Here is a 100,404-nt window from a genome sequence, read left to right on the forward strand (position 1 = left end):
CTTTTCAATTATGCCGTTACAAGGGTCAGTGATTCTGAAATCGCAAAAGACCTTGTGCAAGACACTTTTATAGCAGGCCTTAAATCAGCTAAAAATTTTAAGGGTGAGGCTGCAGAACGCACGTGGCTAATTGCTATTTTAAAGAGAAAAGTCATAGATCATTATCGTAAATCAAATTCTAAAAAAGGAAAAGCAGAGGTACGTATGAGCTATAGTTCACAAACTGATTCAGAGGGTGATTGGCTAGAAGAACGCATCGCTGATCCTAATAGTAATTTTGAAAATGATGCTATTGAAAACGAAGAATTGGGGCTTGCTATTCAAAATTGCTTATCTAAATTACCCAAGAAACAAGCTCAGGTTTTTAGGATGAAAACTATAGAAGGAATGGAAACTGAAGACATTTGTAATGCATTAGGAATAAATGCGTCTAATCTTTGGGTAATGATACATAGAGCCAGGACAGGTTTGATGGGTTGTTTAAATCAAAATTGGTTTTAATTATGATGATTTCATGTGAAAAAGCAGCAAATATTTGCGATAAAGCTCAATACAAAGAAGCTTCCGCTTGGGAGAAAATAAAATTAAAGTTTCATTTACTCATGTGTAAGACTTGCGCAAAACATAGTGTGAAAAATAAAAAATTGACTTCGCTATGTAATCAAGCAAGACTTGCCGTATTGTCAGATGAAGACAAAAAGAAAATGAAAGATACTTGCTCTAAAGTAAAATAAGATACTTCTTACCAATCATTATTAGCACCCACCAAAACAAAGGAATCGACTCCACCCAAAATGACGAAAAATATTTCTTTTGATTTAATTCCGTTCTAAATATAACAGCTAATAAAATTATAAATAGAATAGACTTGACAACTACGTTTGTTACATCTAAACCAGTTTTTAAAAAGGTAGCTGCATAAAAAATAATTGCCCAACTCCAACCTATTAATTTAGCTCCCTTCACCCCTACACGCTGCGGCAAAGTTTTCAATGCCGCACTGTCATACTTTAAATCTCTAATCTCAAAAGGAACCAACAATATCAGCACCAGCATAAAACGTTGAAACGTTTCAACCTTAACATTCCAGCTGATTACTTCTAATTTTGAGATGGCAGGTAATATAACAGTAGTGCCGGCCCATACCGTAGCCACTATTAAAATTTTCAATCCACTTAAACTTCGAAAATTCTTATGCCTAGGCAATACAGGCAAAGCATAGAGACCTGTAATTGCAACCAAGATAAATAGGGTAACTATAACTCTCTCTGATAAAAAAAATAGTTGATAAAATGCGATTAACAAACATACAAAGCTTAAAAACTGGATATTCTTATGATATCTATTGGCAACTAGAATATATTTCTCCGCTTCAACTCCATATTTTATAAAATTATAACAGCAGATAGACCCAAAAAATATGAAAATATAAAGTTCTTGAGGTACATTTATGTTTAAGGTAAGTGCGGTTACATGAACCAAACTAAAGATAGCTAAAGCCACATGAATGCTAGCATCTAAGTAAAAATCAAAAATCCTTTTAATAAGGGTCATTGAACAAAAGTAGGCAAAGTGTTTATAACCCCTTATTTTGGTTAAAAACTTTCACCTTGAAGACCACTTAGAACCATAATTAACACACATAAAAGTGGTAATTTTGTACATTATATAACAATAGCATCTATGAAGACTGACGTGTTTGCTCTACGCCATATCGGCATAAGGGAAGAAGATTTAAACTCAATGTTCAATACGGTAGGTGTTGAAAATCTGGAACAGCTTATTTACGAGACCATACCAGAAGATATTCGACTTAAAGAACCCTTAAAATTAGATGCTCCTATGAGTGAGCATAGATTTTTAGCCCATATTGAAGAGCTATCAAAAAAGAATAAAGTTTTTAGATCATACATCGGTTTAGGATATCACGAAAGCTTAGTACCATCAGTCATTAAGCGAAATATTCTAGAAAATCCGGGATGGTACACTGCCTATACGCCATACCAAGCTGAAATTGCCCAAGGTAGATTAGAGGCGCTTCTTAACTTTCAAACTATCGTTACAGACCTTACGGGTATGGAACTTGCCAATGCCTCATTATTGGATGAAAGTACTGCAGCAGCAGAAGCAATGACGATGTTATTCGATGTTAGAAGTCGTGACCAAAAAAAGAATGACGTTCTAAAATTCTTTGTCTCCGAAGAAATATTACCACAAACACTATCGCTATTAAAAACACGTTCAATTCCACTTGGAATAGAATTGGTGGTTGGTAATCATGAAGAGTTTGAATTCAGTAATGATTTTTATGGTGCGTTACTACAATACCCGGGCAAACATGGTCAAGTAAACGATTACTCAGGTTTTGTTGCTAAGGCTAAAGGGAATGACATTAAAGTAGCAATTGCCGCCGATATCATGAGCTTGGTTTTATTGACACCACCAGGTGAATTTGGTGTTGATGTTGTAGTAGGAACTACTCAACGTTTTGGTATTCCATTAGGTTATGGAGGACCACATGCCGCATTTTTTGCTACAAAAGAAGAATATAAAAGAAGTATCCCTGGTAGAATAATCGGGGTCACTAAAGATACCGATGGCAAACCAGCTTTACGAATGGCTTTGCAGACCAGAGAACAGCATATAAAAAGGGACAAGGCAACTTCGAATATTTGTACCGCACAAGTATTGTTGGCGGTAATGGCTGGTATGTACGGTGTTTATCACGGACCGAATGGCCTAAAATATATCGCAACAAAAATTCATAAAACGGCAGTTACTTTAGTAGATGCTTTGGAAAATTTAGGCATATTCCAAATAAACAATGCCTTTTTTGATACCATCACCATCAAAGCCGACGCAAAAAAAATAAAACCGATTGCTGAAAAAAATGAGGTTAACTTTCTTTATATAGACAATGATACAATTTCTATCGCAATAAACGAGGCTACATCATTAAAAGACCTCAATCAGATTGTTACTATATTTTCTGAAGCCCTCAACAAAAAAACAATAGCGATTACAAGTCTATTAAATGAAACTTCAGTTCCTGAGAACATCCAACGAACTAGTTCATTTATGGAAAATAAGGTGTTCAACTCCTACCATTCTGAAACGGAGTTAATGCGTTATATCAAAAAATTAGAACGCAAAGATTTAGCGTTAAATCACAGTATGATTTCATTAGGAAGTTGTACCATGAAATTAAATGCCGCAACAGAAATGTTACCGCTCAGTATGACGAATTGGGGTAATATTCATCCGTTTGTACCGATAGAGCAAGCCGAAGGCTACCAAACAGTACTAAAAGAACTTGCTAAGGATTTGTCTATAATAACAGGATTCGCAGATACCTCGCTTCAACCAAACTCAGGAGCACAAGGTGAATATGCTGGCTTAATGGTCATAAGAGCTTATCACGAATCGAGAGGTGATTCTGAACGTAATATCTGCTTAATACCTTCATCAGCACATGGCACAAACCCTGCATCGGCCGTAATGGCAGGTATGAAAGTTATAGTTACCAAAACAGATGAAAAAGGAAATATAGATGTTGCCGATTTAGAAGAAAAAGCTAAACTATATTCAGATAATTTAGCCGCATTAATGGTTACCTATCCTTCCACCCACGGTGTATTTGAATCTTCCATAAAACAGATTACAAAATTAATTCATGATCATGGCGGTCAGGTTTATATGGATGGCGCGAATATGAATGCGCAAGTTGGTTTAACCAACCCAGCAACCATTGGTGCCGATGTTTGCCATTTAAATTTACATAAAACATTCGCAATACCACATGGAGGTGGCGGGCCAGGGGTTGGCCCAATATGTGTTGCCCCACAACTAGTTCCTTTCTTACCAAGTAATCCGGTAATTGCAACAGGTGGCGAAAAAGCGATAACTGCTATTTCTGCAGCACCTTGGGGTAGCTCTTTAGCTTGTTTAATATCATATAGTTATATTAAAATGCTTGGTGAGCAAGGGTTGACACAATCAACTAAAATCGCTATTCTAAATGCAAATTACATTAAGCATAGACTAGAAGGTAAATTTGAGGTTTTATATACTGGTGAAAAAGGTAGAGCTGCACATGAGATGATTTTAGACTGTCGCCCATTCAAGACTAATGGTATTGAAGTTACTGATATTGCAAAGCGATTAATGGATTACGGATTTCATGCACCAACAGTTTCATTTCCGGTTGCAGGAACTGTAATGATCGAACCTACAGAAAGTGAAAGCTTAGCAGAGCTCGATAGATTTTGTGAGGCAATGATTTCAATTCGTGCCGAGATAGATGAATCTACTTTAGATGAACCTAACAACGTTCTTAAAAATGCCCCGCATACTTTAGAAATGATTACCTCAGATGAATGGCAATTCCCATATTCAAGGCAAAAGGCATCTTTTCCACTTCCCTATATTAAAGAAAATAAATTTTGGCCATCTGTTCGAAGAGTAGACGACGCATATGGAGACCGTAATTTGATATGCACATGCGCACCGATAGAAGCTTACATGGAAACGAATTAACGAGACAAACCCTTTAATACAAGGCCTTTTCAATAATTTGAAAAGGCTTTTTCAATAATATTCATCTAAGTATTCAAGCTTGAACATCGTAATATTTATTATGCATGCATACAAAAGGATATTAACTTAATTATATTTATTTTGCAATTCAATACATTAAAATGAGCATAGCAATTACGGGAACAGGAAGTTATATTCCTACCTTGACCATTACCAATAAGGATTTTAATAAACATGAATTTCTCAACCTTGATGGCTCTACCTTCAAACACACCAATGAAGTCATCATCGAAAAATTTAAAGCAATTACCGGTATTGAAGAAAGAAGATATGCCTCAAAAGAGTTTACAACCTCTAATCTAGCATTCTTTGCTGCTGAAAAGGCTATTGAGAGCGCTCAAATTGATAAAGAAACATTAGACTACATTATCGTTGCACATAATTTTGGTGACCTTGTTCATGGCCAAACCCAAGGAGATACCTTACCAAGTTTAGCCACAAGAGTTAAGCATCAACTTCAGATTAAAAATCCGAAATGCGTTGCTTACGACCTAATTTTTGGCTGCCCAGGTTGGCTAGAAGGCATGATACAAGCTAATGCTTTTATTAAAAGCGGAATCGCCAATAAGTGTTTAGTTATCGGAGCAGAGACACTATCTAGGGTTGTCGATGATTATGATCGCGACTCCATGATCTATTCTGATGGCGCCGGTGCCACAATAATAGAGAGAACAGATATTGGTGGTGAAATTATTGCTCATGAGTCGGGTACCTATGCAATGGATGAAGCCAATTATCTATTTTTTGGTGAAACCTATAATAAAAACGAAGAGGACAACACCTACTATATAAAAATGTTTGGTCGTAAAATATATGAGTTTGCCGTAACCCATGTACCAAAGGCGATGGCCTCTTGTTTAGATAAAAGCGGAATTGAAATTGATGAGGTTAAAAAAATATTCATTCATCAGGCGAACGAGAAAATGGATGAAGCCATTGTTAAGCGTTTTTACAAATTATACGGTAAAGAAATGCCTGAAGGCATAATGCCTATGAGCATTGCTAAATTAGGAAATAGCTCTGTTGCCACTATTCCTACATTATTCGACCTCATAAAACAAGGTAAATTAGAAAATCAAGAAGTAAAAAAGGGAGATGTTGTTATCTTTGCAAGTGTTGGCGCCGGAATGAACGTCAATGCAATGATTTACAGAATCTAACATGTACGAAAATAGCTTTCCGAACAAACGCTACGAACACACCCTGCAATTTTTGCGAAAACATATTGACACGAATGAATCAATTTTAGATTTAGGTGTGAAAAATCCATTTACTGAAATAATGGAGCAAGATGGCTATAAAGTTGAAAATACAAATGGTGAAGATTTAGATTTTGATTTTTCATCTATTCTGAATTCGGATGCAGAAGTGGTTACAGCTTTTGAGATTTTTGAGCATCTATTAGGCCCTTTGCACATTTTATCTAATGTAAAGTCCAAAAAATTAGTTGCCAGTATACCACTTAAATTATGGTTCTCCCCAGCATATAGAAGCAAGACAGATAAATGGGATAGACATTATCATGAATTTGAAGATTGGCAATTTGATTGGTTATTAGAAAAAGCAGGATGGAAAATACAAGACTCACTAAAATGGACCAATCCTGTTAAAAAAATAGGCCTACGACCATTATTGAGATTGTTTACTCCGAGATATTATATAGTTTACGCTACACGAAAGTAATAGACCGCACTTAAAATGGATTACTATTTAGTTATTCCAATACATAATGAAGAGGCTTATCTAGAAAGTACTTTAAAATCTATTTTAGGTCAAACTTTACTACCTAAAAAAGTTATTCTTGTTAATGATAACTCCACCGATAGTACCGAAACCATAATAAATAGTTTTTCCTCGAAACATAGTATTTTTCAAAAACTGAACATTATTTCTTCTACGCAGCATATGCCTGGCAGTAAAGTAATCAATGCATTTAATAAAGGTTTCAATGTCTTAGATGAATCTTTTGATTTTATTGTAAAACTAGATGCCGATATAATTCTGCCAAAAAACTATTTTGAAGTGATCAGTTCGCATTTTAAGAAAGAACCTAAACTTGGAATTTGTGGTGGTTTTATTTATGAGCAAAATGCTTCTGGTCACTGGATTCTAAATCACCCGATGGACAAAGACCATGTAAGAGGTGCATTTAAAGCCTACTCTAACGCTTGTTTTAGAGCCATAGGCGGATTGAAAAATGCAATGGGTTGGGATACTGTAGACGAACTGATAGCGAAGTATCATGGGTTTCTTATACAAACAGACCTTACGCTTAAGGTAAAGCATTTAAGACCTACTGGAAAGGCCTATAACAAGAAAGCCAAAAGACTTCAAGGTAAAGCAATGTACAGCATGCGCTATGGCTTTTTGATTACCTGTATTGCTTCTATTAAAATGGCAGCTAAGAATAAATCGATTAAATCTTTCTGGAACAATATTATTGGATTTTTGAATGCAGCTCAAAATAATGCGCCTTATTTAGTAAATGAGGAAGAAGGAAAATTCATAAGACGATTACGTTGGACAAATATTAAGAGGAAATTATATGCATAAAAAAAGCCATCTAAATAGATGGCTTTTTTTTACTATAAAATTTAGCATTAGAAACCTAATTGCTTTTTAACGTCAGGCAGAAGGTCTTTACCTTTTGCAACGATTAAACCACCACCAGCTTGCGCATCGATAACGTAATCAAAACCTTGTGCAGCCGCAACTTTCTCAATAGCTGCTTTAGCTTTTTCTGAAATAGGAGCGAACAATTCAGCTTGCTTCTTTTGAAATTCTTGTTGTGCAGCTTGTTGCGCCTCACCTATATTCTTCTCAAAACCTTGAAGTTCAACAGCTCTCTTATCGTTCTCTTCTTTCGATTTAGATGCTGCTTCATTTTGGTACTGAGTAAACTTATTGCGCAATTCAGTCATTGATGCCTGAATATCTGCATTGTAAGTTTCTTGTAATTTTTTAAGCTCAGCTTCTGCAGCCTTCATTTCGGGCATAGCCGATAATAATTGAGTAACATCTATATGAGCTACCTTACTTTGGGCATTTACAAAACTTGTCGTTGCTAAGAACAACAATAAGGCTACCACAATTTGTTTTACTTGTTTCATGAGTTAAAATTTAATTCTAATTTGAGTGTTAATTTTTATGGTCGTTAAACCTATTTAAATAGTACCGTTATTATCTTTATTATCGGTATCGCTATTTCTCTCCTTTAATTTTTCTTGTTTCTTAGCTTCACGCTCTTCTAACAATTTTTTTCTTCGCTCCTCGTACGCCTTCTTTCTTTCCTCCCTTAACTTCAATTGCTCAGACCTAGTGTCCGCCGCACTTTTCTCTCTTGCTTCAGCTGCCTCATTGGCTTTATCTAAACGTTCTTTTAACGCCTCACTAATTTCCACTGACTCCTCTTCTCCTTCAAAATCATCTAACCTACTTCGGTCATCTGCCTTCTTACTTGGTGCACTGACCTTTCTTGTTCGCGCAATACCCCTTAATATCAAATCGCTGATATCATGTCTTTTTTCTGAATACAACATTACAACATCCGCAGATTTATCAAAAATAAAATCATACTTTTTATTCACACCTATTTTCTGCACCTCATTAAACACTTGATCCTGTATAGGTTGAATAAGCCTTCTTTTTTGAAGGACTAAGTCTCCTTGTGGTCCAAAACGATCTTGTTGATATTCAATCATCTCCTTTTCAAGTATCTGTATCTCCTCTTCTCGCTCCGCAATAAGCTCAGGCGTCAATAATACTTTTTCAGCCATTAAATCTTTCTTCATCTGCTCCACAATACTTTGCTTCTGCTCTACTTCAACTTTCCAACGTTGCACTTTTGCTTCTAACTGTTCGGTAGCATCTCGGTATTCTTCAACATTTTCTAAGATATACTCCATATCTACGTAAGCCATTCTTACCCCTCTTTGGGCAAAACTTGCAATAGTCATAAAGATGACCGAAACTAATAAAAGAACTTTTGTTTTTGAACTCATTGTTGATATCGTTTAATCCTATAGAAAATATCGTGCCAAATTTACTAAAACTTTTAAAATGAAAGGATTAGCATAGAGCGCGAATATTAAATTTCAATTAAAATTAAAACTGTTGACCGATTATGAAGTGTGTTTGCCATCCACTAGGACCTTGTCCTGCAGACGCTGGCTTAAGATCTTCATCAAATCCATAACCAAAATCAATACCCAACAAACCAAATGCTGGCATAAAGATTCGCAGCCCCACACCGGCCGATCGTTTTAATTGAAACGGATTAAAATCTTGAAAATTGTTGAAGGCATTACCACCTTCTAAAAATGCTAGACCGTAAATAGACGCTGAAGGCTTTAATGTCAATGGATAACGTAATTCTAATGAGAATTTATTGTAAATCAGAGCCCCATCTGGCGAAGTTGCACCATCAGCGTATGGAGTAATAGATTGATTTTCATATCCTCTTAATTGCACTACATCACGACCATCTAATGTAAAGTTACCTAGACCGTCACCACCAACATAAAATCTTTCAAAAGGAACATTACCTACAGCACTGTTATAACTACCTAAAAAACCAAATTCTGCATTACTACGAAGAACCAACTTATCTACCAAAGTAGTATACCAGTCTCCTTTAAACTTGACCTTATAATATTCCAACAATCTGAAACGTTCTTGGTCAATATCTTCTAGCTCTACATTCTCAGCAGTAGTTAGACCCAATGTGTTTTTCTTATTATCTAATTCTTTTGATCTATTCTGTAATTCTCTATAATCCTTATCACTAAATAAAGACCAAGGAGGTGTAAATTTTGCAGTAACTTCAAAATTAGAGCCGCCTCTTGGAAAAATACGCCCACCTAGTGTTGCATTTCTAGAGATACCAAAAGTATACGCTAACGAATTTGCCTTACCGTTACCAAAATTGAACAAACCTATATTATAATTTCTAAAATCGTACAACTGATAGCTTAGCGAATGGGAAATAGTAAAGAAATCATCTGGCCATTGCACACGTTTAGCCAATCCGGCAGTAATACCCGTTATTGAGAATTGTTGATCTTTATTAACCTCAATATTACTGCTTCTCCCATAAGAGGCAGCAAACTGTTGAGTTCGCGATAAACTCAAATTAAAACGTACAGGCTTTTTACCACCTAGCCATGGTTCTGCAAAATTTAAGCTATACACCCTAAAAGTTCTACTAGCCTGTAAACGTAAGGCAAATGTTTGACCATCACCCATAGGTACTGGCTTATATTTCTCTCCCTTAAATAAATTCTGAATGGAGAAGTTACTAAAAGAAAGCCCCAAGGTACCGATGAAACCACCACCACCATAACCACCTTGTAATTCTATTTGGCTGGATCCAGATTCAACTAAATTCCATGCTAAATCGACAGTACCTTCGTTCGGATTGGCGTTTAAAACATCTGGTGTAATTTGTTCGGCATCAAAAAAGCCCAACTGACCTAATTCACGAATACTTCTAATAATATCTGATTTATCATACTTTTGACCAGGTCTAGTACGTAACTCTCGATAAATAACATGGTCATTGGTTTTATCATTACCTGAGACAGTAACATGATTTAGAAACGTTTCTTTACCTTCTATTATTCTAATTTCAAAATCTATTGTATCATTAGCAGCAGAAATCTCAACAGGATTAATGGTTGAGAACAAATAACCATTGTTCTGATACAAACTGGTGACATCTGTTGGGTCTGGTTTAGAGTTGTCTGCAATTCGTTCTCTCAGCAAAACACCATTATAGGTATCACCCTTTTTAATTCCCAATACTTGATTTAATTGTCTATCAGTATAAACCGTATTACCCACAAAATCAATATTACCAAAGTAATACTTATCACCTTCTTCAACCTTTATACGTAAATCGATATTATTCTCGTCTACCTTAATAACAGAATCTGAAATAACCCTAGCATCTCGATAACCGTTTTCAGCAAACTTATCGACCAATAATCCTAAATCTTCTTCATAATCTTTTTGAATGAATTTGGATTTTTTCCAGAACCTACCTAGCTTTTTCTGTTTGGTGCTCTTTAAGGCTTTACGAAGTTTCTTAGCACCTAATTGCTCGTTACCTTCAAATATGATATTACGTATTTTAACTTTATCACCTTTCTTCACATTGACCACCATACTTTGAGTATTGGTATCAGAAGTATCTTTAGCGGTAGCAATATTTACCTGAGCATTTAAATATCCTTGCTTCTTGTATTTATTGGCAATATAATTTTTAGAGTTTGAAATAAGACTTTCTGTTATTTTCTTACCTTTCTTTAAATCGGTATCCTTAATAAGGCCTTCTATTTTCCCTTTTTTAACACCATAAAAGGTTACGTTAGTTAACGTTGGACGTTCAATTATATTCAATTCTAGAAAAACAGTATTATCCTCTATATTGGTGATGTAGAATTCGATTTCGCTAAAAAGCTCGAGACCCCATAATTTTTTTATGACTTCACTTATTTGTTCACCAGGTAAAGTAATAGGTTGACCGACCCTAAGCCCTGTATAAGTTTTTACTGTTTGTTCATTATAACTTTGCAGCCCAGTAACATCTAAGCCACCAAGAATGTAGCTTTTACCATCCTCATAGGTTACATCTTGTGCGGTGGCAATAAGGGTAGTTAATATTAAAAAGGTAGTTAAAATGTGGTTCAAGGATATGAACCTAGTCATATCTTTAATTGAGTTGTTCGCTAGTTTTTCCAAATCTTCGTTCTCTGTTCTGGTAATTTTTAATGGCCTCTACCAAATGATGTTCCCTAAAATCGGGCCAAAATACATCAATAAAATATAACTCTGCATATGCAATCTGCCATAATAAAAAATTGCTGATCCGATGTTCTCCACTAGTACGGATAAGCAAGTCTACGTCTGGTAAATTGTGTGTGTAAAGATGGTTATTAATAATGGTTTCGTCAATATTTTCAATTGAAATTATATTATTTTTAACTTTGGCGCTAATTGCTTTTACGGCAGATTGTATCTCTTCGCGAGCACCATAACTTAATGCCAATGTAAGCGTCATGCCTGTATTTTGCTTTGTTTGATCCATTACCTCAATTAATTCTTTATAGGCTTTTGGCGGCAAAGCAGAAATATTACCAATGGTATTTAAACGTATGTTGTTTTTGTTAAAAGTTTTAAGTTCTTTCTTTAAAGAAGACACCAATAAACGCATAAGAGTTTGCACTTCAACCTTTGGGCGATTCCAATTTTCAGTAGAAAATGTATATAACGTTAAAAAATCGATTCCCAATTGAGCACACTGCTCAACCACAATCTTCACGGTTTTTACCCCATGCTCGTGACCAAAAACTCTTAATTTACCCCGTTCTTTGGCCCACCTGCCATTACCGTCCATAATAATAGCAAGATGCTTAGGAACATTTGTTTTATCAATACCGTTTATATCGTCCATTTTTCTTTTACTCAAAACAATCCATACAAGGCTTTCGGCCAAATGTATAGGTTAATGTTAACCCAGAAAAAACATACCAATCATCACTAAAAATATTTCCAAACTGGAATTCTTCAAAGTTTGACCCCACAGGGTTGCTAGCATCTAAGTTATCGGTGAAGGTATACCTAGCACCTATTTCAGCCCCAAAAATAAGAAACTGATTGATACGATACTTAAAACCTGCCGTCATTGGTATAGCCAATGCACCATCTTTTTGTCCGATTTCTTGCAAAACACCTCCATTAAAATATTCATAATCGTATCTAAAATAGGTGATACCTGTATATAAATAAGGAGTAAAAGCCGGTCCCAATTTATGAAGATTATAATCTACAAAGTTAAACTCAAGCCCGACAGAACCTTCTAAAACAGAATTATCAACCACATAACCTCTTTGCTGCCGTGCTGTTGAACTTGATTTATTGTCATCTGCCGTAAACTTACCGTACATTAAGCTACCTCGCCATGCATACCTTTTACTTATATTCCATTTAAATAAACCGCCAAAAGCAATATCGGAAGGTAAAATATAATTTGTTCTTCCTACATCGCTAATGGTATTGGCCCCACCTAAAAAAACACCTGCTTCATAGGTCTGTGCTTTAAGTCCGAAAAACGGAAAAAGCAATATTAACAACGCTATATAACGCATAAATTATTTTTTACAATTATAACCCGTCCCCTTTCAAAAACAGAAAGTGGGAAATATTTCTTGTTCTCAAAAGATAAACAGCGATTAAGGTCATTTATTGTTTAAAACAAGGCTCAATTTCGCCTATCTTCGCCCCAAAGCAGCTTATTTCTCAGGGTCTTTAAAAAACTTTCTGAAGTATACTCTATCATTTTAATAGTAAATGGCGCCTTACTAATTGTAATTTCTTGTCCATTTTCTAACGAAGCGATTCTAGAATCCAAAGACACTAAATGATTTTCCTCTCTACCGGAAACTTTTAAACGTATTACAGTATCATCTGAAATTACTAGTGGCCGAGCGTTAAGATTATGTGGTGCAATAGGTGTTAAAACCAATGATTTTGCCGTTGGTACAATTACAGGACCACCACAACTTAATGAGTACCCTGTAGAACCCGTTGGTGTCGAAATGATTAATCCGTCTGCCCAATAGGAAGTTAGATATTCATTATTTAAATACGTTTCTACGGTTATCATCGAGGTAGTATCTTTTCGACTCACCGTAATTTCGTTAAGTGCAAAATTGAGGTCACCAAATTCAACATCAAGCTCTTTTGTATTTAATTGAACTAAACTACGCTCTACAATAGCATAAGCCCCTTCTTTAAATTCCCGAACTACTTTTCTAACATCTTCTTTTTTAAAAGTAGATAGAAAGCCTAATCTACCTGTATTAACCCCTACTATAGGTATACCTAAATCTTTAACAAATGTTGTTGCTCTTAAGATTGTGCCGTCCCCACCAAAGCTAACGAACATATCAAAAGTGGAATTTAGCCCACTCGTCATTGTAAAAGTTGGAAAGATTTTTGAAGATTCTAATTTACGATATAGCTCATAAAAATCTTTTTCTATAAACACTTCTGAAGGTTCTTTATGCAATTCATCTAATAATTCAACTAGATATTCTATCGCATTATCTTGATATGTTTGCCCATATATAGCTACTTTCATACTATACATTGAGGTATTTATCTAAATAATCCGAACGCTCCTTAAGGTCTTCAAGAAACTGATCATCACTATTACCAAAAAGAATATGATAATTATATCTTCTAAAAGTCTGAACAACCTTATTATAGTTTTCAGTAGTAATCTTTAATGTAACTTGAATAATATCATTCTGTGTATCAGTGATAAAACCACCAATAAGTTTAGCATTATTACTCTCTACTATTTGAGCAATTTCACTAAACGAATAATCTTTAATACCAGTTGCAACCACTAGAATACTACCTGGGTCCGTAAAAAATGGCGTATCAATAAAAACAGCAACTATATCGGTAAGATCATAATAACCTACAACTTCTTCTTTTTCATTCAAAATAGGCAAAAGATTAGCCTCATTTCGAGCAAACGCCTCTAAGACATCAAGCCAATTGGTTTCGTCTCGAACATAAAAGCTTTGAAGCTCATATCTAAGCTTCTCAATTTTAGTCTCTGGAAGCAATGCCTCCGCATCATTTTCCGAGAAAACACCTAAAAACCTTCCTTCCTCTACAATAGCAACATGTGAGTAAGTTGTATCTTGAAAAAACTCCAATACTTTTTCAAAAGTATCCTTTATCTCAAATACAGGAATTGTAGTAATGATATGTTCTTGAATATGCATAGGCTTGATTATAACGCAAAATAACAATTAATAATATCAAAAGGCGTGCCTTATTTGTATTTTTGAAGCTCTTAAAAGGTAAATAAGACATAATGACAAAACTTAGCGTTAACGTAAACAAAATAGCAACCCTTAGGAATGCCCGTGGAGGCAATGTACCTGATTTACTAAAGGTTTCAAAAGACTTAGAAAGTTTTGGTGCTCAAGGCATTACCATACACCCAAGACCAGACGAACGTCATATTCGTTACCAAGATGCTAGAGATTTGAAAAATATTGTAACAACCGAGTTCAATATTGAAGGCAATCCAATTCCAAAATTCATCGATTTAGTCCTTGAATTAAAGCCAGAACAAGTCACTTTAGTGCCCGACTCGATTGAAGCAATAACTTCGAATGCAGGCTGGAATACAATTAAGTATAAGGATTTTTTAACCGATGTCATCAAAACCTTTAAACAAGCTGGTATACGTACCTCTATTTTTGTTGATCCCGACCCAATCATGATTCGTGGCGCTGCAGAGGTAGGTACAGACCGAATAGAATTGTACACCGAAAGCTATGCCGCCAATTATGAGCTACGTAAAGAAAAAGCAATACAACCATTCATTGAAGCCGCTAAGTGTGCTACCGAATTAGGCATCGGAATTAACGCTGGCCATGATTTAAGCTTAGACAATATTCAATATTTTGCAAAAAAAATCCCTAATTTACTAGAGGTATCAATAGGTCATGCGCTTATTAGTGAAGCATTATATTTAGGCCTTGATAATGTCGTGAACATGTATTTACATAGATTAAAATGAAGAAAATTTTACATTCATTAATTTTAGGAGAAGGCAAACCGCTATGCATTCTACATGGATTTTTAGGAATGCTTGACAATTGGAAAACACTAGGCACTTCATATGCTGAAAACGGATTTCAAGTTCATTTGATTGATCAACGTAATCATGGCAAAAGCTTTCATTCACCCGATTTTGATTATGATATTCTTTCAGATGACCTACTAAATTATATGAATCATCATAAAATTCAAAGCACTATACTTATTGGGCATTCTATGGGAGGAAAAACGGCAATGCAATTTGCTTGCTCTCACCCCGAAAGAATCAGTAAATTATTAATTGCCGACATTGCTCCAAAATTTTACCCACCGCATCATCAAAACATAATGGATGGCTTAAACTCGATTGATACCAATAATTTGAAATCGCGAAAAGATGCAGACGACCAACTAACAAAATATATTTCAGATTTCGGCACGCGACAATTTTTACTAAAAAACCTATTTAGAAATGAAGATAAAAAATTGTGCTTCAGGTTCAATCTAGAGGTTTTGAGCAAAAAAATGGAAGAGATAGGCGACAATATTAACAGTACAGACTTTTACGACGGACCAACACTTTTCTTAAGAGGTGACCAATCTGAGTATGTAACAAAAAATGATGTTGAAATTATCAATAGGCATTTTCCAGCGGCAACAATAGAAACTATAAGTAATGCTGGCCATTGGCTACACGCAGAAAATCCTGAAGAATTCCTTGAAAAATCATTAACTTTTTTCAATCAAACAAAAAATTAAAATAATTAATAACACAATAAATCAATAGATATGAAACTAATTCTAAGAATACTTTTAAGCGCTTTATCCGTAATTATCTTAGCAAATGTTTTACCAAATGTTTCTGTAGATAGTTTTATGACCGCTGTTGTTGTAGCCGTTGTTCTAAGTTTACTGAATTTTTTAGTAAAACCAATATTGGTAATTTTGACCTTACCTGTAACCATTGTCACCTTCGGCCTTTTCTTACTAATTATAAACGCCATAATCATTCTGCTTGCCGATAAGCTAATTGACGGTTTTGTTGTAAGTAACATATGGTGGGCATTGATTTTTAGCCTCTTGTTATCCTTTTTACAATCCATCTTTTTTTCATTGCTAAATGATGATAAGTCTTAGTTGCTTTTGATTTGAAATTCAATACTTTAAAAAATTGGTTGACTTTGCAAAATATAGTATTTTTGCATCCCATTTTATACATGCAAATAGATAATAAGGAATGAATATCACGAAAGAGCAGATAGACGATTTAAATGCAGTAGTTAAAGTTGCTATCACAAAAGACGATTACCAAGATAAGGTAGATACTATTTTAAAGGATTATAAGAAGCAAGCCAATATACCTGGTTTTAGAAAAGGTCAAGTACCAATGGGCCTTATTAAAAAACAATATGGCAAAGCCGTATTGGTCGATGAAGTAAATAAATTGTTGCAAGACAATCTTAACAAATACCTTACCGAAGAAAAATTAGACGTTCTTGGAAATCCATTACCAAAACAACAAGATAACTTTGATTGGGACCAAGATGAATTAGCTTTTGAATTTGAACTAGGTTTAGCTCCAAATTTTGAAGTTTCATTGAAAACCAAAAAAGCGATTACTCAATACAAGATTGTTGCCGATAAGAAGATGATTGATGAGCAAGTAGAACGTATTCAAAAGCAATACGGTAAGCTTGTAAGCAAAGATGTAGTTAGTGAAAATGACGAAGTTAGTGGTACTTTCTTTAACGAAGCTGAAGAAATTGACAACAAAACCATGTTGGAAACCGACAAACTAAAAAGCAAAAAAGCTTTAGATGCGTTGAAAGGAAAAAAAGTTGGTGATGTTATTACTTTAAAAACCAAAGGATTATTCAATGAAGACCATATGCTATCTAGTGCTTTAGGCATTGATAAAAATAAGGCTGAATCTTTAGATACCGAGGTGACTTTTACGATTTCGGAAATAAACAAAAGAGAAGCTGCAGAGCTGAACCAAGAGTTATTCGATAAATTATTTGGACCTGACAGCGTAAAAACTGAGAAGGAATTAAAAGAGCGTATTAAAGAAGATTCTGAAAAACAATTTGAACAACAGTCTGATCAAAAATTATTGAACGATGTTACAGAATACTTTATTGATAACACTAAATTTGAACTGCCGAGCGGTTTCTTAACCAAATGGATACAGATGACAGGCGAAGAGCCTTTATCTGAGGAGCAAGCGGTTGAGGAGTATGCAAAATCTGAAAAAGGATTACGCTACCAACTTATAGAAGGTAAAATTATTCGTGACAATGAATTACAGGTTCAATTCGATGAGTTGAAAGAATTCTCTAAAGGATTTATTCGTTCGCAAATGGCTCAATTCGGTCAATTAGACCCAAAAGAAGAAGAATTAGACAACATTGCTGCTCGCGTTCTTGGCAACCAAGATGAAGTAAAAAGACTTTCAGAACAATTGATGAGTCAAAAACTATTGAATCTATATAAGGAAAAAGCAAACCTTAAGACAAAGGAAGTTACCTATGAAAATTTCGTGAAAGAAGTTTACGGATAATTCCAAACAATAAATTAAGTATCTTTACGGTGCCGGAAATGAAATTTTCGGCACCTTTTTTTACTCTAAAAATATAGACATACAATTTATGGATTACGGAAAAGAATTCAAGAATTTCGCTATAAACGACCAAGGTATTAGCAGTACATATTACGACACAATAATGAGCAGCATGTACCCAACAAACATGACGCCTAACATTATTGAAGAAAGGTCTATGAATGTTGTTGCCATGGATGTTTATTCGCGTTTAATGATGGATCGCATCATATTCATGGGTACGGGTATCAACGATCAAGTTGCAAATATCATACAAGCACAATTATTGTTTCTAGCAAGTGTTGACGCTAAAAAAGATATTCAAATTTACATCAACTCACCAGGAGGTAGTGTATACGCAGGTTTAGGTATTTATGACACCATGCAATTCATTACGCCTGATGTGGCTACTATTTGTACAGGTATGGCCGCTTCAATGGGTGCTGTTTTATTATGCGCTGGTGAAAAAGGAAAACGTAGTGGTTTACAACATTCTCGCGTCATGATCCACCAACCAATGGGTGGTGCTCAAGGCCAAGCGAGTGATATTGAAATTACCGCAAGAGAAATCTTAAAATTAAAAGATGAATTATATGAAATCATAGCTCAACACTCCAATACTGATATTGAAAAAGTACGTGACGATAGTGATCGTGATTATTGGATGAAAGCTGACGAAGCCCTTAAGTATGGTATGATCGATGAAATTTTGGTAAGGGATAAGAAATAATTCCTACTACTTGAATCAAATAAATAAATGAATTTTAAACCAAAAACGATTTTCAATCGTTTAGGAATAGAGTAGAGAAGTAAGATAATGGCAAAGGAAAATTTAGAATGTTCATTCTGCGGTAGAAAAAAACCAGAAACTAATTTGTTGATTGCAGGTCTTGACGCACACATTTGTGACCGTTGTATAGAGCAGGCTCACGGCATTGTTGCTGAAGAATCAAAACAGACAAAAACAAATGATCTTTCTTCTGAACTAGTCTTAAAAAAGCCTCAAGAGATCAAGGAGTTCTTAGACACCTTTATTATTGGGCAAGAACGAACAAAAAAAGTAATGTCAGTAGCTGTTTACAATCACTACAAAAGATTACTTCAACCATCTTCAAAAGAAGATGATATAGAGATTCAAAAAAGCAATATTATAATGGTAGGGCAAACCGGTACAGGTAAAACCCTAATGGCAAAAACTATTGCGAAATTACTTAATGTACCATTGGCCATAGTTGATGCTACAGTATTGACCGAAGCTGGTTATGTAGGTGAAGATGTAGAAAGTATTTTAACACGTCTTTTACAGGCAGCAGATTACAATCTTGAAAAAGCTGAAAGAGGAATTGTATTTATTGATGAAATAGATAAGATAGCTCGTAAGGGTGACAACCCGTCTATAACTAGAGATGTATCTGGTGAAGGGGTACAACAAGGGCTTTTAAAATTATTAGAAGGTACTGTAGTCAATGTTCCGCCTAAAGGTGGAAGAAAGCATCCTGATCAGAAATTTATCGAAGTTAATACTGAAAACATACTATTCATAGCTGGTGGAGCATTTGATGGTATTGAACGTGCAATTACAAAACGTTTGAATATGCAAGCTGTAGGTTATAGTGCTTCAAAATCTGATAACTTTTTGGACACTAGCAATATGTTACAATATATAATACCTAGAGATTTAAAAGAATTCGGACTAATACCTGAAATCATTGGTCGACTTCCAGTTCTTACGCATATGAATCCATTAGACAAAAAAACATTAAGAGCAATCTTGACAGAGCCCAAAAATGCAATCATTAAACAGTACGAGAAACTGTTTGCAATGGATAATATTACTTTCACCATCACTGAACAGGCATTAGACTTTATTGTAGACAAGGCAATTGAATACAAGCTTGGCGCTAGAGGTTTAAGATCGTTATGTGAAGCAATCTTTACAGATGCAATGTTCGAGATGCCAAGTACAGAAGACACAACGTTCAAAGTAACGAAACCTTATGCTGAAGAAAAATTATCTTACGATACCGTAAAAAAGTTAAAAGCAGTTTCTTAATTAAGATCTGAATATTATATATAAAAAGCATGGATATATATCCACGCTTTTTATACGTTCAATTTCTATATTTTATACTAGACCACTTTCTTAATTTGTGGTGCTATTTGCGTTACTTCTTGTAATAAATCTAAGCACACTTTTTGTATAATTTTCTCATCAGAATAAAGTGTATGGCCATAATTGGAAACCACTTCCATATCGATACCTAATCTATCAGCCCATTCTTCACTTGGCTTAAATGGATCATTTACACCATACACCAATTGAAATGGAACATTTGGCCTTTCATTTTTTAGACGAATTCTAGTAGCTGATACACTATAAAACGACTTAACAAGTAATCCTTTTTTTGCAGCTTCCCAAACAATTGTGGCTCCTGTACTAAAAGCAAGGTAATAACATGGTTCTTTCTCTTTTTTCAACAAATGAGAAACAGCTGTATCAATACCACCATTAACAAAAGCACTATGAACATTTTCTTCTGACTGAACTAGTATATCGAGATTGGCCAATTGTTGACTATCATAAAAAGTAATATCAAAATACTGTTGAAGGTATCCTAAATATGAAGTAATCCATAACCCTTTCTTAGCGCCCCACATATCTGAAACAATCACTAATTTCTGTGCCATAATAATAGTATTTTAAAGTTTGGTCAAGTTTTCCTACAGCAAGTTGGATTTTTAGCTTCACTTATCACTATTTAATTGTTTACTCGTATAAAATTATCGTTGTAGTCCCTTTTATTGAGAATTCTTATACTAAAAAGCAGCAATTCAAATAGCTATCACTTAACCTCTTAAACCATAGTAAAGTTAGCTCAACTATTGAACCGAAATAAAAGTTTGTTGTGATTGGGCTAAAAAATAGTGTATATAGGGCAAATTACCTGTTCATACGCAAAAGCTCTTCTAAATAATCACGTTTATTGGAAAGTCGTGGTATTTTATGTTGACCGCCAAGTTTATTATTTGCCTTTAACCAATCATAGAATAAGTTTTTACGGGCAATATGAACCAAGGGTAGGTTTAAGGTAATATTATTAAGTCGTTTTGCCTCGTAATCTGAATTGAGTGATTTCAATGCATTGTCAAATACATTAATGAATGAATTAAAATCTTTTGGCAAGGTTCTAAATTCCATTATCCATTCATGAGCTCCTTTTTCTTTATCTACCATAAAAATAGGTCCGGCAGTATAATCCATAATTTCAGCCTCGGTTTTAGCACAAGCTATTTTCAACGCTTCTTCTGCATTTTCAATTATCAATTCCTCACCAAAAACATTGATATGATGTTTGGTACGCCCAGTAACCTTTATTCGATAAGGACTTTTAGAAGTAAACCTAACAGTATCCCCAATTTTATAGCGCCATAGACCAGAGTTCGTCGTGATGATAATTGCATAATTTTTCCCTACTTCAATTTCCCACAACGGAATAGCTTCCTGCTTTATTGTGCCATAAACATCCATCGGAATAAACTCATAAAAAATACCATAGTCTAACATGAGTAAAAGATCTTCCTCATTATTTCTATCTTGAATAGCAAAAAATCCTTCTGAAGCATTATATATTTCATAATACCTAAAATTATCATTTGGAAGTATTTTTTTATACTGTTCTTTATATGGGTTGAAATTTACACCGCCATGAAAGTACACCTCTAAATTTTCCCATACTTGAAATAAATTCTCTTTTCCTGTTTCTTCTAAAACTTTATTCATCAATACCAACATCCATGATGGAACACCTGCAAGGCTAGTTACATTCTCTTGTACACTTTCATGAATAATGGCCATCAGCTTACTTTCCCATTCACTCATTAAAGAAACCTTATTACTAGGCGTACTACTGTATTCTGCCCATAACGGCATGTTATCTATAAGAATGGCAGACAGATCACCAAAAAAAGAGCCATTGTCCTCGTAGAGCTCTTTACTACCCCCTAATCGAAGACTTTTACCCGTAAACAATTGTGAATTTTCATTATTGTTTAAATAAAGGCATAGTAAATCTTTGCTTGATTTATAATGGCAGTCCTCTAATGCTTCACTACTAACGGGAATAAACTTACTTTTTGCATTAGTGGTTCCACTACTTTTTGCAAACAACTTCACCTTGGTAGGCCAAAAAAGATTTTGTTCACCTTTTCGAGTACGCTCAATTATTGGTTCAATTTCTTCATAAGACACGATTGGCAAACGTTCTTTAAATGTGTTATAGGATTCAATAGAATCGAATTCGTACTTTCTACCAACTTCTGTGTCTTCTGCAAATTCGAGCAATTGCAGTAAAACTTCTTCTTGAACCTCTTCTGGGTACTTTAAAAAAAGTTCTATCTGATGATAACGCTTCTTCAACAACCAAGAGGCAATGGAATTAAATAAAGTAATTGGCATTTATCGGTATCTTTGTATTGCTAAAAATAGCGTATCTAAGTATCATTTTCAAATTGACCATACAATAAGCAGAATAAACATGCAATACGAAGGAGTACTAAAAAAAATGCAAACAGAAATTGGTCATCCTATACAATATTATATGTTGTTTGAATCTGATTTTCTAAATGTAAATCAAGTCCTCGATAAAAACCTAAAAATAGAATTTATAAAATTCCAATGTCTCAACTGCGGAAATGATAGACCTATTTATAGACAAGGTTTTTGTAAAACATGTTTCTTTGAAATACCCTCTGCGGGAGATTGGATTATGCGCCCAGAATTGAGCACAGCCCATTTAGACCAAGAAGATAGAGATTTAGCGTATGAGAAAAAAGTACAATTGCAACCACACATTGTTTACTTAGCCAATTCAAGTAACGTTAAAGTTGGTGTTACCAGAAAAGGGCAAATACCCACAAGGTGGATTGACCAAGGTGCTCATGAAGCTATTGAAATCGTAGAAGTACCCAACAGGTATCTTGCAGGTATTACCGAAGTAGCCTTAAAAAATCATGTTGGCGACAAAACAAATTGGCGCACTATGCTAACCAATAATATTGTAGATGAGAATCTTTTAGAATGGCGTGAAAAATTAAAGCAATACATTCCTGAAGAAGCTCTTCCTTATTATTTAGACAATAAAAGTGAAACCCAGATAGAGTTCCCGGTATTGAAATATCCCACTAAAGTCAAAAGCCTTAATCTTGATAAAACACCTTTATATGAAGGTAAATTAAAAGGAATAAAAGGACAGTATCTTATATTCGAAGATAACACTGTATTTAATATTAGAGGTAGTGAGGGTTATTATGTAGGCCTAACAGTTAATTAACTGTATCTTTTTTCTTTTTACCCAGCAAACCACCTAAAATATCTTTCGCTTTTTCTTTTACTACTTCCTTCTCGTTCTTAGCAGAAACTGAGTCTTTCTTAACCGCTGTACTATCTTTTGGATTTTTGATAGCAAGTATTCCGCCTAAAATATCCTTGGCCTTTTGTTTATTCGAAGTTGTATCTTTTTTAATTGAATCTGATTTAGCTTGATTACCACTTAAAATACCCCCTATCAAATCCTTAGCCTTATCAGTGCCTTTATTAATAAGCTTCTGCTTTTCAATCTCTACCAACTTCGTGGTCAATTGCTTTATGCCTGAGGTTAAATCTGTGGTCACTTGAGGACTATTATATACCCCTCCAATATTTGCAATAACAGGTATGGTCAAATCTTGCAAAGCTGAATCATCAATTCTATCAATTAATTTGGTAATGTCAGAACCTAGATATTTTGCAGGAACCTGTAACGTAGCTTTATAGTTTAACTTTTTATCAAAAGTGTGGCTCCCATCAATATTTATAGCGATATCCTTATAATTAATCGTAAATGGTTTTACGGCAACCAGACCATCTTTAAAAGAAAGAGATGTTTTTAATTCCTTAAGATTTAGTTCTTTTAAGTCGATAAAATTCAATTTTGAAACTAAAGCATTTAGAAGTGGAGCAGATTCCGTATTAATCTCATCGGTAGCTATATCTGCAAAAAGGTCTCCACTTAATGATAATAGATTAGGTAATAAATCATCTGTTAAATTCCCCGATAATGAAATATCCGAAGTAAACTTCCCTTTCAATATCTGTGCAATAGGCGCTAATGACTTAAATAATTCAACTGACTTGAACGTTTCTTCAATGCCTAATTGGTTTAAATCTAATTTCATGACGAAGGTCGGAATCTCACCTCTAGTTGAAACCTCACCGTTAAAAGCCATTTTACCCCCAAAAAGACCAGAGGTCATATTGCTCAATATAGCCGTTTCGTCTTTTATCATCAAAATTCCAGTGACATCACTTAAAACAATATCATCGTACAATACTTGTTTTGCATTTGCATTAATGGTAGCATCAAGAAATGAAGGTATCTTAATTTTCTCTTCTTTGACCACCACCCCACTTTCACTATCGTTCTTTTCTATTGGTGTTGTGGTTTCTACTTCAGCTACCATGAAATCATTCAAAGCAAAGGTGTTCGATTTTAAATTAAAATTACCTTCCACCTTTTCATCATTAAACATAAACCCTAAAAGGTTATTAATAGTCCCGGTAACATCAAAATCAGTTTTACCTGTAGTACCGTTTAAACTATTTAATGCGACAGTTTTCGGATTAAACGTTAAACTTGCCTTATTAAATTTAACAGGATTAGCAAGTTCATCAGAGTTATATTCAAAGTTAGCAACACTTAATTCTCCAGTTGTATTCGTTTTTTCATATTGCTTTTTTTCAACGGAAGCCATATCGAAGGCAGTTGTAATATCTGCTTTCAAAAGGCCTTTTAAATCATACCCGGCTGGTACAGGATATGCTTTTGAAATATTAGCCAAGTTCATCGAGCCGTCTACATGAGCCTTTACTTTAGTATTACCCATAAGCTCGGTAATATTGGACGTAAGATTAAACTTGTCCTCATCTATCATAAATGAAGCTTTATTAATATCGACATAAGTATCTTCTGTGATACCCGTTTTGTTATTCAATTGAATATCAAAAAAGACATTACGCACCGCTTTAGGTAAATCTGGATATTTGAAAGATGCATTATTTGATTTAATGTCTATATTAAATTTAGGAATATGGGCATCGTCTACAATACCATTAAAATTACCATTTACAATAAAATCACCCGTAGTAGTAACATTTTCAATATTCTTAGAATAAATTTCTGGTATTACCGCCAAAAAGTTTTTGAAATCTGAAGAAGGTGTTTTGAAGTTTATATCTACTTCTTGATTCTCATCATTCACAATAACAAAACCGTCAAATACTAACGGAAGCTGATTAACAACAGCTTCATTCTTTAAAAAGGAATATTTATTTTGGGTTAAATCTATTCCTATTAAGGCGTCTAACTTCACCTTGTTTTTATTCAGATAACTTACACTATCCATTTCAAACGAAACTAAAGCATCGGTATGTGTGTCTAACTCTGATGTAGCCAGAGATAAATCGCCTGTTCCTATATGTTGAATATCATCTAACTTGAAAGTTATACCTGTAGACTTATCTGTATAATAAATTTTAGAGTTTGAAATCTCATATGACTGTAAATCAAAAGAAAAACCATCTGCACTAGTAGGTTCTTCAACCGTTGTATTTTCAGAAGCTACTGCAATATCGTAATTAGCGTTCTCATCTTTATCAACGACTACATTCATCAATGCACCTTCTAAATAAATATTATTAATTTCAATAGCATCTTCAGTGCCCTTAAACAATTGCATAATACCCATAGTTAAATCTAGCGTGTTGGCCTTAAACAAAGTATCTCCCTCAAAAGGAGCTTTATTGATTAAAACTACATTTTTAAATTTCACTTCAGCATTAGGAAAACTACTAAATAAACTCAATTCTGCTTCTGAAAAATCGAGTGTAGCATTCACATTATTATTGACGTTATTTTTTATTATATCACCAATTTTTGCCTCTAAGAAAAAAGGTGCTGCAATAAGTACTGCTATTATCAACAATACAATTACACCTACAATTTTCAATATTTTCTTACCCATAGTATTTTTTTATAGTGTATTATTTACGCTATTGTTCTAATATATCCAAGTCCAATTCTTCAGTTGGTTTTAGATTAAAACGTTTTCTCATTATATATACGAAGAAATAGAGAAAAGGAGTGTCAAAGAATGCTATAAAAATCTTAAAAATAAATCCGCTTACCACTAGTCCGAAAAATAGTTCCCATGGTAGTACTTTGAAGACACATAACAGACCCACAACGGTAAACGTATCTAGAAATTGTGAAAGAAATGTAGAAAAATTATTACGCAACCATAGATACTTTCCTTTAGTCAATTTTTTCCAAAAATGATAAATTGCAACATCGACATATTGCGCTAATAAATAGGCAATCATTGAAGCTAAAACAGCAATGGGCGATAAAGCAAAAACCTGAGCAAACGTTTGGTCACCTATTGGTGAGGATGGTATTGCAGGCACAATTTCTGCTAGCAAAATAATACTCATCGAAAAGAAAGAAGCAAAAATACCGGCTGTGACTATCTGATTCGCCATTTTTCTACCATATATCTCAGAGATGAGATCGGTGATTAAAAAAGTTATGGGATAAGGTAAAATACCTACCGAAACCTCAAAAAGCGAAACTCCAAAAACAGTAAAATCACCAAATGGATTCCAATAGAAAAATTTTTGAAAAATAAGATTCGAAACTACCAAAGAGGTAATAAACAATGCGCCTAAATACAAATAAATACGTTGTGCTAGTTTCCTATCCTTTAACGTCATAAATTTATTTAATATCTAAAGCAAAGGGCATTCTAGCCTGTATGCCTTTTTGTTCTTTAAAAGACTGTAGTTCCTTTAGAATCTTATATGCCTCATCTCCTATTTCTTCTTTTAAAAGGCTTTCTTTAAAATGAACACTGGCGCCTTCTAAATCTTCCATAAAACGCTCAAAACCGCTTTTGTATTTAGGAAACTTTTTAACCCCATAAGATCCTAAAGAAGCCATTTCAGCAGCTACGTTAATAGCATCATTTAAATTACCCAACTCATCAACCAAACCAATTTCCAAAGCCTCGTTACCGCTCCAAACGCGACCTTGAGCAACACTATCAACTTGAGCCATGGTCATATTACGACCTTCTGATACACGTTGTAAAAATGTTTGATACGTATCTTCAATACTCTCTTGAATTTGATTTTTAAAACTCTCTTGCATCGGTTCGAACAAAGAATATTCAATCGCATTTTTATTTGTACCAACCTGCTCTGCATTTATGCCAATATTATTAGCCAACTCTGTCATATTCGGTACAGTACCAAAAACACCAATTGAACCAGTAATTGTAGTTGGTTCTGCAAAAATCTTATCTGCACCAGCTGCAATGTAATAACCACCAGATGCTGCAACGTTACCCATAGAAACAATTACGGGTTTCACTTTTTTAGTAAGAGCTACCTCTCTCCAAATAATATCAGAAGTTAAAGCACTACCGCCAGGAGAATTCACCCTCAATACAATAGCTTTAACACTTTCGTCCTCTCGGGCTTTTATTAAAGCGTCATTGATAATTCCTTGTCCAATAATATTTGGTCCGCCTTCCCCGTAAAAAATTTCTCCCTGAGCAAAAACAACTGCAATCTTATCATCACCAGACTTCAAGGTCTTTTTATTGGAATATTTCACATATTCATTAAGTGTGCTAATATTAATCTTATCCTGTTTTTTAACAGCTAGGGCATTAGATAATTTATTTTCATATTCATCATAAAAAACAATACCATCTACAAGCCCCGATTTTTTTGCATATTTAGGTGTTCTACCACCTAAGGTGTCAGCAATAATATTTAAATCAGATTCTGAAATACTCCTTGTATTTGAAATATCGGTCACCATAGAATTCCAAAGCGATTGAAGCAATGAAGTCAATTGACTTCTATTTGCCTCACTCATGTTATTCTCTAGATAAGGCTCTACAGCGCTTTTATATTTACCATGGCGAATCACTTCCATTTTAACACCTGATTTTTCCTGTAGCTCTTTAAAATAAAGCACTTCGGTTGAGAGTCCTTTAAAATCTAACACGCCTACAGGGTTCATAAAAATTGAATCTGCCACACTTGCTAAATAATAATCGCGTTGCATATAAAAATCTGCATATGCATAAATAAACTTGCCATTAGACTTAAAATCTTCCAAGGCCATTCTTATCGCTTGCGTTTGGGCCAAGCCAGCAATAATAAAGTTGTTATTAATACTAATACCCTTGATACGGTCATCATTTTTAGCCACTTCAATGGCGTGTAAAATTTCATCTAAACCTTGTGATTGTTCAAAAATACCAGCAAATGGATCAAGCTCATTCGTGCCAATATAATCTGAAATTGGATGCTGTAACTGAAGCTCTAATATCGAATTCTCTTTCACGGCAACGGTATCTTCTCCACTACTTACAAGCGTGACAAATATCAAAAACATAACGAATAAGATTCCAAAAGCGAATAGGGAACCCAAAATAGAGGCTAAAAAATTTCTCAAAAAATTCATGCAAATCTTTCTTTTAAATAGTCAACAAAGATAACTAATGTGAATATGTTTTAGTTATTTTGTTCCAATATTATGGGATTGTACAAAACAGCATATTTATCTATTGGAAGTAATTTAGGAAACAGGGGACTTCTATTACAAAAAGCTATTTTCGAAATAGGAAGGAAAGCCGGAGAAATTAGACAGGTCTCTGCTATTTATGAAACACCTTCATGGGGTTTTGAAGCAGAAGATTTTTTAAATGCTTGTTTAGAAATTCAAACATTATTGACTCCAGAAAAGCTGCTAACTACAATTTTAGAAATTGAAGCAAACTTTGGTAGACTTAGAAATAATAGTGAAGGCTATCAAAGTAGAACACTAGACATTGACATTATATACTACGAAAAGGAAATTATTAAAACACAGAGTTTAACAATCCCTCATCCAAAACTTCAGGAGCGTAAATTTATTTTAAAACCTTTGGCAGATATCTCGCCACAATTCTATCACCCCATTTTTAATAAGGACACAAGAAATTTATTACAAGAATGTAAAGATAAAAGCGTCCTTACCAAAAGAACCATAAAGCTTTTCATAAACCGACATTCCCTTTTTGCCAGTTTTAATTATTTGGCCATTGAAGGTAACATTGGTGCAGGAAAAACAACATTGGCTACAAAAATTTCTGATGATTTTAATGCCAAATTAATATTGGAACGATTCGCGGAAAACCCGTTTCTACCAAGTTTTTACAAAGATCAGACAAGGTATGCTTTTCCGCTAGAGATGTCTTTTTTGGCCGATCGTTATCAACAATTTACAGAAGACACAAATCAGCTTGATCTCTTCAAAAGTTTTATGGTGAGTGATTATGACATATACAAATCATTAATTTTCGCAAAGGTCACCTTACAGCAAAACGAATTTGAACTTTACCGAAAAGTTTTTAATTTCATGTACAAAGAGGTTAAAAAACCAAGAATATACGTTTATCTGTATCAAACCACCGAACGGCTTTTACAGCAAATAAAAAAGCGTGGCAGAGGTTATGAACAAAATATTGAACTCTCTTACCTAGAACGAATAAATAGAGGTTATTTCGATTTTCTAAAGACCTACCCAAAAGAAAATCAACTGGTTATAGATGTTAGCACTTTAGATTTCGTAAGCCATAACAGTGATTATGAAACTATTTTAACTAAGATTGAAGATTTCGCATTATCATCACTATAATGCAATATATTGTGTTATTTCTTGCGTAAATGAAAAGGATTTACTTTATTGCATGCGCACAAGTGCAACTAACTAACTCAAACTATACTTGAAAACCTGGTCAATGACCAGGTTTTTTTATGCATTTAACTTACACCAGCAATCCCAAACTACAATGCCTACACTTACAGAAATATTTAAAGAATGCTTAGTACCGAATTGAGGAATTTCTAAAATTTCATTACTTGCAGAAACAACACTCTGGGCAACCCCTTTCACTTCATTTCCAAAAACAAGAACCTGTTTTTTACCATTCGTAGGTATATAATTATTTAACTGAGTAGCATTCTCAGCTTGTTCTACTGATATCACATGACATCCTTCAGCTTTTAACTTCCCTACTAAATCAATAGTCTCAGGTACATACTCCCAATCAACACTTTCCGTAGCACCCAAAGCTGTCTTATGAATGTCTTTATGAGGAGGTGTAGCAGTTATACCACACAAGTATATTTTTTCAATCAAAAAAGCATCTGCTGTTCTAAATACCGAACCTATATTATTCAAACTTCGAATATTGTCCAAAACAATAATTATCGGAGTCTTAACTGCAAGTTTAAATTCTTCTAAACCCTTTCTATCTAGCTCCTCATTTCGTAGTTTCCTCATGCTTTTATTTAATTTTTAATAATAAATTAATGTGATAAACTTATCCGCAAATATCAACAATGATTTAAAATCGATGGATAAAATCATACTTTCGTGTAGATACAAAATTAATGAGATAAAGATAAAGTGGCGGATAAAAGCAAGACAAAAAAGGTAACCCCTTTAATGAAGCAATACAATACTATTAAGACCAAATATCCTGATGCATTATTGCTTTTTCGAGTAGGTGATTTTTACGAAACCTTTGGTGAAGATGCCGTTAAGGCTTCTCGTATTTTAGGAATCATTCTTACTAATAGAAATAATGGTGGTGAACGAACAGAATTAGCTGGATTTCCACATCATTCATTAAACACATATTTACCGAAATTAGTAAAGGCAGGGCTACGTGTTGCGATTTGCGATCAGCTCGAAGACCCTAAACAAACCAAAACGATTGTTAAAAGGGGTGTTACTGAATTGGTAACCCCTGGAGTGGCAATGAATGATGATATACTTCATTCAAAGACTAATAATTTTCTTTGCGCAGTTCATTTTGGAAGAAAAAAAATTGGCATTTCTTTAGTTGATATATCTACAGGTGAATTTTTAACATCGGAAGGTGGTGAAGAACAAATCGATAAACTATTACAGAATTTTTCCCCTAATGAAATTTTAATATCTAAAGCCCATAAAAAAGAATTTACCGAAGTATTTGGCAAAAACCATCATTTATTTTATTTAGAAGATTGGGTATTTCAAGAAGATTACGCATTAGAAAACCTTACTTCACACTTCAATACAAAAACATTAAAAGGATTCGGTGTTGATCATTTAAAATGTGGTGTTATTGCATCTGGTGTTATATTACATTATTTAGGAGAAACGCAGCATCGCCAATTACAGCATATTTCAAAATTGCAGCGAATCGCCGAAGATGATTATATATGGATGGATAGGTTCACCATAAAAAATTTAGAACTATACCATTCAACAAATATAAATGCCGTCACTCTTTTAGATGTCATTGACAAAACTATCTCCCCAATGGGTGGGCGAATGATAAAGCGATGGCTTGCTTTACCACTTAAAAATCTAGAAAAAATAAAAAGAAGACAACAGATAGTTTCTTTTTTATATAATGAAGACATAGTTCTAGAAAAATTTCAGCACCACATTAAACAGATGGGCGATTTAGAACGCTTAATTTCTAAAGTGGCCACAGGTAAAGTCAACCCTAAAGAAGTTGTTCAGCTTAAAAACTCACTTGAAGCTTTAATACCAATAAAGCAATTGGCAACTGCTTCTAAAAATGAATCTTTGGTTTTAACCGGAGACCAAATTCAATCTTGCGATTTATTAAGAGCAAAAATTAAAGAAATGCTTAGCGAAGAGGCCCCAGTAAATATTTTAAAGGGCAGTACTATCGCAAAAGGGTTCTCTGAAGAATTAGATGAACTAAGAGGGTTGGCCACTACTGGTAAAAATTATTTAAACAGCATGCTAGAAAGAGAGACTGCTGCAACTGGCATCACCTCTCTTAAAATAGCTTCTAACAATGTTTTTGGGTATTACATTGAAGTAAGAAATACGCACAGGGACAAGGTTCCCGATACATGGATCCGCAAGCAGACCTTAGTTAACGCAGAACGATATATCACTGAGGAGTTAAAAGAGTATGAATCTAAAATACTAGGAGCAGAAGATCGCATCTCAACATTAGAGCAACAACTATTTTCTCAGTTGGTCGTTTGGATGCAAGAATATATTGCCCCAGTTCAAAACAATGCTTATCTAATAGCGCAACTTGACTGCCTTTGTGGATTTGCTCAATTGGCTAAAGAGAATGCATATAATTGTCCGGAGTTAAATGACTCTACTGATTTACAAATTACCGATGGAAGGCATCCAGTTATTGAGAAACAACTGCCTTTAGGTGAACAATATATCACCAACGACCTACAGTTAGATAGATCTTACCAGCAGTTTATAATGATTACCGGGCCGAATATGAGTGGTAAGTCAGCATTATTGAGACAAACAGCTTTAATTGTTCTTCTTGCACAAATGGGAAGTTTTGTACCTGCTGAAAGTGCTAAAATCGGGGTGATTGATAAAATATTCACTCGAGTTGGTGCCAGCGATAATATTTCGATGGGCGAATCGACCTTTATGGTTGAAATGAACGAAACCGCATCAATACTTAATAACCTTTCTGAACGTAGTTTGGTTTTATTAGATGAAATTGGAAGAGGAACAAGCACTTACGATGGTATTTCAATTGCTTGGGCCATTTCAGAGTATCTTCATGAGCACCCTTCCAGAGCAAAAACGATGTTTGCCACCCATTACCACGAACTTAATGAGATGACTCATACGTATAATCGTATTAAGAATTTCAATGTTGCCATCAAGGAATTAAAGGATACCGTTCTATTTCTTAGAAAATTGGTTCCTGGTGGCAGTGAACATAGTTTTGGTATTCATGTAGCAAAAATGGCAGGTATGCCACAACAAGTAATTCAAAAAGCGAATAAGATTTTAAAAAAGTTGGAAAATAAACAGGTGAATCAAGAAATTGGTAATCAACTTAAAAACACTTCCAACGAAATGCAATTAAGTTTTTTCAACTTAGATGATCCATTATTAGAAGAAATTAAGGAAGAAATTACGCATTTAGACATTGACACCCTTACTCCGGTAGAGGCATTAATGAAGTTAAATGAAATTAAAAGGCTATTAACCAAGGACAAGAAGGCGACGTCATAAATTTTTTTATTCTTTTGCTCATTTTTACTTTGGTTTTTACAGAATTGTATTAAATTTGCACCCGCATCTTTTAAGAGATGCACGTTCATTAACTTGCGAAAATAGCTCAGCTGGTAGAGCGCCACCTTGCCAAGGTGGAGGTCGCGGGTTCGAATCCCGTTTTTCGCTCAGAAAAATGTTGCTGGTCAGCATTTTTTATTTAAATGCCAAATATGCTCGAGTGGTGGAATTGGTAGACACGCCGGACTTAAAATCCTGTGCTCTTTGGGGCGTGCGGGTTCAAGTCCCGCCTCGAGTACCAAAACCCTTGTTAATCTTCTGATTTTCAAGGGTTTTTTATTTTAATCCTTTTTGTAAGATTAACCTAGGTACTTTTTAATTTAATAGAACTTAAAGTCATTCGGTATTTATTACCTTTAATCTTGACTTTAATACATGCTAAGAAAAATTATTAAAATTTTAGGTACATTAAGTCTAGTACTCTTACTAGTGATTTTGACGTGCAATTTTATTATTTCAAGCACCACTGAAGACAAAACGTATTCTGACATTAATACTATACCCCCTAATAGGGTAGGACTTGTACTAGGGACTTCTAATAGAATATCTAACGGTTCTTCAAATCCGTACTACACCTATCGCATAGATGCAACTGTAGCGCTATATAAAGCTGGAAAAATCAAATTTATTTTAGTGAGTGGTGATAATGGTAGCATTTATTACAATGAACCTAATACCATCAAGAAGGATTTAATAAAATCGGGAATACCGGAACAAGTAATCTATTTAGACTATGCTGGTTTTAGAACTTTAGACTCGATGGTTCGGGCGAAATATATTTTTGGACTTGACAACGTTACCGTAATCTCGCAGAAGTTTCATAATGAGAGAGCAATATATATTGCGGAACAAAAAGGATTAAAAGCTATAGGATTCAATGCCCAAGACTTATCTACCTCTCAAGGATTCAAAGTTCGTTTCAGAGAATATTTAGCACGAGTAAAAGTTTTTATCGATATGATATTAAACACTCAGCCCAAATTCTATGGAGCGACCGTTGAAATAAAATAAACATGACCACTTAACCAAAATAGTTTACATTTATTGGTACAACCAAACCATAAATTGTGTCAAAACTTAAAATCATATTAAGAAATTTAGGGCCAGGACTTTTATTTGCAAGTATGGCAATCGGCACCTCCCATTTAGTATTATCTACAAAAGCAGGTGCACAATATGGTTGGGTTATGGTAATACCCATAATTCTAGCTAACATCCTCAAATATCCATTTTTTGAATTTGGAGTACGATATACCAGTGTTACCAATAAAACTCTAATTGAAGGATATCTAAATCGCGGCAAAGGCTATTTATGGTTCTACGCAGGAATCACATTACTAACCACATTTACAATTTTAGCAGCTCTATACACCGTTACTGCAGGTTTATTCATTAATCTGTTTAACATAACGAACACTTCTATTTCTATTGTAGCACTAGGTTTGTTTTTGACAATAAGTACAATTCTAATTTTTGGAAAATACAAATTTTTAGAGATTAGCCTAAAGTTTGTGGTAAGCATTCTTTTTGTCGCATTGCTAACCACAACTGTCTTAGTTCTAATTCAAGGCCCTGTCTACCATATAGAAGGTTTTAAACCAACACCCATTTTTAATGAAGTTGGTGTACTTTTCTTAATTGGTTTAATGGGTTGGATGCCAACCACGGTCGAAGCATCTAGCTGGATTAGTTTATGGAGTATTGAAAAATGGAAAACTCAAGATAAACCAAGTTTAAAAGAATCGCTTCAGGAGTTTAATATCGGATATAGCATCACGGCAATACTAGCTATTTTTTTTATGATCATAGGTTGGTTTACTTTATACGGAACAAACATTCAACTTAGCGATAATGCGGTAAGTTTTGCCGACCAAGTAGTTTTATTATTTACTGAGCATATTGGTTCTTGGGCGTATATTTTCATTGCAATTTCTGCTTTTGCCACAATGTTCAGCACCTGTCTGACTGCCCATGATGCATTAACCAGGGTAAGTTTAGACATTGTCTCTCTATTGAATACGAAAACTAAAATATTCAGCACCAAATTAGCATTTGGTATAGGGGTGACAATTTTAACTATTATCAACTTTATAGTAATTGCAACATTTAGTGCAAATATGGGTAAGCTGGTGGCTTTAGCTACTTTTGTTTCATTCATAGTAGCTCCTATTATCGGCTACATGAATCTAAAGAATGTGACCAGTAATGACTTGGCTCAAGAGTTTTGGCCTGGTAAATATCTCAGAATGCTAAGTTATTTTGGAATTGTATTCTTGTCGTGTTTTTCGTTGTATTATTTTTACATCGTAATATTCTAAATATGAACTATTAACATCAATCGACAACCACAAATAAAGTACGTTCGTTTTGTTTATGAAGAAAATCTAAACAATATGCTCCATTAGTACAGTTGTTTTTAATCATCTCCTCACCATAACCTATTGCGTCAACAATATTATTAGAGTCTAAACCATTCTTTAACAAATAATCTTTTATAACATTAGATCGATCTTGTGAAAGCTTCTTATTATAAGAATCGCTACCCCTACTATCTGTATACGTTTCAATCTTTAATCTTAACTGAGGAAAACGAGATACAGCATCAACAACCTTATTCAATTCTGCTTCTACTTGTGCATTCAAAACAGCTTTTCCTTTGTCAAAATAAAATTTATCAAGCTTTAAAATAGTTTTACCTTCACTTTCCAAAACCAAATCTTCAAACCTAGCAAGGCCTAACATATAAGAAGTAGTTTGAATCTCTTCCATCCCTTCTTCTGAATAGGAAGTTGAAAAAATAGAATACCCATCCTTTAAAGCCTGTATAGTCAACTGTTCTTGCCAAGGAATTTCAATTCTAAAATCACCTGTCGCTGAAGAGCTTACCTCCTTTATCAATTCACCATTATTATTTAACAACCTCACTTGAGCACCACTTACACCATTTTTTTTCTTTAAATCAACAACCTTTCCTCCTAAAGAAAATGTCTTTAAACCTGGTAAGTTCTTTAACGTAAACTTGTAAAGATCATCTCCACCTTTACCTCCTTTACGATTAGATGAGAAATACCCTGAAAAACTTTTATTCTCATTCTGCTTAATTATAAAACCAAAATCATCAGATATTGAATTTATACCCTCTCCAAGATTTACTGGTATGGTATATGAATCATTTCCTATAATATTTGATTTATAAATATCCATTCCACCTAATCCGTAAAAAACATCAGAAGAAAAATACAAGCTTCCATCAAAGACAAAAGGAGCAATTTCATTTCCTGGTGAATTAATTCTCGGACCTAAATTAATAGGCGCAGACATTATTTGTCCGTTGTTTGTATATACATAATACAAATCTGTACCACCGTAACTGTCATCGAAATTAGCAGCAAAATACAATCGCTCAGACTTGTCATCGAAATATGGATAATAAAAAGATGTACTTAAATCTTTTAATATAAATCGAAATCGTCCATTATCGGTTAACGTACCAATAGCCAATGCGTTTTTACCATTTTCATCATATCTAAGCTCATCATCTTCAGTGTTTGAAAGAATATAGAAAAAGGTTGATAATTTATCAGAATAGAAAGGGGTCGACTTATGAAACTTTGTTGCAGGTATTTTATCAAAAACCTCAACATCCGTCAATTCATCATTAGCATTTAGTTTACCAAAATAGATATCTAAATATGATTCTCCTGAAGGTTCATAAACTTTTTTAGTTTTTTGTATTCTACTACTACTGAACAACAAACCATTTTTATAAAAAGCAGGTGAAAAATCTCCTTGCGGACTATTTATAGCTACATCTACAATAACACTATTATCACTTTCTTTAGGAATTTCTAAAAGACTATAATTAAACTCTGCGTTCTCTAGTAGCTCTGGCGACAACATATCAGCTTTCGACCTTAAAAAAGTCTTTACCCTATCTCTCTCTGAATTTTTAGATAGACTTTGAAGCATTTTATTAAATCGATTGACCGACATAATTGTATCATTCTTATTCACTTCTAAATAAAGTTCAGAGGCATTATCATAACTTCCAGTATTAAAATAAGAATCGGCAAGGTTTAATAACTGATGGTTCGTTAACGGATACTTTTCCATCTCTCTTCTATACTCAGTTATTGCTTGTTGGTATTGATAGCTATAATACAGATTGTCAGCTTTAGATTTTTTATCCTGCGCTGAAACCATCAATGGAACAAAAACTAGTAATACTATGATTAATTTAAATCTCATGTTAGTGCACTTTAAAAGAATCGAGGTGAATCAATTTGTTTAGGTTTACCTTTTGCATTTTTATCATTACCATCCTTTGTACTATTTGCTCCTTCTCTACCTATATAGAATTTAAGGATAATCTCATGTGACCCATTATTGAACTCGCCAAGTAAATTGGTGTTATAATCATATGAATATCCTACAAATAATGAGTTTGAAACTTGAAGGCCTGCCAAACCACTAAATGCATTCTCGATACGATAAGACACACCAGCAGTAAATACGTCTGAAATCAAAAAATTACTAGATAAGTTCACGTTAAGCGGAGAGCCTTTAAGTGTATTTATTAAAAAAGCTGGTTTAAATTTTAAATTATCTGAAAGGTCGAAAACATAACCTCCAATTAAATTGAATTGAAGCTTGTCTTCAACTATCGAAACCACTTCTTCATTATATACACCTTCAGTTAAAAAATTCGGCACGGAGGCCCCTAGATACCAGTTATCCGAATATAGAAAAGCTCCCGCACCAACTGTTGGATAAAACTTGCTTAGCATTTCAGCATTAAGGTTTTCACCAGGGTTTTCAAAAGTACCTTTTGTAAAGTCAACATTTAAAAATGACCCACCTGCATCAATACCAAAAGACAATTTTGTTCCATCGGTTACCATTACCTGATATGAATAAGAAATATCAGCATAAGTTTGAGAAACTGGCCCCAATTGATCACTTATGACATTAAATCCTAGACCCACCTTCTCATTTTTAAATGGTAGATTAGCTCCAAATCTAAATGTGCGTGGCGCACCGGGTATATCTATCCATTGAGCTCTGTATAGTCCAGATAATTCTGGTGTCTCAACAGTGCCTACATAGGCTGGGTTAAAACTACCTATATTATACATGTATTGAGTGTACTGCGGTTCTTTCTGCCCAAATGCGTTAAAGCCTAACAGAGAAAATAGCAAAAGCGCTACAGTATAACTCGATTTATTAAAGTTATAATCCATAATTTATTCTATCTAATAAGCTGTATCCAACCCTTATCGATTATAGCCGGTTGATTATTAATACTATAATTCATAATATAAAAATAAGTTCCCTTAGGCACTTCTTTTCCTTTATAGGTTCCATCCCAAACATCAACTGTAGCCTGAGTTTCAGAGGCAACTAAATTAGCCCCTTCAAAAACCAGATTTCCATAACGGTCATAAATGAAAATTTTATAATTTATTCCCTCGCTGGCTTGAGTATCTGAATCCCTTAAATTAATTCTAAGTACATCATTGGTATTATCTCCATTCGGTGAAAACTGATTAAAAAGGAAACCAGGGTCTGCAGGAGTTGGTATTCCGACCTTAACATCTACAGTACTATTATTATTTGCCTCGTTACTATCTTTTGGAGATGACCTAACTAATGTGGCCAAATTACTAAAAGCCCCCTCTATTGGTACTAATACGGTAATTTCTAATGATACTGCATTTTGTTCTCCTACTTCAAGTGACTCAATAGTCCACCTACCTGTCAACTCATTATAATCTCCTGCGGTGGAAATATCGCTTACGTAAATAAAACCAGCATCTGGCCCATTGGGAAGAATATCTTCAATCTCGATATTATTAATTGTGTCTCCATTTACAGATTTATTTTCTACACGAATGGTAAATGTGATTTGCTCTCCCAATAATGGAGATTTATTATCGACCGTCTTGATAACCTCGAGATCAATACCTTCAGGCACTTCTGTATTTAAAACTGCGGTAGATTCATCGTTTGCCGGATTGTTATCTGATGGTATCGACTCTAATAAGGTTGCCGTATTTTCATATGGCCCTTCTTCAGAAACAGTAACTGTTATGTTAAGTACTACAGACAAACCAGCTTCTAGTTCTGCTATGTTCCAAATACCTGAAATTTCATCATAATCGACAGAGGATTTAGACACAAAATCAAAACCTAGTTCTAATAAGTCCCCAATAACAATTGCTCTAACAGTTCTATCAGATAAGTTTGTGACCATTATTTCAAAAACAACAGTATCACCGATTTGCGCGTCTATATTATCAACAGATTTTAAAACTTCTAAATCTATAGGATCATCACAGTTTGGCGTTGCAACAGGATCACAAGGATCATCTGGGTCAGAGCCATTGGCTTGTTCGTCTAAATCTGATAAACCATCGCCATCAGTATCGCAGCTACCATTAAATCGGTTGGGAATACATGGGTTATCGTTAGCAGGATCTTGTTGGTCATTTACACCATCATTATCGGTGTCATCAGTATTTGAATCTAAAGCATCTATTATTCCATCATTATCCTCATCTAAAGGGTTGGCTATATCAGTACCAACTTCTTCACCATCTTCAATACCATCACCGTCAGTATCCGGGTTGTTAGGATCTAAGCCTAAGGCAACTTCTTGACCACCTAAAAGTCCGTCATTATCATCATCCGATTCACAATCACTAACATTCACAGTAATATCTATTGTAGAATTGACACATGGCGCAGTTGAATTCGTAGTCGTAAATCTGAAAACATAGGCTCCTGAAGCTAATGCTTCAAAGTCAACAATATTGGTAGAATTAATATTCACATCATCAGGACCCGATACAAAAATCCATACACCAGGGTCAGCCCCAGTTAGCCTACTATCTAAATCTAAACTGGTAAGACCGTTGGCTGCAATATTACATATTGAGGCATTCTGAGACGTACCGGTAATAGCCTGAAATCCTATTCTAGCAATTATTGGTTGTCTTTCGGTCGTACATTCATTTTCGGTAGCCTCAACATAATAGGTAGTTGTTGCAGTTAAAGTAGGAGTTGTATAAGTTTCACCAAAAGCTATTGGAGTATTAGAATTTAATGAATCATACCAATTAACAGAAGCTCCATCACTTGGTACAACACTTAACAACAATGTTCCTGGCCCACAACGTTCATTACCGGTAATAGTAACCAACTGAGGAATGATATTTCGAACAATTTGAACTTCAATATTACCACTCGCACAATTATTTATCGCATCATAGAAAAAGCCATAATAGGAGGCTGGTGTGCTAACATCTTGAGCTTCTGCAACCGTCAAATGTGAGTTTGTTATTAACGGGTTAGAAACCCTACTCCATGTCAGAACGGTACCGCTAGGAGCAGTACTAGTAGTGAAATCAAATAGATTTGCAGAAAAAGGAGTTGACAACGATTCTACACAATATATATTAGAAACTGATGTATCCAACACGGGAGCAGCTACACAATTATCATCATCATTAATTGTGCCTATTGCTGTACCGCCATTTGCAAGCTGAACATTATTGGTCGGTAAGCCTAATTGAACATCAAAAGTTTCTGTATTTTCTAAAACCGCATCATTATTAATAGGCACGGTAATCGTCTTAGTTTCATTTACGGTACCCGTAAAAATCAATGTACCAGGAGTTCCAGTATAATCTGTTCCCCCACCTATTGCGGTATCGTCAATAAAAGAATATGAGACTTGTGTACCGCCGACCACTGCAATATCCAAAACAACATTAAAAACAAATTGCCCAGAGGCTAAATCTTCATTTTCCGTAACATCAGAAATAATTAAAGTAGCCTGGTCATTATCATTTAGTTCAACAGTCGCCGTTTGAGTAGCTGCAGCCCCTAAAACGTAACCAGTTCCGGTGCCTAGTGTAATAATTACAGTTTCGGTACCTTCTTGTATTTGATCGTTTAACGGGGCTATTACGATTGGTGCAGATTGTGCTCCATTTGCAATACTTACAGCATTTGTACTTATTGCCGTATAATCTGTACCATTAATTGCAGTACCACTAACTACATAATTAATGGTCATTGAACTTCCAGTACTGTTAGGCGCACTTAAAGCTACAGTAAACTCACCTGGTGCTGCCGTACCGTTACTTTCTGCCGCTGTAGCATCGGATGCAGTAATACGAGCAATATTATTATCATCACTAATAATAGTAACCGTTGCATTATTTGGAGTACTAATCGTGTAGCCCGTACCTGTAGCAAGAGTTAAAACAACAGTTTCATTACTTTCAATATTAGTGTCATTAATAGGTGTCACTGTTACAACACCTGTACTTTGACCATTTGCAATAGAAACCGAACCACTTAATGCGTTAAAATCAATTCCAGAAGTTGCTGTACCCGTTCTTGTATAGTTTACAACTATAGGGGCACCTGTATTATTAAGAACAAGCGGACCTGATGGATCGCTAGATGAACGTAAACTTACTGTAAAAACGCCATTACCAAGAGGACTCTCATTTGCAATTGCATCTGTAGAAGCAATTGATGTAACATACGTATCGGTATCATCTATAGTTACCGTAGCAGATCTTGTTGCAGTAACGCCTAAATCGTAACCAATACCTGTACCCAAAGTAACAATGACAGTTTCAGAAATCTCAACATTGTTATCATTTATTGGGGTTACCACCACAGTTCTATCTTTTTGACCAATTTCAAAGGATACAGAACCTGTTAATGCGGTAAAATCTGTTCCTGAAGTGGCTGTGCCACTAACTGTATAATTCACCACTACAGGACTTCCTGTATTATTAACTTCATTTAAACTAACAGTAAATGTTCCCGTGTCTGTAACAGAAGTAGCTTCAGTAGCCGTACCATCAGTTGCTACAATAGTTGCAATAAATGTATCATCATCTACAATGGTAACCGTATCAGTATCTAGAGTACCAATTTCATATAAAGGACTGTTTACGCTATTTAAGGTTATGATAACAGTTTCATCACCTTCGACCGTACTATCGTCAATTGGAGTTACGTTAACATTTCTAGAATCCTGCCCATTTCCAAAAGTGACACTTCCTAAAGTACTAACGGTATAATCTTGTCCTGCACCAAGCTGGGTTGCACTACCTGTGAGAGTATAAGTAACTGTAATATCACTTCCTGTACTATTGGGTTCGCTTAAATTAATTTGAAATCTGCCATTATTTCCACCACCGCCGCCATCTTCATCCGTAGTTGGGCGATCCGCTAAAACGGATACTTCCCAAAAATCGTTGTCGTTAATTGTTCCGGTTGCTGTATCACTAGTATTAACATTAGCATTATTAGCACTTAGGTTAACGGTAAATGTTTCAATATTCTCTACAACATTGTCATTTAAAGTTGGAACTGAAAATTGTCGACTGGTAGTTCCTACCGTAAAATTAATAGTTTGTGCAACATTGTTGTAGTCTTCTGGTACAACCAAACTTGGAGCTCCACCCGTAGCGGTAACATCTTGAAACGTAACAGTAATACTATAAAGGTATTCTACAGGACTATCTGAATTAATGGTAAATAACAAACCATTTCCCTCAGTTGCAGAAATATCGGTTATGGTTAAGGTCGCAAAATCATTATCCTTGATAATTAAGGTTTGAGTACGCTCCGCAATGTCTGAAGGTAAGGTATAACCTGTTCCTGTTAAGAGCGTTACTACTACTGTTTCATCACCTTCAACCAATGCATCATCAACAATCCCACTGATATCTATAAACCCAGATGTTGTACCTGAGGGTAAAAATAATTCTCCCGATGAAGCTGTATAATCTAATGCTGCTTGTGCCGTAGATGACGATTCTAAAAGATAGTTGATTGTTCTATCTTGAGCTGGAACAGGAAAAATTCCGTTTGTAAGTATAACCTGAAATTGTCCTGGGTTAGCAGCAGCATTACTTTCTGCAGCATCAGCATCAGAAACTGTTAAATTGGCCTGTTGAGAATAAGCCGATACGGATAAAAACAAAAAACAGATTAGTATTAGTTGACCGCTAAAAATATTTTCAATTTTCAACATAATATTTGTTTTCATTTTCATAGCATTCCCATTAATAGCGTTGTAGTCAAACAATTGTTAAGATTTTAATTGACACCAAAACAACGACCTCAATATTACGAAAAAATCAAGGTAAACCGCTCACAAACAGTTGAAAAAAGGATTTTTAGGTTGAATGGTAAACTAGAAGGATAAATGCTTAGCTATCCAGAACTGGCGACTGAGTTTGTGCAGTTGGCTCAATTTTTTTAATTAAACCTTGTAAAACTTTCCCAGGTCCAATTTCAGTAAATACCGTAGCCCCATTTTTTACCATTTGCTGCACACTTTGCGTCCATTTAACTGGCGCTGTTAATTGAAGCATTAGGTTTTTCTTAATCTCTTCAGAACTATTTACCGCTGTAGTTGTCACATTTTGGTAGATAGGACAACTTGGGGTTGCAAAATTTGTATTATCTATTGCCGTTGCAAGTTCTTCCCTAGCAGGCTCCATTAACGGAGAATGAAATGCTCCACCAACAGGTAACATTAATGCTCTTCTTGCACCAGCTTCTTTTAGTTTCTCGCAGGCTGTTTCTACTGCAGTTACCTCTCCCGATATTACCAATTGACCAGGACAGTTATAATTCGCAGCTACTACTATACCTGTAGTTTCTTTACATATTTTTTCTACTATACCATCTTCTAAACCAAGTACAGCGGCCATGGTAGAAGGCTGCAGTTCACAAGCTTTTTGCATTGCTAAAGCACGTTGCGACACTAATCTTAATCCGTCTTCAAAACTCAAGGTATTATTAGCTACAAGGGCGGAAAATTCTCCGAGTGAGTGACCTGCAACCATGTCTGGTTGAAATGAATCGCCCATTACCCTACTCAAGACAACAGAGTGCAAAAATATAGCTGGTTGGGTAACTTTCGTCTCTTTTAATCCTTCGGCAGTACCGTTGAACATTACCTCTGTAATTTCAAAGCCTAAAATTTCATTCGCCTTTAAAAACAATTCTTTAGCAACTGGGTATTTCTCATATAAATCTAACCCCATTCCAACAAATTGAGCACCTTGCCCAGGAAAAACATATGCGTTCATAACTTTTAGTTTTGGTGCGGCAAAAGTACGTATTTTAGATAGATTGCCGTATTGAAATTACGAACAGCCTCTATTCTGACTCTTTGAACCAACCTGAGTACATGATATACGCTTCTGCTATTCTATTTATTTCTCCTGAACTTAATTCGGGACTAATATCCTTTATTTTCTTAGCTGGCATACCCGCAAATATGGTTCCCGATGGTACATGGGTACCTTTGGTAAGGACAGCTCCGGCTGCTATAATACTATTACTTTCCACAATACAATCATCCATAATTATGCTACCCATTCCAACTAAAACATTATCATGAATAGTACACCCATGCACAATAGCATTATGACCAATAGATACGTTATTACCAATAGTGGTTGGCGATTTTTGATAGGTACAATGAATAACAACTCCATCTTGAACATTTACCTTATCGCCCATTTTAATATAATGTACATCGCCCCTAAGCACAGCATTGAACCAGACACTACATTGCTTACCCATTATAACTTCACCTACAATAGTTGCATTTTCAGCAATAAAGCAATCATCACCTATTAACGGTTCTTTACCTCTAACACCTTTTATCATACCCTTTATTTGTTATTTAATTAAAATAGGAGAGAAAATCTTTCTTTTTAGACGCGGAAACCAACACTTCTTTTCCATTAGACATCACCACACTACCTCCTTTTCCTTTTCTGTATTTGACCACTTCATTCACATTTACCAAAAACGATTTATGCACACGTGCAAAGGGGAACTCTGCCAAAGCATCTTCAAAATATTTTAAGGTCTTACTCACCAATATTTTTTTGTTCAGTAAATATATTTCAGTGTAATTATCATCGGCCTTACAATATATAATTTCAGAAACATTCAATATTTGAAATCCGTCTTGCTGAGGCAACGTCAATTTACCTTCAACCCCTTTAGACTTGGCAGTTAATACCTCATCTTCTAAACTCGCTTCTTTTTCCCGTACACCTTCAACATAATTGACAGCATTAATTAATTCATCAATATTAATTGGCTTGGTCAAATAATATGCTGCATGATTATTTAAAGCATCTTTTGCATAATGGTCATATGCAGTAACAAAAACAGTTTCAAAAGATCTATCGGGTAGCTGATCTAATAAATCGAACGCATTACCAAAAGGCATTTCGACATCTAAAAAAACAAGATCAAGAATGTTATTTTCTATCAAAACCAAAGCTTCTTTAATAGATGCTGCCTCGCCGACCAAATCGATAGTAGGACAATATTTGCCTATGTAATTTCTTAGAATTTCTCTACTATTGGTCTCATCTTCGACCAAAATTGCTTTTAAGCTCATTTTTCTTTTTTTAATATGAAAAGCACCTTGGTACCTGAACCATCTATTTCTAAGTCCGATATTTCAATATCAACCTTATCAGCATACATATCATTTAAAATTGCAACACGTTTTTTTATGATACCCATACCTTTAGATTTTTGTTTCTTTTGGTTTTGAGTTTTAATGGATGTTGATTTCTTGCGCCCTATACCGTTATCAGTTATACATATCGCAATTGACTTACTGGTATTTTCCTTTATAGAAACTGACAACAAACCTTTAGTTTCTCTATACCTTAGACCATGCCAAATAGCATTTTCAATGTAAGGCTGTAAAAGCATAGGTGGAATTTGGTACTTTGAAATTTGAACATCCTCATCTATGGTAATTTCATATTCGAACTTATCTTCAAACCTTGAATGTTCTAATTTCATATAAAGTTCTAACTGCTGCAGTTCCTTCTCTAATGGGATAAAATCTTCTTCAGAATTTTCGAGTACAGAGCGCATCAAAGTGGAGAAATCACTTAAATATCTATTCGCACTTCTTTCATCACTTTTAGAGATAAAATTATTAACCGAATTTAATGCATTGAATATAAAATGTGGATTCATTTGTGACCTCAACGATTTTAACGCCAATAAATTATTGGCCAATTTTTGCTGCTGATTGCTTCTATAAAAGAAGAACGCAGCTAAAAGAGTTGATAGCAATCCGAAAATCAATGAATAAATAATCCATTGTTGCCGCGCATTGCTCTCTTGTGCCAGCTCTTGTTCTGTTAATGCTAAATCATATTTACTTTGCGACAACTCTCGCTCTTGCTCTAGTCCTGCTAACCTATTTTGGGCGTTGGAGATTTCCCTATTAAATCTAGTTGCCCTAAAAATTTCCTGCTCCTTACGTACATATAATGAATCGACCAATGCGACATACGATTGGTAAGTGTCTAAGGCTTTAGTAAAATCACCTTTCTCTTTATACACCTCAGAAAGCTTTCTGGTGGCATCTTTTTGTACAACAAGATCATCTTCAGAACCAGCCTCAACAATACTTCTTTCCAAAAAAGGTATTGCCTCGTTATACTTATCTTGAGAGATATACGCATTTGCTATTTTATAATTAATTCGTTGTGAAGTTATTGTATCACCAAGTTCTAACTTAGTTAGGCCTGCGTTAGGCGTGTTAAGTTTCTTTAAATCTTGCAGACTTTTTTTTCGCATAGTAATCTCTTCACTATACCTATTTTTGGCATTATAAAAATCAGCAACTTTTTCTTTTTCCTGCAAGGCTCTTTTAGGTGCCTGCTGGGTCGCCAACTCAAGTGAATTTCCGTAGTATGCTTCAGCTTCTATCGTTTGATTACTTAAAGAGTATGTTTCTGCGATTTTAGAATTAAGATCTGTCATTTTCGACGTAATCTGATTCTTATCAGCAATCAGCAGCCCTTTATTATATAACTGTATTGCTTCAGAAATCTTTGAATCACCTTTTTTTGCATCACCTAACAATTCACAAAGTTGTACACTTTGGTAGGGAGGCATTGATTTAATTTCAAATAAAGGATTTAATAAATCAATAGTTTCTTTAAACCTCGTCGTTAGATTATAAGCACTACCCAATAATAAAGATGTGGCAATCGTCTTATTCGCATCTAAAGCATCCTCATAATTATCGATAGCTAAATCTAATTGCTTATGATATTGATAAATTTCGCCAAGTTTAGATAGTGATCTTGCTAATTCTTTTTTTCTACCCCTATTACCTAGTATAGAAATTGATTTTGCAACATAGTCAATACTTCTTTCAATATCTTGTGCTTTATATTTCTCGGCTGAATCTAACAAAGCTTGATGTTCTAAAGAAATATCAGGTGATGATTTTGATCGACTGCTTAGTGATGAAGTTTCAAAATCTTCTACTAAAATGAGAACATCATCATTTTGCTTTACATTATATAGTAAAGTTTCTATGTCCTCGTGCTCAATTATAAGTACATCGCCTATTCTGGTCCTTATCTCAAATTCCCCAAGTCCGTTAGTTACAACTAAATTCCCCAAATTATTTGAAATTGACACACCAGAAATAGGTCTACCGGTATTTTTAGCTTCCACCCTACCTTTTAAATTGAACTTTACCGCACCATTTTGTATTTGAGAATGACTCGTAAAAGTTCCTAATATAAAGCAGATAAATATGTATAATAATAAATTTTTCATTCGCTATGATTACTGTAAACTTAGCTGATTTATAGATCACAAAAAAATAGGTTGAACACCAAAAACAGTCATTTAACTCCCAATTTAAATGGTTTACAAACTCAGCGAACAGCTTAACTAAGTGAGAAGGTGCATTCACTCATTTCTATTATTTTAAAAATTAATTAGCTTTTAGTTTTAACCTCGAATTTAAAACTACAATGATGAAAATATTAAGAAAATTAACAACTTCGGGATTACTTCTATTTGCTATAACAACTGTACTTGGCTGTATGGGCGAGCCTAAACAAAAACAAATTGAACTAATTGCACATGCCCATCCCCCTATGGAAACAAAAAAAGATAATATTGTGCAAATTGCCTTGTTACTTGACACTAGTAATAGTATGGACGGTTTAATTAATCAGGCAAAATCGCAACTTTGGGATATTATAAATGAATTCAGCCTTGCCAAATCTGCAAATGATGCCAGACCAAATTTACAGATTGCACTGTATCAGTATGGCAACGACAATTTATCGGCTGATGAAGGTTATATACAACAAGTATTAGGTTTTAGTAGCGACCTTGATGAAATATCCGAAAAACTATTCTCATTGACTACCAATGGAGGGGAAGAATATTGCGGTAAAGTTTTACAGACCTCATTGGCTCAATTACCATGGAATAAAAACCCAGATCTATTACGCATGATATTTATTGCTGGCAATGAACCTTTTGACCAAGGGCAATACAATTATAAAACTGCATTGTCCAATGCCAATGAGAAAGATGTTGTTATTAATACCATTTTCTGTGGAAACTACGATTTGGGCATTAATACCAATTGGAAAAATGGAGCAACACTAACCGGTGGTGAATATATGGCCATTGACCACAACAAAAAAGTTGTTCAAATACGTACCCCATACGATGAAATTATCATAAAACTTAATTCTAGACTGAACAAGACCTACATTTCATATGGTTCTTTGGGCAAATCAAAAATTATTGCTCAAGAAGTTCAAGATGGCAATGCCCTTTCTATGCAAGAAGCTGTTGCCGTTAAAAGAGCCGTTAGTAAAAGCTCAAGGCTTTACAATAATAAAAAATGGGATTTGGTTGACGCCTATGCTGATGCCGAATTTGAAATCAGCTCACTAGAGAAAGACGAGTTGCCTAAGGAACTACAAAGAAAGAGTGAAAACGAAATCAAGCAGTTCGTTGAATCGAAGAAAAACGAGCGTGAAAAAATTCAGAAAGAAATTCATGATTACAACTCAAAACGCTCAGCTTACATCGCCGAAAATCAAAAAAGCAATAACTCAGGCGAACTAGAAAATGTAATGATACAAGCAATTAAAAAACAAGCAGTATCAAAAAACTATAGTTGGGATTAATCTTGGAAAAGATAATTGGCCTGTTGTTTATATTTAACGGGCCTATTGTTAGTTAGCTGCCGGACAATAGCAATCGTACTTACGCTCGGTCTGTCCGAAATCATAACCAATGGTAATCTGATGAAATCCACCATTATCAAAACGGATATCGCCCATTTGATATGAATAATTATAAGAAACCATAAAATTATTAATATTGGCCCCTACTATTGGTGTTACGAGTTGTAAACGTTGTTCTCCAAAACCATTTGTCGTTTGAAATTGGGCACCATCAAAACTTCTTCTATAGGAGAGTCCGCCCCAAATACGTCCAAAATCAACATCCTTATATACCTTGGTATTAATATCCATGGTTTTCTCTTTCGTAAACTCAGTCATTTGAAACAATATCGAAGGTTCAACTTGCCATTCACTTCTACCAATCACATAACCGGCAGAAACGAGGTATCTTCTAATATTATCGATTACTAATTGGTCAGGATTATCTTGCCTATCTCTATAGTATACATTTCTTTTACTACCTGTTAATGCGTTAGTCACTGCAAAATGAGTGTAGAATTCTTGAAAATTATATGAAATTCCAATATCAACGTTAGTATATGATGCGCTCAATTTTATTCCAGATACAGCAGGGTCCGGGGTAACCGATCTAAATTCGGTTTCATCTAAACTACTCTGCAAAACTGTACCACTTAATCCGAAAGAAAGTTGATTCAAAACCCTCATATCACTGCTACCCATTCTTAAATGGTGAGCATATGTTAATTTTAAGCCAGTTTGAGAATGATAACCATTTGCGTCATTAAATAGTATGGCTCCTATTCCACTGGGGGCATCTCCAATTCTAAAATGTGCATTAATCGTTTGTAAACTAGGGGCGTCATCGACATCGAACCACTGCTTTCTAGCGGTCGCCCTAATTTTTCCTCCTTCACCTATACCTGCCATAGAAGGAAATACCAAATAGTAGTTATCTGACAAATAATCAAAATATACAGGAATGCCCTCCTGTGCTATAGATTTTGAACCTATCATTAACACAGTAAACAATAGTAGAATATGGTATCTCATCTTTGGGATTATAAACTAGACCTTAGTTTTGATAATATAATGTGTATAACGGGTTAACCACAACATTATTATGTAGGACCAAACTAAGATTTCCTTTGTATTTTTGCATAAATTATTTGAGACATGAAAGAGTATTCTATTACAGTTGTAAAGACTAATAATCCCAATATACTAAAGTTCGAAACTAATCATCTATTAGTTCAACGAAAAAACTACGAGTACAAAAATATTGATGAAGCCAAAAATTCACCGTTGGCACAACAATTATTTTATTTGCCATTTATAAAAACAGTATATATTTCAGCTGATTTCATTGGTCTAGAACGATATGATATTGTTAAGTGGGAAGATGTAAAGGATGAGGTTGCACAACAATTAGTCGAATACCTGAACGCAGGAGAAGCTATTGTGCTTGAGGAAGATTTGGATAAACCAATACCTGTTACCGTTTATGCAGAGGTTACACCAAACCCATCTACAATGAAGTTTGTAGCTAGTAAAAAAATAGTTGGTTCAGCGTTTGAATTCAAAAACATTGACGAAGCCCGAGATTCTAAATTAGCGACGGCATTATTTCAATTTCCTTTTGTAAAACAGGTATTTATTGATGAAAATTATGTTTCGGTTTCAAAATACGAAGTTGCCGAATGGGAAGACATCAATATAGAATTAAGAGAAGTGATTAGAAACTTTATTGCTGACGGAAAAGAGATTGTTGCCGATAACGCAAAATCAATTGGTACCGAAGCACAAGTTTCTGAAACGGTATCTGCAGAAAGTAAAATGACCCTAGATGAAACATCACAAGAAATTGTGGATATCTTGGAAGAATATGTTAGGCCTGCGGTTGCAAGTGATGGGGGAAATATTATGTTCAAATCTTATGATAAGGATAGCAAAACTGTAAACGTAATATTACAAGGCGCTTGTAGCGGATGCCCTTCTTCTACGTATACTTTAAAAAATGGTATAGAAACTATGCTTAAAAATATGATGGGTGATAAAGTAAATGAGGTTGTAGCCCTAAACGGTTAATAAATCCTTGGATACAATCAAATTTTGCCTTCAAATTTCGTAACTTAGAGTTAATATAAAAATACATTATTATGGCAGTTTTAAAAGTAATTGAAATATTAGCTAATTCTGATACTGGTTGGGAAGACGCAGCAAAAAAAGCAGTTTCTGAAGCCTCTAAATCGGTAAAGAATATTAAATCGGTTTATATCAACGAGCAAAGTGCGACTGTTGAAGATGGTAAAATCAAAAATTATAGAGTCAATGTCAAAATCACTTTCGAAGTGAAATAACAAGAATCATACAATTTTAAAAGCGCCTTTTGGCGCTTTTTTTTGTCCTAAAGTTAATAAGTATTCTAATGGCTAAGCATCCAAAATTCACCAATAATCTAATCAAAGAAAGTAGTCCGTATTTACTTCAACACGCCCATAACCCAGTAAACTGGGAAGCATGGAACGCTAAAACATTACAACGCGCAATAGAGGAAAATAAACTTATTTTAATAAGTATTGGCTATGCTGCTTGTCATTGGTGCCATGTCATGGAACATGAATGTTTTGAAGATGAGGATGTCGCTAGGGCCATGAATTCTCATTTTATAAATATTAAGGTTGACCGTGAAGAAAGACCAGATATTGACCACATTTATATGGATGCTCTACAAATGATGACAGGAAGTGGTGGTTGGCCTTTAAATATTTTAGCCTTACCTGACGGAAGACCTTTCTGGGGAGCCACTTTTGTGAAAAAACAAGAATGGATTCTAGTACTAAACCAATTGCAAGAGTTATATGAAAATAATCCTCAAAAAATTATAGGGTATGCTGAAAATATGGCTCATGGATTAAAAGAAATAAATACCGTAGCAATTGAGAAAAATAGTGACATCATAACCGTTTCTGATATAAAAGAAATAGTAAAAGATTGGTCTACGTATTTCGATACATTTCTAGGAGGCTATAAGAGAGCACCCAAATTCATGATGCCCGTAAATCTGAATTTCCTTTTACATTATGGGCATTCACAAAAAGATGATGCAATCAATAAATATGTGCATACTACATTAACCAGAATGGCTTGGGGCGGTATATTCGACCATGTAGGCGGTGGCTTTTCGAGATACTCGGTAGACACGAAATGGCATGTACCCCATTTTGAAAAAATGCTTTACGATAACGGATTATTAATCAGTCTCTATGCCAAAGCGTATGCGGCAACCAAGAACACTTTATATAAAAATGTAGTGCAACAATCCATATCCTTTATTGAAGAAGAACTTTTAGATGCTAGCAATGGTTTTTACTCCTCTCTTGATGCTGATAGTTTAACGAAAACAGGAAAATTAGTAGAAGGAGCTTTTTATGTTTGGGAAGAAAAACAACTACAAAAAATTCTCGGAGAAAATTACCCTCTTTTTGCTGATTTTTATAGTATCAATTCTTATGGATTTTGGGAAGAAGACAATTACGTGTTAATTAGGGACGCAGAAGCAACAGAAATTGGGGATAAGTACAATCTATCAGAAGAACAAGTATTCAATATAATAACAAAATGTTTAGACTCATTAAAGCAAGAACGCGAGAAAAGGGACAAGCCAAGGCTTGATGATAAAATTCTAACCTCTTGGAACGGTCTAGCCCTAAAAGGACTTACCGATACCTATAGGTATTTGGGTAACAAAAAATATTTAGAAATGGCCCAACGGAACGCGCATTTCATTCTAAATAATTTAGTTGATAAAGAGGGTCGTCTTTATCATAATCATAAAAACGGCAAAAGCACTATTTCTGGTTTTCTTGAGGATTATGCTGCTGTAATTGACGGTTTTATAAGTTTATACGAAGTAAGCTATGATGAAACATGGCTTATTCACAGTTTAAAACTAACCCATTACGTACTTGATAATTTTTCGGACACCTCCACCGGATTGTTTTTCTTCACCTCGAATAAAGAAGAAGCTTTAATCCGAAAAACCTTAGAAGTAGCTGATAATGTGATACCCTCGTCCAATTCTATAATGGCTCATAATCTTTTGAAGCTATCTAAATATTTTCCAGAGGAAAATTTTGAAACAAGATTGAAACAAATCATGAATACTATGCGGAAATCAATTACCGATAATCCACAAAACCACGCTAATTGGCTTCACTTATCACTATTAATGAGTCAAGATTACTATGAAGTGGTTGTTATCGGTGAAAATTTTGAACCCATATGCAGAAGTCTAATAAATAACTACTTGCCAAACGCTATATTTGCCGCTTCGAATTCTAAGGCCAGTAATTTACCATTAGTAAAGAATAGGTATATAGACAACAAAACGCTGATATATGTTTGTAAAAAGGGTACATGTCAATTACCTGTTGAAGAAACCGAAGATGCCTTAAAAATAGTAAAGGCACAATTTTAATAATTATTAAGGCCTAACATTTGAATTTCTTTTACTAATGTTCGGTTTTAAATATCAAAAATCAAATAGCTACTATGGATAAAATAATGAATCTTCAAGAACATGCAGACAAAGCATTAAATTGGATGTGGGCTGTATTGCCCAATTTAGTAATTGCACTCTTTCTTTTATTTGCAGGAACATACGTCATACGTTTCATTAATAAAATGGTACGCAGGTTCTTTTTAAAGAAAGACTATGATTTGGCCTTGGAAACATTTTTACAGAGCTTTATTAATATAGCGTTAAAAATGATACTGTTTGTACTAGTTATTACCCAATTGGGAGTGCAAACCACTTCTTTGGTTGCAGTACTTGCATCAGCTGGTCTAGCAATAGGCTTGGCACTTCAAGGATCGCTAGCCAATTTTGCCGGTGGCGTTTTAATATTATTATTCAAACCTTTTAAAATTGGAGATTTTATTTCTGCTCAAGGAGTTGATGGAACGGTAAAAGAAATATCGATTTTTACCACCAAGGTCAGCACCTTCGGAAACCAAATGGCCATAATCCCAAATGGACAACTTTCGAATAATACTATTGTCAACTACAATGCCCAAGATACCAGAAGGGATAAAATTGATGTAGGTATTGGTTATGGTTCTAATATAAAACAAGCGAAAGAAATTCTTTTGGCAATTTGTGCTGAAAATGAAACTATTCTTCAAACTCCCACACCTGAAGTATATGTGGGAGAATTAGGAGACAGCTCAGTAAACTTAACGCTCCGTTTTTGGGCAAATAATCCAGATTTTTGGGCAGCGCATTTTCATGTTTTGGAAGAAACAAAATATCGATTCGATGCTGCCGGTATTGAAATACCGTTCCCACAACGTGTAGTTACCCAAATGAAAAATTAAAATTTCTTATAATAATAAACTAAAATCCTCTAACGACTAGAGGATTTTTTTGTAATTAATTGATTTTCAATTTACTATTTATTATATTTAAGTAAAATCAATTGTCATGAAGAAGCTTTTAATTTTGATATTATTTGTTTCCAATATCTGTTTTTCACAAGGGGTACAGACCATTGGACGTTCAAGTGGTCTAATGACTCCTGCACAAATGGGAATGTCTTTTTTTGAAGTGCCTATTGAAGGTTCACCATATATAAATGATATTTTCAAAAAAGGAAAAACTATAATTAATGGTAAACATACAAGTGATGCTTTAATGAGGTATGATGCATACCGTGATGCAATTGAAATAAAAAATGAAAATGATATAGCAAGAACTTTGTTGAGAAGAAGCAACATTATCGCCGATATAGATGGTACAATTTATATGGTTAGGGAGTATCGTGAATCAGGTGAAAATAAATTGGGGTATTTCACCCCCCTAAATGAAGGTTTTGCCAGACTTTTAAAAAAACCTAAGAAAATATTTATTCAAGCCGAAAATCCAGAAAATGGGTACGATACATTTAAACCTGCAAAATATCAGGACATATCAATGTATTATATTCAAAAAGGTGATGAACCCGCAATTGAAACTAAATTATCAAAAAGAAAGATTCTAAGTTTTTTAGATGATAGTTCTGAAATATTGAAACAATATATTAAGAAAAATGAATTGAATATGAAATCAGAAAGTGATATTATTAAATTGATAGACTATTACAATACTCAGGAAATGAACAAGAAAACGTTGTAAGTTATTTTTTATTTCTTGCCCTTCTTCGTCTGAAGAACAAAGTCCTTTAAATAATAAGGCTCGAAATAAGCAACATCCTCAAAGTCTTTATTTTTAAATTTATCGAATGATATCAATGTCATTTCTTTTGCCGATGGCACAACATCTAGGTGAAAGGTAAGGTTTTCAGAATTGAAAATTCCTTTTATCTTCTCGGCACCACTTCCCAGAAAATGAACAGAAGTTGAGCCAATATACGCTTCAAATGATCGTTCATCTATAATTTCTGCCCTGGTCTCCCTTACTTGATTAAGATGGTTATCAAAAACGGCAGAATATACTTCCATACGTCTAGCATCTAAAACCGGAATTATTACATCATCTTTATTGATACCCTTTAATTGAGAAGCCATACTTTTTAATGTAGAAATAGAAATAAGCGGTACGCCCAAGGCATAACACAGGCCTTTTGCCGCAGAAACTCCAATTCTTAACCCAGTATAAGAACCTGGGCCCTTACTCACTGCTATGGCCTCTAGATCTGCCATTTTCAAAGTAGCTTCCATCATTACCTCTTCAATAAATACATGCAGTTTTTCAGCATGAGAATAGTTTTCAGAGTTTAATTCTTTCATCGCCAATATAACCCCGTCTTTCGCTAAGCATACCGAGCAATTTGTAGATGATGTTTCAAGATTTAATATTATGCCCATGATGCAAAGGTATCATATACTATAAAATGAAAAAGCCTGTACACATTAAAACGTTACAGGCCTTTATTATTATGTTTTAGACTAGTCTAATGAAAGAGGAATACCAAAATAGAATTCCAATACTTTTATTCTGAAGATATAATCATATTTTGTTCGAATTACATCAGCTTCTGCATTATCTACTCTTGACTGTGTTTGACTAAACTCAAATGCATTCATCAATCCAACTTCATATCTTTCTTTTGAATAATCATAAGCCAATCTTCTTGCTTCTAAGGTTTTTTCAGCCGCTTCATAAGCTTTAGCAAAACTTTTTACATCCACATAAGACTGATTTATGTCGGTCTCTAATTGTAATTTATTCTGCTCTAGTTGTAACTCGGACCTTAAAATATTTATCTCAGCACGCTTTATATTGTTCTTGTTTTCAAAACGATTAAAAATTGGAACATTTAACTGAACGCCATAAGAAATACCATCATTCTGCCATAGCTGATTTGAGAAGCTTTCACGTTCTAACAACCCTGTTATATTATTAAATCGCTCTTGGTCGGAATACCTGGTATTATAATTGAAAAACCCAACGAGAGAAGGCAATAAAGCGCCTTTAGAAATTTTTAAATCCTGTTCAGCAAGTGCTACATTACTTTCTGAAAATTTAATATCGTTTCTAAAAGATAATGCCTTCGCAAAAATCTCCTTTGGCGTTTGAATTAAAATTTCCGATTGTGGCACATCTATATCAATCTCTGTAATATCAAAATTATTATAATCTGTTATTTGCAATAATTGAGCTAAACTAATTTTAGAAATGATCACTTGATTTTCCGTAAGCACAATTTGTTGTTCTTGACCAGCAGCTGTTGCTTCAATTTCCAATAAATCTCCTTTAGGTAAAACCCCTGCATCTACAAGCTCAGAAGTTCTTTTTAAATCTTGTTCAGTAACAGCATATTGTGCTTTTTGGGTAACCAGAGTTTCTTTGGCAGAAATAATATTCAAATAGGCAAAAGCTACATTTAAACGAATATCATCTTTTAAATCATCTAAGCGATATTGACTAGCTAGAGAATTCATTTTCGCTCTTCTTAACCTATTAATATTTCTTAAACCATTAAATAGATTAACATTAGAACTTAAACCACCATTTGCCGTTAAGATTGTGGTAGTTACCGGTTCTTGTGTAGTAGGGTCAAATGATAGACCTGTATTAGCTGATGTAGTGATGCTCGCATTTGCATTTGGCAAAAAATTACCAAATGCATCTGACTCACCAATTTTAACTTCTTCAAAATCCAGTTCGGACTGTGCAATACTTATATTATTCTCCTCAGCATACATTATACACTCTTCTAAGGTCCATTTTTTCTGTTGTGCCATACCCACCACAACAGAAAATATCAGTAATAATCCTGTGATTTTTAGTCTCATTTCTTTGCTTTTTAAAACCAAAATTAACCTTTGGTTACTCGATTCGTTTTTTGATTTGATTGATTCAATTAATCTTCATTAGGGCCATTATCTTCACTCTTAGCCTCTAACTTGTTCCAAATTTTTATTTTAGCGTTCTCATCGACACCAGAAACAATTTCAACATCTATACCATCACTAACACCTAAAACCAATTCTTTCTTCTCGAACTCGTTCTCACCAGTTTCAACCTCTACATAAGGCTTATTGGTTTCTTTATCAAATTGCAACAAAGCTTCCTTAATCGATAACACATCTTTCTTTTCCTCTAATACGATTGCAGCATTTGCGCTATACCCTGCACGTACATTTGTGCTATCAGATACTACTAAATCTCCTTCTATCTTAAATTGAACAGCGCCCTCTTCTTCAACTCCCTTTGGCGCTATAAACTTTAGTTTAGCATAAAATTTTTCGTCTTGTAAAGCACCCATACTAATTTCTAAAGGCATACCTACTTTCAATTTACCTACTTCCGCCTCATCAACTTCACCTTCAAATATCATTTTAGACATATCTGCAATCGTAGCAATGGTAGTACCATCATTAAAATTGTTACTCTGTATCACCTGATCACCTACTTCAACAGGAATCTCTAAAAGAGTACCTGTTACCGTAGCCCTGATATTTGTATTAGCACTAGATGAGCCACCTGCAGAGCCAACTCTAATAATTTGATAATCAGCTTGTGCATTTTGTAATTCTTGCACCGCTTGATCATATCTAAGTTTTAGAGTATTGTAATCTTGACTAGAAATTACCCCTTTATCAAAAAGTGTTTTGTTACGGTCATACTCAATTTTGGTATTTCCTAAAGCAATATTCGCATTATTAACCCTTCCCTTTGCCTGGTTCAAAGTTTGTTCATTTGGAACTACCTTGATGGTAGCAATTAAGTCTCCCGCTTTTACTTTTGACCCTTCTTCCAAGTACACATTTTCAATGATACCCGAAATCTGAGGCTTAATCTCAATTTCATCTTCTGGTATTACCTTGCCAGTAACTACCACTTTATTTATGATATCTCTTTTTTCAACTTGCTCTGTTTCATATGTTTTTAGAGGTGTGCTATTTTTCTTTAAAAAATAGACTACCGCAGCTAATATTCCTATTACCGCCACTCCTAGTAATCCGTACTTTACATACTTGTTCATGCTCAACTATTTGATTGTTATTTATTCTTTTCTATATGGTTTGTTACTCTTCTCTTAATGCATCAATCGGTTTAATTCTAATGGCTCTATTTGCAGGTATTAGGCCTATCAATACACTAAGACCGACCATTAAAACAAAAGAGACTATAAATTGTGGAATGCTAATCATTAAATTATAAAATGGCAAATCACTACTATCCCCTATCATGTTGTTAGCAATCGCCAGGAACCCTACTGCTATAGCAAAACCAACAAAACCAGCAAATACCGTAATTACAATAGATTCTAATACGATTTGACGTTTAACCACTTTAGGCGTAGCACCCAAAGCTCGTCGAATTCCTATTTCTTTGGTACGCTCCTTTACGGTAATCAAAAGGATATTACTAATTGCGATTACACCTGCTAATAGAGTTAGAATTCCGACAAAGAATGATACGCCTTGCAATACACCGGTAAAGGCAGATACATTATTAAAAACCTCAGAGAGGTCAAAACTCCCAATTGCTCTTTCATCTATTGGATTGATATCATATTTATTTTTCAACAAGCGTTTAATCTTACTCTCTACTAAAGGGACCTTTACATCTGCCCTCACTTCAATCGCCATCCAGTCCATACTATCTCCAGTTCCAAATGCCTTTTGAAAGGTTGAAAAAGGTATGTAAACGGAATTTTCGCCGTCAATCCTGATATTTTGATTCGGCTTATAGATTCCGACGATATTGAAGAATACCCCATTAATACGAACATCTTCTCCAATAGCATTCTCACCCTTTTCAAAAATTAGTTTGTATGTTTCTTCCCCGATGACACACACTTTTTTGGCATCGGTCATATCATTCTCATTTAAAAACCGACCTTCCACCAGTTTTTTCTTCATGATTTTATCAATATTAGGATAATCCCCATATACTGATGATCCACTAGTAAGTCCATTTCTATAGACAGTTACAACACCACGACGACCCCCAAGTTCTATACGAGGTGCTAACACCTCTATTTCTTCTAATTGCTCTTGTAGAATTTTGGCATCTTCCAATTTAAATTGTATCCTTCTTCCCCTTTCAAACCCTTTATAAGGTTCTGAGGTACTTTGACTCCATATAAAAAGACTATTGGATGCCGTACCAGCAAATATTTTTTGAAAACCATTACTCATACCATTAGCCCCTCCCAACAGCAGCACTAGAATTATCATTGCTATTATAACCCCAAGCATTGTCAAAAACGTGCGGAATAAGTTCTTACTCAAAGTAGCAAAAATCTCAGACCATAAATCTTTATCTAGTATCCACATATTATTTATCGCTTAATGCTACAATAGGTTTAACCTTAGCGGCTTTCATTGCTGGTATTAGACCTGCCAATACGCCTGCTACTATTAATATTATTGTTGCAGTGACCACTATTGACATACTGACAGAGGGGTTTGCAAAAGCCCCAGATTTAATATTTGGTCCTATAATGGCCAATAACCCTGTTGCAATGGCCAAACCTATAAAACCTGACAAAGCAGTTATAAAAACCGACTCGAACAACACCAATTTAATTATTGACCAAGGCTCGGCACCTAATGCTTTACGAACACCTATTTCCTTAGTACGTTCTTTTATAATAAAAACCATAATATTACCAATGCCGACTATACCCGATAGTAAAATTAAAAGTCCAACTATGATTACCGCAACATCTAAACCACCAGTGAAATTACTGATATCTTCAAATACTTCAGCATAATTGAAAATTCGAATACCTGCCTGATCCTGAGGTGCAATTTTAAACCTACGTCTAAAAACACTTTCTAATCGATCTGAAAATTCTAACGCTTTGGTAAGATCATATTCAGGATTATAGGTCAACGCAATTTGATCTATGTGATTTGTTTGACCATACATTTTCTGAAATGTACTGGTCGGTGCGTAAATATTACGTTCTGCATTATCATCACCATCGTCGGTGAAGGTTCCAATTACTCTAAACGGAAGTCCTTTAAACTCAACAAACTTGCCAATAGCATCTTCATTCTTAAATAAATCTTCCTCTACTTTTCTGCCAATTACGGCAACTTTAGAGGCATTGAGCAAGTCATTTGTATTTATAAACCTACCTTTATTAACAATGGTCTTTTCTATTGCTTGATGATCAGGATAAACGGCTTGAACATTATAGCTACCTGTTTCACTTTTATAACGTGCCGATGTATTTTGATATATTCTTGGACTTAAATATTCAACATCATTTGGAAAACTTCTTTTGATATATTCAATATCATCGTTGGTAAGTTGAACTCTTCTACCGGCTTCAAAACCGCCATAAGCCAAAGATGTTGTTCCTGTTCGAATGAATATTGAATTTGTTGCATCATCGCTAAACTGCATGGTAAAACCATTTTGCATTCCATTTACAGAAGCTAACAACAACACAAGTATGAATATTCCCCACCCTACTGAAAAACCAGTAAGAAAGGTTCTTAGCTTGTTATTACTAATACTATGATATATTTCTTGCCAAATGTCTCTATCAAACATATTGCTCGGCTCTTACTTGTTCTATTTTCTTATCTTCAATGATAACCCCATCCTTTAAATGCACAATTCTTTTGCACATATCAGCAATATCAGGTTCGTGTGTTACAATTAAAATAGTATTGCCTTGGTCATTAATTTTCTGAATTAAATCCATCACCTCATAAGATGTTTTACTATCCAAGGCGCCAGTTGGTTCATCGGCCAGCAACACTTTAGGTTCAGCGGCCATAGCCCTTGCGATTGCAACACGTTGTTTTTGACCACCAGAAAGTTCACTGGGCAAATGTGTCGCCCATTCCTTTAACCCTACCTGTTCTAAATATTTAAGGGCTTTTTCTTGACGATCTTTTCGAGGTACTTTTTGGTAATATAACGGAAGTGCAACATTTTCCGCAGCACTTTTATAATTGATTAGGTTGAACGATTGAAATACGAAACCTAAAAACTTGTTTCTGTAACGAGCCGCTTTAGTCTCGTTAAGATCCTTAATAGGTACATTATCCAAAATGTATTCACCAGAATCCAAACTATCAAGCATTCCCAGAATATTCAATAACGTAGATTTTCCAGAACCGGAAGAGCCCATGATAGCTACCAATTCACCTTCCTCAACATTAAAATTTATTCCTTTAAGTACGTGAAGTGAATTCTTGCCCATTTTATAGGACTTATGAAGATTTTTAATTTGAATCATGTTGGTTGTTGTTTTGGACAATTTTCTACACTGTCTATGCATTAGACTAACCAGTGTTTAAATTGTTACATCAATTAATTTATTTTTTTACTTTATTAGTTTTCAGCTAATTCATCTGGCTTAACCTCGTTCCATACTTTTATTTTCTCGCCCTCCTTTATACCAGAATTTATCTGAACATAAATACCGTCACTAATTCCCAATTCAATATCTCTTCTTTCAAATTGCTGCTTTTCGTTTTCAATTTCTACAAACGGTTTTTTAGTCTTTGCATCAAACTGAACCAAAGCCTCCTTAACAGCTAAAACATTATCGGCACGGGCCAATATTATAGATGCATTGGCACTTAATCCTGCTCTAATAAATATTGAATCTTGCTTTTTCAGAGTTCCTTTAATTTCAAATTGTATTGCACCGTTTTCCTCATTTCCTTTTGGTGCGATATAATCTAATACCGCATCGAAAATTTTATTTTCAATTGCTCCTACAGTTATTTCTAACGGAAGGTCTTCTTTGATTTTACCAACTTCTGACTCATCGACCTTACCCTCAAAAATCATTTTATCAACATCTGCTATGGCAGCAATGGTAGTACCTTCATTAAAATTATTACTTTCAATTACCTGATTACCCACTTCTACTGGTACTTCTAGAACCATACCGCTAACCGTTGCTCTAATTTGAGTATTGGCAGCGTTACCATAACCTGCAGTTGTTCCTGTTTTAACAATATCATATCGCTTATTAGCCGCAGCATATGATTGTTTAGCCTGATTATAAGTTACCTCCGCCCTTTCCAAATCCACTTTTGATATTACACCTTTATCGAACAGTACTTTTTGACGCCCAAAATTCCGTAGTTGATCATCTAAATTAATTTTGGTTTCGTCAATAGTATTTCTTGCATCATTCAGTGCATTAAGATTGGGAACAACCTTAATAGTACATAGTAAATCACCAGATTTTACATAATCGCCACCTTCAACAAAAATCTCCTCAATGACTCCAGATATATTCGGCTTAATTAAAACCTCCTCTAACGGAAGTATACTTCCAGTGGCCATCGTTTTCTTAATGATTGTCTGTTTAGAAGGTTCCTCCGTTAAATAAACAACCGGATCCTCTGTATTCTTTTGATATAAATAATACATAGACCCACCAAATGCGAGTACTATGATTAGTAGAATGATAATTGTTGTTGATTTTTTCATTTTTTGATTGGTTATATATTTTTCTAATTAATAAATTTATTCCGTTCTTAATGCTTCAATAGGTCTTATTTTAATTGCACTTTGAGCAGGTATAAAACCAGCTAACAATCCTGAGAATATTAAAATGACCAATGCGCTTACTACCACACCCAAACTTACACTGGGGTTTACAAACATATCGACGGGACCTACAGAATCGAGCACTGCATTTACCCCGTATATAAAAGCCGCTCCGAAAATTATACCGACCATACCCGATATAATGGTTAGAAATATAGATTCCATAAGAATTTGTTTTTTTATAGACCAAGGTGCTTCTCCCAACGCCCTTCTAATACCAATTTCTTTGGTTCTCTCCTTAATAACTATCAACATAATATTACTTACTCCAATAATGCCCGATAACAATACTAGAACACCTACAAAATATGCAACCCAACGTAGCGCACCAAATAAGCTTTCTACCCTATTGAATTGTTCGTATAAATCAAAATAGCCAACGGCACGTTTATCATCTGGATGTATCTTCCGATTTTCTTTAACAATGCTTAGTATTTTTTCCTTTAAGTCAGAAATTGAACTACCATCTTGAGCAGTTATGGCCATCCGACCTACATCATCACCCATATTAAATGCTTGCGAAAAAGCAGTAAACGGTACAAATATTTCTTTTTGGCCCTCTTCACCATTATTACTCTTTTTCTTATAGGTGCCTACCACCATAAAATTGACACCCTGAATTTTCACATAAGTACCTAGAACATCTTCATCTTTCTCGTACAACTCATTTTTTACCCCATCACCAATGACTGCAACCTTGCGATTCTCCTCAATATCATTTTGATTGATAAACCTCCCTACAGTAATTGTCATTGGCTCTTGTCTAATAATCTGTGGGTAATCGCCATACACGTTAAAAGCCCCTGTTTTTAAACCTCGTACTACATTGTTTATGCCTCCAAAACCACCTAATTGATTGCGGGGGGATATAAACCGTAGATTCGGAACATTATCTTTAATAGCCTGTACATCTTCCATCTTAAAACTAAAAGTTCTTCCCTTTGGCAATCCTTTATAGGGTATTGTAGTATTTCTAGACCACATAAACATTGTATTGGTGGCAATATCACCAAAATCTGCACGAATACCATTTTCCAATCCTTTTCCCGCTGCAAGTAGTATAATTAAAATAAATACACCCCAACCCACACCAAAAGAAGTAGCTAATGTTCTAAAAACATTGCTAGACAAAACTTCCATTATTTCTTTCCAACGGTCTTTGTTGAACATGCTTAAGTTTTATTAATTATTGGTACAACTACCATTATAGCATCATAAAAATGAATAACTCCTATATCATTGATCCCTTAAAGCTTCAATAACCTGAATCTTGGCCGCACGCCATGCAGGAAAAAAACCAGCCACGGCACCTGCAAATATCAATACGAACACAGTGGTTAATGCAACGTTAAAATCAACCGAAGGGTTAAGCACATAATCTACTTCAACATGTGGGCCAACAATCTCCAATAATCCCATACTTAAAATAAGTCCTGTGAATCCGGCAATAGAGGTGATGAAAATAGCTTCATGTAAAATCATTCCAACAATCGACCAAGGCTTGGCTCCCAATGCCTTTCGAATACCAATTTCACGTGTACGTTCCTTTACCACAATGAGCATAATATTACTAACCCCTACAATACCGGCGATGATAGTGCACACTCCTACAAACCAAAAGAAAAATTTAATTCCGCCCATTAGAGAGTAAAAGCGCTTAGCTTCTTCCATAGGATTATAAATCTGAATGGCACTCGTGTCATCAGGAGCAACGGTATGTGCTTTTTGAAGGTAAGATTTAAGGTCGTTCTTAAACTTGATAGATTGTGCCACTGCAGCTTCAAAATCTTCTACTGGCGGCAATGTATAGGACAAGTTGTTCAACTTGTCCGCCCCATTAAAAACTTGTTGTGCGGTACTTATAGGAATATAAATACGGTCTTCTTCACGTTCACCTCCAATATCACCATAAACACCGACAATTTTAAAAGAGATACCAGATATTTCTAAAAACTCTCCTACAGGACTTTCCAATTCTTTAAATACTTCACGATTTATTTTGTTGCTGATAATGGCAACCTTTGCCTTAGTATCTTCATCTTTCTGATTCAAAAATCTCCCTTGCGAAATAAACTCGTTTTCTATGAATTGAAATTGATGAGAGACACCTTGTACATTATATGCTAAAGACTCATTACCGTAGTTGACAAATGAATTTCGCACGAATAGTCTTGGCGACTTGTTTTCTATTTGCTCTTCTAATAAAACGGCTGCAAACTCATAATTCTCATTTCGTAATTGAATCCGTCTACCAGGGTTCATCCCTTTATACTCAATTGTGGTAGCACCTGGCCAGACCCAAACGCTAGTAGCTGCATCTTGTTCAAATTCTTTGGCAATTCCATTTTGCATCCCTTGACCAAAACCCAATAATATGACCAAAATAAAAATTCCTGAAGCCACGGAAAGTCCCGTGAGAAAGGTTCGCAATTTATTTTTGCGAATAGTATCGAAGATTTCCTGCCAACGTTCTAGATCGAACATGAGATTGCTTAATTTGATTGATTGATGAATGCAATACCAGTATCACACAATCATAAGACTAACCAGGTGGAGGAATGTTACACTATTAAGGTGAAAATTACAAAAATTGGTTTAGGTCCGCATTTTTCTATAGATAAAATAGAACAATCCGGCTACCAAAACATAGGGTATTGCCATCAAATAAACAATACCGTTATTTATACCTTCGGCAGCTTTACCAGACGATTCACTTTCCAATACCGCTCTACACATGGCACATTGTGCAACAGCATCAAATGGCACTACCATAAGCATCGCTACAAGTATAAATATCATCTGTTTAGTATACATAGTAAGGAGATATCATTATGTAGACTATGACACCAGTAACAGCAACATACAACCAAACAGGAAAAGTAAATTTAGCCAATGCTCTATGATCTTCAAATTTCTTTAAATATGCCATTGTATACGTACGTAACACAAGAGGAATTAATACAATCGATAATACAATATGTGTTATTAATATGAAATAATACACATAACGAATAACACCTTCACCACCAAAAGAAGTCGAATCTGAAGTCATGTGATATGCAATATACATCACCAAAAACAATAAAGACAAAACAATGTTCGTCGTCATTAATTGTTGATGAAGTTTCTGATTACCATTTTTAATTGCCCACACCGCCACCAACAACAAAACAGCCGTTACACCATTAATAGCTGCATATATTGGAGGTAAAAATGATAATGGTTCTACATTAGGAATTTTAACCCCAAAAAGAACCGCAACTACCACAGGGATAACAATTGATACCGCTGTTATCATTCTATTAAATTTTCTTTCGTCTGACACGTTCACTTGCATATTTAAAACTTTATTCTTTTAACAACTTTTGAATATCACTTTTTAAAATACCTATCTCTTCGGTCTCGCCTTGATCATTAGCCCCTTCTTTTTCTAAAATAGCTCCCCTATAGTACACTATAGGATTTCCAAATTCATCTATTCTAGACCTTAAATAGCCTTCCTTATCTACTAATGCAAACAACCCAGAATGTTCAAATCCACCTGGAACATCTGGCATTTCTGCAGCAAAGATATTGAACCCCGCATTTGCCAATTGATATACAGCATCCTTATCACCTGTCAATAAATTCCAACCAGATTTTTGAATTTTATATTTCTCGGCATAGGTTCTTAATACCTCTGGTGTATCAAACTCTGGAGTGATACTAAATGAAGCAATACCGAAATTTTCATTTCCTTTAAATTGACTTTGTACATTGACAAGGTTTGTCGTCATTACAGGGCATATACTAGGGCATCTTGTAAAAAAAAAGTCTACTACATAAACTTTACCTAAATAATCCTTATCACTTACTACTACACTATCTTGATTGATAAATTCAAATGATGGTACTTTTCGCTTTTTACCATCTAATAAAATATAACCCAATTTCCCATTATGAGCGGATATATTAAGACGATCGTTTTCTACAACTGTATTTGATGATAATCTTTCTACTATTCGTGGAATAACAATTATACCAAAAATTAGAATTATTAATGATACCCAGACATACGTATATTTCTTATTCATCACTTAATTCTTTTGGTATTATTCTTTTTTAAGGCCAGACGATATTCTGCCAAAATTATCTTTATATCATCTACCATTTTATTATTCAAATCAGCAACAGAATTCGAATTGAAACCATATTTAGTGCCTTCATCCTCATCCTTAGTTCTACCTCTAAGCTTGAAATCTTTATCAATGATAAAAACATAAGGAGTACCCAATTTATCATCTAACTGAATATCTGTTTTAAGGCTAGAATATAAGGCGATTATTTCCTCTTGAGTGGCAAATACAAAATTCCATTTGTCAATTTCAGACAAGGTGATAAGCTCCTTTTTAATCTCATCTACTTTATCCTCAGTGCCAATTGGTACGACCATTACAAACTGAAAATCATTAAATTCATGAAATCGTTTATATATTTTTTGGTTGAGGTTAAATGCATTTCCTTTTCGCGAATCAACATTTGTTCCTAAAAAACCTAAAACAGTAATTTTATCCTTAAACCTTATTTCTTTTGAAAAATCTATTTCCTGCACATTTTCAGTAAGCACTGACAATTTCCCAAAGTTATTAACCCCAGAAGCAAAGAATAAATAGGCAACGATTGGAAGCACAAACAAAACAATAAGAACAAAGGCCTTTTTCATAAATCAAGAAGAAAAATTATCGGTCAATTTAGTTAAACCCGATTGAATATCTATTAGAATAGAAACTATACAAAAATAAAAAAGACGGTTATAAAACCGTCTTTTAATTCTGTTAATTATAGCTTAGAAATTCCAAGAAATGAAACCATCTCTATATACGTTGTAAATGTAATCTGCTTCAACCAGTAGAATAAATACTAAATACAACACCAAGAATATTGGTGTCCAAACAATAGCTCTTCTTAAGGCAGACTTTTCATCACGTAAGTGCATAAAATCCCAGGCAATATAATAAGCCTTTACTAAGGTAAGTATAATGAATATCCAGTTCAATAACTTCATTCCCAATACATGAGTATCTGTTAAGGCTTCTGGCTTCATGATACCTAAAACAACTTCTACTGCAGTAATTAAGGTCAAGAAAGCTAAAACTCCCCAGATTTTCTGTGTGTTAGATTTGAACTTTACAAGTCCTCTAAAAATTTCTAATTTATGTCCGTGTGCCATTTTACTATAATCTATTAAATAAATCTATCGTAATTATACAATCTTTTAGAAAGATTAAACCAGGTAGAAAAAGGTAAATACGAATACCCATACTAAATCTACAAAGTGCCAGTACAACCCAATTTTCTCTACCATTTCATAATGTCCTCTTCGTTCATATGTACCAAGAATAACATTAAAGAATATGATGATATTAATCACCACCCCAGAAAAAACGTGAAAACCGTGAAAACCTGTTATGAAGAAGAAGAAATCTGCAAATAACCTGCTTCCATACTCATTATGAACTAAGTTTGCGCCTTCAACAACTTGCGTTGCATCTGCTAATTTCGTTAATGAAGATTGTCTGTCTAAAAGGGTTTTCTCACCTTCTTCATTAATTAATTCCGTTCTAATTAAAATATTAGGATCCGCCTTAAAGCCTTCAACAACCTCTTCTAAAGAAAAACTTGTTAATGTTGGTTCTTTAAAGAACCACAGGCCATTTTTTCTTTCATGTATAACTCTATCTCCCGGTATTGTAATAGCAAAATCTGACAATGAAGCTCTTTCTCCACTATCTGCTTTTACGAATTGTAAGATTCTACCACCTTTAGTTTCTAAAGCACCATGATCACCTTTGATAAAAGTTCCCCATTCCCATGCTTGTGAACCAACGAAGATAGCACCTCCAATAATGGTAGCGAACATATACCAAATAACTGCATTTTGCTTCATTTTATGGCCAGCATCTACAGCTAATACCATCGTTACCGATGACATAATCAAAATAAAGGTCATAAAAGCAACATAAATCATGGGATAATTACCATGAAAAAATGGAACGTGAGTAAATACCTCATCGGCAATTGGCCATGTTTCTATAAATTTAAATCTTGAAAAGCCGTAAGCTGCTAAAAATCCTGAGAAAGTTAACGCATCCGACACAAGGAAAAACCACATCATTAATTTACCGTAGCTTGCTCCTAAGGGTTGATTGCCTCCACCCCATACGCTTGTTTCCGTTCCCGTTGTCACCGTAGAATCCATATACTGATTATCGTTTTAATAAAACTTTAGCAAATTTACATTTTTTTGAACTATATAAAAGCGCAATTTGAGTCAAAACTTATTTTGAGACACTTTTTTATTTAACAAAGGTCATAAATATCACCAAATAGACCCATAACAAATCTAAAAAATGCCAAAAAGTAGCCCCTAAGGTTACTCCTAAATAATTCTCTTTACTATATTTCCCTTTACTTTGGTTATATAATACGACCAATAGTGAAATCATTCCCGCTAAAACATGGACAATATGTACCATGGCGATTAGAAAAACATAAGACATTTTTATACTGCTTGTTGGGCCTGTAAAATAATATCCCTGCGCTACCATTTCTGAAAAACCAGAAAATTGAAGTACTATAAAAGCAATACCTAACACGAACGTTAACCATAACCAAAGAGTACCCTTACTAGACCGCCCTTCTTTAATAGCGTTTTTTGCCAACATATAACAAAAGCTGCTAATAATAATGACAATAGTGCTATATATAAAAAACTGTGGCAAAGACACATCACTAGACCAATCTTCTCTTGAACTACTGACAATGTAAGCACTTGTCCAACCAGCAAATCCCATTAACAAACTCACGATTCCAAACCAAAGCATCATTTTTTTCGCCCTAGCATTTTTCTCTTGCTCCGTTCCTTGTGTCAAATCCATATTAACCTAAAAATTTATCTATTACATATACTATTTGCATCAAAGTTATATAACTGACGCTTGCTAACATTAATTTTCTTGCAGAAGCATTGTCCCTTTTCGAATATAACTTAAAGGCAAAGCCCAACATTACAGCCCCCATTAAAAATACAATTACGGCAGCTATAACCGATAACTGCAATCTACCCGTAATACCAAAAACAGGTATAACCGATACGACCATCATCCATATCGTATACATGATTATTTGCAGTACAGTAGCGGTATCCTTTTTACCGGTCGGCAACATTTTAAATCCACCACTTCGGTAATCGTCATCTAGCATCCATCCTAATGCCCAAAAATGAGGAAATTGCCAAAAAAATTGAATCATAAATAATGTTCCTGGCTCTATACCAAAATCATCAGTAGCAGCAACCCAACCTAGCATAAATGGAATTGCCCCAGGTATCGCCCCAACAAATACCGCCAATGGGGTTATAGTTTTCAACGGAGTATAAACACTGGTGTAAAGAAATATAGAAATAGCCCCAAACATGGCCGTTTTAGGATTCAATACATATAATGCCATTACACCAAGCAAGGTTAAAACAATTGCCATTGTCATAGCTGACTTGACAGAAATTCTACCCGTGGGAATAGGCCTATTTTTAGTACGCTTCATTAAAGCATCTAAATCTCTCTCTATTACTTGATTGTATGCGTTACTAGCGCCAACCATACAATAGCCTCCAAATGCCAACAGCAACACCTGAACCCATTGAATTTCATAGGCACCTAAAAAATACCCCGCAATCGAAGAAAAAACGACACTAATTGCCAACCTAGCTTTGGTAATCTCCTTAAAATCGTCAAAAATTAATGCTAGCGCACTACTTTTTGTCGAACTAACGGCCGTTTTCATATTTCATTTAAATAGATCTGCAAAGATAACCCCCTAGTCATATTTCTGCAACCTTAAACCTTTATTTCTAGTATATTTGAAAGTAATCGAAATAACTTCTTATCCCTTAAAAATGAAACAATTAAAATCTATTTACACTCTAGCGACCCTTATGCTTATCTCTACAATTACCTGGAGCCAAGAAGAGAACGTCACAATTACCATAGATACCCTTACTAGTGAAGTATATATGCTTACGGGCCAAGGTGGCAATATCGGACTCTATGTAAATGCAACCAATACATTTATGATCGATGACCAGTTTGCACGACTAAGTCCGAAAATAAAACAAGCGATAGCAACCCTAACCAGTAAGCCTATAACCTACTTATTCAACACTCATATGCACGGGGATCATACTGGAGGCAATGCAGAATTCAACACCTATACAACAACTTTAATTGCCCAAGATAATGTTCGAAAAAGCCTAGAGCAGCGAATTATTGAAAAACCTGAACTTAGTAAAGACATTTTACCTGAAATAAGTTTTTCAGAAGAGCTTAAAATATATCAAGACGATGAAACCATAATGGCATTTCATGTACATAACGCCCACACTAATGGTGATGCCATGATATATTTCATGAAAAATAATGTCCTGCATATGGGTGATACCTACTTCTCAGGACGCTATCCTTATATTGATTTAGATAACGGTGGAAGCGTTGATGGTTATATTACCGCACAAAAGAAGGCCCTAATACTAATTGATGACAATACGGTTATAATCCCCGGTCACGGCCGACCATCGAATAAAAAAGAACTTACCACTTACATAGCCATGTTAGATGACATTAAGAATAACACTTTAAAAGCGATACAATCAGGAAAAACATTAGAGCAAATTAAAACTGATACTTCTATTTCTGTTGCATATGACAATGATTACGGAACTGGCTTCATCAATCCTGAAAAATTGAGAAGTACATTTTATACCAGTTTAAAAAATTAGTAGTTGTAACTATTAAAAACAAAAAAATCCCAAGCTAGTAGCTCGGGATTTTTTTATATTGTAAAATAGATTTATAAACTATTGTAATTTAAAGTTAATTGGAATACTAAAAGGTACACGTACTGCTCTTCCTCTTTGCTTACCAGGGGTCATTTTCGGAAGTTTATTGATAATCCTTGCAGCTTCCGCTTCTAAATTCTTATCAGGACCACGCATTCTAACGTTACCGATACTACCATCTTTTTGAATAACGAACATTACACTAACTCTACCTTGAACACCCATTTCTTGAGCTATTTCTGGGTAACGGAAGTTTTTACCAATATGCTTTTGGATCATTGAATTGAAACAAGCTCTCTTATCGCTTTCATTTTCGCAACCTGGAAAAATCGGCACATCTTCAATTACAGCGAAAGGTACATCTACATCTTCTTCGATTTCATCAACGATTACATCGTCAACCTCAACGATTTCCTCATCTTGACTAGTTTCGGTAGACTCAATTACAGTTTCCTCAACCTCTTCCTCATCTTCAACAACCTCAATGATTTCAGGTGCTGCCGGTGGTGGTGGTGGTGGTGGAGTTTTAATCTGTTCGGTCATAGGAACCTCTTCATCTAAAAGGTCATCCACATTCATAGAAATATCATAATCATTGACCTCATCATAAGTCTTCCACTCAAATGCCACATAAGTAAATAGCATTACCGCGAACAATCCGATAACAAAATAAAGACTACTGTTCTTCGTTAAATCCGCCTTAGGATTCTTTTTAGGTTCCATATATATTCATTTTAGTGATTGCTAATTTAACTAAATATTCTATAAAAATGCAATTAATATTTTCATTTTAACGATGGCTTTCGAAAAAACAAAAATCGTAGGACCAACATTCCTACTATAGCTCCGGTAGAATTGGCCAATGCGTCAAGCGGATCACCATGTCTATCATTGGTAGCTACATGTTGTATAACCTCAATAATTATGCCGTAAACTATTGCAAATAAAACGATGTACCACAGTAACTTAAGCCTGCCATTTTTTTTAAATTCTCCCTTGGTTTTTGCCAAATAAGCCAACACGACCATTAGAAAATAAAAGGTGAAATGAACCGCCTTGTCTATATGTGGAATGTTGAACCGAGAAGTATCTACATCTGAAAAAGAAAATAAGCTGAAAAATGTTACAAACATCATCCAGCTTATGAATAGTACTTTAAAAACAAGGTTTTTAACCACCTATAATTTCTTTATATGCCACATCACTTAACAAATCATCTAATTGACTAGCGTCACTAAACTTTATTTTCACCATCCATCCATCACCATAAGGATCAGAATTAACCTTTTCTGGCTCATCTTCAAGCGATTCATTGAATTCAATTATCTCACCGGACAAGGGAGAAAATAAATCTGAAACAGTTTTTACAGCCTCAACAGTTCCGAAAATTGCTTCACGTTCTAAAGTTTCATCTAAAGTATCTACTTCGACATAAACAATATCACCTAATTCACCTTGGGCAAAATCAGTAATCCCTACGGTTGCAATATCACCGTCAATCTTTACCCATTCGTGGTCTTTTGTATACTTTAATTCAGCTGGTATATTCATTATAATCGTTTATTATTTTTTTTACTTCGGCAAATGTATAGTATTCCAATTAGCTTATCAAAAAATTAACCGATGTTATAGATTGAATTGAATTCTTGATAATAGAATATTTCTAAGGCTAATTGAGTCTTTTATTAATTACCGAAATTGTAGCGTATGGTAAACCCTGTATTAATCGTAGTTTGTGGAAATGCAGTAGAAACCGCAAATTTCGAAAAAGAATGATCATAAAAGAACAACGCATTCAGGTTCTTACTTAGTGCATAATCTGCAGTAAATTTAAGTGACATTAAATTCTGACCGGAAGTTATTTGATTGTTGTTAATATCCAGATTTCTAATAATCGTAATATTATCACGCAATGTTACGTCGGCCTTCAAATTTAAATCTCCTTTTAATCTCGTTTTATTTCCACCAATATTTGTCACAAATTTGACATCTTTAAATCGATATCCCATGCCAACAGTATATTCCTTACCATTAATTTCAGTCATAAGGTTGTTGTCAAAACTTAGTGATAAGGCCCTATCTGTTCTAACCTCGGCCAAAATACTGATAGAGTTTTTCATCTCAAAATCTACCCGTACTAGCGGATTAAATTGATCTGTAAGCACTACGTTATTCAAAATTAAATCTGACAACAAATCGCCATTTTCAGGATCAACTTGAGGTAAACCATCATTACGTAACTGTACTTTTTCAAGATTGGTCTGATACGAGTTGATACTATATGAAGAACGATACCCATGACTTAAAGAAAAACGTTTGAATTTCTTTTTAAACCATTTGCTCTTCATCAACCCTGTATACTTTATGCTCCAGTTAGGTATTGGTATATCCCTAAACGTATCTAAGTTAACACGATTAGCATCTTGACCTGTATATGCTGCAAAGAATGCAGGCAATAATACTTCTTGCTGGGTTTTGCCATACAATTGTGGAAAACCATCATCATCTGGATTACCGAACGGTTGAGACCTATCAGCAATTAATCTATTCGCTATAGTAATTCTATTATTCTTAAACTGCTGAAAAGTACTTGAGTCAAACTCATCACTTTTACCAAATGCGGTACCTATCATCAGGGTAGAAATACTAAAGCTACCATAGTTGTTACCTAACTGCACATTATATTCTTGATCTTCAACATTAAAGTTTTCTTGATAACTGTCAGAATATTGTCTGTCAGCCACCAAATCAATAGTAATGTCTTTTGTTGGTTGTGCCGTTGCAGTAATATTTAATTGCTTATTTGTTCTTTGGATGAATTGCTCATTAAATTCTGGAAAATTAGTCAACCAACCATTTTTAGCCGCTTCGAAACGAACATCGGCCTGACTACCGAAAACAAAACCTATTGTTGGCCGTGCCGTGCCTATAAACCCAACCGATTGCGTATACCCAGGTAGTACTGTACCATTATTCTCACTGTAGTTAAAGTTCAATCTTTTAACCATAGTAACTATATCAACTACAGTATTGAACATATCACTTGTCTTACCCTTAATTTTTTCTTGATCTTCTGCTGGTACTCCTGCTTTATCCCTTCTAATAGGTCCAGCGGCAGATGCTTTTGGAGCTTCGCGCTTTTTAAGCCCTATCATATCATAGAATTTTTGTAAAGTCAATGATGACGTAATGGTGTGTGTGTTTGCGTTCTGTACAGTATTGACATCACTGCCCACAACCGCTAGAATAGCATCACCGCCACGTTGCCAATCAAAATTACTGGTGTAGGTATATTGTGTGCTAATAAAATCTAATGCCGGTATTTTTGCAAAAGGAACTTCATAATTTAATTGCATCTGTTGCGAATGCCTGTTTGGCTCACCAATATCAAAGAAACCGTCCCATAGCCCTAATGCATTGTTAATTCTATCTACCGATTCTAAGGGTTCATCTTCATTAAGGTAATTGCGCACAATATTATTATTCGATGCCGTAAGATTTAATCGTAAAGATTTCGTCAAGTTATAATTAATAGCATACTGCCAATTAAATAGATAATTACGTTGTTGTAATTCTGGCAATTGAATTCTATCCTCATTCTCCTGATACACATCTCTAAATCGCTGCGCATTAAACTGTCTATTAATGTTAGAGTTTACACCTATGGTCGATGGTAATAGGTTTAAGTTTAAATCTTTTAACCATTTCCAGTACTTACCTGTAAAAAGTGAATCTTTTTTAGCAAATGGAGCAACTTCTAAAGGTTCAAAACTGTGGTTATACACAAAACCGGTATTCACCGTTTGGTCTCTTAATTGTGAAATCTCAAAATCGCGATGATCGGTTTCGTTATAACTATAGTTAAATGTAAAGTTCTCTATATCGTAAAAATTGGCGTCTGCCTCATCACCACGATCCTTACGAACTCCTATTAAATTAATACTTGTTCTCTTTGTATAATCTTCCGCTTGTTCTAAAACATCGTCTTTTCCTTCTTGTGTATCTTCAGCGGCTATTCTATCCTCAAGCTTTAAATCATCATAAACCGGGTCGAACTCAGGAGTAATTACTTGCTCAGATATTCCGTAGTTGAACGGCAACTGTATTCCCCATTTTTTAGGAAGCAATTGACCTACATTAACATTGGTAACAACATCATAAGAAATGGCATCTTCGCGGGCACGTTCATTTGGCATTTGATCAATAGAACCAAAACCAGAAGTACTCTTACTACCCGTTGCACTGATATTGGCAAAATCGGCTATATTGGCATCAATAGCAGCAATGGCCGCCCAACCGCCATTATTATCTAAACCGGCAAGGCGAAGTTCATTGAACCATACCTCACCTCTAGCGGGTAGGTTATCTTGGTTCTTAATACCCACCATTATAGTACGAATACTACCCAACGAAGGGTTACCTTTTATTCCAATTCTAATTCTTCCAGGTGTACGAACATCAAATTCATTTACTGGAATAACTTCACCGTTCTCTACTTCGAAAAATCGAATATCACTTAAATCTCCATCAGATATCCATAGAGACTTCACTTTGTTCAAATCACTAAGGGCAATATTCATCTCATTTGCTTCTGGCCATACCTCACTTTCCGAAACAGCTGTAAATGGAGTGAATTCTAACGGAAGTTCTATTTGATAAAAGTTTTGCGAGAAATCTGTTCCCATTCTTAAGAAACCTACCAATGGCGTAGAAGTATCTGCATAATCACTATCTACAATTTTTTCAGCGTGCATGAACATTTTCAAATTCTTATACTGACGAATATCGATATTTAAATTCTTGAATACACCGCGAGAATCTCGAGGCTCTAAATTCTCTACCAATAAAGAAAGTGATTGTTCATTTTGACGGATAATTGTATTGTTATTGTTTAATTGCTCTCTAATAACGCCAGGAGGTAATATATATGGAATAGGTGTTCTATTGCTATTTTCTTCAATATTTACCGTATTTACATCTAAGGTAGTACCGTCATCGGAAGGATCATTATCAACATCTTTATCTTGTAATGTTTTCGTATACGTACGCCAATCTCCCCTAACCAAATCTAAGGTTGCAAAACGAAGTACAGTAGGATTATTGAAGCCCGTCATATACATTCTCATGAAGCTTATCGACCTAAAATCAGTGATTCCACCAACAGCATCACTAAAATCACTTAATGGAATTTTATACTGAATCCATCTATAATTTACATCATCTCCATTTGGTATTCTAGTACCACTAGCTACACCTTCTCTAATATCGGTTACATACTTATCGTTAATTGATGTATTAGGTTTAATCGATATTCGATATTCGTAATAACTATTGACCGTATTCATAGTTAAATCTCTATCGATATCTTCAACATCAGGTAACGTTGTAGAACCTCTATCGGTATTTGTTACAGAAACGGGTGAGTTACCTTCAGGACTATTAAAATCTATATATCTTTCTAAAATGCTTCCTTCTCTATTCAAATAATAGGAGTAATTATCCAGGGCTGGATCACTACCATTGTTATTCGTAAAAACTGAACTTTCGTTAACATCATTCAATCCGTCAAAACCAATATCTTGCAAACTTCTATTAGCCTCACTGGCATCAAATGCATAAACTAAAGATTGTGTTGCAGGCACTTCACCCCATGAGGTAGGTGCTATAAAATCGTTGCTATCTACTCCTGGTAATCCATTTTCATATTGCTTTTTACCATCACGCAAAATATCCTCTGAAATATTACCCAAGTTTAGCACTAGTTCACCTGAACCCGATGCAATACCATCTACATACGGATCCATTACCCAAAACTGAACGAACTCAACATTACTTTGCTCAAAATCGGTACTACTTAACGAGCGCATCATACCACCCCATTTTTCACTAGGTGCATCAACATCAAAATTCGGGTTGTTATTATAAGGTCCTTTTACTGATGGATAGTACACCATATCTAAAGTAGTTTGCACCTGAGTTTGACCTTGAGCAACATCGGTCTGTGGAAAAACCTCATCGATATATATTCTACGTGTAGGGTTTGTAGAAACGTCATCATCACTTATTTCTGCAGGTCTTTGATTGGTATAAAAGATAGGATCTATGGTATACCATGATAATTTAGCCCTACCATAACCATTTAATAAGTTGTCCGCATCGTCAGGAGAACTACCGAAAAGTTGACCTCCGTTTCCAAATTCTAAAGGCATACTTGATATAGACCAACCTAACGAAGCTCTAATATCTATTAATGCTTGAGCACCTTCAAAATCATCTAAATAAGTGGTTGTTTCCCCATCGAAATCTGCATTTTTAGGAGAACTAGGTTTCAACATGGCCATCTCAGCTCTTATGGATACATTCGATGGAACATCGGTATCGATATTTGGTAGCTTGTTAACCATACGTGTCAACCAAGGCACTTCAGTAGAAAAATTTCCGTTTAGTCCAAAAATAGTATTGTTAACCGGTTCAACCCCAAAATTGGATTTCTGTGTTAACGGGCGCTCATTCAAGTTTAACAAGGTACCACCCAATACAAATTTTTCATTGATTTGATGCTCAACATTTACACCTGTAAATCGACGTGTCTGTTGCCCAAACACTGCATTGTTCTCAACAGAAATATTGATTGGAACATTAGAAGCCTCTAAACTAGGGTCTAAAATTTGTACTGTTCCTGCTTGGTAATTTACGGTATAATCAATACCCTCTTGTAATTGTCGACCTCCTGCAGTAACCCTAACTGAACCTCTCGGAACATTGAATGCGCCAATAGGAATACCGTTACTGCCTTCTGATTTATAATTACCTTTTAATAAGAACTTATTTTTTTCTGGATCCTGTAATGCGGCAGCCTTCGTCAGTTCATACATGTCTCTAAAGACATATTGCTCTTGGTTAGCATTATACCCAGATGTATTATTATATTGACCACTATTACCGTTCTCTAATTGTTCATATAGAAATTGACCAAACGGTTCTACTTTCGTGAAAATAATACGACCACCTTGTACATCAATAGTTTGACCAGCTACGAAATCAAAAAAACCATCACCCCCAGGTTGAATATCATTATAAACATTTAATCTATCTAGATTAAAGACATTCAAAAGAATTCTTTCCTCTAAACCTTCGGGCCACCCAGAACCAGGGCCTTCTTCAACAGGTGTAATATAATTCCTAGGCGTAGGATCAGAATACAAAATATTCATCTTAAAATCGTCTTCGCTTAAACGAAATGCACCGGTAGCATATATATTCTTCATCATCAAATCCCAAATTGGATCATTGATGTTCGTAATATTACTTTTTAATAATTTAAGTATAAGTGTATTGTTCTCAATAATAGGATTTGCACCTTGTGAAACCGTAGTAGCTTCTAACCCGCCATTGGCAAATTCACCAACCTGAAAAACTTCACCTTGAAAAGTGTATTGAAATGCAACACCCAATACTTCATCATTACTTAATCTTTGGTTTAAAGATATATAACCCAATTGGGTATTATATTCAAAATCTCTACCCTGCTCTAACTTTCTAGCATTCTCCAATAAAGCATAGTCAAAACCTTGGTTCGGACTATACCCTCCAGAAAAACTTGCAGTATTAAAACCGCCTTCTACAGTTGCTATTTCTCTAATGTTATCGTTTAATGCACCTCCATTTCCAATTAATGCCGGATCATAATCGTTTGCATTGTTTCTTGGTCTTAAATCGCCAACTCCGTTAAAGAAATTCGCTCCATTCCCATTATTCATTCCAACTCTAGTTTTGTCTCTATCAGACTCTCCTAAATCTTGAATCGCCACAACATTTCGCACATTCAATGTCTGTTGACTTCTATTAGTGACCCAAACTTCTATACGTGTAATTTGCACCTGACTTTGTATATATGGATACGTTGAAAGTGCACGATCATAATTATCCCTAAAATATTGTGATAAGAAAAAGTGTCTATTCTCATCATAGTCCAGTGCTGTTAATGAAAATTCATTTAATGTACCACCACCCTGAGCAACAACTGTATTATTTTGAGAACGTTGTTCAGAAAATACTGCAGTTACCGATGTCTTACCAAACTGCAATTTGGTCTTTACACCAAAAAGACTCTGCGCTCCTTGAATTAATGAACTATTTAAAGGCATGTTCACGTTACCAACTTCGATAGATTGAATAATATCATCTTCAGTTGGCGTATAATCTAGCTTAACAATATTCTGAAAATCGAAAGTCGCTTCGGTATCATAATTTGCGGTTACCTGTAAACGTTCTCCTATCTTACCCAACATACTGAGACTAATACGCTGATCAAAGTCGAACGAAAGATTAGTTCTATTACGAGGTGAAAGTGACGGATTATCATTTTTCTGCCAAATAACACCTAAATCCATAGCAACAGAACCTTGCGGAATAATTTCTATAGTATTACCACCAAAAATGGAAGTGAAAAAATTATTGTTCACATAAAAATTAGGAAGCAAGTTTTTACGTGCTTCTTCACTACCTGCCTTTCTGCCAGAAAAAGCATCGGACTTTTCTTTAAAATAAGATTTAATCCCTTCTTTCTCTATAAGATCAAAATATTGATCAGGAGTCAAAATTATTGGATATCCTATATTAAAATCCCCTACGCTTTCATTATAGATATAACGATCAAGTTTTGGGTCATAAATATATTTGGAAACGATACTTTCTGGATTCTCAAGAAGAATACGACCAAGGTCATGTCCTGTCTTTACAGAATCAATCTCTTGTTCTTCTGTTTCTTGCGCCATAACGACCGCCATGGAACCAAAAAACATGAAGAATAAAAAGATATACTTAAAAGAAGTTTTAAGATTTTTAATTGCCCCGATTTTTTAAACTTATTACAAATTTTTCAGCGCGAGTTTTATAATATTCTCTACGCTTAAGGAAGAATCTTGACTAAGCACTTTATCGACAACCCGTTCTGCCTGTTTACGTGCGAAGCCTAGAACTTCTAAAGCAGATAACGCTTCATCTTTATTTGTATTGTTTGCACTTAGTGAAAGTTCGTCTATATCATAGACTTTTAATACCTTATCTCGAAGATCTAAAATTACACGTTGGGCAGTTTTTGTTCCAATTCCTTTAATTGCTTGGATAGCGGGAACATCGCCATTAGCAATTGCATCTCTAATTTGAGATGGTGACATTGAAGAAAGCATTGTTCTGGCAATACTTGAACCAATACCTGAAACTGAAAGTAATAATCTAAAAATTTCACGTTCAGATTTCTCCACGAAACCATATAAGGTATGAGAATCCTCCTTCACTTGAAGATGGGTAAATATGGAAATGTTCTCCTGTGCTGGTAATTTAGAGAACGTATTCAATGATATATTCACAAAATAGCCAACTCCACCACATTCAATAATAATATGTGTTGGATTCTTCTCTATTAGTTTACCCCTTAGGTGATGTATCATATGCCCTTAAATTAAATAGGGAAATAAGTTTAAAACTTGATTTCCCTATTTCTATTTTTCTTTTAATTAAAACTATATTGTCTCTTTTGCCTTTTTGCGCTTTTCGCGCTCTTGCACGTCAATGACGGCAACAGCAGCCATATTAACTATTTCATCAACACTTGCACCTAATTGCATGATATGCACAGATTTTCGCAAACCTACCATAATCGGACCAATCGAATCTGCTTTGTTTAATTCTTTAAGCAATTTATACGTAATGTTAGCCGATTCTAAATTTGGAAAAATCAATGTGTTTACAGTTTTTCCTGCAAGTTTTGAAAATGGGAATTTACTTTGATGCAACTCCTTGTTAAGCGCAAAATCTATCTGAATTTCACCGTCAACAACTAAGTTAGGCTTTTTTTCATGCAAAATTCGAACTGCTTCCCTAACATTTCTTGCATTCGGATGTGAGGAAGATCCGAAGTTAGCATAGCTTAACATTGCCAGAACGGGATCAAACCCAAAGTTAGAAGCTACATTTGCGGTCATTTGTGCAATATCTGCTAGCTCCTCAGCATTTGGCTCAATATTTATAGAAGTATCTGCTAAGAACAAAGGACCTCTTTCTGTAATCATAATATTTACAGTAGCCACTTTTTTCACTCCAGCTGCCCTTCCAATAACCTCCAAAATTGGTTTCACCACTGTTGGATAAGCTCTCGAATAACCCGATATCATACCATCGGCATCACCTTCTAAAACCATCATAGCTCCAAAATAATTACGCTCACGCATTTTTATTTTTGCGCTGTAAAAAGTAACTCCACTTCGTTTACGGCTTTCCCAATATTTAGTAGCGTAACGAATATGACGCTCATCAAATTCTTCTGACATTGGATCAATAATTACCAAATCGGCATCAAACTCCAATTCCTTCTTTAATTCTAAAATAATATCTTTTCTACCTAAAAGTACAGGTACAGCAATACCTTCTTCATATACAATCTGAGCCGCCTTTAAAACATCTAAATGGTCTGCCTCTGCAAATACAATTTTCTTAGCATTAGTACGAGCTCTACCGTGCAATAAGCGAACAACTTTATTATCATTGCCAGAACGCATCATTAATTCTTCTCGATACTTGTCCCAATCTTGAATAGGTGCTTTTGCTACGCCACTTTCCATTGCCGCTTTGGCAACAGCTGGGGGTATCTCATAAATTAAACGTTGATCAAAAGGTTTCGGAATAATATATTCTTTTCCAAAAGTCAACCTAGTTTCACCATATGCAATATTTACTTGCTCTGGTACAGGTTGTTTTGTTAAATTGGCCAGTGCTTTCACAGCAGCCATTTTCATAGCCTCGTTAATTGCAGTTGCCCTAACATCTAAAGCTCCCCTGAAAATAAATGGAAAACCTAGCACATTATTTACTTGGTTTGGATGATCAGATCTTCCTGTTGCCATTATAATATCCTTACGGGTGGCAACAGCCAAATCATAGGCGATTTCTGGATCTGGATTTGCCATTGCAAATACAATAGGATTCTCTGCCATAGAAGTTAACATCGCCGGTGACACTACATTTGCAATGGATAGCCCAACAAATACATCTGCATTTACCATGGCTTCATCAAGCGTGTCTATTTTTCTATCTGTAGCGAACTCTTTCTTAGATTCCGATAAATTTTCAGCATCTTTTCGAATTACACCTTTGCTATCAAGCATTACAATATTCTCTGCCTTCGCCCCAAAAGCTTTATACAATTTAGTACATGAAACGGCCGCTGCACCGGCACCACTGATTACAATACGGGCATCCTCCATTTTCTTATTGGAGAGTTCCAATGCATTTAGTAATGCCGCAGCAGAAATAATGGCGGTTCCATGCTGGTCATCATGCATCACAGGGATATCGAGTTCTTCTTTTAATCGACGCTCTATTTCGAATGCCTCAGGAGCTTTTATATCCTCGAGATTAATTCCTCCAAAAGTTGGGGCAATCATCTTTACCGTTTCTATAAATTTATCTACGTCCTCCGTATCCACTTCAATATCGATACCATCGATGTCAGCGAAAATCTTGAACAAAAGACTTTTACCTTCCATCACAGGTTTAGAAGCCTCAGGACCTATATTGCCTAAGCCTAAAACAGCCGTACCGTTTGAAATAATGGCTACTAAATTTCCTTTAGAAGTATATTTATAAACGTTTTCTTTATCCTTAGCAATTTCCAAGCATGGTTCTGCAACGCCTGGTGAATACGCCAACGCAAGATCTCTTTGTGTACTATAAGGTTTTGTTGGTACAATTTTTATCTTACCAGGTTGTGGTTTTGCGTGATAAATAAGTGCTTCCCTTCTTAGCTTTTCATTGCTCATGCTCTTCTATTTTAAAAAAACAAATTTAAAGGTAATCTTTATAGAAGCGTGAAAAGAAGCTAGATTTATATTAATAAAAATATTACCCTAAAGTAAACCGGCAAAAATTAAAATAATTATAATTCCGAGGCTTCTTCCTTTTTATCTACATTCAAACGCATAGTAAAAAAGGCTGCAATAACGAAAAACGCACCTGCAAATAACATAGCATTAACCGCATTTCCACCTAATAAGTACTTATAAATTGGGCCGAAAGTGAGTGTTTCAACACCCATAGGAATTACAATCATCATATTTAATATTCCCATATAAACACCACGTCTTTCTTGCGGCACCACTTTTGAAACCATAGTGTAAGGAATCCCCATCATTGCCGCCCAGCCAACACCAAAAAGAACCATTGGCACTAATACCATTATGGGATCTTGAATGAATGGAATTGCAAATAAAGCAATCGCGGTTCCTACCAAACTTAAAGCATACACTTTTTTACCTCCGTACTTTAGTGTCAAGGGCACTAAAGCCAAAGCCACAAGCATAGTCACTATATTATAGGTTAAACTCATTTGTGCGGATTGAGATGCCGCCTCTCCGGTAGAATACCCCATTGTTAGTTTAAATAATGGCGTTGTATACTGCCAATAAATAAACAAAGCATACCATTGAAAAAGATAAACCGCACCAAGTTTCCACATAAATTTCGGCATTTTCTTAATGGACTCTGAAATTTCAATAAAAGGCAATGCGATACGCTCGGCAAAAGGCTTAGCCTTTGCCTGATTAATATCTGCCAGTTCATTGGAAGTAGGTGGGATTTCAGGTGTTTTTAAAACAGACCATAAAATTGTAGTAATAGAAAGAATTGCACCAATATAAAATGAATAATACAACCAAGTAGGGATGGTACCAGCCACCTCTACAGATTCACCCCCAAATAAGTATTGAAATAATACAATAGAACCATTGGCCAAAAGAATACCAGCGCCGACAAACAAACTTTGCATTTGATACCCTAGACTCAATTGTTTTTCTGGTAATTTATCTCCAACAAATGCGCGATAAGGCTCCATGGCCATATTGTTACCCACATCTAAAATCCACAAAAGTCCTACGGCAAACCATAACACAGGACTAGTTGGAAATGCGAATAAACACAAACTTCCCAAAATTGCACCAATTAAAAAAAAGGGTTTACGTCGACCCCATCGTTCTGACCAGGTTTTATCCGACATTGCACCTATTATAGGCTGAATAATCAACCCGGTAATTGGTCCTGCAATATTTAAAATTGGAAGCATATCTTCAGGTGCACCTAAGTATAAAAAAATAGGGTTGATGGCTGTTTGTTGAAGTCCGAAACTATATTGAATTCCTAAGAACCCAACATTCATATTAAATATCTGCCAAAAACTAAGGCTCGGTTTATTAATTTTCATTTACGTTTATTAATTTTCAAATAGAAAAGATAATTACAGAATTCTTATTAGAACCTTGTATAATCTTAGAATTACACAATATTAACCTAGTAGCAATATAATATAATTAAGGCTTCGCGCAATCTTTCTAAGAAACAAAAGCCTTCGAAAACGATTGAGTAAACTATTTTATTTTAAAAAATCAATATTTCTTGTCAATCCTGCAAACTTGGTTCGCTTTACAGCTGACTTTTTAAAAACTTTTTGAAAAACATCTTCAGTAATTTCTTCCCAGTCTTTTTTTGTCATTGAGAGTAATTCAGGATTTGGGTTGAATAATGGTTCTTTATGTGGTTTTGAAAATCTGTTCCATGGGCAAACATCTTGACAGATATCGCAACCAAATGCCCAATCATCAAAACTACCTTTGACATCCATAGGTAATTCATTTTTTAATTCAATAGTGTAATAAGATATACACTTACTGCCATCTACAACATAAGGCTCTATGATTGCTTGTGTGGGGCAAGCATCTAAACAAGCAGTACACGTACCACAATGATCTGTAACTGCATGGTCATACTCCAATTCCAAATCAACAATAAGCTCTGCAATAAAATAAAATGACCCTACTCCCTGGGTCAGTAAGTTACTGTTCTTCCCGATCCAACCTAATCCACTTTTAGCGGCCCAAGCCTTATCGAGAACAGGGGCGGAATCAACAAACGCACGCCCGTTTACCTCCCCTATTTCTTCAGAAATAAATTCTTGAAGCTCCTTTAACTTTGATTTTATGACATGATGATAATCCTGTCCGTACGCATATTTTGAAATCTTATATGTATTATCTATTTGGGTTTTTTCAGGATAATAATTAAGAAGCAATGAAATTACGGATTTAGACCCCTCTACCAACAAACGGGGGTCTAATCTTTTATCGAAATGGTTTTCCATATATCCCATTTCTCCGTTCATATTCTTATGAAGCCATTTCTCTAATCTAGGTGCTTCTTCCTCTAAAAAATCTGCCTTGGATATACCACATGATAAAAAACCGAGGCGTTTTGCTTCGGTTTTTATAAGGTCACTATAGTTTTGTTTTGAGTTCAGAATCGAATAATTTAAAACTAAATTACGATTATCATTCAAATTAAAAACATCATTTTATCGTTGTTGTGTAAATTACAGTAGCCACCTCAATTCTATATGTTGGTAGAAAACCACCCTTTTCCACTTTTACCATTACCAGCTCTTTTTTCAACTTTATTAATAAATGGTAATTTTTGGTTTCCAATTCATTTTGTTTCGATAAAAAATAATTCTTTAACAAAAATACCTAAGGCTATAAATATTAAAAACCCACCAAAATACTTCTTCAACTTTTCGCCCTTCACAAGTGTAGAAAGATAGCTCCCTAACAGAATACCTAAAACAGAAATCAGCGTAAAGCCAAATAGAAAAGTCCAATTAATATCAACACTGAGAATATCACCCAAAAAGCCAATGAGGGACTTTAAAGCTATAATGAACATTGAAGTGGCCACAGCTTTTTTCATCGGCAACCGTAAATAGAGCACTAAGGAAGGAACTATAAGAAAACCTCCACCTACACCAATAACACCTGTCAAAATCCCTATCACAACCCCAGCAAAAATCATAAAAGAATAGTTATAGTACAATGGTTCTAGGTGGTTATGATCTACCTTATTATTCCTTATCATAGGATATCCGGAAGCCAACATCAATATGGCCAGTAAAAATAGTATCGCAATATGTTGCGTTACAATATATCCGTGAATACTGAATAGTTTCTCTGGAATAGCAGGAATCAGGAATTTACGAACTAGAAACACTGAAATAAAGGCCGGAATTCCAAAAAATATAACGATTCTAAAATTTACAAGTCTCTTTTTAAAGTTACCTAAAGCTCCTACTGTAGCTGCGGCACCAACAACAAACAAAGAGTAAGCAGTGGTCATTACGGGGCCAATTTGGAATAAATAGGTAAATATAGGAATTGCCATTAATGACCCACCACTCCCAATTAGTCCCAAAACCACCCCTATTGCCAAAGCACCAAAATATCCTAAAATTTGGGTAATTTCCACTAGCTATTGATGGTTAAGTTTTTTATTTACCTTCCTTTATATAGCCCCAACCCTGTTTTTGCTTTGAAATAATTTCATAAATACCGTCTGGAACCATACCTACGCCCGGTATTAAATCTTTCTCCGCTTTTTCGTTTCGCTTCATTGTGTTTTGACAAACGACGATAGAAACATTATCGTTATTAATGATTTCGCGAAGAGTCTCCCCTGCAACGGACGAATTTTTATCTACCATTGAATAAGCACTACTATAGACGACTAGCTCAAATTCTGAAGTGGGATATGACTCAGACATCAACCTTAAATGCCGTGCAGCCGAGCGTTGTACATCGGGGTTTCCACTAGTAAGGTCAAACACGACCTTGATAGGTTCTTGTTGGGAATACAAGCTCAAAGTCAGGAAAAAAAAAGCTATAATTACGATTATATTTCTCATCTTATTTATATTTTTTAATTTATTAATTACCGGCAAAAATATAGCCGCATCCATTTTGCTGGGCTCTACCTAGGGCCCAAACACCAGACGGTACAATTTGTATTCCTGGTTGTACCGCATCTACCCATTCCTGATACACCTTCTTAGGATCCAACTCCATTTTTTGTGCGACGGCACCACTGTATACCGATAGGGCCAAATTACAAACACAGAACATAGCACCACGCTCTTGCATCTCCTTGATACCTTGAATAACTGGCATGGGGAAATCACCTTCCTTAGGCTCATAATAGGGGTTACGCAAAGCAGGTGCTTTAGTGGCATTATCATTTACTCCAAATACTTCACCTAATTTGTACTTTTCCCAAACTTCTGATTTCAATGCAAACGGAATAGCGTTATGGCGTAAAACGGTCATTGCCGTTATATCATCGTCTACTGACCCGGTTTCATTGTTACTTAGATAAAAAGCCCAATTCCAGATAATAGGAAATCCATCATGGGGCGTAGAACCATCATAAACAATGCGATGTGTACCCTTAATGTTCTTAAACCAGTCATCTGCTTCCGCCATTTTTTTATCATCGAAATTTGGCAATCCTGCATACATTGGCCCGGTAATCAATGACAAGGTACTTGCCGTGGCTCCCATTAGAACCGCGCCCATAAACTTTCTTCTAGAACTCTCGTTTACTGTTTTCATACTTACTTATTTAGATTTAACAATATTGTATTCGCTTTTATAATATTCCATAATCGGTAAATAAGGCCCCATTTGGTGTTGCCTTATTGAAAATGTATCGGCATAAGGCGGATATGGCGTTGATACTGGTTTCCTTTTAAGATCGGGAAAATCTCTTTCGCGATTTTTTTTGGATGGTCGATGCTGTCTATTTATAAATCCGGCGACGTCATAGGCCTCTTCATCGGTCAAAATTGGATTCTCGTAGGTCACACCAAATGGCATATTGGCTTTTATGAATCTTGCTGCCGTAATTACCCTAGTCATTCCTGCACCATCGTTATAAGAATCCTTACCCCAAAGTGGTGGATATTGATATCCATATCCCACATTAGATTTTAAGCCTTGACCGTCTTTAGCATGACACAAAACGCATTTTGCTTCAAAAACCAACTTACCTTTTTCAAAATCAACCGTCCTATCGGGAATATTGATTTTCACAAATCCTTGTCCGAAAATTTTTCCGTCTTTAGGGGCATATCTGCTAAGCCAATTCATATAGGCCAATAGTCCCTTCATTTGCTTGCTGTCCAAAGGCATGGTTTTTCCGTTCATGCTGCGCTCCATACATCCATTAATCCGTTCTTCTATGGTACCTATTTTATTCTCCCTTCCCCTAAATTGAGGGAAACGCTGTATTATTCCAACTAGAGGAGCTGCATATGCTTTTGTTCCCGACCAGAGATGACAATTATTACAAGACAAATTATTTCCCGCATACACACTGCCCTTTTCTTTACTCCCATTTCCTATATGCTTGGATGTATTTTGAAAGAGGTCATAACCATATCGTATTAAGTCATGCTCCATTGAATCGTCCAATTGAGAAATATCATAACTAATACTGTAATCTTTGCTCAAGGAACTTTCAACTTCTTTTTCGGTTGTTGGCTTACCTAAACAACTCCACAGCAGAAAAAACGAAGTAGACAATAGAACAATGAAAGGCACTAAGAGAAGTGGAGCATGTCTTTGTCCGGCACCCTTAACTTCAGTTTTTATGACTTCTTTCATCTGGTTTTATTCAATTGCTATAAATTTAAACCAATGACATATAATCCACTTTTTGGGGTACATGCAATTTTAAAACAAGATTTAGTGAAGGGCTTTCATTGTACCGGCAAAGTCTCGCAGTATTTATGAAAAAAGAAATTAGGATAGCACTATTTGTGCATATGGAAGGTGAATATTAAATATAGTTTGCTTAATATCAACTACTTATCAATTGCACTTGGCGAATAGCCAAATTCTTCCTTGAAGGCGCGGCTAAACCAAGAAGGATCATTAAAACCTACACTGTATGCAATTTCCGAAACCGTCTTGTCGGAATCATACAGTATTTCCTTTGCTCTATTCAAACGGACCGATCGTATGAAAACCGCAGTAGATTTATCGGTGATGGATTTTAGTTTTCTATAGGTCTGGGATTCGCTCAAATTTAATTTAAATGCCAATTGCTTTGGCCCAAAGTCAGAATTTGCCAACTCTTGGTGAATAATTTTAATGGCCTCTTGAAGAAATTGAACTCTTGGGTTTTTAGTTCGTGTTCTTAAAAAAACAGTTAAGCTGTCATTTTCAAACTTACCGATCATTTTCTTACGCAACGCGATAAGTTGATTTAACCTTATGAACAATTCAGCCTTTTCAAAGGGCTTGACCAGATATGCGTCGGCACCATGGGACAGACCTACAAGACGATCTTTTTGGGCAGCCTTGGCCGTTAACATAATGATGGGTATATGATCGGTACGCTTATCTGATTTTAATGTTTTACAAACTTCATATCCATCCATTACCGGCATCATAACATCGCAAATTATTATGTCCGGAATTTCACTTAGGGCTTTCTCGATACCAATCTTGCCATTCTCTGCATTAACTGTTTGATATTTGGCTTCAAGTGAATTCTTCAAAAAATAAACCACATCGGCATTGTCTTCTATAATCAATACAATCGGTAAATCACTTTCTTTAAAATCTTGTGACCTCAGGTTTTCTTTGAATCTATCGATTTCTACCACAGGTGTTTCAATCTCTCCATAGGCCAAGTCCAGACTTTTAGCTGCGGTGAATATTGGTAAATAAACTATAAACTCCGTTCCTTTGCCCAATTCACTTTTTACCATAATTTTTCCGCCCATCAACTCTACGAAGTTTTTGGTCAACGAAAGTCCTATCCCAGTGCCTTCACCATCTCTTGAAATGGTTGCATCCGCTTGATAAAATCTATTGAAAATGTGAGGTAGGGCTTCCTTTGAAATGCCCATGCCGTTATCTTTTACCTTTATCAAAAATTGTCTAGGTCCATTTTCCGTAGTACTGTTTAGATGTACGATGATTTTATCCCCGTTACCTAAAAATTTGATTGCATTTGACAACAGATTATAGATAATGGCCTGCAATTTGTTTTCATCCATATCCATAATCAACCTGTCTACTTCAGAGTAGACTACTAAATTGACATTTTTCTCATTTGCATACAACTGAAAACTTTCACAGATGTATTTTATAAAGGGAACTACATCGGCCTTTACGAGTTGTAGTTCCATATTTCCACTTTCCAACTTGGCGAGATCTAGCATCTCATTGACCAAACACAGTAGACTCTTGCCATTACGTTCAATCATCTCAAGAGGCTTGTCTACCGAATGTAATTCCTTTTCACCAAGCTTTTCCTTGATAGTTTCGGTCATTCCTAGTATTACGGTCAAAGGAGTTCTAAACTCATGCGTTATGTTTGCATAGAGACTATTCTTTAGTTGGTCGATTTCTTTAAGCTTCTTACTTTCGGCAAAGGCTAATTTTCTTGAAACCTGAAACTGATAGAAAAAATATGCTAATAGTAGAACAAAGATCAAGTACAGTGCATAAGCCCACCAAGTTGACCACCAAGGAGGAAGTATTTGCAATTTCATTTTCAGGGGCTCTTGATCCCATTCCACTCCCCTTGAAAAACCATTTACCAGCAACGTATGATTACCAGAAGGAAGGTTTAAAAATTGGATCTCGGGATCTTTGAGCATGTTCCATTCTTCATTATTGGGCAATAGCTTATATCCATATTCAATCTGCTTGTTTAAACGGAAATCGACGGAAGAAAACTGAAGATAAAACGGGAATTGATTATTATTGAACTTTAATTCTTCAGTCTTTAATAATGATTCCTTTAGAATACTATTGCGTAGGCTTTGTGCCTTTATTGTCTGATCTTTAATTCGAAATTCCGAAAAGAAAAGCGGTTGTGGCGTATCGACACTTGTTAAATCTCGAGGATGAAAATAGGTCAGTCCATCAATTCCTCCCAGATAGATCAAACCCTGATCATCCCTAAACCTGGCATGGATATCAAACTCGTTACTCTGAATACCATCTTGAACTCCATATTGTTTAAACCTATTGCTTTTAGGATTAAAATGAACGATTCCAGCGGTAGTACCAAGCCATAGGTTTCCATCGAAATCATCTTGAACTCCGTAAATTATGGCACTTGTAAATTGCTCTTGCTCAGTCCATGATTTAAATGTGCCATCTTGCTGTAATAAGTTTAGACCATATCGTGTTGCGATCCACTTATTGTTCTTATCATCTACCAAAATGTCATAAACGGAATTATGGGATAACGAATTTTCTAAATCCTCTTTTCGTGTATAATTTGTAAAAATGGGATTTAGTTGATTTTTAAAACTCAGCTTTGTAAGCCCCCCCTGAGAACCGACCCAAATGTCACCGCTTTGATCTAGGGTGATACATTGGGCGAAATCATTAATTAGGGAATTCGAATTATCCTTCTCGTTCTTGTATCGATCAATCTTTACGTTTTCATTTGAATCCAACTTCAAACTAAAGATACCGTGACCAAAAGCAGCTCCCCAAACCGTACCAGATGTATCGAGTGCAATTCCTTTAAGAAAATCATTGTTGATACTGTTGGGATTATCAATTTCATACCTAAAGACCCTGAACTTAGGGTTCTCTGCATCAAAAGTCTTTAAATCGATCATGCTAAGACCTCGGGTCGTAGCCATCCAAATTCGCTCATTAGCTTCATCTTTACAAATTTCGCGAATCACATTACCCGAAATACTAAATGGGTCATTTTGATTTTCCGTAAAATAATATGTACTATCCTCCCGAACGAGGTTCAACCCTCCATCAGAGGTACCCACCCAAAGGTCTTTTCCATCCTTTAAAATCGAAAATATGACATTATCGTTCAATACATGCGAACCCCTCTTATTCTTGGACAGGTTTTTAAAATAGGGGTTGTCAAAATCAAGAAGATTCAAATTGTTTGCTGTACCTACTAAAATCTGATCTTCAGAATTTTTCAGCAATGATTGAATCGTGTTATTGCTCAATCCGTCAGTTTCGCTTACTGAATACTGAATTTTTCGAACTACTTCAAGTGCATATACATCAAACAAAAATAAGCCAGACCCAGTACCTACCCATACCTTAGAATCATCACCTTCCAAAAATGTCCCCACATGTCTAGTAGGGCTTCCACCTGTTTTATCAAGATCGATCTTTCGTAGCTGTTTTGTTTTCGTATTATACAAAAACATACCGATATCCGTCCCTATGAATAATTTTTCGCCAACACTAAAAAACGCTTGAACGTCACCTTCCACCCTTAGTTCAGATAATATTTTTGATGTGGAACCGGTATTAAAATCAAGCTTATAAACAGCACCATCATACCCTCCAGCCCATAAATAATTGCTTTGATCCAAATGGAGTCCGCTCAAAGATGTATTCTTGAGGAAATTCTCTTGACGATAGATTTCACCATCCCTAGAAATCTTATATAATCCTGAGTTACGCGTAGTGACCCAAACACTACCCTCATGGTCAATAACCATATCCAAAATAGTCTCGTTGGGTATAGCAGGGTTTTCCAAGTGTATTGAACGGAAAACATCCATATCATAGTCATATAAATTTAAACCGTTACCAAGGGTTCCCACCCAAATATTATGGGATTTATCTTCCAATAAACTAGTTATATGATTTCCAGAAATAGAAGTATCATCAGATTCGTCATATTTATAAATCTTAAACTCCTTTCCATCAAATCTGTTAAGTCCATCTTGTGTTCCTATCCATACAAAACCTAAGCTATCCTTTATGAGCTCGTTTATAGTAACTTGCGAGATACCGTCTTCAAGGGTATAATATTTGATACGCACATCTTCTTGGGCAAAAAGAAAAGGTACCTTACTTAGAACTATAAATACAAAAAGAGAGGCCCAGATAGGAATTGGAAAGCAGGGAAACCGGAAAAATTTAAATTTGACGATGGAACCCATAAATACTTGCTTTTAGTTTAATTAATGAAAAAGCATCGGGGGTTTGATACAATGAATGCAATTACTATCTCAAATTCACTAATCAATGTAGTAAAAGATATCTAGCCGATAAAATTTATCGGAAAAATTAAAATTATTAACCTTCAAGGAGGGCATATTTCGCAAACCCAATAATGAAATAACCAATTTTTTCACATTCTACCAAAAGTCCTGGTCCTAAACGTTTGTCGAAATGGTTCTCCATATATCACATTTCGCCATGCATGTTATTGTTGAGCCATTTTTCCAATCTTGCTGCCTCTTCTTCCAAAAAATCAGATTTAGATACACCACATAATAAAAAACCGAGGCGTTTGGCTTCGGTTTTAATACTATTGGTCCATTTAGATTTTATATCAATACTCAAAATAACCCTGGTTGAATTCCGCCCTTTACACGACCGAGATGTTTATAGGCAAGCTCAGTTACTTCACGCCCACGAGGTGTTCGCATTATAAAACCTTGTTGTATTAAAAAAGGTTCATACACTTCCTCAATGGTTTCTGAACTTTCGGATACGGCAGTTGCCAATGTTGTAATACCCACTGGGCCACCTTTAAATTTATCGATAATTGTAGTCAAAATTTTATTATCCATCTCATCTAAACCATGAGCATCAACATTTAAAGCTTTAAGACTGAACTTTGAAATTTCCATATCGATGGAGCCATTGCCTTTAATTTCAGCAAAATCTCGAACTCTTCTTAGTAATGCGTTACAAATTCGAGGTGTACCTCTACTTCTTCCTGCAATTTCAATTGCTGCATCTTGGGTAATTGGAACACGTAATATTTCGGCACTACGTTCAACAATTGTAGAAAGCAATTCGGTAGAATAATATTGCAATCTACTTTGAATACCAAACCTGGCCCGCATTGGCGCAGTTAATAAGCCCGAGCGTGTAGTTGCCCCTATCAAAGTAAACGGATTTAAATTAATTTGAACAGAGCGAGCATTAGGCCCAGTTTCAATCATTATGTCAATTCTAAAATCCTCCATAGCAGAATATAAATATTCTTCAACTATAGGACTTAATCTATGTATCTCGTCTATGAATAATACATCGCGTTCATCTAAATTGGTTAGCAATCCGGCTAAATCACCAGGTTTATCTAAAACAGGGCCTGAAGTAATTTTTATCCCTACTCCCAATTCATTAGCCAAGATATTGGCCAAAGTGGTTTTTCCTAATCCTGGAGGGCCATGAAACAAGGCATGGTCAAGGGCTTCACCTCTTCTATTGGCAGCTTCAACAAAGACCTTAAGATTTTCAAGCACCTGTTCTTGACCAGTAAAATCGTCAAAATTAATTGGGCGTAACGCTCTTTCAATATCCAATTCCTCATTTGAGAAACCTTCAGCAGATGGGTCTAAATGCTCATTCATATACTCACAAAGATATACAAACACAAGATAACTTCTTTGGTAAGTGTTTTTCTAAATTCAATTTAACTAATAGACATAAAGCGCATTATATACTCATTAGAATTAGGCATAAAAATTGTAAATTCATATTATGACAAAAGAAAATTACACCGCAGAAGTTCTTCAATATATTACCATATTTTATATTATCTGGTCTGATGACCTGTTATCAGCATCTGAAATTAATGTCGTTGAAAATGCTATAACCGAGGACAGCTCTTTAACCCAAAATGATAAAAAACAACTTCGTAATTGGTTAGATGTAACAAATCCGCCTAAAAATCAATTATTCAAATCTTGGAAACAACTCATCACTAACAGCGGTGTTAAATTAGTAGAGCATGAGACCTATCCTTTAACAGCATTTAGCCAGAAAGTTGCTTCGCATTATCATAACGGTTTTGCATTGAATGACCATATTCAAAAAATAGAAGTTAATCTTGGTATTCAACCAAATCATTACAATCATTTATTCGAAGTCCATATCGATGTAGATAAAAACTCGGCTCAATATTCTGCTATAGAAATTGATAGAATTTTAAAAGGAAATCATGCGGAGGTAATCGATAATTTTAGACAAATTTTAAAAGACCCCATATTTTCTTGGAAAATACGTAGAAATAAAGAAGAGTTCAGAAATCATGTTTTAAAGCAAGTAGAATTTTTAGCAGATAAAGGTTATGGCGCTATGGCTTACCCAGAAACTTATGGCGGCACAAACGACATGGAAGGTTATGCCTCAATTTTCGAAAACATGATGTTCGTTGATGGAAGTTTAGCTATAAAATTTGGTGTACAATTCGGACTTTTTGGGGGTAGTATTCAAAAATTAGGAACTAAAAAACACCACGATAAGTACCTTAAGGATACTGGATTTGCCAATCTTTTAGGATGTTTTGCAATGTCAGAAACGGGTCATGGTTCTAACGTTCGAGGAATAAAGACCACAGCAACTTACGACCACACTACAGAAACCCTAGTTATTCATACTCCCGGGGAAAATGACAATAAAGAATATATCGGTAATGCGATGCATTCTAAAATAGCATCTGTTTTCGCCCAGCTAATCGTTAATGGGAAAAATGAAGGAGTTCATGCAATTTTAGTTCCACTAAGAGATGAAAACCATGTATTATTACCAGGAATTAAAGTTGAAGATAATGGTTACAAACTAGGTCTAAATGGTGTTGATAATGGAAAAATATGGTTTAATCAGGTTTCAGTTTCTAAAGTAGATTTGCTGAATAAATATGGAACAATTCTTGATAGTGGGGATTATTATTCAGAAATAAAAAATTCCAATAAAAGGTTTTTTACCATGCTAGGCACCTTAGTAGGTGGGAGAATTTGCGTTGCAAGAGCTGGTCTAGGAGGTGCGAAATTCGCACTAACAGTAGCCATAAAACACGCCTTGAAAAGAAGACAGTTTAATGATAGTGTAAAAATTCAAGAAGATTTATTGATGGATTACCCATCTCATCAATTACGATTAACACCTTTAGTCGCGAGTGCTTATGTCTACCATGTTACCTTAGACAAAATGATGAAGGTTTATTGTGATGAGTCTCAACCCGACAAAAGACAAGTAGAAACACAAGTAGCAGGATTAAAATCGATTATTACATGGTATGCAAACAACACCATTCAAGAATGCCGAGAAGCCTGTGGCGGCAAAGGGTACTTGTTAGAGAACCGTATTGCTGATTTAAAAAGCGATGTTGACATTTTCACCACATTTGAAGGGGACAATAATGTTCTGCTTCAATTAGCGGCTAAGGGTGTGCTTTCTGACTTTAAAGCAGAATTCAATAGCGCAGGCTTTTCAACGGTTCTAAAATTATTGAGTTCACAAATAAGCGATAAGCTATCAAACGTAAACCCACTATACACCAACAAAACGGATAAAGAACATTTGTATAATCCTAAGTTTCATGTACATGCTTTTGAACATAGAACACGAAGATTAACCTATACTATAGCCATGAGAATTAGAGGTTATATTAAAAAAGGAATTCCTTCTTACCAAGCCTTTCTTAAAGTACAGACTCACTTAATGAACCTTGGTAAAGCTTATAGCGTAGAACTAGCATACAAATCGTTTATAAACCACAACAGCACTATAACCGATACACAACATAAAGCACTTTTTGAAAAACTAGGAACACTTTACGCTCTTCATGAAATAAGAAAAGATGCCTCTTGGTATTTAGAACAAGGTTATATTGGTAGTTCCAAATCAAAAGCTATACGACAACGAGTTGAAAGACTCTGTACAGAATTGAGACCACATCTAGATAGCTTAGTAGATGGTTTTGGAATACCTGACCATTGCTTAACCGCACCTATAGCAAACTAGTTTTTTTCCTTTTCTAACATTGATGTGTCTAAAAAGTCTAAAATTGTAATCTTCGGATCACCATAAAGTTTTATTCTCGAACCGCCTTTAGAACTAAGTTGAAAATTACTTAATACTCTAAGTTCAGCATCAGGAGCGTCTTCTGTAATCAAAAGAACATCGTTTGCTTGTAAATCAGACGCTTTCAATGAGCTATTGCCATATAATTTGGCCATTAAAAAGTCTGCAGTCCCTTCAACCTTAGCTGAAGCATTTTCATACATATATATAGTATTATTGGAACCCGTAGTATATAGTTTTACATCAATTCTATCTTTCAAAATTACATTTAGAGAATCGCTTGCCAAATTAAAATCACCAGAACTAATTTCTTCCATTGTTATATCAATGATATCAGCAGTAGCATTTAATTCCAACCTAGAAGTGCCAGATGTGTGAACCTTTAAACGATCTGTTGAAATAACATCTTTCATACTAATCTTTCCGTTCAACATGTTTACAGATCTTAATTCTTGGAAGAAAATAGTAATTTCAAGCTTTCGTTTAGATGTAATATTATAGAAAGATGATATTTTCAAAATACCATTATCCACTTTAAATCTAAGCACATCCAATAAATTATCATCTAGCTCTAAAGCGTAACCTTCTTGAGTAGATTTTTGAAGAACAATATCTAAATCATCAGCAAGTTCTATAGAGGTAAAAGGCTCTAAATCTTCTCTTACCTCAATAACATTTCTATTACCCTTTATTTTTGGTTTTCGTTGTGAATAAGTTTGAAACGAAATAACCGAAACAATAAACAGAAGGGCGAACTTTTTCATAATCTTAATTTTAATTTAAAAAATGAAGATATTGCTTTTTATGTTATCTAAAAACAACTTAGCATTATCTTAAGACGTTAGCAAAAAAAAAGCCCAACTTATATAAGTTGGGCTTTTTGATTTTGAATTTTTTAATGATTCATTTCCTCTTCATCTTCCTGTAAAGGAATATTTTGCGGAACGAAATCCTGACCTGGAATTATATATTCTCCATTCTCATCAACTTTGCTATAATCGTATGCCCACCTATGTACTTCGGGTATAGCGCCAGCCCAGTTACCATGAATATGTTTCTGTTCTGCAGTCCATTCTAACGTATTGGATTTCCAAGGATTTTGTGGTCCAACCTTACCGTAGAAAATACTATAAATAAAGTTTGCAACGAAAACCAATTGTGCCGCAGCTGCAATAATTGCAAACACAGTCATCAATACTTGAATATCGGTTAACTCATCGAACATTGGGAAAGCTGTATTCTCATAATACCTTCTTGGCACACCTGCCATACCGACAAAGTGCATTGGGAAAAATACACCATAAGCACATATTGCGGTTACCCAGAAGTGAACATACCCCAAATTCTTGTTCATCATTTTTCCTTCAAACATTTTAGGGAACCAATGATATACACCTGCAAACAAACCATATAATGCCGAAATACCCATTACTAAGTGAAAGTGAGCAATTACAAAATAGGTATCATGAACATTTATATCTAATGTACTATCTCCTAAAATAATACCTGTTAGACCACCACTTATAAAAGTAGAAACCAATCCAATAGAGAATAACATTGCAGGATTGAGCTGCAAGTTACCCTTCCATAAAGTGGTTATATAGTTGAATGCTTTTACCGCAGATGGTATTGCAATCAATAATGTTGTAAATGTAAATACTGAACCTAAGAAAGGATTCATACCTGAGATAAACATATGGTGACCCCAAACTATTGTTGAAAGAAATGCTATAGCAAGTATTGAAGCAACCATGGCACGGTAACCAAAAATTGGTTTACGCGCATTTGTTGACATTACTTCTGAAGTAATACCTAAAGCAGGTAATAATACAATATATACTTCTGGGTGACCTAAGAACCAAAATAAATGCTCATATAATACAGGTGACCCTCCTTGATAGTGAAGCACCTCTCCTTGAATAAAAATATCTGAAAGGAAGAATGAAGTTCCAAAACTTCTATCCATAATCAACAACAAAGCCGCTGATAAGAGAACAGGAAAGGAAACTACTCCGATAATAGCTGTTACAAAGAAAGCCCAAATTGTTAAAGGCAATCTTGTCATTGACATGCCTTTAGTTCTAAGGTTAATTACAGTAACGATATAGTTCAAAGAACCTAATAAGGAGGATGCAATGAAAATGGCCATTGAAACAAGCCATAGCGTCATACCCATACCAGAACCAGGTTGAGCCATTGGCAATGCACTTAAAGGTGGATAAATCGTCCAACCAGCTGCTGCAGGGCCAGCCTCAACAAATAATGAAATTACCATTATAACACTAGCAACAAAGAACAACCAAAATGAAACCATATTAAGGAAACCAGATGCCATATCTCTAGCACCAATTTGAAGTGGAATTAGGAGGTTACTAAATGTACCACTTAAACCTGCGGTTAATACAAAAAATACCATTATGGTACCGTGCATTGTAACCAATGCTAAATACACATCGGCATCCATTACACCACCTGGAGCCCATTTACCAAGAAGAGCTTCAAAAATAGCGAATGACTCTCCTGGCCAAGCCAATTGCATTCTAAACAATAATGACATTGCAATACCAATGAAACCCATTACCAAAACACCAATAATAAGGTATTGTTTAGCAATCATTTTATGGTCTTGACTAAAGATATACTTTGTTACAA

Annotated in this window: 80 protein-coding genes, 2 tRNA genes and 1 pseudogene (1 of these 83 cut by a window edge); 27 read left to right on the plus strand and 56 right to left on the minus strand. The window is 35.0% G+C overall.

What is annotated here, in order from left to right; all coding sequences use genetic code 11:
* Both AACZ41_RS10755 and AACZ41_RS10760 read left to right on the plus strand, forming a co-directional pair.
* Positions 1-501 carry the 3' portion of a sigma-70 family RNA polymerase sigma factor gene (locus AACZ41_RS10755; RefSeq protein ID WP_339628453.1) on the plus strand. Its footprint begins 54 nt before the window's first position, so 501 of the gene's 555 nt are visible here — the last part of the coding sequence; its start codon lies beyond the left edge, outside the window; it ends in the stop codon at positions 499-501.
* A gap of 2 nt (positions 502-503) precedes the next feature.
* Positions 504-734 carry a hypothetical protein gene (locus AACZ41_RS10760; protein WP_339628454.1) on the plus strand — a complete coding sequence of 77 codons (231 nt, stop codon included), beginning with the start codon at positions 504-506 and terminating at the stop codon, positions 732-734.
* On the opposite strand, the gene AACZ41_RS10765 is transcribed toward AACZ41_RS10760, so the two are convergent.
* The gene (locus AACZ41_RS10765) at positions 721-1,554 is read right to left on the minus strand and encodes a hypothetical protein (RefSeq protein WP_339628455.1); all 834 of its coding nucleotides are present in this window, start codon (positions 1,552-1,554) and stop codon (positions 721-723) included. The genes AACZ41_RS10760 and AACZ41_RS10765 overlap by 14 nt on opposite strands.
* A 129-nt stretch (positions 1,555-1,683) precedes the next feature.
* Here AACZ41_RS10765 and gcvP point away from each other — a divergent pair, with 129 nt between their 5' ends.
* The 4 genes from gcvP (at position 1,684) to AACZ41_RS10785 (ending at position 7,149) form a co-directional block, all read left to right on the plus strand.
* On the plus strand, positions 1,684-4,536 hold the full coding sequence (gene gcvP / locus AACZ41_RS10770) for an aminomethyl-transferring glycine dehydrogenase (protein ID WP_339628456.1): 2,853 nt from the start codon (positions 1,684-1,686) through the stop codon (positions 4,534-4,536).
* A gap of 161 nt (positions 4,537-4,697) precedes the next feature.
* Entirely contained in the window at positions 4,698-5,756 is a 1,059-nt protein-coding gene (locus AACZ41_RS10775) for a ketoacyl-ACP synthase III (protein ID WP_339628457.1), read from the plus strand.
* 1 nt (position 5,757) lies between these two features.
* Positions 5,758-6,279, plus strand: coding sequence for a methyltransferase (locus tag AACZ41_RS10780; RefSeq protein WP_339628458.1), 522 nt, complete (start codon positions 5,758-5,760; stop codon positions 6,277-6,279).
* Between the two features lie 15 nt (positions 6,280-6,294).
* Positions 6,295-7,149, plus strand: a complete 855-nt coding sequence (locus AACZ41_RS10785) for a glycosyltransferase (protein WP_339628460.1) — start codon at positions 6,295-6,297, stop codon at positions 7,147-7,149.
* Between the two features lie 47 nt (positions 7,150-7,196).
* Here AACZ41_RS10785 and AACZ41_RS10790 read toward each other — a convergent pair whose 3' ends face one another.
* The 7 genes from AACZ41_RS10790 to AACZ41_RS10820 all read right to left on the minus strand — a co-directional run bounded on the left by AACZ41_RS10790 (position 7,197) and on the right by AACZ41_RS10820 (position 14,396).
* Complete coding sequence (locus AACZ41_RS10790; RefSeq protein WP_339628461.1) at positions 7,197-7,706, minus strand: OmpH family outer membrane protein; 510 nt, start codon at positions 7,704-7,706, stop codon at positions 7,197-7,199.
* Between the two features lie 54 nt (positions 7,707-7,760).
* On the minus strand, positions 7,761-8,597 hold the full coding sequence (locus AACZ41_RS10795; protein ID WP_339628462.1) for an OmpH family outer membrane protein: 837 nt from the start codon (positions 8,595-8,597) through the stop codon (positions 7,761-7,763).
* A 103-nt stretch (positions 8,598-8,700) separates the two neighbouring features.
* Positions 8,701-11,304: a POTRA domain-containing protein gene (locus AACZ41_RS10800; RefSeq protein WP_339628463.1), complete on the minus strand. Its 2,604-nt coding sequence runs from the start codon at positions 11,302-11,304 to the stop codon at positions 8,701-8,703.
* A 4-nt stretch (positions 11,305-11,308) separates the two neighbouring features.
* Positions 11,309-12,049, minus strand: coding sequence for an isoprenyl transferase (locus AACZ41_RS10805; RefSeq protein ID WP_339628464.1), 741 nt, complete (start codon positions 12,047-12,049; stop codon positions 11,309-11,311).
* Positions 12,050-12,056: 7 nt separating this feature from the next.
* The gene (locus AACZ41_RS10810) at positions 12,057-12,743 is read right to left on the minus strand and encodes a DUF6089 family protein (RefSeq protein WP_339628465.1); all 687 of its coding nucleotides are present in this window, start codon (positions 12,741-12,743) and stop codon (positions 12,057-12,059) included.
* Between the two features lie 113 nt (positions 12,744-12,856).
* Positions 12,857-13,738 carry an NAD kinase gene (locus AACZ41_RS10815; RefSeq protein WP_339628466.1) on the minus strand — a complete coding sequence of 294 codons (882 nt, stop codon included), beginning with the start codon at positions 13,736-13,738 and terminating at the stop codon, positions 12,857-12,859.
* 1 nt (position 13,739) lies between these two features.
* Positions 13,740-14,396: a CBS domain-containing protein gene (locus AACZ41_RS10820; RefSeq protein WP_339628467.1), complete on the minus strand. Its 657-nt coding sequence runs from the start codon at positions 14,394-14,396 to the stop codon at positions 13,740-13,742.
* 92 nt (positions 14,397-14,488) lie between these two features.
* Here AACZ41_RS10820 and AACZ41_RS10825 point away from each other — a divergent pair, with 92 nt between their 5' ends.
* From AACZ41_RS10825 to clpX, 6 genes are all read left to right on the plus strand, one after another.
* Positions 14,489-15,202: a pyridoxine 5'-phosphate synthase gene (locus AACZ41_RS10825; RefSeq protein WP_339628468.1), complete on the plus strand. Its 714-nt coding sequence runs from the start codon at positions 14,489-14,491 to the stop codon at positions 15,200-15,202.
* Positions 15,199-15,981, plus strand: a complete 783-nt coding sequence (locus AACZ41_RS10830; protein ID WP_339628469.1) for an alpha/beta fold hydrolase — start codon at positions 15,199-15,201, stop codon at positions 15,979-15,981. Before AACZ41_RS10825 ends, AACZ41_RS10830 begins: the two co-directional genes overlap by 4 nt.
* A 30-nt stretch (positions 15,982-16,011) precedes the next feature.
* Positions 16,012-16,359 (plus strand): phage holin family protein, encoded by a 348-nt coding sequence (locus AACZ41_RS10835; protein WP_339628470.1) that lies wholly within the window; start codon positions 16,012-16,014, stop codon positions 16,357-16,359.
* Between the two features lie 100 nt (positions 16,360-16,459).
* Positions 16,460-17,782, plus strand: coding sequence for a trigger factor (tig, locus tag AACZ41_RS10840; RefSeq protein ID WP_339628472.1), 1,323 nt, complete (start codon positions 16,460-16,462; stop codon positions 17,780-17,782).
* Between the two features lie 88 nt (positions 17,783-17,870).
* The gene (gene clpP, locus AACZ41_RS10845; protein ID WP_091623437.1) at positions 17,871-18,551 is read left to right on the plus strand and encodes an ATP-dependent Clp endopeptidase proteolytic subunit ClpP; all 681 of its coding nucleotides are present in this window, start codon (positions 17,871-17,873) and stop codon (positions 18,549-18,551) included.
* A gap of 87 nt (positions 18,552-18,638) precedes the next feature.
* Entirely contained in the window at positions 18,639-19,874 is a 1,236-nt protein-coding gene (gene clpX, locus AACZ41_RS10850) for an ATP-dependent Clp protease ATP-binding subunit ClpX (protein ID WP_339628473.1), read from the plus strand.
* 77 nt (positions 19,875-19,951) lie between these two features.
* Here the strand turns inward: clpX and AACZ41_RS10855 are convergent, their stop codons facing one another.
* Positions 19,952-20,509 carry a hypothetical protein gene (locus tag AACZ41_RS10855; protein WP_339628474.1) on the minus strand — a complete coding sequence of 186 codons (558 nt, stop codon included), beginning with the start codon at positions 20,507-20,509 and terminating at the stop codon, positions 19,952-19,954.
* A 253-nt stretch (positions 20,510-20,762) separates the two neighbouring features.
* Entirely contained in the window at positions 20,763-22,277 is a 1,515-nt protein-coding gene (locus AACZ41_RS10860) for a GH3 auxin-responsive promoter family protein (RefSeq protein ID WP_339628475.1), read from the minus strand.
* A 79-nt stretch (positions 22,278-22,356) separates the two neighbouring features.
* Between AACZ41_RS10860 and AACZ41_RS10865 the strand changes: the two genes are divergently transcribed.
* The gene (locus AACZ41_RS10865; protein ID WP_091623448.1) at positions 22,357-23,151 is read left to right on the plus strand and encodes a DUF2797 domain-containing protein; all 795 of its coding nucleotides are present in this window, start codon (positions 22,357-22,359) and stop codon (positions 23,149-23,151) included.
* On the opposite strand, the gene AACZ41_RS10870 is transcribed toward AACZ41_RS10865, so the two are convergent.
* Genes AACZ41_RS10870 through sppA form a run of 3 tightly spaced genes read right to left on the minus strand, consistent with a single transcriptional unit; the run spans position 23,144 to position 28,392 of the window.
* On the minus strand, positions 23,144-25,879 hold the full coding sequence (locus AACZ41_RS10870; RefSeq protein ID WP_339628476.1) for an AsmA-like C-terminal region-containing protein: 2,736 nt from the start codon (positions 25,877-25,879) through the stop codon (positions 23,144-23,146). The genes AACZ41_RS10865 and AACZ41_RS10870 overlap by 8 nt on opposite strands.
* Before the next feature lie 28 nt (positions 25,880-25,907).
* Entirely contained in the window at positions 25,908-26,627 is a 720-nt protein-coding gene (locus tag AACZ41_RS10875) for a queuosine precursor transporter (RefSeq protein ID WP_339628477.1), read from the minus strand.
* A gap of 4 nt (positions 26,628-26,631) precedes the next feature.
* Positions 26,632-28,392 carry a signal peptide peptidase SppA gene (gene sppA, locus AACZ41_RS10880; protein ID WP_339628478.1) on the minus strand — a complete coding sequence of 587 codons (1,761 nt, stop codon included), beginning with the start codon at positions 28,390-28,392 and terminating at the stop codon, positions 26,632-26,634.
* Positions 28,393-28,464: 72 nt separating this feature from the next.
* On the opposite strand from sppA, the gene folK reads away from it, so the two are divergent.
* Positions 28,465-29,607, plus strand: coding sequence for a 2-amino-4-hydroxy-6-hydroxymethyldihydropteridine diphosphokinase (gene folK, locus AACZ41_RS10885; RefSeq protein ID WP_339628479.1), 1,143 nt, complete (start codon positions 28,465-28,467; stop codon positions 29,605-29,607).
* A gap of 117 nt (positions 29,608-29,724) precedes the next feature.
* Here the strand turns inward: folK and AACZ41_RS10890 are convergent, their stop codons facing one another.
* Positions 29,725-30,255, minus strand: coding sequence for an RNA methyltransferase (locus tag AACZ41_RS10890; RefSeq protein WP_339628480.1), 531 nt, complete (start codon positions 30,253-30,255; stop codon positions 29,725-29,727).
* 165 nt (positions 30,256-30,420) lie between these two features.
* On the opposite strand from AACZ41_RS10890, the gene mutS reads away from it, so the two are divergent.
* From mutS to AACZ41_RS10915, 5 genes are all read left to right on the plus strand, one after another.
* A complete protein-coding gene (mutS, locus tag AACZ41_RS10895) occupies positions 30,421-33,003 on the plus strand; it encodes a DNA mismatch repair protein MutS (protein ID WP_339628481.1) in 2,583 nt (860 codons plus the stop codon).
* 95 nt (positions 33,004-33,098) lie between these two features.
* A tRNA-Gly gene (locus AACZ41_RS10900) sits at positions 33,099-33,171 on the plus strand.
* Positions 33,172-33,217: 46 nt separating this feature from the next.
* Positions 33,218-33,304: transfer RNA gene (locus AACZ41_RS10905), tRNA-Leu, on the plus strand.
* A gap of 134 nt (positions 33,305-33,438) precedes the next feature.
* The gene (locus tag AACZ41_RS10910) at positions 33,439-34,074 is read left to right on the plus strand and encodes an ElyC/SanA/YdcF family protein (protein WP_339628482.1); all 636 of its coding nucleotides are present in this window, start codon (positions 33,439-33,441) and stop codon (positions 34,072-34,074) included.
* 56 nt (positions 34,075-34,130) lie between these two features.
* Positions 34,131-35,381: a divalent metal cation transporter gene (locus AACZ41_RS10915; protein WP_339628483.1), complete on the plus strand. Its 1,251-nt coding sequence runs from the start codon at positions 34,131-34,133 to the stop codon at positions 35,379-35,381.
* 16 nt (positions 35,382-35,397) lie between these two features.
* On the opposite strand, the gene AACZ41_RS10920 is transcribed toward AACZ41_RS10915, so the two are convergent.
* The 7 genes from AACZ41_RS10920 to AACZ41_RS10950 all read right to left on the minus strand — a co-directional run bounded on the left by AACZ41_RS10920 (position 35,398) and on the right by AACZ41_RS10950 (position 47,727).
* Positions 35,398-37,311 (minus strand): OmpA family protein, encoded by a 1,914-nt coding sequence (locus AACZ41_RS10920; RefSeq protein ID WP_339628484.1) that lies wholly within the window; start codon positions 37,309-37,311, stop codon positions 35,398-35,400.
* An 11-nt stretch (positions 37,312-37,322) separates the two neighbouring features.
* On the minus strand, positions 37,323-38,303 hold the full coding sequence (locus tag AACZ41_RS10925; protein WP_339628485.1) for a type IX secretion system membrane protein PorP/SprF: 981 nt from the start codon (positions 38,301-38,303) through the stop codon (positions 37,323-37,325).
* An 8-nt stretch (positions 38,304-38,311) separates the two neighbouring features.
* Positions 38,312-43,147 carry a Calx-beta domain-containing protein gene (locus AACZ41_RS10930; protein WP_339628486.1) on the minus strand — a complete coding sequence of 1,612 codons (4,836 nt, stop codon included), beginning with the start codon at positions 43,145-43,147 and terminating at the stop codon, positions 38,312-38,314.
* 157 nt (positions 43,148-43,304) lie between these two features.
* The gene (gene fabD / locus AACZ41_RS10935; RefSeq protein ID WP_339628488.1) at positions 43,305-44,192 is read right to left on the minus strand and encodes an ACP S-malonyltransferase; all 888 of its coding nucleotides are present in this window, start codon (positions 44,190-44,192) and stop codon (positions 43,305-43,307) included.
* A gap of 70 nt (positions 44,193-44,262) precedes the next feature.
* Positions 44,263-44,778 carry a gamma carbonic anhydrase family protein gene (locus tag AACZ41_RS10940; protein WP_339628490.1) on the minus strand — a complete coding sequence of 172 codons (516 nt, stop codon included), beginning with the start codon at positions 44,776-44,778 and terminating at the stop codon, positions 44,263-44,265.
* 16 nt (positions 44,779-44,794) lie between these two features.
* The gene (locus AACZ41_RS10945; RefSeq protein ID WP_339628491.1) at positions 44,795-45,526 is read right to left on the minus strand and encodes a LytTR family DNA-binding domain-containing protein; all 732 of its coding nucleotides are present in this window, start codon (positions 45,524-45,526) and stop codon (positions 44,795-44,797) included.
* Positions 45,523-47,727 carry a histidine kinase gene (locus tag AACZ41_RS10950; RefSeq protein WP_339628493.1) on the minus strand — a complete coding sequence of 735 codons (2,205 nt, stop codon included), beginning with the start codon at positions 47,725-47,727 and terminating at the stop codon, positions 45,523-45,525. Before AACZ41_RS10950 ends, AACZ41_RS10945 begins: the two co-directional genes overlap by 4 nt.
* A 203-nt stretch (positions 47,728-47,930) precedes the next feature.
* On the opposite strand from AACZ41_RS10950, the gene AACZ41_RS10955 reads away from it, so the two are divergent.
* A complete protein-coding gene (locus AACZ41_RS10955) occupies positions 47,931-49,106 on the plus strand; it encodes a vWA domain-containing protein (protein ID WP_339628494.1) in 1,176 nt (391 codons plus the stop codon).
* Positions 49,107-49,154: 48 nt separating this feature from the next.
* Here the strand turns inward: AACZ41_RS10955 and AACZ41_RS10960 are convergent, their stop codons facing one another.
* Entirely contained in the window at positions 49,155-50,177 is a 1,023-nt protein-coding gene (locus tag AACZ41_RS10960; RefSeq protein ID WP_339628495.1) for a type IX secretion system membrane protein PorP/SprF, read from the minus strand.
* A gap of 123 nt (positions 50,178-50,300) precedes the next feature.
* Here AACZ41_RS10960 and AACZ41_RS10965 point away from each other — a divergent pair, with 123 nt between their 5' ends.
* From AACZ41_RS10965 to AACZ41_RS10985, 5 genes are all read left to right on the plus strand, one after another.
* Positions 50,301-51,212 carry a NifU family protein gene (locus tag AACZ41_RS10965; protein WP_339628496.1) on the plus strand — a complete coding sequence of 304 codons (912 nt, stop codon included), beginning with the start codon at positions 50,301-50,303 and terminating at the stop codon, positions 51,210-51,212.
* 71 nt (positions 51,213-51,283) lie between these two features.
* A complete protein-coding gene (locus AACZ41_RS10970; protein WP_091623499.1) occupies positions 51,284-51,484 on the plus strand; it encodes a dodecin family protein in 201 nt (66 codons plus the stop codon).
* A 68-nt stretch (positions 51,485-51,552) separates the two neighbouring features.
* Complete coding sequence (locus AACZ41_RS10975) at positions 51,553-53,604, plus strand: thioredoxin domain-containing protein (RefSeq protein WP_339628497.1); 2,052 nt, start codon at positions 51,553-51,555, stop codon at positions 53,602-53,604.
* A 74-nt stretch (positions 53,605-53,678) separates the two neighbouring features.
* The gene (locus AACZ41_RS10980; protein WP_339628498.1) at positions 53,679-54,503 is read left to right on the plus strand and encodes a mechanosensitive ion channel domain-containing protein; all 825 of its coding nucleotides are present in this window, start codon (positions 53,679-53,681) and stop codon (positions 54,501-54,503) included.
* Between the two features lie 106 nt (positions 54,504-54,609).
* Positions 54,610-55,299: a hypothetical protein gene (locus AACZ41_RS10985; RefSeq protein ID WP_339628499.1), complete on the plus strand. Its 690-nt coding sequence runs from the start codon at positions 54,610-54,612 to the stop codon at positions 55,297-55,299.
* A gap of 8 nt (positions 55,300-55,307) precedes the next feature.
* Here the strand turns inward: AACZ41_RS10985 and tsaB are convergent, their stop codons facing one another.
* The 17 genes from tsaB to cyoE all read right to left on the minus strand — a co-directional run bounded on the left by tsaB (position 55,308) and on the right by cyoE (position 70,992).
* On the minus strand, positions 55,308-55,991 hold the full coding sequence (tsaB, locus tag AACZ41_RS10990; protein ID WP_339628500.1) for a tRNA (adenosine(37)-N6)-threonylcarbamoyltransferase complex dimerization subunit type 1 TsaB: 684 nt from the start codon (positions 55,989-55,991) through the stop codon (positions 55,308-55,310).
* 81 nt (positions 55,992-56,072) lie between these two features.
* The gene (locus AACZ41_RS10995; protein WP_339628501.1) at positions 56,073-57,422 is read right to left on the minus strand and encodes a TolC family protein; all 1,350 of its coding nucleotides are present in this window, start codon (positions 57,420-57,422) and stop codon (positions 56,073-56,075) included.
* A 68-nt stretch (positions 57,423-57,490) separates the two neighbouring features.
* Complete coding sequence (locus tag AACZ41_RS11000; protein ID WP_339628502.1) at positions 57,491-58,615, minus strand: efflux RND transporter periplasmic adaptor subunit; 1,125 nt, start codon at positions 58,613-58,615, stop codon at positions 57,491-57,493.
* 43 nt (positions 58,616-58,658) lie between these two features.
* Positions 58,659-59,915 (minus strand): ABC transporter permease, encoded by a 1,257-nt coding sequence (locus AACZ41_RS11005; RefSeq protein WP_339628503.1) that lies wholly within the window; start codon positions 59,913-59,915, stop codon positions 58,659-58,661.
* 1 nt (position 59,916) lies between these two features.
* Entirely contained in the window at positions 59,917-61,146 is a 1,230-nt protein-coding gene (locus AACZ41_RS11010; RefSeq protein WP_339628504.1) for an ABC transporter permease, read from the minus strand.
* Positions 61,139-61,840: an ABC transporter ATP-binding protein gene (locus AACZ41_RS11015; RefSeq protein WP_339628505.1), complete on the minus strand. Its 702-nt coding sequence runs from the start codon at positions 61,838-61,840 to the stop codon at positions 61,139-61,141. Before AACZ41_RS11015 ends, AACZ41_RS11010 begins: the two co-directional genes overlap by 8 nt.
* A 95-nt stretch (positions 61,841-61,935) precedes the next feature.
* The gene (locus tag AACZ41_RS11020) at positions 61,936-63,051 is read right to left on the minus strand and encodes an efflux RND transporter periplasmic adaptor subunit (protein WP_339628506.1); all 1,116 of its coding nucleotides are present in this window, start codon (positions 63,049-63,051) and stop codon (positions 61,936-61,938) included.
* A gap of 36 nt (positions 63,052-63,087) precedes the next feature.
* Positions 63,088-64,341, minus strand: coding sequence for an ABC transporter permease (locus AACZ41_RS11025; protein WP_339628507.1), 1,254 nt, complete (start codon positions 64,339-64,341; stop codon positions 63,088-63,090).
* A 66-nt stretch (positions 64,342-64,407) separates the two neighbouring features.
* Positions 64,408-65,655 (minus strand): ABC transporter permease, encoded by a 1,248-nt coding sequence (locus tag AACZ41_RS11030; protein ID WP_339628508.1) that lies wholly within the window; start codon positions 65,653-65,655, stop codon positions 64,408-64,410.
* Between the two features lie 111 nt (positions 65,656-65,766).
* A complete protein-coding gene (locus AACZ41_RS11035) occupies positions 65,767-65,970 on the minus strand; it encodes a hypothetical protein (protein WP_339628509.1) in 204 nt (67 codons plus the stop codon).
* Between the two features lie 4 nt (positions 65,971-65,974).
* A complete protein-coding gene (locus tag AACZ41_RS11040; RefSeq protein ID WP_339628510.1) occupies positions 65,975-66,508 on the minus strand; it encodes a DUF420 domain-containing protein in 534 nt (177 codons plus the stop codon).
* A gap of 10 nt (positions 66,509-66,518) precedes the next feature.
* The gene (locus tag AACZ41_RS11045) at positions 66,519-67,244 is read right to left on the minus strand and encodes an SCO family protein (protein WP_339628511.1); all 726 of its coding nucleotides are present in this window, start codon (positions 67,242-67,244) and stop codon (positions 66,519-66,521) included.
* The gene (locus tag AACZ41_RS11050; RefSeq protein ID WP_339628512.1) at positions 67,244-67,873 is read right to left on the minus strand and encodes a hypothetical protein; all 630 of its coding nucleotides are present in this window, start codon (positions 67,871-67,873) and stop codon (positions 67,244-67,246) included. Before AACZ41_RS11050 ends, AACZ41_RS11045 begins: the two co-directional genes overlap by 1 nt.
* Before the next feature lie 123 nt (positions 67,874-67,996).
* Complete coding sequence (locus AACZ41_RS11055; protein ID WP_339628513.1) at positions 67,997-68,380, minus strand: cytochrome C oxidase subunit IV family protein; 384 nt, start codon at positions 68,378-68,380, stop codon at positions 67,997-67,999.
* Between the two features lie 54 nt (positions 68,381-68,434).
* Entirely contained in the window at positions 68,435-69,409 is a 975-nt protein-coding gene (locus tag AACZ41_RS11060) for a cytochrome c oxidase subunit 3 (RefSeq protein ID WP_339628514.1), read from the minus strand.
* A 97-nt stretch (positions 69,410-69,506) separates the two neighbouring features.
* Positions 69,507-70,088, minus strand: a complete 582-nt coding sequence (locus AACZ41_RS11065; protein ID WP_339628515.1) for a cytochrome c oxidase subunit 3 — start codon at positions 70,086-70,088, stop codon at positions 69,507-69,509.
* 1 nt (position 70,089) lies between these two features.
* On the minus strand, positions 70,090-70,992 hold the full coding sequence (cyoE, locus tag AACZ41_RS11070) for a heme o synthase (protein ID WP_339628516.1): 903 nt from the start codon (positions 70,990-70,992) through the stop codon (positions 70,090-70,092).
* Between the two features lie 112 nt (positions 70,993-71,104).
* On the opposite strand from cyoE, the gene AACZ41_RS11075 reads away from it, so the two are divergent.
* Positions 71,105-71,983, plus strand: a complete 879-nt coding sequence (locus AACZ41_RS11075; RefSeq protein ID WP_339628517.1) for an MBL fold metallo-hydrolase — start codon at positions 71,105-71,107, stop codon at positions 71,981-71,983.
* Between the two features lie 78 nt (positions 71,984-72,061).
* Here the strand turns inward: AACZ41_RS11075 and AACZ41_RS11080 are convergent, their stop codons facing one another.
* The 15 genes and pseudogenes from AACZ41_RS11080 to ruvB all read right to left on the minus strand — a co-directional run bounded on the left by AACZ41_RS11080 (position 72,062) and on the right by ruvB (position 95,297).
* On the minus strand, positions 72,062-72,766 hold the full coding sequence (locus AACZ41_RS11080) for an energy transducer TonB (RefSeq protein WP_339628518.1): 705 nt from the start codon (positions 72,764-72,766) through the stop codon (positions 72,062-72,064).
* Positions 72,767-72,828: 62 nt separating this feature from the next.
* A complete protein-coding gene (locus AACZ41_RS11085; protein WP_339628519.1) occupies positions 72,829-73,221 on the minus strand; it encodes a VanZ family protein in 393 nt (130 codons plus the stop codon).
* Positions 73,214-73,594 (minus strand): glycine cleavage system protein GcvH, encoded by a 381-nt coding sequence (gene gcvH, locus AACZ41_RS11090; RefSeq protein ID WP_339628520.1) that lies wholly within the window; start codon positions 73,592-73,594, stop codon positions 73,214-73,216. The genes AACZ41_RS11085 and gcvH overlap by 8 nt, the downstream gene beginning before the upstream one ends.
* Before the next feature lie 134 nt (positions 73,595-73,728).
* Positions 73,729-80,847, minus strand: a complete 7,119-nt coding sequence (sprA, locus tag AACZ41_RS11095; protein ID WP_339628521.1) for a cell surface protein SprA — start codon at positions 80,845-80,847, stop codon at positions 73,729-73,731.
* A 66-nt stretch (positions 80,848-80,913) separates the two neighbouring features.
* Positions 80,914-81,495 (minus strand): Holliday junction branch migration protein RuvA, encoded by a 582-nt coding sequence (gene ruvA / locus AACZ41_RS11100; protein ID WP_339628522.1) that lies wholly within the window; start codon positions 81,493-81,495, stop codon positions 80,914-80,916.
* 72 nt (positions 81,496-81,567) lie between these two features.
* Positions 81,568-83,862: an NADP-dependent malic enzyme gene (locus AACZ41_RS11105; protein WP_339628523.1), complete on the minus strand. Its 2,295-nt coding sequence runs from the start codon at positions 83,860-83,862 to the stop codon at positions 81,568-81,570.
* A 116-nt stretch (positions 83,863-83,978) separates the two neighbouring features.
* The gene (locus tag AACZ41_RS11110; RefSeq protein ID WP_339628524.1) at positions 83,979-85,298 is read right to left on the minus strand and encodes an MFS transporter; all 1,320 of its coding nucleotides are present in this window, start codon (positions 85,296-85,298) and stop codon (positions 83,979-83,981) included.
* 168 nt (positions 85,299-85,466) lie between these two features.
* Complete coding sequence (gene queG / locus AACZ41_RS11115) at positions 85,467-86,387, minus strand: tRNA epoxyqueuosine(34) reductase QueG (RefSeq protein WP_339628535.1); 921 nt, start codon at positions 86,385-86,387, stop codon at positions 85,467-85,469.
* 185 nt (positions 86,388-86,572) lie between these two features.
* Positions 86,573-87,385, minus strand: a complete 813-nt coding sequence (locus AACZ41_RS11120; RefSeq protein WP_339628526.1) for a sulfite exporter TauE/SafE family protein — start codon at positions 87,383-87,385, stop codon at positions 86,573-86,575.
* A gap of 22 nt (positions 87,386-87,407) precedes the next feature.
* Positions 87,408-87,821, minus strand: a complete 414-nt coding sequence (locus AACZ41_RS11125; RefSeq protein ID WP_339628527.1) for a DsrE family protein — start codon at positions 87,819-87,821, stop codon at positions 87,408-87,410.
* Positions 87,822-87,843: 22 nt separating this feature from the next.
* Positions 87,844-88,524 (minus strand): Tat (twin-arginine translocation) pathway signal sequence containing protein, encoded by a 681-nt coding sequence (locus AACZ41_RS11130; protein WP_339628528.1) that lies wholly within the window; start codon positions 88,522-88,524, stop codon positions 87,844-87,846.
* Between the two features lie 6 nt (positions 88,525-88,530).
* A complete protein-coding gene (locus AACZ41_RS11135; RefSeq protein ID WP_339628529.1) occupies positions 88,531-89,577 on the minus strand; it encodes a c-type cytochrome in 1,047 nt (348 codons plus the stop codon).
* A 200-nt stretch (positions 89,578-89,777) separates the two neighbouring features.
* Entirely contained in the window at positions 89,778-93,872 is a 4,095-nt protein-coding gene (locus AACZ41_RS11140) for a two-component regulator propeller domain-containing protein (protein ID WP_339628530.1), read from the minus strand.
* 168 nt (positions 93,873-94,040) lie between these two features.
* Positions 94,041-94,272: pseudogene (locus AACZ41_RS11145) on the minus strand (tRNA epoxyqueuosine(34) reductase QueG); the annotation flags it as partial.
* A 2-nt stretch (positions 94,273-94,274) separates the two neighbouring features.
* Entirely contained in the window at positions 94,275-95,297 is a 1,023-nt protein-coding gene (gene ruvB, locus AACZ41_RS11150) for a Holliday junction branch migration DNA helicase RuvB (RefSeq protein WP_339628531.1), read from the minus strand.
* 130 nt (positions 95,298-95,427) lie between these two features.
* Between ruvB and AACZ41_RS11155 the strand changes: the two genes are divergently transcribed.
* Positions 95,428-97,692 (plus strand): acyl-CoA dehydrogenase, encoded by a 2,265-nt coding sequence (locus tag AACZ41_RS11155; RefSeq protein ID WP_339628532.1) that lies wholly within the window; start codon positions 95,428-95,430, stop codon positions 97,690-97,692.
* Here the strand turns inward: AACZ41_RS11155 and AACZ41_RS11160 are convergent.
* Positions 97,689-98,516, minus strand: a complete 828-nt coding sequence (locus tag AACZ41_RS11160; protein ID WP_339628533.1) for a DUF2807 domain-containing protein — start codon at positions 98,514-98,516, stop codon at positions 97,689-97,691. The genes AACZ41_RS11155 and AACZ41_RS11160 overlap by 4 nt on opposite strands.
* A gap of 131 nt (positions 98,517-98,647) precedes the next feature.
* The coding region (locus tag AACZ41_RS11165) for a cbb3-type cytochrome c oxidase subunit I (RefSeq protein WP_339628534.1) at positions 98,648-100,404 on the minus strand (1,757 nt) is incomplete at its 5' end.

The organism is uncultured Maribacter sp. (assembly GCF_963974015.1).
Taxonomy (GTDB): domain Bacteria; phylum Bacteroidota; class Bacteroidia; order Flavobacteriales; family Flavobacteriaceae; genus Maribacter.

Excerpts from the sequence above, each read along its gene's own strand:
- AACZ41_RS11020 (WP_339628506.1), bottom strand. The coding sequence starts at position 63,051 with ATGAAAAAATCAACAACAATTATCATTCTACTAATCATAGTACTCGCA.
- AACZ41_RS10810 (WP_339628465.1), bottom strand. The coding sequence starts at position 12,743 with ATGCGTTATATAGCGTTGTTAATATTGCTTTTTCCGTTTTTCGGACTT.
- AACZ41_RS10805 (WP_339628464.1), bottom strand. The coding sequence starts at position 12,049 with ATGGACGATATAAACGGTATTGATAAAACAAATGTTCCTAAGCATCTT.
- AACZ41_RS11105 (WP_339628523.1), bottom strand. The coding sequence starts at position 83,862 with ATGAGCAATGAAAAGCTAAGAAGGGAAGCACTTATTTATCACGCAAAA.
- AACZ41_RS10790 (WP_339628461.1), bottom strand. The coding sequence starts at position 7,706 with ATGAAACAAGTAAAACAAATTGTGGTAGCCTTATTGTTGTTCTTAGCA.
- AACZ41_RS11060 (WP_339628514.1), bottom strand. The coding sequence starts at position 69,409 with ATGGATTCTACGGTGACAACGGGAACGGAAACAAGCGTATGGGGTGGA.
- AACZ41_RS10965 (WP_339628496.1), top strand. The coding sequence starts at position 50,301 with ATGAAAGAGTATTCTATTACAGTTGTAAAGACTAATAATCCCAATATA.
- cyoE (WP_339628516.1), bottom strand. The coding sequence starts at position 70,992 with ATGAAAACGGCCGTTAGTTCGACAAAAAGTAGTGCGCTAGCATTAATT.
- AACZ41_RS10835 (WP_339628470.1), top strand. The coding sequence starts at position 16,012 with ATGAAACTAATTCTAAGAATACTTTTAAGCGCTTTATCCGTAATTATC.
- AACZ41_RS10800 (WP_339628463.1), bottom strand. The coding sequence starts at position 11,304 with ATGACTAGGTTCATATCCTTGAACCACATTTTAACTACCTTTTTAATA.
- AACZ41_RS10815 (WP_339628466.1), bottom strand. The coding sequence starts at position 13,738 with ATGAAAGTAGCTATATATGGGCAAACATATCAAGATAATGCGATAGAA.
- AACZ41_RS10875 (WP_339628477.1), bottom strand. The coding sequence starts at position 26,627 with ATGACGTTAAAGGATAGGAAACTAGCACAACGTATTTATTTGTATTTA.
- AACZ41_RS10960 (WP_339628495.1), bottom strand. The coding sequence starts at position 50,177 with ATGAGATACCATATTCTACTATTGTTTACTGTGTTAATGATAGGTTCA.
- clpP (WP_091623437.1), top strand. The coding sequence starts at position 17,871 with ATGGATTACGGAAAAGAATTCAAGAATTTCGCTATAAACGACCAAGGT.
- AACZ41_RS10920 (WP_339628484.1), bottom strand. The coding sequence starts at position 37,311 with ATGAGATTTAAATTAATCATAGTATTACTAGTTTTTGTTCCATTGATG.
- AACZ41_RS10940 (WP_339628490.1), bottom strand. The coding sequence starts at position 44,778 with ATGATAAAAGGTGTTAGAGGTAAAGAACCGTTAATAGGTGATGATTGC.
- AACZ41_RS11040 (WP_339628510.1), bottom strand. The coding sequence starts at position 66,508 with ATGCAAGTGAACGTGTCAGACGAAAGAAAATTTAATAGAATGATAACA.
- AACZ41_RS10945 (WP_339628491.1), bottom strand. The coding sequence starts at position 45,526 with ATGAGCTTAAAAGCAATTTTGGTCGAAGATGAGACCAATAGTAGAGAA.
- AACZ41_RS11055 (WP_339628513.1), bottom strand. The coding sequence starts at position 68,380 with ATGGCACACGGACATAAATTAGAAATTTTTAGAGGACTTGTAAAGTTC.
- AACZ41_RS10795 (WP_339628462.1), bottom strand. The coding sequence starts at position 8,597 with ATGAGTTCAAAAACAAAAGTTCTTTTATTAGTTTCGGTCATCTTTATG.
- AACZ41_RS11035 (WP_339628509.1), bottom strand. The coding sequence starts at position 65,970 with ATGATATTTATACTTGTAGCGATGCTTATGGTAGTGCCATTTGATGCT.
- AACZ41_RS10995 (WP_339628501.1), bottom strand. The coding sequence starts at position 57,422 with ATGAGACTAAAAATCACAGGATTATTACTGATATTTTCTGTTGTGGTG.
- AACZ41_RS11005 (WP_339628503.1), bottom strand. The coding sequence starts at position 59,915 with ATGTGGATACTAGATAAAGATTTATGGTCTGAGATTTTTGCTACTTTG.
- AACZ41_RS10975 (WP_339628497.1), top strand. The coding sequence starts at position 51,553 with ATGGCTAAGCATCCAAAATTCACCAATAATCTAATCAAAGAAAGTAGT.
- AACZ41_RS11110 (WP_339628524.1), bottom strand. The coding sequence starts at position 85,298 with ATGAAAATTAATAAACCGAGCCTTAGTTTTTGGCAGATATTTAATATG.
- AACZ41_RS11025 (WP_339628507.1), bottom strand. The coding sequence starts at position 64,341 with ATGTTCAACAAAGACCGTTGGAAAGAAATAATGGAAGTTTTGTCTAGC.
- AACZ41_RS10980 (WP_339628498.1), top strand. The coding sequence starts at position 53,679 with ATGGATAAAATAATGAATCTTCAAGAACATGCAGACAAAGCATTAAAT.
- AACZ41_RS11015 (WP_339628505.1), bottom strand. The coding sequence starts at position 61,840 with ATGATTCAAATTAAAAATCTTCATAAGTCCTATAAAATGGGCAAGAAT.
- AACZ41_RS11045 (WP_339628511.1), bottom strand. The coding sequence starts at position 67,244 with ATGAATAAGAAATATACGTATGTCTGGGTATCATTAATAATTCTAATT.
- AACZ41_RS11010 (WP_339628504.1), bottom strand. The coding sequence starts at position 61,146 with ATGTTTGATAGAGACATTTGGCAAGAAATATATCATAGTATTAGTAAT.
- AACZ41_RS10870 (WP_339628476.1), bottom strand. The coding sequence starts at position 25,879 with ATGGGTAAGAAAATATTGAAAATTGTAGGTGTAATTGTATTGTTGATA.
- AACZ41_RS11000 (WP_339628502.1), bottom strand. The coding sequence starts at position 58,615 with ATGAACAAGTATGTAAAGTACGGATTACTAGGAGTGGCGGTAATAGGA.
- AACZ41_RS10765 (WP_339628455.1), bottom strand. The coding sequence starts at position 1,554 with ATGACCCTTATTAAAAGGATTTTTGATTTTTACTTAGATGCTAGCATT.
- tsaB (WP_339628500.1), bottom strand. The coding sequence starts at position 55,991 with ATGGGCATAATATTAAATCTTGAAACATCATCTACAAATTGCTCGGTA.
- AACZ41_RS10830 (WP_339628469.1), top strand. The coding sequence starts at position 15,199 with ATGAAGAAAATTTTACATTCATTAATTTTAGGAGAAGGCAAACCGCTA.
- ruvA (WP_339628522.1), bottom strand. The coding sequence starts at position 81,495 with ATGATACATCACCTAAGGGGTAAACTAATAGAGAAGAATCCAACACAT.
- fabD (WP_339628488.1), bottom strand. The coding sequence starts at position 44,192 with ATGAACGCATATGTTTTTCCTGGGCAAGGTGCTCAATTTGTTGGAATG.
- AACZ41_RS10950 (WP_339628493.1), bottom strand. The coding sequence starts at position 47,727 with ATGAAAAATTTATTATTATACATATTTATCTGCTTTATATTAGGAACT.
- AACZ41_RS10785 (WP_339628460.1), top strand. The coding sequence starts at position 6,295 with ATGGATTACTATTTAGTTATTCCAATACATAATGAAGAGGCTTATCTA.
- AACZ41_RS10955 (WP_339628494.1), top strand. The coding sequence starts at position 47,931 with ATGAAAATATTAAGAAAATTAACAACTTCGGGATTACTTCTATTTGCT.
- AACZ41_RS11075 (WP_339628517.1), top strand. The coding sequence starts at position 71,105 with ATGAAACAATTAAAATCTATTTACACTCTAGCGACCCTTATGCTTATC.
- gcvH (WP_339628520.1), bottom strand. The coding sequence starts at position 73,594 with ATGAATATACCAGCTGAATTAAAGTATACAAAAGACCACGAATGGGTA.
- AACZ41_RS11080 (WP_339628518.1), bottom strand. The coding sequence starts at position 72,766 with ATGGAACCTAAAAAGAATCCTAAGGCGGATTTAACGAAGAACAGTAGT.
- AACZ41_RS10775 (WP_339628457.1), top strand. The coding sequence starts at position 4,698 with ATGAGCATAGCAATTACGGGAACAGGAAGTTATATTCCTACCTTGACC.
- clpX (WP_339628473.1), top strand. The coding sequence starts at position 18,639 with ATGGCAAAGGAAAATTTAGAATGTTCATTCTGCGGTAGAAAAAAACCA.
- ruvB (WP_339628531.1), bottom strand. The coding sequence starts at position 95,297 with ATGAATGAGCATTTAGACCCATCTGCTGAAGGTTTCTCAAATGAGGAA.
- tig (WP_339628472.1), top strand. The coding sequence starts at position 16,460 with ATGAATATCACGAAAGAGCAGATAGACGATTTAAATGCAGTAGTTAAA.
- AACZ41_RS10910 (WP_339628482.1), top strand. The coding sequence starts at position 33,439 with ATGCTAAGAAAAATTATTAAAATTTTAGGTACATTAAGTCTAGTACTC.
- mutS (WP_339628481.1), top strand. The coding sequence starts at position 30,421 with ATGAAGCAATACAATACTATTAAGACCAAATATCCTGATGCATTATTG.
- AACZ41_RS11050 (WP_339628512.1), bottom strand. The coding sequence starts at position 67,873 with ATGAAAAAGGCCTTTGTTCTTATTGTTTTGTTTGTGCTTCCAATCGTT.
- AACZ41_RS10825 (WP_339628468.1), top strand. The coding sequence starts at position 14,489 with ATGACAAAACTTAGCGTTAACGTAAACAAAATAGCAACCCTTAGGAAT.
- gcvP (WP_339628456.1), top strand. The coding sequence starts at position 1,684 with ATGAAGACTGACGTGTTTGCTCTACGCCATATCGGCATAAGGGAAGAA.
- AACZ41_RS10760 (WP_339628454.1), top strand. The coding sequence starts at position 504 with ATGATGATTTCATGTGAAAAAGCAGCAAATATTTGCGATAAAGCTCAA.
- AACZ41_RS10985 (WP_339628499.1), top strand. The coding sequence starts at position 54,610 with ATGAAGAAGCTTTTAATTTTGATATTATTTGTTTCCAATATCTGTTTT.
- AACZ41_RS11130 (WP_339628528.1), bottom strand. The coding sequence starts at position 88,524 with ATGAAAACAGTAAACGAGAGTTCTAGAAGAAAGTTTATGGGCGCGGTT.
- AACZ41_RS10860 (WP_339628475.1), bottom strand. The coding sequence starts at position 22,277 with ATGCCAATTACTTTATTTAATTCCATTGCCTCTTGGTTGTTGAAGAAG.
- AACZ41_RS10780 (WP_339628458.1), top strand. The coding sequence starts at position 5,758 with ATGTACGAAAATAGCTTTCCGAACAAACGCTACGAACACACCCTGCAA.
- AACZ41_RS10930 (WP_339628486.1), bottom strand. The coding sequence starts at position 43,147 with ATGAAAATGAAAACAAATATTATGTTGAAAATTGAAAATATTTTTAGC.
- AACZ41_RS10925 (WP_339628485.1), bottom strand. The coding sequence starts at position 38,303 with ATGGATTATAACTTTAATAAATCGAGTTATACTGTAGCGCTTTTGCTA.
- AACZ41_RS10890 (WP_339628480.1), bottom strand. The coding sequence starts at position 30,255 with ATGAGGAAACTACGAAATGAGGAGCTAGATAGAAAGGGTTTAGAAGAA.
- AACZ41_RS11030 (WP_339628508.1), bottom strand. The coding sequence starts at position 65,655 with ATGTTCGATCTAGAACGTTGGCAGGAAATCTTCGATACTATTCGCAAA.
- sprA (WP_339628521.1), bottom strand. The coding sequence starts at position 80,847 with ATGTTTTTTGGTTCCATGGCGGTCGTTATGGCGCAAGAAACAGAAGAA.
- AACZ41_RS11135 (WP_339628529.1), bottom strand. The coding sequence starts at position 89,577 with ATGAAAGAAGTCATAAAAACTGAAGTTAAGGGTGCCGGACAAAGACAT.
- sppA (WP_339628478.1), bottom strand. The coding sequence starts at position 28,392 with ATGAATTTTTTGAGAAATTTTTTAGCCTCTATTTTGGGTTCCCTATTC.
- AACZ41_RS11125 (WP_339628527.1), bottom strand. The coding sequence starts at position 87,821 with ATGAGAAATATAATCGTAATTATAGCTTTTTTTTTCCTGACTTTGAGC.
- AACZ41_RS10855 (WP_339628474.1), bottom strand. The coding sequence starts at position 20,509 with ATGGCACAGAAATTAGTGATTGTTTCAGATATGTGGGGCGCTAAGAAA.
- AACZ41_RS10820 (WP_339628467.1), bottom strand. The coding sequence starts at position 14,396 with ATGCATATTCAAGAACATATCATTACTACAATTCCTGTATTTGAGATA.
- AACZ41_RS11065 (WP_339628515.1), bottom strand. The coding sequence starts at position 70,088 with ATGGATTTGACACAAGGAACGGAGCAAGAGAAAAATGCTAGGGCGAAA.
- AACZ41_RS11140 (WP_339628530.1), bottom strand. The coding sequence starts at position 93,872 with ATGGGTTCCATCGTCAAATTTAAATTTTTCCGGTTTCCCTGCTTTCCA.
- folK (WP_339628479.1), top strand. The coding sequence starts at position 28,465 with ATGGGATTGTACAAAACAGCATATTTATCTATTGGAAGTAATTTAGGA.
- AACZ41_RS11160 (WP_339628533.1), bottom strand. The coding sequence starts at position 98,516 with ATGAAAAAGTTCGCCCTTCTGTTTATTGTTTCGGTTATTTCGTTTCAA.
- AACZ41_RS10865 (WP_091623448.1), top strand. The coding sequence starts at position 22,357 with ATGCAATACGAAGGAGTACTAAAAAAAATGCAAACAGAAATTGGTCAT.
- AACZ41_RS11155 (WP_339628532.1), top strand. The coding sequence starts at position 95,428 with ATGACAAAAGAAAATTACACCGCAGAAGTTCTTCAATATATTACCATA.
- AACZ41_RS10970 (WP_091623499.1), top strand. The coding sequence starts at position 51,284 with ATGGCAGTTTTAAAAGTAATTGAAATATTAGCTAATTCTGATACTGGT.